Here is a 113,470-nt window from a genome sequence, read left to right on the forward strand (position 1 = left end):
CTGCAGCGCCGACACCGTCTGCAGGTCGCCGCCGAGCGCGCCGCCGGCGAACAGCTTGACCGTGATCTTGTTGCCCGACTTCTGCGCCACCAGGTCGGCGAACTTCTGCGCTCCCTGCGCCTGCGGGTGGCCGGTCTGGTTCTGGAACGCGAACTTGAGCGTGCGCTCCTTGACCTGCGCCTGCGCGCCGGCCAGGGCCAGCACCGCCGACAGGGCCACCAGGGTGTTGCGTGCGATGTGCTTCATGAAGAGTCTCCTTGGGTTTTGTGTTCTGTGAAGTTCAGCCGTGGAAGAGCTTGGCCGGCCAGGTCACCAGCCACGGGAACAGGACCATGAGGAACATGATCACGAACTCCGCGATCATGAAGGGCACCACGCCCTTGGTCACGTCGTCCATCGAGATCTTGCCCACGCCGGCGACCACGTTGAGCACCGTGCCCACCGGCGGCGTCACCAGCCCGATCGAGTTGTTGATGATGAACAGCACCCCGAAGTACACCGGGTCGATCCCCGCCGCCTTCACGATCGGCATCAGCACCGGCGTCAGGATCAGGATGGTGGGCGTCATGTCCATCGCCGTGCCCACGATCATCACCAGCACCATGATCGCGATCATCAGGAGGGTCTGGTTGCCCATGAACGGCTGCAGCAGGCCCACCACCTTCGAGGGCAGGTCGGCCACCGTGATGAGCCAGGCGCTGACCATCGCCGCGGCGATCAGGAACATCACGATGGCGCTGGTCTTGGCTGCGCCCACGAAGATGCCGTACAGGTCGCCCCAGCTGAGCTCGCGGTAGATCACGATCGAGACGAACAGCGCATAGGCCGCCGCCACCACCGCCGCCTCGGTCGGCGTGAAGACGCCCATGCGCAGGCCCACCAGGATGATCAGCGGCAGCATCAGCGCCCACAGCGCCTTGCGGAACGCCGTGAAGATCTCGGCCCCCGACTTGCGCGGCGGCGGCACGATCTTCTCCTTGCGCACCAGCCAGGCCCAGGTCAGCCACAGCGCCGCGCCGATCAGGATGCCCGGCACGATGGCCGCGAGGAACAGCTTGGAGATCGAGACGTTGGCCGCCACCCCGAAGATCACCAGCCCGATGCTCGGCGGAATCACCGGCCCGATCACTCCGGTGGCCGCGATCAGGCCGCCGGCGCGCGCCTTGTCGTGGCCGGCCTTGACCATCATCGGCAGCAGCAAGGCGGTCAGCGCCGCCGCGTCGGCCACCGCCGAGCCCGACAGCGCCGACAGCAGGCAGCCCGCCAGGATCGTCACGTAGCCCAGGCCGCCCTTCACGTGACCGACCAGCGCCAGCGCGAAATCGACGATCCGCTTGGACAGCCCGCCGACGTTCATGATCTCGCCGGCCAGCATGAAGAAGGGCACCGCCAGCAGCGGGAAGCTGTCGGCCCCGCCGATCACGTTCTGGGCCAGGATCTGGGCATCGAACAGGTCCAGGTGCCACATCAGCGCCACCCCGCTGGCCAGCAGCGAGAACGCGATGGGAATGCCCATCGCCATGGCCAGCAGCAGCGCGCCGACGAAAACGAGGATGGTCATGGCTTGCTCCCGTGGGCGGCGGCCGGCGAGGCTGCGATGTCGGGCGGATTGCCCAGGATCTGCTGCAGCGCCACGGCCTCTTCCGACTCCTGGACCATCACCAGTTCCTCGTCGGCCAGCTGGCCCGTGAGCAGCCGGTAGAGGTCCAGCGCCAGGATGAATCCGGCCAGCACCGAGAACACGATGCCCGACGCATACACGATCGCCATCGAGGCGCCGGTGACCGGCGCCGTGACGTCCCAGTTGATCCGGGCCTGCGCCAGGCTGCCCTGGAACAGCAGCCAGACGATGTAGAGCATCACCAGGTGCCCGAGCGCGAGGCAGACCTTCTTGCCCGCGGGCGGCAGCTTGGACACCACCATGTCGACGCCCAGGTGGCCATGCTCCTTGAGCGCCACCACCGCACCCAGGAAGGTGACCCAGATGAACAGCCAGCGCGAGACCTCCTCCGACACCGTGATGCCGGAGTTGAAGCCGTAGCGCAGCACCACGTTGCCGAACACCAGCACCACCATCAGCGCCAGGAACAGCGCGATCACGGCTTCGATGCCCTTGCAGCATCGGTCGATCCATCGATTCATGTCTTTGATCTCTTGTGTGAACCTCGAGCCACGGCGCACGCTTTCGCGGGCACGGCCGCCGGGGCCCCTATTCCATTCGGACTCGGCGCTTCACGCATCACGGTGCTAACCCTGGAAATGATCGGCGAACGCACGCCTGCGATCGATCATCGAACGCCGCCCCATCTACGACAGCCACGACGCACTGGGCACGCTCCGGACCATCGAGGCGATGTTCGCCTCGGCGCGCAGCGGCGGATGGCAGGACATCGCCACCGGCCGAGCGGCGGCAATCCTTACGACGACTTCGACTGCCCGTCGAGGCGGCGGCTGGCGTCGAGCGCGTAGACGACCTGCTTGTCGTCGGCCGACTTGTGGGCGGCCCCGCCTTCGGCCGAGGCCGAACCGGGACCGTAGACCTCGCGTTCGAGCCGCTTGGCGCGCTCCGCGTACATCCGCGCCAAGGCGCCATGATGCTCGGCCGCGGCCTGGTGCTCGATGCGAGCCATGTGCGCTTCTTCGAGCAAGGTCATGACGCGCCGCAGGTGACCGTTTCGACCGGCCTGAAAGAAACCAAACATCGGATCCTCCTTCATCGAAGCCGTGGCAGCTCGCTGCTTTGTACTCCAATCACCGGCCCCGCGCCTGCAGGACGGATCCCACGGGAGAGGTAGGCTGCCCGGGCGATGGCGCAAACGCTGCCGGTCGGTAGACTCGGCCGGTTCGGCGTCAGCGCAGGTGGGCCAGGTCCCTGACGTCGGCGTGCAGCGCCGACCTGTCCGTCCCGGCCATCGGCAGGCTGACCAGCAGTTCGAGGCGCCGCCGCAGCGAGTAGAGCATCAGGATCGCCGAATGGGCCGTGTCCCGGGCATCGGCTTCGGCCGCGGCGATGTCCGGGTAGGCCCATTCGGCCGTGGCGGGCTGGCCGGGCCAGCGCGGCTCCAGGCCTTCCACCGACGGCTCCAGCGTGATCACAAAATCCGGCCTGAGCGAGCTCAGGCGCACCAGATCGTCCCAGCTGCGCGGCGGCGACGGCGGCAGCGCGATCGCGGCACTGGCGAGCGCACTGGCAGCGGCCGGATGCACCATGCGGCCGACCTGCCCGGGCTGGCCGCAGGAATAGGCCGCGAAGCGCCGCTCCCGGTCCAGGTGCAGGAGGCAGGCCTCGGCCAGGATGCTTCGCAGCGTATTCCTGCGCGAGACGAAGACCACCCCTGTTCGTTTCTGCATGTGAAAGAGAATACAGCGATATGCGGGCCGATGCGCCCCGCGAGACCGCTCACGCGCAACCTCACCACGCCAGCGGCAGCTTGCGCAGGATCGCCAGCCGGCCGTCGCGCTGCACCACGTAGCCGCCGGCCGTCAGCTCCTTCATCACCCGGTTGACCATCTCGCGCGAGCAGCCGATGCGGTCGGCGATGTCCTGCTGGGTCAGCTTGTGGCGCAGCACGCGCTCCTCGCCGACCGGCTCCGACAGCTCGTTCAGGACCCGCACCACGCGCCCGTAGACGTCCTGCAGCGCGATGCTGCTCAGCTGCTCGGTCAGGCGCCGCACCATGCGGATCAGCTTGCGGTTGAGGTGCATGGCGAATTCGGCGTGGGCCTCGAGGAAGCGGCGCAGCTCCGCGCCCTGGACGACCCGGCAGCTGCAGGCCTCGATCGCCTTGATGGAAGCCGAGCGCCGCTCGCCATCGAGCGACAGTTCGCCGAAGTAGCTGCCCGGCCCGTACTCGCTCAGCACCAGCTCGCGGCCGTCCTCCGAGCTGGCATAGACCTTCACCCGTCCGCTCAGCACGATGTAGAGCGAATCGGTGGCGTCGCCTTCGTTGATCAGGATCGCCTGGGCCGGAAAGGAACGGACGACGCCGTACGGCGCGATGGCGTCGAGCAGGGTCTGCGGCAGCCGTTCGCCGGCGTCCTCGTCCAGTGAACCCATCACCCACCTCCATGGCTCGGGCCCGGGCCCCGGCCTGGGTGTGACTTTTGTCACACCGGTGCTGCGCACTGCGCACTCGCCGAAACGGGCGCCCCTGCCTAGATTAAGCCCCCATGACCGCCTCGATCAAGCATCTTTCGCCACGCCGGGTGCGTGCCATGGGCATCGCCGCCCTGGTGCTGGCCCTGCTGGGGTGGTGCGCGATGCTGACGGGCTGCGCCAGCCTGCCCGCCGATGTCGCGCGGCCGGTGTCGGTGGCGCGCACCGACGTCGACCACACCCGGCTGGCGGCGCTGGCCGCCGAGGCGGTGCCGGCCGACGCCGGCCGGCGCTCCGGCCTGCGCCTGCTGCCGTCCGGGGACCAGGCTTTCGAGGCCCGCATCGCGCTGGCCCGCGCCGCCGAGCGGTCGATCGACGTCCAGTACTACCAGATCGCCGACGACGCCTCCGGGCGCGAGTTCCTGGCCGCCCTGTGCGAGGCCGCGGGCCGCGGCGTGCGGGTCCGGGTGCTGGTCGACGACCTGCAGGCGGCCGGCCAGGACGCCCTGCTGGCCGGCTTCGCGGCGCGGCCGAACGTCGAGCTGCGCCTGTTCAATCCCTTGCCGGTGCGCGAAGGCAGCGTCGCCGGCCGGGTGCTGTTCTCCGCCCACGAGTTCACGCGCATCAACCGGCGCATGCACAACAAGCTGTTCATTGCCGACGGCAGCTTCGCGATCAGCGGCGGGCGCAACATCGGCGACGACTACTTCGGCCGCAGCGGGCCGGTCAACTTCATCGACATGGACGTGCTCTCGGCGGGCCCGGTGGTGCGCGAGCTGGCGGCGGTGTTCGACGACTACTGGAACAGCCGGCACGCCTATCCGATCGAAGCGCTGGCGGCGCAGACCGCCACGCCGGAGGCCGGCCGGCGGAACTTCGACGCCCACGTGCGCCCGGCCGGCGCGAGCGGGCGCCCGGTCACGGCGCGCGACCCGCTGGACCAGGGCAGCGTCGGCGCCCAGCTGGCCGCCGGCCACGTCGTCCTGCACCTGGCCGCCGTGCGCGTGCTGGCCGACCCACCCGGGAAGATCGACGCTGACGCCGCCGCGCAGACCGACGGCCCGGTGATGGAGGGCCAGCTCGCGCTGATGCAGGCCGCGCACGCCGACGTCCTGATCGCGTCGCCCTACTTCGTGCCCGGCCGCCGCACCCTGGACGTGCTGCAGCGCGCCACCGGCGAGCAGGTCCGGGTCTCGGTCATCACCAACTCGCTGGCGACCACCGACGAGCCGCTGGTGCACTTCGGCTACGCCCGCTACCGCACCGCGCTGCTCGACATGGGCGTCGCGCTGTACGAGCTGATGCCCGACGACGACGACGCGCACGAGGTGGCCGAGGGCCCGCGGGGCTCGCTGGGCCGCCTGCACGCCAAGCTCGCGGTGGTCGACGGCCAATGGCTCTCGATCGGCTCGATGAACATGGACCGCCGATCGGCCCATTGCAACACCGAGATGGGGCTGGTCATCGACAGCCCCGAGCTGGCCGGCCAGGTCGCCAGCCTGCTGCAGCGCGACCGCCTGCCGCAGAGCTACCAGGTGCGCAGCCCGGGGCCAGGCAGCCGGCTGCAATGGGTGTCGCAGGCCGGTGCGCAGGAAGTCGTGCACCGCGTCGAACCGAACCTTACCTGGGGCAACCGGATGCGGCTGTCGCTGCTCTCGATGCTGGTCGACGAAGAATTGCTCTAGGGCTTGATGCCCCGCACGCTGAAAGCGTCGACCGGGCGCTGGAAGCCCTTCAGGTTCAGCGCCGGCACCGGGTCGACCTCGAGGATCGGCTCGAGCTGCGCATGCACCTTGCGCGAGATCAGGATCTGGCGGCTCGCCGCTTCGCCGCACAGCCGCGCCGCCAGGTTGGTCACGGTGCCGATCGCGCCGTAGTCCCAGCGCCCCTCGAAACCGATCGCGCCCAGCGTCGCGAAGCCCTGGGCGATGCCGATCCCCAGGCCGAGCGAATAGCCGCGCCGCAGCCAGGCATCGGCCAGCGAGCCGATGCGCTCGCGCATCGCGAGCGACATCCGGACCGCGCGCTCGGCGGCGTCGGGGACCGGCACCGGGTCGTTGAAGAAGATCATCATGCCGTCGCCGGTGAAGTGCTCGAGCGTGCCCTCGTGCGCGAGGATCAGTTCGCCGGCGGCCGCATGGTACTGGCGCAGCACGCCCATCACCTCCTCGGGCTCCGCGATCTCGGCGAAGGCGGTGAAGCCGCGCAGGTCGAGGAACACCACCGTGATCTCGCGCCGGTGGCTCAGCAGCGGGTCCTCGGCGCCGCCGCTGACGATCGCCTCGGCCAGCTGCGGCGAGAAGAAGCGCCGCAGCCGCCCCACCCGCTCGAGCTCGGCGACCTGGGTCGCCACCCGGTGCTCGAGCGTGGCGTTCCAGCCCTTCATCTGCGCCACCAGCCCCTCGACCTCGTCGTGCAGGCCCTTGATGCGCAGCATCGAGCGCACCCGCGCCGCCAGGGCGGCGTGATCCACCGGCTTGGTGAGGTACTCGTCGCCGCCGGCCTCGAGCCCCGCCACCACGTCCTTCAGGTCGGTCATGGCGGTGACGATGATGATCGGCGTGAAGGGAAAGCCGGGATCGGCGCGCAGCCGCTTGCAGACCTCGATGCCATCGACCTTGGGCATCATCAGGTCGAGCAGGATCAGGTCCGGCGCCAGCGTGCGGGCGGCGGCCAGGCCTTCTTCGCCGTCGGCGGCCGAGACCACCTCGTAGCCCTCGCTGCCGAGGCGGGCCTGCAGAATCTTGACGTTGGTCGCGTTGTCGTCGACGATGAGGATGCGTGGGGGGGTTCTCACCGTCGGTTCTCCCTGAGCAAAAACTGTAGCGGCTTCGCACCCGAACCACAAGGCGGTGCGCCCTGCGCGGTGGAGGCCTGGCCATCAAACTTGAACAGCTTGTTACGCGCGTGCTCAAGCGGTCACCATTTGCCTGGCTGGTGCTGCGGGTCGCCCACGCCCGCGCCTCGGTCCATACCAAGCTGCTGGTCGCCTTCCTGATCATCACGCTGCTGTTCATCGCGATGGCGGTCGCCAGCCTGCTGCTGCACCTGAACACCACCGCCCAGAGCCGGCTGCTCGACCAGGCCCACGAGCGGGTCAGCTGGTCGCAACAGAGCCAGTACGCGCTGGGCCGGCAGATGCACTTCACGGCGCTGGCGCTGCTGTCGAAGGACGAGGCCGCGATCGAGCGGATCCTGCGCGAGAACAACCGCTTCAACGAGACCCTGGCCAAGCTCGACACCGCCGCGACCGCGGGCCAGAAAGGGCTGATCGACCAGATCCGCGCGTCGCAGGACGACGCCATGGGCGTGGTGGCCGACATCGCCAATGCCATCCGCGACGGCAAGCTGGCGGACATCACGGGCGAGCTGCTGCAGCGCGAGGAGCGCCTCGACGCCCAGATCGCGCAGCGCATGGGCCAGCTGGTGGAGGCGGAGCAGAACCGGATGGCGCGCCTGCGCGACAGCGTCGACGCCGCCAATCGCCGCTCGCTGGTCCTGACCTGCGTGTTCGCGGTCAGCGCCGTGCTGCTGGCCTGGCTCTGCGGCTTCGTGATCTCCTGGTCGTTCATCCTGCCGGTGCGCGCGGCCCATGGCTATCTGGACGATGTCGCGGCGGGCAACTTCGGGCGCAAAATCTCGGTCCCCAACCGTGACGAATTCGGAACGCTCGCCGACCGGATGAACCACATGAGCCAGCAATTGCATCGCCTCGACGACTCCCAGCGGCAGGCCGCCGCCAAGCTCGTGGACCTCAACGAGCAGCTGTCGCGCGCCAGCCAGGCCAAGAGCGAGTTCCTGGCCAACATGAGCCACGAGCTGCGCACCCCCATGAACGCGATCCTCGGCTTCAGCGAGATGATGATCGACGGCATCTACGGCGAGGTGCCGCACGCGCTGAAGGAGCCGCTGACCGACATCCAGGTCAACGGACGCAACCTGCTGCGGCTCATCAACGACGTCCTCGACCTGTCGAAGATCGAGGCCGGCCGGATGGAAGTCGCGCTCGAGGACTACTCGGTCGGCGACGTGGTGAACACGGTGCGCAGCTCGCTGCGCTCGATCGCGGCCGAGAAGGGCCTGGCGTTCACCGCCCATGTGCCGGACGACCTGCCGGTGGCGCGCGGCGACAGCGGCCGGCTCACCCAGTGCCTGACCAACCTGGCGGGCAACGCGCTGAAGTTCACGCGCCAGGGCAGCGTCGACATCGCCGTCGAGCGGGTCGGCGACCAGCTGGTGTATTGCGTGGCCGACACCGGCATCGGCATCGCGGCCCAGGAGCTGGACAACATCTTCACCGAGTTCCGCCAGGTCGACACCACCATCACGCGGGAGTTCGGCGGCACCGGCCTGGGGCTCAGCATCTCGAAGAAGTTCGTCGAGCGGCTGGGCGGCCGCATCTGGGTCGAGAGCGAGCTGGGCAAGGGCTCGCGGTTCATGTTTTCCGTGCCGTTGCGCGCGGGGGAAGGCAGCCCATGAGCGAGCGCAAGATCCTCTACGTCGAGGACAACGAATACAACCGCAAGATCGTGCGGCAGCTGCTCAGCCGATCGCCCTGCCGCCTGATCGAGGCGGGCGACGGCGAGACCGGCGTCGCCCTGGCGCGGCAGGAGTTGCCCGACCTGATCCTGATGGATGTGCAACTGCCGAAGATGTCGGGGCTCGACGCGACCCGGCTGCTGACCACCGAGGCGCCGACGCGCCATATCCCGATCATCGTCATCACCTCGTACGCGCTCAGCGGCGACCGCGAGAAGGCGATGCAGGCGGGCGCCGCGAGCTATCTCGCCAAACCCTACAGCCCGAGCGAGCTGCTCGCCATGGTGAAGCAGTTCCTGCCGGGCCTCTGAGGCCGACGCCAAGGGGGTCGCATGACGAAGACCATCCGCACCGCCACCGGCGGCGGCCACGCGCTGCTGCTGCTGCTGGGGCTGCTCGCCGCCTTCGCGCCGGCACGGGCCGAGGAAGACCAGGCGCAGCAGTTCACGCCCGAGTTCCGGCAGATCCACACCAGCAGCGACCCCAAGCACACGCCGAAGATCATCGCACCCGACAGCGTCCGGCGCGGGGCCTGGTTCAACGTGACGGTGAGCGTCGGCGTGGGTTCGATGCACCCCTCGCTGCAGGAGCACTTCGTGCGCTACATCGCGCTCTACAAGGACTCGGTGGAGATCGCGCGCGCCTACCTGCACCCGGTGTATTCGGCACCGACCGTGACCTTCACGGTGGCGCTCGACGAGGGCGGCTCGCTGCGCGCGGTGGCCGAGCCCACCCATTCGGCGGCCTGGGAGGCGTCGAAGAAGATCAGCGTGCTGCCCTGAGCGCGCGGCTGCCGCTCACCGCGGCTTCATCTCGACCGTGATCTGCGCCGGCTGCTGCTCGCCGACGGTCACGCTGACCGGCACCATGCCCAGGCGCTCGTGCCAGACCTGCAGCTTGTAGGGCCCCGGCGGCAGCTTGTCGAAGGCGAAGCGGCCGTCAGCGCCCGTGACCGCATAGTAGGGGTGCGCCGCCACCACCACCCAGGCCACCATCCAGGCATGCAGGTCGCAGTTGATGCGCACGATCTCGGGCTCCGCGAAGGTGATCGGGATCGTCCGCCCCATGGGCTGCGTCCGGTTGAACGACACGTTGCGCTTCGGCGTCGCGTGGATGTTGTGCAGCAGGCGGTCGCTGTTGAGGAAATCCACCGTGCCGCCGACCGGCACGATCACGATCCGCGGCACGAAGGTGCAGCCCTTCTGGTCGAGTTCCACCTTCTCGGTGCGAGGCGGCAGCGGCGCGCCGGGCGGCGGCGTCTCGATCCAGACCACCGCATTGCGGATCTCCCTCGCCGCGGACAGCTGAAGGTCGTCGGCGGGCTTCTCGTTGCCGCACAGGTACTGGTCGATCGTGACCGGCACCTTGACCGGCGCCGGCGGCGGGCCCGCGAACACCACCCGGCCCCGCAGCTCGCCGGCCAGCCCGTGGCCAGCCAGGCCGCAGCCCAGGGGCAGCAGCGCCAGAAGCGTGAGGATGCGGGCTGGATTCAACGGAAGTCCCCCTTGGGGTCGCCTGGCACCGAGTATTGCCGGCCTGGGCGAGGCGTCAATACGCCGAAGTGGAGGCCACGCCGAGGTCATTCGGCGTAGGACGGCGCCGGACGGATGTCATGTCAAGATGCTGCCGATGCGACGCTCCGCCCTGCGCACCCGATGGGAACATCTGTCCTCCGGCCGGCTCGGCAGGCTCCGGTCGCTCTGGAAATACCTGGCGGGCGGGCTTGCGGTTGTGCTTTTGCTGCTGGCCTTCGTGCGGGTGGCCAGCGAGGTGATCGAAGGCGACACCCACGGCATCGACACCACCCTGCTGCGCGAGGCCAAGCTGTTGCGGGATGCGCACCCGGTGTTCGCCCATGTCATGCGCGACCTGAGCGGGCTCGGCAGCACCACCGTGCTGAGCTTCTTCACCGCCGCGACGGCGGGCTACCTGCTGCTGGTCTCGGCCCGCGTGCACGCGCTGGTGGTGGTGGCTGCCGCGCTCAGCGGCGCGGCGCTGATCAGCCTGCTGAAGCCGGCCTTCGGCCGCATGCGCCCGGATGCCGCCCTGGCCGATTTCACCGCCTCCGGACTGAGTTTCCCGAGCGGCCACGCCAGCATGTCGGCCGCGGTCTTCCTGACCCTCGGCGTGATCTCGGCCAGCACCCGGACCCGGCTGTCGGAGCGGCTGTACATCCTGGCCGTGGCCGCCGCCGCGGCCGTGCTGGTCGGCCTCAGCCGGATCGCATTGGGCGTGCACTGGGCCAGCGACGTGCTCGGCGGCTGGGCGCTCGGCGCGGCCTGGGCGCTCGGCTGGTCGATGGTGGCGTTCCGCCTGCTGCGCGCGCGCTAGCGCGGACGCGCCCGCCGCGAGATCAAGCGCCGCAGTGCCGCTCGCACACCCGGCTTGTCCGCCACGCCGACGGCGATCGGCCGATCGCGATAGAGGGCGCGCTGCTCTTCGAGCACCACGCGCAACGCTGCCATGCTGGATTCGCTGTAGGCCCAGATGCCGGTGACGACGAACTGGCCCGGCAGCGCATCGGCCTTGGGCCGGATCTGGACGTTGATGGCGCCGATGCGGTCCATGGTCTCCATGCGTGCGGCCGCCTGCTGGATGCCGCCGCCGAGGATGCTCACGTCGCGCGTGAACGCGAAGCTGATCGCCTGCACCTGGTGGAACTGCTCGGAGATGAAGGCGCAGATCTCGAGGAACACCAGCCGCCCGACATGCCGCTGCTCGTCGCGCACGACCCGGGTCGGCTGGAAATGCTCGATGTGGATTTCCGTGCCGGCATTGCCCACCGGCACGGGATCCAGCGTTCCCAGGAGAACGTTGGCGTCGTACACATGCATGGGCTGACCGAGCTGGTAGGGCACGGCCCCGGGCCCGGTGATCCGGAGTTTCTTGAACGTCATGAAGGGCTTCGCCGGGCGCGCGGGGCTGATTCCCCGGCCTTGTTCCGAACGTGTTGCCTTTCGCTGGACTTTAAGAGAAGTCCGGCCGCCAATCCGGCGGGCCCGGGAAGTTAACGCGACTCAACTTGACATAGTTCACGCAATTTGGCAGCAATCCACCCTGCGCCAGCCCGGCCGCCGGCCAGCGCGCCGGCCACCTTCGATATTAGTTTGAATTTGAATTTGAATTTGATATCATCCGGCCACTCACCCGAGAGCAGCCCATGAACAAGAAACCCCTCCTTGCCGGTGCCGTCGCCCTTCTCGCTGCAGGCGCGCTTGCCGCCTGGTACTTCAGCCGCCAGCCCGCCGATGCGCACCAGCTCGTGCTCTACGGCAATGTCGACCTGCGCCAGGTGTCGCTGGCCTTCAACGGCAGCGAGCGCATCGCCAGGCTCGCGGTCCAGGAAGGCGACCGCGTGACGGCCGGGCAGGTTCTGGGCGAGCTCGACACCCGCACCCTGCAGCTGCAGGCGGCCCAGGCCGAGGCCCAGATCGCCAGCCAGGCCCAGGTGCTGCAGCGGCTCAAGGCCGGCAGCCGTCCCGAGGAGGTGGCGCAGTCGCGCGCCCAGGTCGCGGCAGCGCAGGCCGACGCCGAACTGGCCCGCCAGCAGCTCGAGCGGATGCAGGGCATCCGCCAGACCACCGCCGGCCGCGCCGTGAGCCAGCAGGACCTGGACGCCGCGCAGGCGCGCCGCAAGGTCGCCGACGCGCAGCTGGAGAACGCGCGCAAGGCGCAGCAGCTCGTGGTGACCGGGCCGCGCAAGGAAGACATCGCGCAGGCCCAGGCGCAGCTCGATGTCGCCAGCGCCGCCCTGGCGGTGCTCAGGCACCAGCTGCAGGAAGCACGGCTGGTGGCGCCGATCGACGCGGTGGTGCGCGCGCGCCTCATGGAGCCCGGCGACATGGCCTCGCCGCAGCGCCCGGTCTTCACGCTCGCGATCACCGATCCCAAGTGGGTCCGGGCCTATGTCACCGAAGCCGACCTGGGCCGCGTCCGGCCCGGCATGGCCGCCACGCTGGCGACCGACAGCCACCCCCGCGAGCCGCTGGCCGGCAAGGTCGGCTACATCTCGTCGGTGGCCGAGTTCACGCCCAAGACCGTGCAGACCGAAGAGCTGCGCAGCAGCCTGGTCTACGAGATCCGGGTGCTGGCCGACGACCCCGGCGACCGGCTGCGGCTCGGCATGCCCGTGACGGTGCGGCTCGCGCTGGACGCCGGTCCGGCGAACGCGGGGAGCAGGCCCTGATGGCCGGCGCCGGGCCGGCGCTGGCGGGCCGGGGCCTGCACAAGCGCTTCCGGATCAAGGGCGTGGCGGCCCCGGTGCGCGCGCTCGACGACGTGTCGCTGGAGGTGCCCGCCGGAAGCCTCACCGCGCTGGTCGGCCCGGACGGCGCGGGCAAGACCACCCTGCTGCGCCTGGCCGCCGGCCTGATGCGGGCCGACGAAGGTGCGCTGCAGGTGCTCGGCATCGACGTCGCGCAGGACCCGCAGGCGGTGCAGGACCGCATCAGCTACATGCCGCAGCGCTTCGGCCTCTACGAAGACCTCAGCGTGCAGGAGAACCTCGATCTCTACGCCGACCTGCACGGCGTCGGCCGCGCCGCCCGGCAGGAGCGCTACGCCCGGCTGATGGCGATGACCGATCTCGGGCGCTTCACCGCCCGCCCCGCCGGCAAGCTCTCCGGCGGCATGAAGCAGAAGCTGGGGCTGGCCTGCACGCTGGTGCGCTCGCCGGCGCTGCTGCTGCTGGACGAGCCGACGGTGGGCGTCGACCCGTTGTCGCGGCGCGAACTCTGGGAGATCGTGCAGCAGCTGGTCGACGAAGAGCATCTGTCGGTCATCGTCAGCACCGCCTACCTCGACGAGGCCGAGCGCTGTGCCCAGGTCTTCGTGCTGCATGGCGGCAGGCTCATCGCGCAGGGCCCGCCCGGCGAGATCCGCGACAACGCGAGGGACCTGTGCTTCGTCACCACGCCGCCCGCGGGCACCGCGCCGCGAACGCTGCAGGCCCGCCTGCTCGACGCGCCGGCGGTGATCATCGACGCCGTGCCGCAAGGCGGCGAAGTGCGCTTCATCCGGCGACCCGATGCGCCGGCCGGCGCGGTCGACGCACTGCTGGCCGGCGCGCCCGCCCAGCCGGTGGCGGCGCGCCTCGAGGACGGCTTCATGGTGCTGCTGCGCGCGCAGCAGGCCGCCGCCGCCGCGCAGCCGCAGCCCGCAATGCAGCCCGCCGCCGCCGCGCAGGAAGTCGTCATCGAGGTGAAGGAGCTGGTGCGCAAGTTCGGCGACTTCACCGCCGTGGCGAGCACCAGCTTCGACGTCCGCCGTGGCGAGATATTCGGCCTGCTCGGTCCCAACGGCGCCGGCAAGACCACCACCTTCCGGATGCTCTGCGGCCTGCTGCCGGCCAGCAGCGGCTTCCTGCAGGTGGCCGGGGTCAACCTGCGCACCGCACGCGCCCAGGCACGGGCGCGCATCGGCTACGTCTCGCAGAAGTTCGCGCTCTACGGCAACCTCACGGTGGCCGAGAACCTGCAGTTCTTCGGCGGCGCCTACGGCCTGCGCGGCGACCGGCTGGACGATCGCATCCGGACCGTGCTGCGCCAATTCGACCTGGTCGGCCAGGAGAGCGCCACCAGCGGCCAGCTGCCCGGCGGCTTCAAGCAGCGCCTGGCGATGGCGACCGGCCTGCTGCACGAACCCGAGATCCTGTTCCTGGACGAACCCACCAGCGGCACCGATCCGCTGGCGCGGCGCGAGTTCTGGCGGCGCATCACGGCGCTGGCCGCCGGCGGCGTGACGGTGATCATCACCACCCACTTCATGGAAGAAGCCGAGTACTGCGACCGCATCGTGATCCAGGACGCCGGCAAGCTGCTCGCCATCGGCACGCCGCGCGAGGTGCGCGTGCAGGCCGGCAGCGCGGCGGACAGCCGGCTCAGCATGGAGGACGCCTTCATCGACATCGTCACGCAGGCACGCGAAGCCGGCCGGCGCGCCGCGCCGGCGGCCCGCGACCGCGCCCCGGGCGCGCCCCTGCAAGGACCGCAAGGAGCCAGCGCATGACCCCGCCCGCCCAGCCGCAGCCGGCCGCGCCGCGCAGCCGCTTCTGGCCGCGGCTGATCGCGCTCACGCGCAAGGAATCCCGCCAGCTGATGCGCGACCCCAGCAGCCTGGCGATCGGCATCCTCTTGCCCATCCTGCTGATCCTCATCTTCGGCTACGGGCTCTCGCTCGACGTCAAGAACGCGCCCATCGCCGTGGTGCTCGAAGACACCTCGCCCACCGCGGTGCAGGCGGTCTCCGGGCTGCAGCTCACGCCCTACATCTCGCCGGTCATGCTGACGTCGATGCGCGAGGCCGAGGCGCTGATGCACCAGCGCAAGGTCGACGGCATCGTGCGCGTGCCGGGCGACTATTCGCGCCGGCTGGAGGCGGGCGACGCGCGCATCCAGCTGATCGTGCATGGCGCCGATGCGGGCAAGGCCTCGATCGTGATGCGCTACGCGAGCAGCGCCCTGGCCCAGGACAGCCTGCGAATGGCGGACCGCGCCGGCGGCGGCACCCCGTCGGGCATCGGCCGGGTCACGATCGAGCAGCGCATGTGGTTCAACGCGGCCAACGACAGCACCTGGTACCTGGTGCCCGGGCTCATCGTGCTGATCATGACGCTGGTCGGCGCCTTCCTCACCGCGCTGGTGATGGCGCGCGAATGGGAACGCGGCACGCTGGAGGCGCTGTTCGTCACGCCCGTGCGGCCGGTGGAGATCCTGCTCGCGAAGATCATTCCGTACTTCGGCATCGGCATGGCCGGCCTGCTGCTGTGCCTGGTGGCGGCGCGCTTCCTGTTCGAGGTGCCCATGTACGGCTCGCTCGCCGTCATCGTCATCAGCGCGATGCTCTACCTGATCGTCGCCGTGGCCGTGGGCCTGGTGATCTCCTCCGTCACGCGCAACCAGTTTCTCGCCAGCCAGGTGGCGCTGATCTCGAGCTTCCTGCCGTCGATGATGCTGTCGGGGTTCCTGTTCGACTTGCGCAACGTTCCCACCGCCGTCCGCATCGTCGGCCAGGTGCTGCCGGCGACCTACTTCATGGAGCTGATCCGCACGCTCTTCCTGGCGGGCAACGTGTGGCCGCTGATCCTGCGCAACTGCGCCATCCTGCTCGCGTATGCGGTGGTGCTGCTGGGCGTCGCGCGCTTCGTCACGCGCAAGAAGCTGGACTGAAGGACGACGACCCATGAACGGCTCGATCATCGACTTCCTGCGCCGCGTGGCGCACCTTTGCCGCAAGGAACTGCTGGTCATCCTCAAGGACCCGTCCAGCCGCGTGATCCTCGTCGTGCCGGCGCTCATGCAGAGCCTGCTCTTCGGCTACGCCGCCACCTACGACCTGAGCCATGTCGACTACGCGCTGCTCGACCAGAGCCGCGGCGGCGCATCGACCGCCCTGATCGCCAGGCTCGACGGCACCGGCGTGTTCCGCCGCGCCGCCACGCTCGATTCGCCGGTCGAGATCGCGCCCGTGGTCAATGCCCAGAAGGCGCTGGTCGTGATCCAGATCGGTCCGGAGTTCGAGAAGCAAATCAACGCCGGCCAGCCGGCGCCCATCCAGGTCATCATCGACGCGCGCAACTCCAACACCGCCGGCTCGGCGGCCGGCTTCGTCGGCTCGGTCGTCGACGCCTTCAACGGCGAGTGGCGCCAGCGCCATGGCGGCGCGCAGGCGCCCGTGCGGATCGAATCGCGCGCCTGGTTCAACCCCAACCTGGAGACGCGCTGGAACTTCATGCCGGGCATGATCGCCGCGCTCAGCATGCTCCAGACCCTGCTGCTGACGGCGCTCTCGGTGGCCCGCGAACGCGAGCAGGGCACCTTCGACCAGCTGCTCGTCACGCCGCTCTCGCCCACCGAGATCATGATCGGCAAGGCGGTGCCGCCGGTGTTCATCGGGCTGGTGCAGTCCACGCTGGTGCTGCTGGTCACGCTGCTGTGGTTCAGGGTTCCGATGGCCGGCTCCCTGCTCACGCTCTACACCGGCCTGGTCTTCTTCACCGTCGCCAGCGTGGGCATCGGGCTGTCGATCTCGGCCGTGTCGGCCAACATGCAGCAGGCCATGCTCTACACCTTCGTGCTGATCATGCCGATGATGCTGCTGTCGGGCCTGACCACGCCGGTGAGCAACATGCCGCGCGCGCTGCAGATCGCGACGCTGGCCAACCCGCTGCGATTCGCCATCGATCTGGTGCAGCGCGTGTACCTCGAGGGCGTCGGGCTGCTCACGGTCTGGCACGACCTCATCCCGCTCTTCATCATCGCGGCGATCACCCTGCCGCTGGCCGCCTGGCTGTTCCGCCATCGCCTGGTCTGACGCTTCCGAGGACATCGACATGACAAGCTCCCTTCGCTTCCCGTACGGCGCGGCCTGGCTGGCGGCGCTGGCGCTGGCCGGTTGCGCGGTCGGCCCCGACTTCAAGGCCGAGGCGCCCGCGGCGCCGCCGAGCTTCGCCGCCTGGCACGGCGGCTCGACAGCGCTGATCCCGCCGCAGGCGCGCACGGACACGGCGGCGCCCGCCGGCTGGACGATGTTCGGCGATCCGGTGCTCGATGCGCTGGAGGCGCGCGCGCTCGCCGCCAATGCCGAGCTGCAGACCGCCGCGTTGCGCTTCCTGCAGAGCCGCGCGCAGCGCAGCGTGGTCGAATCGCAGAAGGCCCCGCAACTCAACGCCAGCGCCGGCGCGACGCGGCTGCGCCAGAGCGAGAACGGCGAGACCCGGCGACTGCTCGACGCCATCGATCCGCCCAACCAGGAACAGCTGATCCAGGTGTTGAGCGAGCCGCACTACTTCTACCAGGCCGGTTTCGACGCCTCGTGGGAGCTCGACCTCTGGGGCCGCGTGCGGCGGGCGGTCGAATCCGCCGACGCCAATGTCAGCGCCTCGCAGGCCTTGCTGGCCCAGGTGCAGCTCAGCGTGCAGGCCGAGGTCGCGCGCCGCTACTTCGAGCTGCGCGCCGCGCAACGCCAGATCAGGATCGCCCGCGACGACATCGCGGCGGCCGAGGAAACGCTGGAACTGGTCAAGGCCCGTGCCGACGGCGGACTGACGACGGACCTCGACGTGACGCGCCAGAACGCGCAGGCGGCCGATCTGCGCGCGCGCCTGCCGCAGCTGCTGGCCCAGGAAGCGCAGGCCATCAACCAGATCACGCTGCTGCTGGGCGACCGGCCCGGCACCCTGCAGTCGCAGCTTGCAGCCCCGCCCGATGCGGTCTCGGCGGCCGCCCTGCCCGACCTCTCGCTGGGCCTGCCTTCGGACATGGCGCTGCGCCGGCCCGACATCCAGGTCGCGCAGGCGCAACTGCACGCCGCCACCGCCAGCATCGGCGTGGCCATGGCCGACCTCTACCCGCGCGTCACCATCGGCGCGGGCTTCGGCTTCCAGTCGGTGGACGGCAGCAGCTTCGCCGACTGGGGCAGTCGGCAATGGTCCATCGGCCCCAGCATTCAGCTGCCGATCTTCGACGGCGGCCGCCGCCGCGCCACCGTGACGCTGCGCGAGCTGCAGCAACAGGAGGCGGCGGTGAGCTACCAGCAGACCGTGCTGAAGGCCTGGCACGAGATCGACGACGCCCTGAGCGCCTATTCGGCCGAGCGGCTGCGCAACCTGCAGCTGGCCGAGCGCGAACGCAGCAGCCGCGACGCGCTGCAGCTGGCCCGCGTGCGCTACGACCACGGCCTGACCGACTTCCTGGTGCAGCTCGACGCCCAGCGCACCTGGCTGCAGGCGCAGCGCGAATACACCGAGAGCACGAGCCGGCTGGCGCTGGGGCTGGTGGCGGTGTCGAAGGCGCTCGGCGGCGCCGGTGAACTGGCGCCGAAGTCCTGAAACGGCGAACGGCCCGGCAAGTGCGTACGATGTCGGCCAATGACCGCTTCCGCGTCGCCGTTGGTCGAGACACTGACCGAGCTCAACATCGTCGACCTGCTGGATTCGACCGGCCTGTCGCGTCTGCGCGGCACGCCGTTGCGCCACCTGCTGCGGCCCACGGCCCGCCGCTTCGCCCGGACGGCGCACGAGTTCGACGCCCGCGTCGGCGCGCATGGCCTGGCGCAGGGCAGCGCCTGGCTGATGGACCGGATGACTGGCGGCATCGTCACCTCGGGCCTGCAACACGTGCCGCCGCAAGGCCCCGTGGTCATTCTGGCGAACCATCCGGGAATGACCGACACGGTGGCCCTCTTTACCAGTCTCGCCTCCCGACCCGACCTCCGGGTGATCGCTTCGGACCGGCCTTTTCTGCGTGCCCTGCCCAACGTCGCGCGGCAACTGATCTTCCTGCCCGATGAGGAACGCGGACGGATGGCCGTCGTTCGTGCTGCCGCCCGGCACTTGCAGGACGGCGGCGCCCTGCTGACCTTTCCGGCCGGCGAGATCGAGCCCGACCCCGCCACCTTCGGTGCCCAGCGGGCGGCGGCGTCGTTGCGCAACTGGTCCGACAGCTATGCCCTGTTCGCCCGGCTGACGCCGCGAACGCGGTTCGTGCCCGCGCTGGTGAGCCATGTCATCTCGCCGGCTGCGCAGCGGCATCCGCTCACGCTGCTGCGCCGCACGGCGCGCGACAAGGAGAAGCTCGCGGCTGCCCTGCAGGTGGCGCTGCCGCGCTACCGCGACCTGGTCGCCAGGGTCACGTTCGGCCAATCGCCCACCGCGGGGCCGGACGAGGCGCAGGCGCTCGGCGCCGCCATCGCGGCGCAGATGCGCCAGCTCATCGATTCGCACGGGGCGGCGCAACCGAATTCACCGATGGTCAGACCTTCGTAGCGCCTATGCTAGGCGGTCAAGAACAAAGTCCTTCCCCGGCCACGGCCGCGAGACAACCTGCCCATGCACCCGACCGGAACCCTGCGCGGCATCGCCGCGATGCTGTTGGCTTGCGCCTTCTTCGCCAGCATGGACGCGCTGCTGAAGAACCTGGCCGGGCACTACCCGCCGGTGCAGGTGATGGCGCTGCGCGGCCTCACGGCCCTGCCCTTGGTATGCCTGTACATCGCCTGGCGGCGCGAGGCCGCCGGCGTCTTCAATCGCCAGCTGCGCTGGCGCCTGCACCTGCTGCGCACCACGCTGAACATGGCGATGCTGGTGCTCTTCGTCTACGGCCTGCAGACCCTGGGCCTGGCCGAGGCCTACACGCTCAGCTTCATCGCGCCATTGCTGATGGTGCTGATCGCCGTGCCGATGCTGGGCGAGTCGGTCCAGCCGCGGCACTGGATCGCCATCGGGCTGGGCTTCGTCGGGGTCGTCGTCGCCCTGCGGCCCGAGCAGGGCGCCTTCCTCTCGACGGGCGCGCTGGCGGTGCTGGTGGCTGCGGTCTGCTATGCGCTGTCGAACATGCTGGGCCGGCTCATCAGCCGCACCGAATCGAGCGCCGCGCTGGTCTTCTGGACGACGGCCGGCATGGCGGTGGGCGGCAGCCTGCTCGCTGCGCCGCAATGGGTGCCGATCCAGGCCCAGCACACCTGGGTGCTTGCGGGTCTGGCCATCAGCGGCTTCCTGGGCCAGATGACCATCGCCGAGGCTTTCCGCCACGGCCAGGCCGCCGCGATCGCCCCCTTCGAATACAGCGCCCTCGCCTGGGCGCTGGTGCTGGACTGGTTGTTCTGGCAGACCGCGCCCGATGCCTGGACGCTGGCCGGCGGCGCGCTGATCATTGCGAGCGGACTGTGGCTGGCGCGAAGCGAAGCGCCGAGGTCTGCGCGGCAAAAGCGGCAGGCGGCCTGAGTCGCGGCGCTGGGCCGCCGCACGCGCACTCGCCACCGGCCGTGGACCAGCGGCCGCGTCCAGGTTCAAACGCTCACCGCGCCCCTGAATCCTCGCGCGGCATAGTAAGACTCGGCCCCGTTGTGATACACGAAGACCTTGCCGTAGCGCCGGTCGCAAAACAGCGCGCCACCGAGTCTTCTGACGTCGGGCGGGGTTGCCACCCAACTGGACGTCTTCAGGTCGAATTCCCCGAACTGCTGAAGTTCGCGATACTGCGCCTCCGTCAGCAGCGAGACACCCATGGACGCCGCCATCTCGATGGCGCTGTCCTGCGGCTTGTTGAGTTTCCGGGAATTCAGCGCTGCCGCGTCGTAGCACAGGCTCCTGCGCCCCTGCGGACTCTCGGCGGCGCAGTCGCAGAAAAGGAAGGCGCCGCCCTCGCCCGCTGCCCCGACGACATCGGGTTCGCCTGCGGTCCTCTCCATCTCGAAGAGTGGCTTCAGCGGGTCGGGGCTTCGCTGCAGGCGGGCATGGACGTCGCCCCAGTCGACGCCTCGGTGCCTGTGCATGTTCTGCATGAACCGCAGTTTCAAAGCGCCGACGAGGTCTTCGCGTTGTGGTGCCTTCAATTCGCCTGCTCCTTTTCCTTCGCCTCGGTGCCATTCCGCCTCGCGGCCGATGGCTGAATTCTGCCGCGGCAGGGCGACAATCGCCCATGCCATCCATCAGCCGCGTCATTCAGCATCCGCAACGCGCGGAGCTGCACAACGAAGTCCACGCCCGACCGCCGGAAGCGCTGGCAGGCGCCCTGGCCATCGCGCACATCGTGATGCTGGCCGATGGGCCGCAGCGCTCGCGCAGCCGCGCGCATCTTGCGAGCCTGCTTCGCGACCATCACCTGCCGCCACCCGACGAGAACACCACGCACCTGCGGGTCGAGTTCGGATCGGTGCGCTTGCGCTGGGAGCTGCACACGGAGTTCGTCACCTGGACCTTCACGCTGCCCGGACCGGCCGACGCGCAGCATCCTCGCCTGCCAGCCAGTGCGATCCATGCCGTGCCGCAGGACTGGCTGCGCGAGCTTCCCGGGCAGTGCCTGTGCAGCCTCGATCTCTGGGTGTTCCCAGGGCGCGGAAGCGCCGACGACGCCTGCGTCAGGGAATGGCTCCACGAGCAGACGCTGGTGGGCTCCAGCGTCGCGGGCGAGCAGGCGCAGGTGTTCACCGACTTCGCCATCCACGCGGACGGCGCCTCCCGCATCCTGCTGTTCACCGATGCGCTGCAGCCCCGCCGGCTCGGACGACTGGTGCAGCGGGTCCTCGAGATCGAGACCTACCGGATGGCTGCGCTGCTCGGCCTGCCGGCGGCGCGGCAGGCGGGCGAGGCGCTGGGCAGCGCGGAGGGGGAACTGGCCGCGCTCGCGCAGGCCATCCACAGCGCCGAACGCGACGCGGAACCGGCCCTGCTGGACCGGCTCACGCGCCTGGCCGGCGAGGTCGAGAGCCAGCATGCGGCCACCCATTCGAGGCTCTCTGCCAGCAGCGCGTACTTCGAGTTGCTGGACCAGCGCATCGTGCAGATCGCCGAAGCCCGGCTGGGCGGGCTTCAGAGCATCGCCGAGTTCATGGAGCGACGCCTGACCCCGGCGCGCAAGACCTGCGAATGGGCGGTCCGGCGGCAGGACTCGCTGTCCCAGCGCGTCTCGCGGATGAGCAATCTGCTGCGCACCCGGGTGGAGATCGAGCAGCAGCAAAGCAGCCAGGCCCTGCTGGAAGCCCTGAACCGCCGGCAGGACCTGCAACTCAAGTTGCAGGCCACCGTGGAAGGACTCTCGGTGGCCGCCATCACCTACTACATCGTCGGCCTGGTCAGCTATCTGGCCAAGGGGGCCCAGAAGATCGGCTGGCCGCTGTCGCCGGAAACCACGGCCGCACTGGCGATTCCCGTCGTGGCGCTGAGCATCTGGTGGTCGCTGCGGCGGCTTCATCGAAAGATGTTCGTCCACTAGCGGGTGCGAGCGGCTACCAGCGGGCGCCGAAACTGCGCCGCAGCTCGTTGATCTCGGCCTCGCCCAGCGGTGCCGGCGGGTCGCCCCCGGCGGCAGCCAGGGCCCAGAGCCGTGCCGTCTCTTCCAGTTCCTCGAGCACCGCCATCGCCGCCGCCGGCGAGTCGTGCCAGACGTTGGGGCCCAGCCGCGCGAGCATCACGGCACGGATCGGCGTGCCCGCCGCGCCGTAGCGCTCGATCACCTCGGCCACCTGCGCCGCCGCCTCGGGCGCCCCGGGGCGGTGGTAGCGGATCACCGGCACGCGGCCGACCTTCATCACGAAATAGGGCGTCAGTGCGGGCAGCAGCTCGCCGCCGGTCTCGCGCAGCGTGAGCGCCACGCAATGGGTGCTGTGCGTATGGATCACGCAGCGCGTGCCGGCATCGAAGCCGCTCGCCGCGCCATAGATGCGGGCATGCAGCGCCATGGTCTTGCTGGCCCGGTCGCCCTGGGTCTGGCGCAGGCCGCCGTCGAGCCGCGCCAGCCTGGCCGGGTCGAGGAAGCCGAGGCAGGCATCGGTCGGCGTGATCAGGAAGCCGTCGTCGAGCCGCACGCTGATGTTGCCGGCCGTGGCGTGGACATAGCCGCGCTCGAACAGGCTGCGGCCGACGCGGCAGATCTCCTCGCGGGCGCGGTGTTCGTTCATCGCAGCGCGCCGAAGGCCTTGGAAAAGAAATCGTCGCTGCCGAAGTTGCCCGACTTGAGCGCGATGTGCAGGCCCGCCCCGCCGGCCGCCGCGCTCGCCGCGTGGCACCACGGCACGCCGGGGTCGATCTGGCCGCCGATCTGCAGCTGCGCGATCCCGAGCGCCTGCACGCAGGCGCCGGAGGTCTCGCCGCCCGCCACCACCAGCTGGCGCACGCCGCGCTCGACCAGGCCCCGCGCGATCGCGGCGATCGCGCGTTCGACCATGGCGCCGGCCTCCTCGACCCCCAGGCGGCCCTGGACCGCCTTCACGGCCGAGGGCTCGGCGGTGGAATAGACCAGCACCGGCCCATCCGGCAGCAGCGGCTCGGCCCAGGCCAGCACCTGGCCGACCACGTCGCCGCCAGCGGCCAGCTGCAGCGGATCGAGCGCCAGCGCCGGCCGGCCGGCGGCAACGAAGTCCGCCACCTGCCGGTGGGTCGCCAGCGAACAGCTGCCCGACACCACGGCCTGCAGGCCGCTTGCCGCCGGCAGCGCGCTGGCGGTCGACGACGGCGCGATGCCGAAGTTGGCCGGCAGGCCGATCGCCACGCCCGAGCCCGCGGTCACCAGCGGCATCGCGGCCAGGGCGGGGCCGAGGCGCAGCAGGTCGTCGTTGGAGACCGCGTCGACGATCGCGATGGCCACACCCGCGCCGCGCAGCTGCGCGATGCGCGCGCCGACCGCTTCGGTACCCCGTGCCACCGCCACATGGTCGATCAGGCCGACCTGGCGCCGGGTCTGGGCCTGCAGCACCCGCACCAGGTTGGGATCGGTCATCGGCGTCAGCGGATGGTTCTGCATGCCGCTCTCGTCGAGCAGCACGTCACCCACGAACAGGTAGCCCTTGAAGACGGTACGCTTGTTGTCCGGGAAGGCCGGCGTGGCGATCGTGAAGTCGCATTGCAGCGCGTCCATCAGCGCCTCGGTGACCGGCCCGATGTTGCCCACGGGCGTGCTGTCGAAGGTGGAGCAGTACTTGAAGTAGATCTGCCGCGCGCCCTGGGCCTGCAGCCATCGCAGCGCGTCCAGCGATTGCGCCACCGCCTCCGCCGCCGGGATGGTGCGCGACTTCAGCGCCACCACCACGGCGTCGACGTCGGCTGCGAGCGGCGCCTGCGGCACGCCGATGGTCTGGACCACGCGCATGCCCGCGCGCACCAGGTTGTTGGCGAGGTCGGTGGCGCCGGTGAAGTCGTCGGCGATGCAGCCGAGCACGATGGAGGAGGCCTGGGCGGTCATCGGGCTAGTTTACTGACAGCCCGGCGCAGCGGCTGCACCCGCGGGCTTGGGTGAACAGTCTGGCCAAGGCTCGGGCACTAGCTCTCGAAGAAGAAAACGTCAAGGGTCGGAAATCGGTCCTTGGCTTCGATGCAGTCCAAGAGATACACCGCAAACCCCAAGTCCCCCGTCCACAGCGAATAGCGCAATCGCCCAAACTGGGCGAGGTCGCGGTCAGACTGGCGGATGCCGTGCATGGCGAAGGCCCGAGCCCGTTCCAGCCACATGCTTGCGCCAAAACGCCGATGCAGTTTCAAGAACGCGTAGCCGTTGCCCCCGGTGCCATGGCACAAGTTGGACCCCTTGCGCAGTGGACCCGCGCTCCAGGTGGTCTCGCCGCCGGCCACAAGCAGGTCATCGAGGCTGTCCGACGGGAAGTCCGCGAGGCAAATCACGAAGCCCGGAGCACCGTGGCAGAACTGGACAAGACCGGGAGAATCGCCGAGGGGTGCGCCGTCGAGTCTCGCGCGCCAGTTTGCCCTCCCCCGGTCGCACTCGACCGTCTGGCGTACGGTGTTGGCGATGCACGCCTGCCATCCGGACCAGGCCGCAGGCGTGAGCAGATGTCGTCCATTGACAAGAATGGCAGCGGTTGCAACGAAGCCATGGACCGCATCCAAGTAGGTGCTGGTCCTGCCATACAAGTCCTGCGTCCAGTAGTGGCAGCCATGTTCCGTTGACCAGTGAAGCCGAGACCAAAGCTGCTGGGCCGTCGTGCGGTAGAGCTCAGACCACACGGCATCACCCGTCTGCCGATGCAGGAACAGCGAGGCCAAGAGTGTGCCTGGCGCACCCCACATCAGTTCTCGCGCCGGATGGTCGCGCGTGGCCTCCACCAGCTTGACGAGTTCGGCGCATGTCTCGTTGGAGGGTGCATGCCACTGCTGCAGCAGCCGAATGCCCGTGTCTCCCATGAGGTAGCTGCCAAACGGCTTCCCGGACGCGTGGCCCATCTGCTTTCGATTGGGCTCGAGGAGCGATTCCACGCAGGGGGCGTAGTCTCTCTTCAGGCGGCAGGCGCCCCGGGCTTCCAGATAGCGAAGAGCCCACAACACACCGCAAGCACCCCCGTAGAGCATGTAGGAAGGCGCGCACTCCGAACTGTCGTTGGGGTGGGTCGGCCAGAGCAGCTCAGGGGAGAACCGAGCCTCCGCGTCGTCAACGATCTGCTCGATCTTCCTGCGCGCAAACGCTTCGTTCCAGGGGTCGGGGACAAGCGGTTCGTGACGCTCCGAATTGACAAGCATGGCGGCCATGTACACAGTCTACAAAGGTGCGCCGCCGCGGGGAATCCGTTCCGGCGCCATGGTCCCGTTGCGGACCCGTCACGGAGGAACCCGATGAAGCAGTCTGCCGCCGAGCGGCCCGATCCAACGCCCCAGCGAAAGGCCGCCATCGCGCGTGGCGCCGCCCTTGAGCACACCGGCAAGGTCCAGGTCGAATCGATTCCGAACTTCAACCTCGATCGCACCATTTTCAAGACCCTCGAGGGCAAGGTCGCCCGCTTCGCAGTGACCACCCGGGTGGCCAAGGAGGTCCACTGGGACGCTGCCGCGGCCCAGGCGGTGCAGGCCGAGTACGGGGCGGCCCGTTCCGCGCACCCACTGCCCGAGGTCAGCGCCGAGTTGCTGCAGTTCCTGGTACGGGAGTGCGACTTCGATGTGGAGCACGCCGACGGCTCGTTCCTCGACCACCTGTACTTCTGCTTCGAATACAGCGCGCAGCACTATCCCGGGCGGTCTCCCCTGGTGATGCTGCTGCACTCGATTCTCGGCACCGGCACCAACACCTTCGCGATGGGCGCCGACAAGATTCCGGCACTGCGCAAGCTGATAGCGCCCTCGGAGTGGGTGCAGATCGAGGCGTTTCCGTCCGTGCTGCGCTTGCTCTACGCCGGCTCGCTACGCCGGGAACTCCGCCAGAACCTCCACCGCGCAGATGCCATCGCCTCCATCACCTTTCACCGGGTGATCGACAACGAGCCGATCACGATGAGCGGCGAGGCGCTCTGGGTCGCGCTGAACTACCAGCTCATCCACCTGGTGGATTTCCTCCCGGTGGCGAACTGGTCGGCGTATCAGAACGACCCGTTGTTCATCCTGTTCCGCGACCTGCACGACTTGCTCGGGCAGGCGGGCAAGCGGGAGGCCAGCGTGGACTACACGGCAAGCCCACGCTCTCGCAGGCTGGAAGGCGAGCTTCAGGGCATGGGCGCCTGGCTCACCACCCTGATACCGGCGAGTGTGAGCGAGCGGATGACGGCCAAGTCGGTCACTCGCTTCTCGGAACGCATCGGGCACTCCCTCGACTACCGGATCGCCTGGGCCTGACGGCCGGCGCCATCAGGGCAGCAGCTCGAACTTCAGGTCCGCCAGCGGCATCACCTTTTCTTCGCGCACCAGCTTGTATTCGGTGTTCGGGCCCAGCCACTTGGCCCAGAGGCGGTCGAGTTCGCCCGACTTCTCAAGCGCATACAGCGCGCCGTTCACCTTCGCCAGCAGCTGCGGTTCGTCCTTCTTCATGCCGATGCCGATCGGCTGCAGCACCATCGGCTCCTTGATCATCTTGAGCGGCACGCCCTCGGTCTTCGACTGGTTGACCAGCTTGGTGATGGTCATCGTGTTGGCCACCATGCCCATCGACTTGTTCTGCTGCACCGCCATGAAGGCCGACCCGGTGTCCTGGAAGGTGACGGGCTCGGAGCCGTTCATCTTGATCGACAGCTCGGAGGTCGAGCCCTTGGTCGAACTCAGGCGCTTGCCCTTGAAATCGGCCTTGGTGGTGCCGGGGTCCGAGGCCTTGACCGCCAGCATCTCCTTGGCGACGTAGTAGGGATCGCTGAACTGGATCTGCTCGCCGCGGCTCTTGGTGTACGCCAGGTTGGCGATCGTCACGTCGACCCGGCCCAGCTTGACTTCGGGCACCCGCGCCTCCACCGACAGCGGCGTGACCTTGGCCGTCAGGCCCAGTTCCTTGGCCAGCGCGTTGCACAGGTCGACGTCGTGGCCGACCATCTCGCGCGTCTTCGGGTCCGGCGCGGCGAACGGCGGCACGTCGGCGAAGGTGCCGCACTTGAGTTCCTTGCGCGCGGCGATGTCGGCCCACTGGTCGGCATGCGCCAGCAAGGAGAGCGCGGACAGGCAGACGCCCAGGGCGCCGAGTTGAAGAGCGGTCGGTTTCGACATGGAAATCTCCTGGAGGGGTGAGAGGGCTGGGAAAGGGTCAGTGCGCGCGCAGGTCGGACAGGAAGCGCTGCGCCCGCGGATGCTGCGGATGGCGGAAGAAGGTCTCGGGCTCGGCCTTCTCGAGGATCCGGCCGGCATCCATGAACCAGACGCGGTCGGCGACTTCGCGGGCGAAGTTCATCTCGTGGGTGACGCACATCATGGTCATGCCGTCGCTGGCCAGGCCGCGCATCACCGACAGCACCTCGCCCACCATCTCGGGGTCGAGCGCGCTGGTCGGCTCGTCGAACAGCATCGCGGGCGGCTCCATGGCGAGCGCGCGCGCGATCGCCACGCGCTGCTGCTGCCCGCCCGAGAGCTGCGCAGGAAAGGCGCCGGCCTTGCTCGACAGGCCGACCCGCTCCAGCAGCTGGCCGGCCTTCTCGCGGGCCTGGGCCTTCTTCACGCCCAGCACCCGCATCGGCGACAGCATGATGTTGTCCACCACCGAGAGATGCGGAAACAGGTTGAAGCTCTGGAACACGAAGCCGATGCGGCTGCGCAGCTTGTTGAGCGCCGCGCTGCGCATCGGCGCGTGGATGTCGTGACCGTCGAACAGCAGCTGGCCCGATTTGATCTCCTCGAGCCGGTTCACGGTGCGGATCAGGGTCGACTTGCCGGAGCCGGACGGCCCGCAGACCACCACGACCTCGCCCTTCTTGACCTCGGCGTTGACGTCGGCCAGCGCCTGATAGTCGCCGTACCACTTGTTGATGTTGTTGAACAGAATCATGGGGTCGTCCTGGGGGGGCGATGAGGGGTTCATGGTCTGTCTCCGTCGGGTTTCTGGGCGGGCCGTCTGCGCGGCCTCAGGGATTGGCGGCCACGGCGGGTGGCAGCGAGCCACCGTCGGGGTCCTGGCGGACGGCCGTGCCGAGCCGCTTGAGTGCGATGCGGCGCTCCAGCCAGAGCGCTACCCGGGTCAGGCTGAAGCAGACCACGTAGTAGGTCATCGCCAGGATGAAGAACACCTGGAAGGGCTTGGTCAGCAGCTGGTTGTTGATCTGGTTGGCCGCGAAGGTGAGCTCCTGGACATTGATCACGTAGCCCAGCGTCGTCTCCTTGATGGTCGAGATGAACTGGCTCAGCATGCTCGGCAGCATGTTGTAGAGCGCCTGCGGCAGGATCACGTAGAACATCGTCCCGAGGTGGCTGTGGCCCAGCGCGCGCGCCGCCTCGCTCTGCCCCTTGGGCAGCGACTGGATGCCCGCGCGCACCACTTCCGACAGGTAGGCGCCCTCGTAGATGACCAGCGTGCAGAGCATCGTCGTGAAGCCCGACACGTCGTGCCCGATCAGGATCGGCACCAGGAAGTAGACCCACAGGATCACCATCAGCAGCGGCACGCCGCGCACGATGTACACCAGCACCGTGGCCGGCACGCGCAGCAGCTTCCACGGCGACAGGCGCGCCAGCGCGAGCAGCACCGACAACGGAAACGCCAGCACGATGCCGAGCACCGACAGGATCAGCGTGGCGACGATCCCGCCCAGGGGCCCGTTCGGATACTGGCCCACCAGCAGCAGCAGCCAGTTGTCCCGGAGGATCTCGAAGATGCTGAACATGGGCTACCTCGCACCGACGATTCGATAGCGCCGGGCCACCCAGGCGCCGACGGCCATGATGAGAAGTGAGAACGCCAGGTACAGCACGGTGGCGGCGCTGTAGGCCTCGAAGGTGCGGAAGCTCTGGCTTTCGATCTCCTTGACCGCATGCGTCAGCTCGGCGACGCCGATCGCCATCGCCAGGCTGCTGTTCTTGAACAGCGAGACGCTGTGGTTCACCAGCGCCGGCACCGCGTTGCGGATCGCCTGCGGCAGCATCACGTGGCGCATCGAGCCGATGTAGCCGTGGCCCAGCGCCCGGGCGGCCTCGGCCTGCCCGGCGGGAATCGAGCGCAGGCCCGAGCGCATGTCCTCGCTGAAATACGCCGCCTGGCACAGGCCCAGCGCGACGATCGACAGCAGGGTCTCGGCGTTGTGCTCCGAGAGCCAGGCCTGCAAGGCGTCGGGCAGCAGGCTGAAGATGCCGAAGTACCAGAGCATCAGCTGCACCAGGGTCGGCACGTTGCGGTGGTAGGACACGTAGGCCGCCACGGCGCGCTCGGCGATCGGCTGGCCCGTCAGGCGCACCACCAGCAGCACGATCGCGATGCTCATCGCCAGCAGCCACGAGCCGGCGGCGATCTGCAAGGTGGCCTCGATGCCGTGCAGCAGCATCAGGCCGAATTCGGGCTTGAGCAGGATCGCCAGGAGATCGAATTCCTTCATTGCCGGTCCTTGGTGTGGCGGGCGCCGTGCAGAGGGAGGTGGGCCCCGGCCTCAGGCCTGCGCCGCGCCGGGACGCGTCGTCGACAGGCCGCCCGGAACCTGCAGGGTGGGCGTGATTTCCATGTGGCCGACGTTGACCGCGATGGGCGCCGCGATCGCGAAGGCGATCGCGTCCGCGATGTCCTGCGCCTGCGGCAGCTCGAAGCCTTCGACGAAGCGCTGGTAGGTGGCTTCGGAATCGCCATGCACGTGCGCGAAGATGTCGGTCGCGACGCGGCCCGGGCAGATCTCGGTGACCCGCACCCGCTTGCCGAAGCAGTCGATGCGCAGTTGGCGCGACAGCATGCTCACGGCCGCCTTGGTGGCGTGGTAGGTGCTGTTGCCGCCGAAGTTGTAGGCCGCCGCGATCGAGCTGATGTTGACCACGTGCCCGCGGTCGCGCTCGGCCATGCCGGGGACGACGAGCCGGCAGAGGTGCAGCACGGCGCGCAGGTTGACGTCGACCAGCAGGTCGATCCCTTCGGCGTCGGCCGCGAGGATCGAGCCGGGCCGGTCGACGCCGGCGTTGTTGACCAGCACGTCGAAGTCGACCTCCTGCGTCAGCGCGGTGATGCCGCGCAGGTCGCTGACGTCGATGGCGTGCGGGATGCAGCCGGTGCGCGCGGCCAGGTCCTTGAGCTTGTCGCCGCTGCGCGCCAGCGCGTGGACCTGCAGGCCCTCCTTGCGCAGCCGCTCGACCACCGCGGCACCGATGCCGGAGGAGGCGCCCGTCACGAGGGCTGTCTGGTAGTCGGAGAACGGCATGGCGATGGCTTTCGATGGAAGGAAGAACGGTGCGATGGATTCACTGTATCGAGCGCTCCGGCAACGCGCCAAGACGGTTTCTCTGTGGAGCGATAAGGGGCCCTTATGTCGCCCAGGAAGGGTGCGCGCCGACTCAGGGTTAGCACCATGTCCGTGCCCGTCAGGCCGCCTGCCGGGAGATCGGGACCACCCGTCCGTGCGCCTCGACCAGCCCGCGCACCCCACGCGCCAGCGCCACGGCCCCCGGCGTGTCGCCATGGACCAGGATCGAATGGACGCGCATCGGGATCTTCCGGCCGCCATAGCTGGTGACCGTGCCCTCCTCCAGCAGCTGGCGGACCCGGGCCAGCACGCGCGCCGGCTCGTGGATCACGGCGTCCGGCATCTTGCGCGGGATCAGCAGGCCGTCCTCGTCGCAGGCGCGGTCGGCCAGGAAGGTGGTGCGCACCCGCAGCCCGCAGTGCGCCGCCGCCTCCTCGATGGCGCGGCTGGCCGACGAGCTGATCGTGAGCGACGGATCGAATTCGGCGACCGTGCGCACCAGCGGCCCGGCCAGCGCCGGATCGGCCGCCGCCATGTTGCCGAGCGCGCCGTGGAAGCTCATGTGCGTCATGCGGTGGCCGGCGGCACGGGCCATGCCCGACAGCGCGGCGAGCTGGTAGAGCACGCAGGCAGCGAGTTCCACCGTCTCCATCTGCATCTGTCGCCGGCCGAAGCCGACCAGGTCCGGAAAGCCCACGTGGGCGCCGACGTCGACGCCGTTGCGCAGCGCCGTGCGCACCGTGCGGTCCATGATGAGCGGGTCGCCGGCATGGAAGCCGCAGGCGACGTTGGCCGACGAGACGATGCCGAGCAGGGCCTCGTCGTCGCCCATGCGCCAGGGGCCCAGCCCCTCGCCGAGGTCGGCGTTCAGATCGATGTCCATGGTGAGGTCCCTTCGGCGCCAGTCAGTTCGTTTGAAACTCGATCAAGGCGGCGCCGAACCCGACCGCCGCCCCATCGTCCGCGAGCCACCGGGCCACCTGCCCGGCCACCGGCGCGAACACCGGCAGCAGCAGGGGGCCGATCTGCAGCACGCCAACGGCCTGCCCTGCCGGCACCGGCGCGCCGATGGGCGCCAGCGGTGCGGCGTGCAGCGGGTGCGCATGCCGGAAGACGCCGACCGAGGCGGCCCGCAGCGTCGTGGCTGCGGGGCGGTCCGGCGGCGCGCCGAAGCGCAGCGTCTCGAAGGGCGTGTGCAGTTCGAAGTAGCCGATGTCGGTGGCGGCCAGCCAGCGCGCGATGTCCTCGCGTTGGGCGTCGGTCTTCTTCATCGGCCGCCGCCCCGCGCGCCGCAATGCAGCGCCACCATCCGCTCGACCTTCGCAAGCCATTGACGGGCTTCTTCGCGCGCCGCCACGGCCTGGGCCCAGGTGGCCTCGATGAAGCGGATGCGGCTGCCGATCGGCGCCTGCCCGAGCCGCCACAGGTCGGCCTCGATCACGGTGCCGAACTTGGGATAGCCGCCGGAAGGCTGGGCGTCGCGCATCTGGACGATCGGCTGGCCGCTGTGGGGCACCTGGATCACCCCCGGCACGATGCCGTGCGACAGCAGTTCCATGGGTGCGATCGGCCGCAGCGCCTCGCCGTCGAGCCGGTAGCCATAGCGATCGCTCTGGGCGGTGATCTTCCAGTCCCGGTTCCAGAAGGCCTCGCGCGATGCCGGCTCGAAGGCCAGGTATTCGGCCGCCGGCAGCACCCGGACCGCCGCGATGCCGTCGCGCTGCAGGGGCATGGCCAGTGACGGCGGCACCAGGCCGAAGCCGGTGGGCCTGCCATTGCCGTCGTGGCCGCAGCGCAGCACGTCGCCGCGCTTCAGCGCCCGCCCCTCGAAGCCGCCGAAGGCGCCGCGCAGCTGGGTGCTGCGCGAGCCCAGGACCTCCGGCACGTCGACCCCGCCGGACAGGCACAGCAAGGCCCGGCTGGCCCGCGCCGGGCCCTTCGGGACGCCCAGTGCCAGCACCTCGCCGGCGCGCGCGCGATGCGTCCACCAGGGCAGAAGGGGCCGCTCGTCGAGCCGCGCGTCGCAGTCCGCACCGGTCAGTGCGAAGGTGCAGTCGGCGCCGAAACGCACTTTGAAGGGAAACACCGGGATCTCGATGCCGGCCGCCCCCACCGCGTTGCCGAGCATCAGGTTGCCGGCCGCCAGCGCCAGGTCGTCCATGGCGCCCGAGGTGCCGACGCCCCAGCGCAGGCTGCCGTTGCGGCCGAGGTCCTGGACCGTCGCCAGCGCCGCGTTCGAAAGGATTTCGATCATCTCAGTGCTCCACCCAGCGATCACGTGACGCGCGATGCATGAAACCGGCGCAGCCGGATGCCAGGGATACCGCGGAACCGGCTTTGCCGGGCCGCTGGTATCGCCCCCTCGAGGGGGAGGCGCCGCAGGCGCTGCGGGGGTGTTTCATCTCAGGATGGCCTCCACGCGGAAACGGATCATGTCGCCGGGTTCCAGGGCGGCCGGCGGGTCGGCCGCCGGGTCGAAGAAGGACATCGTGGTGCTCCCGATGGTGTTCCAGCCGCTCGGACCCGCCGACGCGGAGACGCCGGTCTGCGCACCGCCGATCGACACCGCGCCGCCCGGGATGCTCATGACGGGCACCTTGCGCCGCGGCGTGGCCAGGCGCGGGTCCATGCCGCCCAGGTAGCAATAGCCGGGATGGCTGCCCAGCGCATACACCGGATAGAGCGGCGCGCTGTGGAGCTCGACGATCCGCTCGACCGAGAGCCCGGTGTGGGCCACCACGTCCGCCATGTGCGGCCCGCCGGCGCCGCCGTAGACCACCGGCAGCTCGACCACCCTGCCTCTGCGGGCGAGCGGTACGGCGGCCTCCCATGCGGCCATCAGCCGCGCCTGCAGGCCATCGAGAGTCGGCGGCGGCTCGACGAAGGTCAGCATCAGGTTCTTCATGCCCGGCACCGCCTCGCGGATCTCGGGCCAGGCCTCGGCCTCCTTCGCCAGCGCCCAGATGCGCTGCTGCGCTTCCAGGTCGAACGCGCCCGGCGCCTCGAACAGCAGCGCCGTGGTGCCGAGCAGGCTGAAGGCCGGCGTCGCGGGCGGCGTGTTCATGTCCGGCTCCGCTGCGCCAGCCAGCGCTCCAGATGGTGGATGTCGACACCGCCGGCGGCGAAGCCCGGGTCCTGCATGAGGGCCCGGTGCAGCGGCACGTTGGTGGCGATGCCCTCGACCTGCATCTCGTCCAGGGCCAGCCGCATGCGATCGAGCGCATCGGCGCGCGAGCTGCCGTGGACGATCAGCTTGGCGATCATCGAGTCGTAGTAGGGCGGCACGCGGTAGCCCACCCCGGCATGCGAGTCGACCCGCACGCCGAAGCCGCCCGGCATGTGCCAGCCCGTGATGCGCCCTGGCGAGGGCGCGAAGCTGTCCGGGTCCTCGGCGTTGATGCGGCATTCGATCGCGTGCCCCTGGCAGCCGATGTCGGCCTGGGTCAGCGCCAGCTGCTCTCCGCGCGCGGCGCGCAGTTGCTGCTGCACGATGTCGATGCCGGTTGTCATCTCGGTCACCGTGTGCTCGACCTGGAGCCGCGTGTTCATCTCGATGAAATAGAAGGCGCCCTTCTCGTACAGGAATTCGAAGGTGCCCACGCCGCTGTAGCCCAGCTGCCGGCAGGCGGCCGCGCAGCGCTCGCCCACCTCCGCCACCAGCGCCTCGTCGATGCCGGGCGCCGGTGCTTCCTCGACCACCTTCTGGTGGCGCCGCTGCAGCGAGCAGTCCCGGCTGCCGAGCCAGATCGCGTGGCCGTGGCTGTCGGCCAGCACCTGGATCTCCACATGCCGCGGATGCAGCAGGAACTTCTCGATGTAGACCTCGGCATTGCCGAAGGCGCGGCGCGCCTCCTCGCGGGTCAGGGCGATGGCCTCGAGCAGCGCGCCTTCCTCATTCACCACGCGCATGCCGCGCCCGCCGCCGCCGCCGGCGGCCTTCACGATCACCGGAAAGCCGACCTCGCGCGCCAAGGCCAGCACCTCGGCCGGCGCCGACGGCAGGCCTTCGTCGGGCCCGGGCACGCAGGGCACGCCGGCCCTGCGCATCGCGCGCTTGGCCGCCACCTTGTCGCCCATGGTGCGGATGCAGGCCGCGCTGGGACCGATGAAGACCAGGCCCGCGTCCTCGACCCGCTGCGCGAAGCCCGCGTTCTCCGACAGGAAGCCATAGCCCGGATGAACCGCCTGCGCGCCGCTGACCTCGGCGGCGAACAGCAGCGCCGACGGGTCGAGGTAGCTTTGCGACGGGCTCGCCGGGCCGATGCACAGCGCCTGGTCGGCCTGCCGCACGTAGACCGCGTCGCGATCGGCTTCCGAGTGGACCGCCACGGTCCTGAGGCCCAGCCCGCGGCAGGCGCGCTGGATGCGCAGGGCGATCTCGCCGCGGTTGGCGATGAGCACGGTGTCAAACATCGGGCTGCCCCCGCTGGATGCGAAAGAGCGGCTGGCCGCCTTCGACTTCCTCGCCCGAGGCCACCAGCACCGCCTCGACCACGCCGTCGGCGTCGGCGCGCACCTCGTTGAAGACCTTCATGGCCTCGATCACGCACAGGGTCTGGCCCGCCGCGATGCCCTGGCCGACCCGCACGTAGGCGGGCTCGCCGGGCGTCGGCTGCAGGTGGACCACGCCATAGAGCGGCGCCACGCAAAGGGTCGCGGCGTCGGTGGCCGCGGCCGCTGCCGCCGCCGGTTCGGCGACCGGCAGCGGGGACGGCGCTCCGCCGTCGGCGGGCGCCGTCTTCTTCACCAGCCTCAGCGTGCTGCCGTTCTCGCTGAAGCTGAGTTCCGCGAGGTCCGACGCCGCGAGGGAATCGATGAGTACCTTGATCTGTTCCTGATTCATGCCCGGGTCCGCCGCCGAGGGCGGGCTCCTGAAGGACCGACGCACTCCACGAGCGCGTGACGGCTGGCATGAAAGGTAACTGGCGCGAGCGCCGATGCCAAAGACGGTTTGGCTGTGGCGGGATAAGGGCGGCTTATGACGCCGGCCGCGGGCCGGGGCTCAGCGGATGGCCACGCCGCCGTCGAGGTCGGTGACCAGCTCGAGCAGGATGTCCTTCACCGCCTGCGCCGGCTCCGACAGCGGGAGGTGGTCGGACTGGCAGAGCGCGAGCGGCGCTTCGATCACGGGATCGACGATCTGGAACTGCCAGGCGCCGCAGGCCGCCACCACCTCGCGGGCCATCGAGGCCGGCAGGATGGTGGCGCCCAGGCCGTCGGCGATCGCGGCGGTCAGGGTGAAGGCGGATTCGATCTCGGCCACGATCCGGGGCGCGATGCCCAGCCGCATGCAGGCGGCATCGACCATCTTGCGCACCACGTTGTAGGGGCGCGGCAGGAACAGCTCGATCTCGTTCAGGTCGGCCAGCCGCACCGGCTGCGCCGGCGCCGGCATCGACGCCGGCCCGACCAGGAACAGCGGCTCCTTGAGCAGCGGCAGGAACGTCAGGCCGTGGATGGCCTTGTCGCCGTACAGCACCGCCAGGTCCATGCGGCCGTTCATGATCAGCTCGCTCAAGGTGGTGCCGTAGTTCTCGTTGAGGTACAGCAGGATGCCGGGGTGCCGCGCCCGGACGGTGCGCAAGAGCGGCAGCGACAGCGCCGAGGCCGCCGTGCCCGGTGCCAGCCCGACCGACACCGGCCCCGACACGCCCTGCCCGGCCGCCTCCATGTCGACCGTCGCCTGCTCGCACTGGCGCAGGATGATCTGGGCATGCCGGTACAGCACCTTGCCGGCCTCGGTCGGCGTCACGCCGCGCCCGGTGCGCACCAGCAATTGCTGGCGGACTTCGCCTTCCAGCGTGGCCAGCTGCTGGCTCAGCGCCGGCTGGGCGATGAACAGATGCTCGGCGGCCTGGGTCAGGCTGCCGATGTCCACGATCTTGACGAAGTATTTGAGGCGGCGAAGGTTCACGACCGGAGCACAAGCAAAAGACAAGCCTAGCATCGGCCCTCCGGGATGCCTATCCGGGCCCACCATAAGCTCTTCCTATACGACCAGAGCGAACTCGTCTTGGCCTCGCGAGCGGGATTTGCGTACCGTTCGGTCCGTGCAATCCCTCAACCAGGAAGACATGTGACCACCTCCCGAATTGCCGCCCGCGTGCGGCGGATCAAGCCCTCGCCCAGCACCTCCGCCGCCGACCGTGCCAACGAATTGCGCCGCCAGGGCAAGTCGATCGTGAACCTCGTGGTCGGCGAACCCGACTTCGACACGCCGGCTCACATCCGCCAGGCCGCCGCCGCCGCGATCGAGAACGGCGCCACGCGCTACACCCTGATGGCGGGCACGGTCGAGCTGCGCCAGGCGATCGTCGCCAAGCTCGAGCGCGAGAACGGCCTGCACTATGCGATGGACGAGATCATCGCCACCAACGGCGCCAAGAGCGCCATCTACAACGCCCTGGCGGTCACGCTGGAGCCGGGCGACGAGGTCATCGTGCCCGCCCCCTACTGGGTGTCCTACCCGGACATGGTGATCGCCTGCGAAGGCGTGCCGGTGACCGTGGCCTGCCCCGAATCCAGCGGCTTCAAGCTGCAGCCGGCGCAGCTCGAGGCGGCCATCACGCCGCGCACGCGCTGGCTGCTGATCAACTCGCCGAGCAACCCCACCGGCGCCAGCTACACCGCCGACGAATACCGGGCCCTGGCCGAGGTGCTGGCGCGCCATCCCCAGGTGATGGTGATGACCGACGACATCTACGAGCACATCCGCTTCGATGGCCAGAAGACGCCCCACATCCTGGCGGTCGCGCCGGCCCTGCGCGAGCGCACGCTGGTCGTCAACGGCGTGTCGAAGACCTACGCGATGACCGGCTGGCGCATCGGCTACGTGGCCGGGCCGGTGGACCTGGTGCGCGCGCTGGACACGCTGCTGTCGCAGTCGGCGGGCAACTGCTGCTCGGTCAGCCAGGCCGCGGCGGCGGCGGCAATGAACGGCGACCAGCGTTTCGTGACCGACAGCGTCGCCATCTACAAGCAACGCCGCGACCGCACGCTCGCGCTCGTCAACGCCATCGAGGGCCTGAGCTGCGCGACGCCGCCGGGCGCCTTCTACCTCTACGTCAACTGCGCCGGCCTGATCGGCAAGACCACGCCCGCGGGCAAGACGCTGGCGGAAGACGGCGACGTGGTGATGTACCTGCTCGAGAGCCAGGGCGTGGCCGTGGTCGCGGGCACGGCCTATGGGCTCTCGCCCTACTTCCGCCTCTCCATCGCGACCTCGATCGAAACCCTCGAAGAAGGCTGCACCCGGATCGCCCGGGCCGTGGCCGAACTGCACTGAAGGACACCCCATGGCATTCAAAGGCATCCGCAAGAACCCTTCCGCGCCGCAGGTCGACGCCGCGATCCTCGCCGCGCTGCGCGACATCCCGGTCGCGGCGCTGAGCGACAACATGCACCGCAACATCGGCAGCGTCGGCCTCACGCCCTACCACCGGCCCGGCCCGGCCACCATGGCGGGCACGGCCGTGACCCTCAAGTCGCGCGGCGGCGACAACCTCACGCTGCTGCGTGCCTTCGAGTTCTGCCGCCCGGGCGACGTGATCGTGATCGATGCCGACGGCGACCTCTCGAATGCCGTGATCGGCGGCATCCTGTCCTTCTACGCCGCCACCATCGGCACCGCCGGCGTGGTGCTCGACGGCGCGATCCGCGACCTGGCGGAGATCCGGGCGCGCGACTTCCCGGTCTATGCGCGCGGTGTGAACCACCGCGGCCCCTACAAGGACGGTCCGGGCGAGATCAACGTGCCGGTCACGGTCGGCGGCATGGTCGTGAACCCCGGCGACATCGTGGTCGGCGACCAGGACGGCCTGATGGCCTTCGCACCGGCCGAGGCCGAGGCGTTGATCGCCAAGGCGCGCGCCCATCTCGAGGTCGAGGCCAACACCATGCGCGCCATGAAGGAAGGGCGCTGGGACCGCTCCTTCATCGATGCGCTCGAGGCGCGCTGCGCCAACTGAGGCCAAGGGAAAGCACGCGCCGTCCGTGCGCGCCAAGTCGACCGACAATGGGGCCGGCTCGGCCGTTCCTTCCCATGACTCCCCCGGACACCGCATGATGAACAACGTACTCCAGTCCTTCGACCTCACGGGGCGCACCGCCCTCGTCACCGGCTCCAGCGCCGGCATCGGCTTTGCGCTGGCGCGCGGCCTGGCCGGCGCCGGCGCGCGCGTGATCCTGAACGCGCGCAATGCGGCCAAGCTCGAAGCCGCTGCCGACGTGCTGCGCGGCGAAGGCCTGCAGGTGCTGACGGCCGCCTTCGACGTCACCGCGGGCGAGGCGGTCACGGCCGCCATCGCGCGGATCGAGGCCGAGGTCGGCGCCATCGACATCCTGGTCAACAACGCCGGCATGCAGCGACGCGCACCGCTCGACCAGTTCGCCGAAGCCGACTGGCACGAACTCATGAAGACCAACGTCGACAGCGTCTTCCTCGTGGGCCAGGCCGTGGCGCGGCACATGATCGGGCGCCGGCGCGGCAAGATCGTCAACATCTGCTCGGTCCAGAGCGAGCTGGGCCGCCCCGGCATCGCGCCGTACACGGCCAGCAAGGGCGCGGTCAAGATGCTCACCAAGGGCATGGCGATCGACTGGGGCCAGCACGGCATCCAGGTCAACGGCCTGGGGCCGGGCTACTTCAAGACCGAGCTGACCGACGCGCTCGTCAAGAACGAGGAGTTCACCCAGTGGCTGGTGGGCCGCACCCCCTCGCGCCGCTGGGGCGATGTCGAGGACCTGGTCGGCGCCGCCGTCTTCCTGTCCAGCGACGCCTCCAACTTCGTCAACGGCCACATCCTCTACGTGGATGGCGGCGTCACGGCAACCCTCTGAGGACACCATGGAAGCGCTCGTCATCCACGCCCCCGGCGACCTGCGGGTCGAACAGTTCGACACCGCCCCGCTCGGGCCCGACCAGCTGCAGGTGCGGGTGCGCTGCGGCGGCATCTGCGGCTCCGACCTGCACTACTACCAGCACGGCGGCTTCGGCACCGTGCGCATCAAGGAGCCGATGGTGCTCGGCCACGAGGTGGCCGGGATGATCGAGGCGGTGGGCGCCGACGTGCGCGGCTACGCCGTCGGCGAGCGCGTCGCGATCAGCCCCAGCCGGCCCTGCGGCCTGTGCAGCTACTGCCAGCAGGGCCTGCAGAACCACTGCCTCGACATGCGCTACTACGGCAGCGCGATGCGCACCCCGCACGTGCAGGGCGCCTTCCGCCAGCAGATCGTGGTCGAGACCCACCAGGCCCACAAGCTGGCCGACTCGGTCAGCGACGGCGAGGGCTCGATGGCCGAGCCGCTGTCGGTGGCGCTGCACGCGGTGCGCCGCGCCGGATCGCTGCTGGGCAAGCGGGTGCTGGTGACGGGCTGCGGCCCGATCGGCGCGCTGGCGATCATCGCGGCGCGGCGCGCCGGCGCGGTCCACATCGTGGCCACCGACGTCGGCGCGCACACGCTGGGCAAGGCGCTCAAGGTGGGCGCCGACGAGGTGGTCAACGTCGCCGACGACCCCGAAGGCCTGCAGCGCTTCACGGCCGACAAGGGCAGCTTCGACGTGCTGTTCGAGGCCAGCGGGAATGCGCGCGCGCTGGTCGGCGCCTTCGACGCACTGCGCCCGCGCGCCGTGATCGTCCAGCTCGGCCTGGGCGGCGAGATGACGCTGCCGATCAACACCATCGTGGCCAAGGAATTCGACCTGCGCGGTGCCTTCCGCTTTCACGAGGAATTCGCGGTCGCGGTCGAACTGCTGAACAAGGGCCTGGTCGACGTCAAGCCGCTGATCTCGGCCACGCTGTCGTACCGCGATTCGGCCCGCGCCTTCGCGCTGGCGGCCGATCGCTCGCAGGCGATGAAGGTGATCCTGAACTTCGACTGACATCCATCATGACCAGAACGTGGCTGCTCCCCATCGCCTGTGCGTTCGCCGGCGCGGCCGCGGCCGCCGAAACCTGCGAGACCCTGCGCGCGCAGATCGAAGCCAAGATCGCCGCCGCCGGCGTGACGCGATTCACCGTCACCACGGTCGATGCCGGTGCGGTGGCGGCCGGCCAGGTGGTGGGCAGTTGCGAGCTCGGCAGCAAGAAGATCGTCTACCAGCGCGAACCGGGCACCGGGGCCGGGGCAGCCCCGGCGCGACCGCGCGGCGAGCCGATCCTCACCGAGTGCAAGGACGGCACGGTCTCGGTCGGCGGCGATTGCCCCCGCTAGGACTCAGCGGCAGACCGTCGTCGTCCCGATCGGCTGGCAGGTCTTGCCGTCGATGCTCCGGTAGCGCTCCAGCTGGCCCGAGCGGTTGTAGCGGTTGCCCTGGCGGTCGTCGCAGCCGCCCGCGTCGCAGCTGCGGATCCGCGGCCGCATGTCGCGCGGAGGCACGGGCCGGCCATAGGCGCCCGGGTAGCCGGGATAGGAATAGCCGTCGTCGACAAGCATCGGGTCGCTGCCACGGTCGCTCCAGCGCCCATCGCCGGTCGGCTGGTTGCTGTTCGCGCCGCTGCTGCCGCGCGAGTCGATCACGACCGGGCCGGAAGGCGCCGGCGGCGCACGCACCGGGGACGCCGGCGGCTCGCGCGGCACGGCCCCTGGCCGGTCGCCGCCGTCGGCGGCGGGTGGCGCCGCTTCGGGGAGCGTGACCCGCCCCACCGCGCGGGCGCCCGCCGGGCAGGCGCCATCGGTGTAGCTGACGTTGCCGGCCGCGTCGGCGCAACGCACCACCTCGGCGCCGGCAACCGGGCCGAGCAGCAGGAGCAGCGAGAAGATGAGGGACATCCGGCGCATGGCGCATCCATTGTGCCGGGGTCCTCAAGACTCCGAGAAGGATTTCAGCTCGACGGGCAGAATCCCCAGGGCGAGACGGTCCGTTTCCCGCCCCGATCGGCCAGTTAACATGCCCGACCGAGCCACCCCATCACGAGAGAGCAGCAGCGCCATGGCGAACGAATCCAACCGACAAGCCGAACTGAAGAAGATGGTGCTGTGCACGTCATGCGCCGGCATCCAGCGCAACTGGCGGCGCGCGCCCGGGCATGCCGAACTGGTGCAGCAGTCGAGCCGCAAGGAAGAGCGCGACGGCCACACGGTCAACGTCACCAGCTACCGCTGCGACGCCTGCGGCACGCGCTGGGAATACGAGAACGACAAGACCAACCAGCAGGCCGGCTGGTCGGTGATCGGGCAGTAGCGCGGCGCCTGCGATTCGAGGGGCCGCGCTGATCGCCGCCGTGGCCCCGCTGATGGCCGCCATCGCCGGGTCGCTGCCGTTCAATCCGCCTTCAGGATGGTCTCGCCCTTGAGCGGACCCCAATCGCGGATGTTGTCGCGGCGGCGCTTCCAGCCGCCATAGGTGCGCCGCCAGTTCACCACCGAGATGAAGTAGTACAGCACCTTGAACATCCACAGCGAGCGGCGGTACGCCCGCCCCTGGTGGTGGATGTCGGCCGCCAGCAGCGACATCAGGCCCTGCTTGGCCTTGAAGACATTGTTGGGGTGCATGAACATGTCGCGGATCGTCGGGTTGGTGACCCGGTAGATGAACCACGAGTAGTCGCGCGGCCCCACCCGCATGCGCTTCTCGAGCGCCTGGCGCGCCGCCGCCAGCTCGGCCGGCCGGTCCAGCGCCGTCGCCACCAGGTCGGCGCCATCGAAGGCACTCTGCATCGCCAGGAACACGCCCGAGGAGAACATCGGATCGATGAAGGTGAAGGCGTCGCCCACCATCAGGTAGCGCTCGCCGGTGGCATGGGTGCTCGCGTACGAGAAGTTGCCGGTGGCGTGCACCGCGTCGTCGACCAAGGTGGCGTTCGCAAGCCGGTCGTGCAGTTCCGGGCACATCGCGATGGTGTCGAGGAAATAGTCCTTCAGCGGCTTGTCGCGCGCCTTCAGGTAGTAGGCCCAGCACACCGCGCCGACGCTGGTGGTGCCGTCGGCCAGCGGGATGAACCAGAACCAGCCGTGCTCGAACCAGCAGATGCTGATGTTGCCTTCGCGCCGGCCCTCGAGCCGCCGCGCATTGCGGAAGTGGCCGAACAACGCCGTGCTGTTGTGGTCCGGGTTCTTGTTCTTGGACTTGAACTTGGTCGCCAGCAGCGTGTCGCGGCCGCTGGCATCGACCACGAAGCGCGCCCGCCAGCGGCGGGTTCCGCCATCGTCGAGCACGGCCTGCACGGTGGCGCCCTCGGCGTCGAAATCCACCTGCCGGACCCGGGCGCCTTCCAGGGTCAGCGCGCCCTCCTTGGCGGCGTGGCGGAACAGCAGTTCATCGAGCTCCGAACGGCGCACCTGCCAGGCCGAGTCCTTGGTCGGGTCCCAGCCCTCGGAGAAATCGACATAACTGCGGTAGTCGAGGTCCGGCGGCACGAACTCGATGCCGAACTTGGGCATGCCGATCTTCTCGACCTGGTCGCGCACGCCCAGCCGCTCGAACAGCTCGACATTGCCCGGCAGCAGCGACTCGCCGATGTGGAAGCGCGGGTGATGCTCCTTCTCGAGCAGCACCACCCGCCGCCCCTGGCGCGCGAGCAGCGTGGCGATGGTCGAGCCGCCCGGCCCGCCGCCGACCACCAGCACATCGCATTCCTGACTTGGTTCCATGACTCCGGCTCTCCATTGATTTCACTTGATGCGGCCCGCATTGTGCCGGGCTCGCAGGCCCCGGATCGAGGGCCCGCCGTGAAGTCGCAGGATCGGCCGCTTCTGCGCCGCTCAGCCGGACGCCGCCTGATCGTCCATCGCCAGGTCCCTGGGCGGCCCGACCCGCCGCCCTCCGTTCGCCTTGGAGGGGCTGCGCCACAGCGAGACCACCTGGTCGAGCCTGGGCAGGCCGGGCTCCGGCATGGAGACGGCGGACCGGGGCGCGAACACGAAGTGCCGCGGCAGCTCCCGGGCCGAGGCGCCCGCCAGCGGTGCACGCACCACCTTCAGGCCGTCGACATGGGCCTCGGTCCAGAACACGTCCTTCCACGGCGTGTCGGGCGGGAAGCGCGCGGCCCAGTCGGTGTTGCCCTTGACCCAGACCCCGCAGACCGTGCCGAGGCGCCCGCGCCAGGCCGGCGGGCAGACGAAGACGCCGGAATCGCCGGGGCGAAGCCGCAGCAGTTGCGAGGGGTAGGCGTACAGGCCCATCCAGTCCATGCTCTCGCTCACGCTGGTGTCGCGCGACTGGCGCGCCTGCTCGCTCAGCAGCTTGCGGACCTCCACGAACCGCGGCCGCCCCGGGCCCGCCATCGCTGCCTCCGGCTCGGCGCCGGCCGGGGCGGCGGCGTCCGCCTGGCGAGCCTGGCCGGCACCCGCCGCAGTGGCGTTGGGAAGAAAGTCGAGCCCCACGCGCGCCAGCGCCTCGCGCAGCCGGCCCACGGTCTTGGCGCCGATCGCCTCTTCGTTGAGCAGCTCCTGCTCGCTGATCGCCGACAGGTCGTCGATGCAGAAGATGCTGAGGTTGCGCAGCGCATCGCGGGCCCCCGAGCGCATGGAAATCTCGTCGATCGGCGTTTCGGGGCTCAGCTGCGCCGGCATGTTGAAGCGCTGGGAGCCCCGGGGGCGCCAGTCGAAGGCGCGGAACTCGAACGGCGAGCCGGCGGGGATCAGGTGGTCGCGCAGCGCATCCGAATGCTGGCGCCTGGCCTCGTGGATGGCAGTCCGCAGGGCGCCGAAACAGGCGAGCAATTGGGCATCTGGCAGTTGCGCGAGGTCGTCAACGGTTCGGATCGTACAAGACATAAGCGGATCGCTATCGATACAGGTGCGGGTCCCGGCGGACCGTGGTTGCTTGCCGAATCAACGGGCGATGTCCCAGTATTGGGACTCCGCCGGCCCTTGTCCATGCCACGAATGGATGAACGCTATTCACTTATTGAATGTTGGCATCAATGCGTAAGCCCAATCGGGCCCCTGGGCGTCGACATCGAGGCTCTGCACCACCTGCTGGCGGAACCAGATGTGGGCGGCGTGGCGGTGGGTGCGGTCGTGCCAGGAGATGTAGACCTCGAATTCCGGCACCTCCACCGGCAGCGCCAGCTCGGCCAGGCCGAAACGCTTCTGGAAGCGGGCCGCCAGCGACTGTGGCAGCAGCGCCACCATGTCGGTGTTCTCGAGCAGGTGCGGGGCGGTGAGATAGTTCGGGGTGACGAAGCGTCGGTTGCGCGCCAGCCCCTGGGCAGCCAGCGCCTGGTCGACCACCTCGCCGAAGCAGTTGACCGTGTTGGGCATGATCACCACATGCTCGAGCGCGGCGAACTCGATGGCCGACAGCGTCCGGCCGACCGCCCGGTGGCCGGCGCGTGCCACGCAGATGATGCGATCGCGAAACAGCAGGCGGTGGCGCAGCTCGCGCAGGCTGGCCGGCAGGATGCCGACCGCGAAGTCGACCTCCCCGGTTTCCAGCACCTTGTTGAACTGCGAAGGGTGGACCGGGTGCTGCACCGACATCGCGATGCCCGGATAGCGGCTGCCCAAATGCTGCACCAGGCCTTCCATGAACAGGCATTCGAGGTAGTCGGTGGCGACCATCCGGAACAGGTAGGGGGTGCTGTGGGGGTCGAAGGCCACCGCGTTGCCCAGCAGTTCGCTCATCTCGCCCAGGATCCGCTCGGCGAACTCGCGCAGCTGGAGCGCCTTGGCGGTCGGAATGAGCCCGGTGCCGCCTTTCACGAGGATCGGGTCGGCGGTGACCGTGCGCAGCTGGCTCATCGCCCGGCTCATGGCCGGCTGGCTGACCGACAGCGCCTCGGCGGCGCGCGAGACATGCGAGTGGTTAACCAGCGCGACCAGGCACTTCAGAAGATAGAAATTGAGTTCGCCGCTGTCATTTCTTTGCTGCTGCATGGGTGCACTGGACCTTTGGCATGGACGCAAGAGTAAGCGTCTGCATACTAAGGCCGATTCAACACCAGGAAAGGGCCGAATCGGCCGCCTCCTTGACCAGAGTCAATCCCCTGACTTCAAGGCGGATCTGCGCACTCGATGCCGCCCAGCAGGCCATGCTGCTGTGCACCATAGACATCGCGGTCGAAGGCCGAGCCGCTGCCGCGGCTGCCGGTGGTGCGAGGCACGGTCACCTTGATGGCGTGGACCCTGCCGAACGGGATGATCGACACCTGCGCCGCGTCCACGCCATAGAGCGCCGCCACCGCCTGCGGCGTGAGCACGCCGGCATCGAGCACCCGCTGCCAGGTCGCGCCGTCGGCGAACAGGACGTCGAGCGTGATCTGGAACGGGCCGGCGTTCTTGCTGCGCAGCACGCTCGCGAGTTGTTGCAGGGTGGGCATCAGACGCGCTCCATGTCGATCGCGAACAGCCGCCCGGGGTCGGCCACCCGCAGCAGGTGATAGACGCTGAACTCGAACACTTCGCCGGCCGCGGTGTCCGAGGGCGAGAACGGGAACGCGAGGTTGCCGGCCGTCGTCTTGCGGCCCGGGAACGGGCAATGCAGCAGCGACGACCGGGCCAGCGACAGCGCATGGCTGGCCAGGGCCTGGGTCCGGGCCACGACCTCGATCAGCACCCCGACCTCGTGGCCCGGCCGGCCGCGCCGGGGTTCGCGCGGGCCGAGCACCGCGTCGCGGCCGTAGACCTTGAACGCCATCTCGTAGTCGGCGGCGGGCACCTCGGCCGGCAGGTTTCGGCGCACCGCCGCGCGCACCGTGGCCTCGATGCCGTCGAGCGCGCCGACGATGGCCTCGTCGCGGATGCCGGCCAGGGCGAAGGCCCGGAAGCCCGCGCTGCGGGCGCCCTCCAGCTTGATCTGCAACGCCGTGGTGGGCAGGAAGCGCGAACCGCCGACGCGCACGGTCTGCGCATCGACCTGCTCGAACACCGCATCGCGCAGGTCGACCCGGCCCTCCGGCTCGTGCAGCATCAGCGGATCGCCCTGCTCGTACATGGTGTGCGCGGCCACCGATTCGGGCGTGCAGACGCGCCGCGGCGACAGCGGCCGCACCAGGAAATGGTCGCTGCGCAAGGTGCCGAGCAGGCAGTCGTTGGTGCCCTGCGGCAGCGCGCACTGGGCGCCGCATTCCATGATCTTGGCCAGGTGCAGCGCCAGCCCCGGGTCGAAGCCGCGGGCGATCGGCAGCGCGGCGTAGATCGCGGTGTCGCAGGCCCGGCCGGCCAGCACCACGTCGGCGCCATCGGCCAGCGCCTGGGCGAAAGGCTCGCAGCCCATCTGGCCGACGATGCGCACGCTCGCCTGCACGTCTTCCACGGCCAGCGGCGGCACACCGGGCATGGCCTCGATGCCGCCGCTCGCCAAGGCGTCGAGCACCACCGACTTGTCGATCTCGGCGTGGATCGTGGCGAGGCGGAACGCCAGGCCCTGCTCGCGCGCGGTCTCGATCAGCACCTCGCGCACCGCCTGCAGGTTGGGCTCCCCGCCGGCGATGCCGGCCGAGCCGATCACCAGCGGCACCCGGCAGGCACGCGACTGCGCCAGCGCGAACGAGAGGTCTCGCTTCACCTGCTCGCGCCGGACCATCGAGGTGCCGCTGCCCAGGTAGTAGGGCCCGGCATCGGTCGAGCCGGCGTCGGCGCCGAACATGTGGGGGTTGGCGTCGGCGCCGCGCTGCAGGCTTTCGAGTTCGTAGCCGTAGCCCAGGCAGCCGTTGAGCGCGACGATGCGCAGTTCGTTCATGGGAGGTGCTTTCAGAATTCGGCCCGGATGCCGGTCTGGCGAACGAAGTCGCTCCAGAACGGCAGCTCGGCGTGGATCAGGGTGCCGAAGGCCGTCGACGGCAGCGCCATCGGGTCGAGCTGCTGGCTCGCCAGCTGGGCCTTGACCTCGGGCAGGGCCAGCGCCTTGGTCGCGGCCTCGGACAGGGTGGCGACGGTGGCCGCGGGCGTGGCCGCCGGTGCCACCAGACCCCACCAGGCCGACAGCTTGAGCTGCGGCAGGCCGGCTTCGGCCGCGGTCGGCACCTCGGGCAGCGCGGGCAGCCGCTGCGCGGCGGTGACGAACAGCGCCCGCAGCCGGCCGCCCCGGATCAGCGGCAGCGCCGCGACCAGCGTGTCGCAGCCGAACAGCAACTGGCCGCCGGCGACGTCGGTCAGGGCGGCGCTGCTGCCCCGATAGGGGACGTGCACCGCCTTGCGACCGGCCTGGCTCAGGAAGTACTCGGCCGCCAGGTGCCCGATCGTGCCGACGCCCGGCGATCCGAACGAGCCCCCCTGCTCGGCCAGGCGCTGGTTCAGTTCGGCGACGCTGCGCGGCGCCTCGGGCGTATCGGCCACCACCAGCACGAAGGCGGTCCGCGCCAGGCCCGCGACCGGCACGAAATCGCGCTCGGCGCGGTAGCGCACCTTGGGGTTGAGCACCGGGTTGGTCAAGAGCGTGCTGGTGGTCGCCAGGGTCAGGGTGTAGCCGTCGGCCGGCGCCCGGGCGCCCTGCTCGGTGCCGGTCACGCCGCCGGCGCCCGAACGGTTGTCGATCACCAGCGGCTGCCCCAGCAGCGGCGCCATGGCGGCCGCCACGATCCGCGCCAGCGCATCGCTGCCGGTGCCGGGCGCGAAGGCGACGATCAGCTTGACCGGGCGGGCCGGGAAGGGCTCGGCCGGCTGGGCGATCGCGGCCGTCCGCCAGCCGGCGGCCACGGCCGCGGCGAGCGCGGTGCCCAGCAGCCGCCGCCGCTGCGCGCCGTCCGGTGCCGGAAATGAAAGGTGCGACATCGATGGCTCCGCCTTGCGCATCCGTCAGAGCACCGAGGACCCGCCGAGCGGGTGGGCATAGACCGGGATGCGCAGGCCCTCGATCTTCGACTGCTGCTGGGCACCGAACACGTCCCGTTCGTCGGGCGAGGCCGAGATGTTGGGCCGGTCGATCGAGATCTTGATCGCGTTGCAGCTGTCGACGAAGAAGCTGCCGACCACGCGCTCGGCGTCGACATGCAGGATCTTCGCCACGCCGGCCTTGTGGAACAGGTTCGAGCGCAGCGCCGCCTCGTAGTCGGCGGCCGAGTTGAAGACGATGTCGAAGGTCAGGCGGTTGATGCCGGCGTCCTTGCTGCGGATCACCACCGCCATGTCGAGCAGGCGCTGCTCGCCGTGCGGCGCGCCGCCCGGCGGCGCGTCGACGATCAGCGACAGCGTGCGGTCGTCCAGGCTGCCTTCGTGGCCGGTGACGCCGATGTCGAAATAGCGCGGCCGCTCGCTGCCCTCCCTGACCCACGCGGCGCCTTCGGCCCGGAAATAGGTGATCGGGAACATGGTGCGCTGGATCACTTCCTCGTTCTGCAGCAGGTGGTAGAGCGACCATTCATAGGCGTCGGCGGCGTCGAGGTTCAGGTGCGAGCCTGCCTTCGGCGCTGCCAGCCGCGTGATCGCATCGATCTCCGCCGCGTGGCGCGCGGCGAGCTTTGCCGGATCGTCGTCGATGGTCCGGAGCAGCACCGCGGGATGCGCGGCATCGGCATCGATCAGCCGGTACTCGGCCTGCACCAGCGCCTCCGGGAACTGGGCCTCGATCAGCGCGATCACCGCGGCCTTGACCTTCCCGTAGTTGGCGAAGAACACCGGGTCGCGGGTGCCGCTCGGCACGATGGCACCGTAGCGCCCGTCCTCGCGCCGGAAGCTCACCAGGTTCGGCGACAAGGGATAGGCGATGTTGCCGGCGGTCGCCTTGCGGCCCGGGTAGCCGTAGTGGATCAGGTAGTGGGTCAGCAGGCTGGCCAGCGTCTCGGCCGCCTCGGCGCTGGCGGCGCTGGTCTCGACGATGATGCCGAGCTCGCGCTCCTCGCCCTCCACCGCCCGCGCCTGCACGCCGTTGCGCCCGTACACCAGCACCTCGGGCGGGATCTTCGGCAGGTCGGCCGGATCGATGTGGATCAGCGACACCTTGCGCGCGCCCAAGCGGCGCGCGCCTTCGAGCTTGATGCTCCACGGCCAGGGCTTCGAGGAGCGCACGAACCGGCTGTTGCGGATGCCGGTGGTGCGCGCGTCGGGCGCGAAGAACTCGGTCTTGTCCATCACCAGGATGCCCTCGGGATAGAACTGCAGCTGCGGGTGGCTCTCTTCGTACAGCGAATGGGCGGCGATCGACCAGGGCGTGCAGCGGCGGTTGGCGTCGGGCGCCACGAACACGGCCGAGCCGTCGTCGTAGAGCTCGGCCACCAGGCAGTCGGACGGCGTCCCCGGATCGCAGGCCAGGGCCCCGCATTCGAGCACGTGGCCCACGTGGTAGGCGATCCCCGGGTCGATGCCGCGGCGGACCATGTCGGCGGCGAACAGCGCGATGTCGCAGGCCCGGCCGGCGAAGATGTAGCGCGCGCCACTGTCGAGCGCGGTGATCAGCGGATGGATGCCCATCTGGCCCACGATGACGCTCTGGCGCAGCGCCTCTTCGTCGAGCGCGGGCCCGACGCCGGTCGGCCGCAGGGCGCCCTTGCGCAGCTCGTCGATGACCAGCTCGGCGTCGAGTTCGGCATCGATCACCGCGACCTTGGCGTCCTTGACGCCGAGCTCGGCGAAGACCTCCTTCGCCACCTCGAGCATCCAGGCCAGGTTGCGCCGGCCGCCCGCCATGCCGCAACTGCCGAGGATCACCGGGCTGCCGGTCTGCAGGCCGGCCTCGACCATGTGCAGGTAGTCGGCCTTCACGGCCTCGCGCTCGAAGTACTCTTCGCCGGTGCCGAGGTAGTACGGCCCGGCGTCCATCGAGCCCGCGTCGGAGACGATGGCGTCGACGCGGCCCTCGATCGCCGCCTGCAGCGAGGCCCTCGGAAATCCGTAACCCAGGGCGCCACAGGCGGACACCACACGATAGACAAGCTTGGCCATGACCCGACTCCTGAATGACCGGAGGCAGCGGGCTGCTGCGCTCTCGAAGACATGGGAGCGGACTGTGCGCGGATCGGCGCCGGCTGAAAAATACTGTCTCGGTATGCAGCCATAGCCGGCGGATATGGCCGCGGCCGGGCTCCGCTAGGCCTCGATGTGCGCCATGCCCGGCGGCGCCTTCTCGTCGAGGAAGCGGCGCACGAAGGCCCCCAGCAGGTCGCGCACCGCCTCGCCGGCCCGGGTCAGCGAGGCGCCGTCGGACGACACCACCTGGGCGGTCTGGTGGATCGCCGGCTCGATCGGCGTCGCCGCCAGGCTGCCGCTGCCGGTGGCCACCGTGAAGTCGCCCATCGGGATCACGGTGGCACCGACGCCGGATTGCACCGCCGACAGGATGCCGTGCAGCATGTTGGCCTCGGCCACCACCTCCGGCCTGATGCCCGCCGCCGCGAAGTGGCTGTCGAGCAGGCTGCGCATGGCGTTCGGCTGGCTCGGCAGCACCAGCGGCCGGGCGCCGGCCTGCGCCAGCGAGATCGACTTCGGGCCGCCGCGCCCACTGCGCTTGCGCTCGACCAGGTACAGCCGCTGGCGAAACAGCGGCTGGCGGATCAGCCCGGGCGTGGGGGCTTCCTCGAACAGGATCGCGAGGTCCAGCGTGCGGGCCGCGATCCGCGCCTTGAGCGAGAGGCTGTCCTCGGTGACCACGCTCAGGTTCACCATCGGCAGCGCGGTCTTGCAGGCCTTCATGAAGTCGCCGGCCAGGAAGGAGGCCAGGGTCGAGGACATGCCGAGGCTGACCGAGCCGGCCACCTCGCCGCCGGTGAAGCGCACGATCTCGGGCAGCTTCTCGATCTGGCGCAGGATCGCCACCGCCTCGCGGTAGAGGGCGTCGCCGGCGGCCGTCGGCCGCACGCCGCGCGCGCTGCGATGCAGCAGGCTGACGCCGAGCTCTTCCTCCAGCTCCGCGATCTGCTGGCTCAGGGCGGGCTGCGCCACGAAGATCGTGGTGGCGGCGCGCGAGAAGCTCCCGGCCTCGACGATCTTGACGAAGTAGCGCAGGTGACGCAGCTGGATGGCAGGCTCCTGGCGCGGCGCCGCCGGCTCAGCCGAGCTTCCGGATCAGCTCCGTGCGGACCACGGCACGCGACTCGGGTCCGTCGGCGGCATCGTGCAGGCCGCGCATCATGTCGTCGTAGCAGAGCGCGAACAGGGCATCGACGGCGCCACGCTGCTCGTTCGAGAACGTGCCCAGGCGGGTCCAGGCATCCAGGAGCTGGCTCGACTCGGCGCACGACACGAGGCGCAGCTCGTGCAGTTCGAGCACCAGCTTCATCTGGACCGCGCTGAGGGGCTGCCGGACCCGCACGGGCGTTCCTGTCTTCAAAAGCTGGCCTGGATGGTGGCGCCGCCCTGGATCTGGCACTCGCCGGTGCCGCCGCCCGACATGCCCTGCTGCGGCCGCAGCATGTGCAGCCGGCAGCGCATCAGGCCCCCTTGCGGGCTCTTCAGGTTGGCGATCACCTTGCCGCTGTAGACGGTGGCGAACTGCACCGCGTCGAAGCCCGGCATCATGCCCATGCCGCCCATGCCCGCGACGCCGCCGTAGCCCCAGTAGGACCAGTCGGACCAGCCCACCGGCCAGCCGCCGCCCCACATCGGCGCCATGGCGTCGCTCTGGGTCTGCTGCGTGATCTGCAGGAAGGGGCCCTGGAAGGTGGCGGTCGGCAGCGTGGCCGTCATGGTGCCGGTGATGCCGCCATCGGTGCTCTTCCAGGAGAACAGCACGGGCTTGTCGGGCTGGCCCTTCTGGACGATCTCGCCGCCTCCCATGCCGGTGGTGGTGCAGCCCGCCAGCGCCATCCCCGCCGCCGCGACCAGGGCAGCCGCCGACCTCTTCAACCTGCGCATCTTGGTTCTTCCTTGTAAGCGAATTGGAGCCCCCGCGATTGTTCCGCAGCGCCTGCCAAAAGTCACGAATCGGATATACCCTTTGTTGTACAGGTCAGGCGCTAGACTCCACGCCGTGGTGCGCCGCCCGCGCACCGAGTTGCTGATCGCTGAAGGCACATGCCCCATGGCTGAGTCCCGGTCTCGCCCCCTGTCGAAGCACCCGTCGCGCGCCGGCCGGACGCTGCGCGACCCGTTCGAGCGCCTGGTCGAGGCGGGGCTGCGACTGAACGCACTGGCCGACGCCGGCGCGCTGCACGCCGCGCTGGTCGATGAAGCCGCCCGGCTCCTGGGGGCGCAGCGGGTGTTGCTGGTGCTCGAGACCGAGGCCGGGCCGCACAGCGCCGGCGCCCTGCTGCCGCCGGCCGAGGACGCCGCGTCCCTGCTCGGCGCCATCGGGCCCTGGCTGGCCGAGGCCCGCCACAGCCGCAAGCCCAGCCTGCGCCACGGGCCCGAGCACGCCGCCCCGGGCGACCAGCGCTCCTGCCTGGTCGCGCCGCTGGTCGTGCAGCGCGAACTGCTCGGCTGCCTCTACGCCGACATCGAAGGCCGGCTGGGCCGCTTCGACCGCGTCCACCGCGACCTGCTGGCCGCGCTGGCGCGCCAGGCGGCGGCGGCCCTCGCCCACGGCCGCGAGCGCGAGCAGCTCCAGCGCGCGCTGGCCGGGCGCCAGGACGAGCTCCAGCAGCGCAACGACGGCCTGGCGCTGATCAACGCCATCCAGCGCGGGATCGCGGCCAAGCTGGGATTCCAGGCCATCGTCGACCTGGTGGGCGACCGGCTGCGCGAGGTCTTCGATTCCGGCAACCTGAACATCGTGTGGTGGGACGACCGGACCAACCTGGTGCAGGCGATCTACCGCTACGAGCACAACCGGCCCCTGCCCCGGCCGCCGGCGCGGCCGCTGGACCCGGACGAGCCGATGGCGCGCCTGATGCGCACGCGCGAGGTCGGCGTGCTCAACACGCGCGAGGAGCAGACGCGGATGGGCCTGCATCCCGCGCCGGGCACCGACTGGGCGCTGTCGATGGCGGCCGTCCCGATCATCGGCAACGACCGCGCGCTCGGCATCATCTCGCTGCAGAACCATGAACGCGAATACGCCTTCGGCGCCCACGAGCTCCACCTGCTGGAAACCGTGGCCGCCAGCCTGGGCCTGGCGCTGGAGAGCGCGCGCCTGTTCGACGAAACCCGGCGCCACGCCCGCGAGATGCAGGAGGCGCTGGCCCACCAGAGCGCGGCGGCCGAGGTGCTGCAGGTCATCGGCAGCTCGCTGGCCGACCCCGGGCCGGTGTTCGACAAGATCCTCGAGTGCTGCGAGCACCTGTTCGACGGCAGCTCCTTCGCCCTGCTGATGGTCGATGCCCAGGGCAACCTGGCGCTGACCCGCTGGCAGATGACAGCCGCCGGCCGTGCCGCGGTCGGCGAGGCGCGGCTGGCGCAGCTCGCCGCCTCGATGGAGGCGAACTACCCGATGCCGCTCGCCGGCACCTCGGCCGAAGTCTCCTTCCGCACCGGCGACCTGGTGGAGTTCGCCGACGTGCTGGGCGATCCGGCGGCACCGGTGGTACTGCGCCACAATGCCGAGCTGATCGGCTACAGCTACGCCAACCTGGCGGCGCCGCTGATCTGGGAGGGCCGCGGCATCGGCATCCTGAGCATGCAGCGCGCCGAGATCGGTCCGTTCCGGCCGAGCGAGCGGGCGCTGCTCAAGACCTTCGCCGAACAGGCGGTCATCGCGATCCAGAACGCCCGGCTGTTCAACGAAACGCAGGTGGCGCTGCACAAGGTCGAGGAGCGCACCGCCGAGTTGACCGAGTCGCTCGAATACCAGACCGCCGTCAGCGACGTGCTGCGCGCCATCAGCGAATCGCCCGACGACGTGATGCCGGTGTTCGAGGCCATCCTGGACTGCACCATGTGGCTGTTCGAGGGCCCGACCGCCGCGATCTTCAGCTACGACGGCCGCCAGGTCCAGCTGGCGGCGGCCCGCAACTGGTCCGAGCAGGCGCTGGAGGCGGCGCGCACGGTGTGGCCGGCGCCGCCCGACCGGGCCCAGATGAACGGGCGCGTCATTCTCGAACGCCAGGCGCTGAGCATCGAGGACGCCTGGTCGGACCCCACGTACGACCGCCGGCTGGCCAACTCCGGCAACCGGCGCCGCGTGATCGCCGCCCCGATGCTCAAGGACGGCGAGCCGATCGGCGCCATCACCATGGCCTGGCCGGACCCCGGCCCGACGCCCCAGCGGCAGGTCGACCTGCTCAACCTGTTCGCCGAGCAGGCGGTGATCGCGATCGACAACGTCCGCCTCACGACCGAGACCCGCGAGGCGCTCGAGCGCCAGACCGCGACCGCCGACGTGCTCCAGGTCATCAGCGAATCGATGGAGGACGCGCGCCCGGTGTTCGACAAGATCCTGGAGAGCTGCCAGCGCCTGTTCTCCGGCACCCAGCTCGGGATCTCGCTGGTCGGCGACGACGGCATGATGCACCTGGGCGCCCACCGCGGCTCGGCCCGCGAGGCGCTCGAGCGCTACTACCCGCGGCCGATCGACCACTCGCCCATGGGCGAGGCCATGGCCGGCCCCGAGGTCCTGCATATCCCCGACGCGCTGGCCGAGCCGAACCTGCCGGTGTTCATGCGCGAGCTCGGCGAGCAGATCGGCAGCTACGCGATCATGCTGGCCCCGCTGATCTGGGAGGGCCGCTACATCGGCTCGATCCACGTCTCGCGCCAGCCCCCGGGGGCCTTCGCCGACAAGGAGATCCGGCTGCTGGAGACCTTCGCCGACCAGGCCGTGATCGCGATCCAGAACGCGCGCCTGTTCAACGAGACCAAGGAGGCGCGGGCCGCCGCCGAGGCCACCAACGAGGCCAAGAGCGCCTTCCTGGCGACCATGAGCCACGAGATCCGCACGCCCATGAATGCGGTGATCGGCATGAGCGGGCTGCTGCTGGACACCCCGCTGGACGCCGAGCAGCAGGACTACGTCTCGACCATCCGCGACTCGGGCGACGCCCTGCTCACCATCATCAACGACATCCTCGACTACTCGAAGATCGAGGCCGGCCGGATGGACATCGAGGCCCATCCCTTCGACCTGCGCGAATGCGTGGAGTCGGCGCTCGACCTGGTCAGCACGCGGGCGACCGAGAAGAAGCTCGACATCGCCTACGTGTTCGAGGGCGACGTGCCGGTGGGCGTGAGCGGCGACCTCACGCGGCTGCGGCAGATCCTGCTCAACCTGCTGAGCAACGCGGTGAAGTTCACCGAGGCCGGCGAGGTGGTGCTGACGGTCAGCGCCGACGCCCGGCCGGGCGGCCGGGTCGCGCTGACCTTCGCCGTGCGCGACACCGGCATCGGCCTGTCGGCGCAGGGCAAGAGCCGGCTGTTCCAGTCGTTCTCGCAGGCCGACTCCAGCACCACCCGCAAGTACGGCGGCACCGGCCTCGGCCTGGCGATCAGCAAGCGGCTGGCCGAGCTGATGGGCGGCACCATGTGGGTCGAGAGCGACGGGCCGGGCACGGGCTCGACCTTCTTCTTCACCCTCGAGGTGGCGACCTCGGATGCGCCGCCGAGCAAGCGCCGCATCGTCAGCGGCGTGCAGATCGAGCTGCAGGGCAAGCACCTGTTGATCGTCGACGACAACGCCACCAACCGGCGCGTGCTGGCGCTCCAGACGGCCCGCTGGGGCATGGATTCGCGCGCCACCGAATCGCCGGCGGAGGCGCTGGGCTGGCTGGCCCAGGGCGAGCGCTTCGACCTCGCCATCCTCGACATGCACATGCCGGAGATGGACGGCGTCGATCTCGCGCGCCGCATCCGCGCCAGCCACGCCGCCTTGCCGCTGGTGCTCTTCAGCTCGCTCGGGCGGCGCGAGGCCGGCGACGCCGAGTCGCTGTTCAATGCCTACCTGTCGAAGCCGATCCACCAGTCGGCGCTGTTCGACACCCTGGTGAGCCTGCTGGCGCACGAGTCGGTCGCCAGCCGGCCCGCGGACAGCGCCGGCGCCAAGCCGCAGCTCGACCCGACGATGGCGGCCCGGCATCCGCTGCGCATCCTGCTGGCCGAGGACAACGTGGTGAACCAGAAGCTCGCGCTGCGCCTGCTGCAGCAGATGGGCTACCGCGCCGACCTGGCCTCCAACGGCATCGAGGCGGTGGAGTCGGTGCAGCGCCAGACCTACGACGTGGTGCTGATGGACGTCCAGATGCCCGAGCTCGACGGGCTCGACGCCACCCGGCAGATCTGCGCGCTGTTCGAGGCCGGCCGCCGGCCCCGCATCGTCGCCATGACCGCCAACGCCATGCAGGGCGACCAGGAGATGTGCATCGGGGCCGGCATGGACGACTACCTGACCAAGCCGATCAGGGTCGACCGGCTGGTCGAGGCCCTGCACAACGTGCCACCGCGCAAGGACCGCTGAGCGTCCATCGGCTTGATGAGGCCCCGTTGTCGACGAGGCTGCAAATTGGGCGTAAGCTAGAAAAAGGTTCTATTTGTTGCTCGCCAGAGCGTCTTGTTTTCTTTTAGAAACAAGAACTTGCGTGCGAAGCAGGTGGACGACGAACCCGACCAGCCCCCCATCGAAAACGACTGCGGAGAGCGTATGGATCTGAGAAGCGAGCAACTGGCCGACGGTGTCGAGAAGATCAGTCTGGTCGGGCGCATGGACAGCATCGGCGGGCACGACATCAACGTGCGCCTGTCGGCGCTGGTTGCCAACCGCAAGCTGCTCGCGGTGGTCGATCTGTCCGAGGTCTCGTTCCTGGCGTCGATCGGGATCCGCACCCTGGTCGTCAACGCGAGGGCGCAGTCGATGCGCGGTGGCGTCATGGCCTTGGCCAGTCCGCAACCGCTGGTGGCGGAGGTGCTCAAGATGGCAGGCATCGACACGATCATCCCGGTGTACCCCGACGTCGACACCGCCTGCAGCGCCCTGATGGCGGGGGCCGGGAGCCGCTGATGGCCGCCACCGGCGGGGAGCCGCAAGCCTCCCTCACCGTCGGCAGCGAGTTGCGCGAACTCGCGCGCGTGAGCGCCTGGGTGCACGACTGGGCCGAAGGCCAGCGGCTGCCGCCGCGCGTCACGCTGAACCTCGACCTCTGCTCGACCGAGGTGGTGACCAACATCATGACCCACGCCTGCAGCCAGGGCGCGCAGAACATCTTCCTGCGGCTGGGCTGGCAGGGCCAGGACGTGGCCCTGGAAGTCGAGGACGAGGGCCGCGAATTCGATCCGCGCCAGGTGCCCGAACCGGCGCCGGCCACCAGCATCGACGACGCGCGCATCGGCGGCTGGGGCATCCCGATCGTGCGCCGCTTCTCCGACGGGCTTCGCTACAGCCACCACGACGGGCGCAACTGCCTGACCCTCCTGTTCCGGGCGTCGGCGCCGCCCTGAGCGCCCTTGTTTTCACCACCCATCGTCAACCCACCACCGAGGAGCATTCTCCATGGCAACTGCAGCCAAACCCTCCATGAGCATCGACACCCAGAGCGCGCTGGCGGCGCAGGCGGCTCTCGCCGCCGGCCAACCCAACGGCGCGGGCGAGAGTTCCGGGGTCGACAAGATGCGCGAGCTGCTGTTCGGCAACCAGATGCAGGACTACGACAAGCGCTTCTCGATCCTCGAGGATCGCTTCGCGCAACGGATGCGCGACATGGAGTCCGAGTCGTCGCGCGGCCTGAGCAGCCTCGAATCGACGATGAAGAAGCAGCTCGAATCGGTCGCCGGCCAGTTCCGCGAGGAAAAGGACCTGCGCGCCGACGCCGACAAGGAGCTGGAGCGCAGCCTGCGCGACCACACGCAGACGCTCGAGAAGCGGCTGGCCCAGCTGTCCGACCAGCTGGCGCGCCAGGAGCGCGAGTTCACCGACCGGCTGAGCCATGAGGTCCAGGTGCTGCGCGAGGAGATGCGCAAGCGCCAGGACGACGCCCGCGCCACCACCGAGCGGATGTTCGCCGAGCTCAGCAACGTCAAGACCGACCGCAACCTGCTCGCGGGCCTGTTCGTCGAGATCGCCAAATGCCTGAACCAGGACGTTGCGCCCAAGGGCAGCAACGGCCACGGCGGCTGATCGACATGAAACACCCCCGAAGCGCCTGCGGCGCCTCCCCCTCCAGGGGGCGATACCAGCGGCCCGGCAAAGCCGGTTCCGCGGTATCCCTGGCATCCCGGTGCGCCGGTTTCACGTGCCGCGGGTCACGCGATGGCGTGGTGGAAAACTGAAATGAGCGCAGCGCCAGAGGCACGGGCGCGCGCCCGAGCGGAGGCGCGGTGAACGCACGCCTGTCGCTGGCTGCGACGCACGCGCCAGGCGAGCCTTCCGACGAGGCGCAGAAAGAGCGGCTCGCCGCCCTGCTGCTGGAGTTGGCGCGCTGCGTCGATCCCGGCGTCGCGGCCACCCTGCCGAGCCGCCTGGAAGCCGATCCGCGGCTGGACGCGATGCGCCGCGTGCTGCTCGAACGCGAGCGGGTGGCGCTGGCGCGGCTGCAGCAGAAGTTCGACGATCCCAAGGAGCTCGCCGATGCGGTGGGCTCGGTGCTGCCCGCAGCCTTCGCGCTGGCGGCGGCCCAGGACGACCGCCTGGGCCTGGCGATCTCGCCCACGGTCGAGCGCGCCACCCAGGCGTCGATCCAGAAGAACCCCGGCCGGATGGTCGACATCCTGTACCCCGTCATGGGGCCGGCGATCCGCAAGGCCATCGCCGAGACCCTCGAAGGCTCGCTGCAGTCGCTGAACCAGGCCCTCAAGCACAGCCTGTCGTGGCGCGGACTCAAGTGGCGCATCGAAGCCTGGCGCACCGGCAGCAGCTTCGCCGAGGTGGTGCTCAAGCACACGGCCGTGTTCCGGGTCGACCACCTGTTCCTGATCCATCGCAAGACCGGCCTGCTGCTGGCCCACGTGGCGCGCGACGACGCCACCACGCGCGATCCGCAGCTGGTGTCGGCGATGCTCTCGGCGATCCAGGATTTCGTGCGCGATTCGTTCGACGAATCCGCCAGCGGGGGCGCCAGCAGCGGCGGCATCGACAGCCTGCGCCTGGGCGACCTGCTGCTGTGGTGCGAGGAAGGTCCGTCGGCGTTTCTCGCCGCCGTGATCCACGGCACGCCGCCGGCGATGCTGCGCACCCGGCTCGGCGAGACGCTGGGCTCGGTCCACGACCAGTGGCGCGGCGCGCTGGAGGAATTCGCCGGCGACACCGCGCCTTTCGAGGAAGCCGAGCCGCAGCTGCGGCTGTGCCTGCTGTCGCAGGCCGCCGAGACCCACAGGAAGGTCTCGCCGCTGATGTGGCTCATCCCGCTGCTGCTGCTGGGGGCGCTGGGCTGGTGGATCGGCCAGCGGATCATCGAGCGCCGCCACGTCGACGCCTACGTGGCCAGCCTGCAGGACCAGCCCGGCATCGTCGTGATGGGCGCCGAACGGCGCGACGGCAAGTGGCTGGTGGCCGGCCTGCGCGACCCGCTGGCCGCGCAGCCGGAAGCCTTGCTGGCGCAGACCGACCTGGACCCCGCGCGCGTGATCGGCCGCTGGGAACCCTACCAGGCGCTGCATCCGGCCATCGTGCTGAAGCGGTTGCAGGCCACGCTCGACCCGCCGCCGACGGTCATCCTGGCGCAGGACGCGAGCGGCATCCGGGCCAGCGGCAACGCGCCCCAGCGCTGGATGGAAAAGGCGCGGGCCTTCGTCCAGACCCTGCCCGCCGGCGCGCCCAAGGTCGACCTCAGCGCCCTCAAGGACGTGCAGGACCCGGACTACCTGCGGCTGCGCGATGCCATCCAGGCCCAGCTGATCCACTTCGATTTCAGCATGCCGCGGCCGGCGGCCGACCAGGAGGCCAAGCTGGATGCCGTCGCAGGCTACATGCGCGAGCTCGCCCAGGTGGCCCGCGACCAGGGCTTCCCGGTCAAGGTGACGATCGTCGGCCACGCCGACGCCACCGGCAAGGACACCTCGAACCTGGCCCTCAGCGTGGGCCGCGCCGAGGTCGTGCGCTCGATGCTGCGCGCGCGCGGCGTCGATCCTTCCGTGCTCACGGTGCGCGGTGCCGGCCCGCTCGAACCGCTGCGCCCCGGCGCCAGCGAGGACGAGCTGTCGATGAACCGGCGCGTATCTTTCGGCGTCAGCACCGGAGACTGAGGCGCTTACACACATGCTGCAAAAAAAGATCTGCCTGCTCGGCGCCTTCGGCGTCGGAAAGACCAGCCTGGTGCGCCGCTTCGTCGACACCATTTTCTCGGACGCCTACCTCACCACGGTCGGGGTCAAGATCGACAAGAAGCTGCTCACCGTCGGCAGCGAGCAGATGGCGCTGATCCTGTGGGACATCGCCGGCGAGGACGACATCGCGGCGGTGCGGGTGAGCTACCTGCGCGGCGCGGCCGGCTACCTGCTGGTGATCGACGGCACCCGGCCCGAGACGCTGGACACCGCGGTCTCGATCCAGGGCCGGGTCGATGCCGAGATCGGCAGCGTCCCCTTCGTCGCCCTGCTCAACAAGGCGGACCTCGAGGAAGACTGGACGATCTCGATGGAGCGGATCGCGCAGCTGGAAGCTGCCGGCTGGCAATTTCGCCGCACCAGCGCCAAGACCGGGGCCGCGGTCGAGGAGACCTTCCAGGAACTGGCGGCGCTGCTCGCCCGATAGCCATGCTCGACCTGCCGGCGCGGATCTCCGACTCGCTGCTGATGCTGCTGCACGCGCAGCGCGTGCTCGCCCACCTGGTGGTCGACGAGGCCCAGGACCTGGTGCAGGCGGGCGGCCACCTGGACCACTACGGGCTGACCGGCCTGCGCTGCGGCGGCCTGGCGAGCGACCAGATCCCGTTCCTCGAAGGGCTGCTGCCGCTGGTCGAGACGCCGTTCCTGATCCGCTCGATGGAAATGCCCAGCGGCCGCGTGGCGGACGTCCATTTCTTCGCCGACGACGGCACGGTCTGGATCCTGCTGCTCGACGTCACGGCGGAGTACGAGGAAGCGCGGCTGGTGCAGCAGAAGGCCTACGACATGACCCTGCTGAGCCAGCGCGAGGCCCGGCTGATCGCGCAGCTCGAGGCGGCCAACCAGGAGCTGACCCTGGCCCATCGCGAGCTGGCCGCCTCCCGCGAGGCGCTGCAGCTCACCCACGACCGGCTGCAGGACGAGCTGCGCGAGGCCGAGCGCTACGTGCGCGCGATCCTGCCGCCGCCGCTCGAGGAGCCGCTCGCGATCGACTGGCGCTTCGTGCCGTCGACCGAGCTGGGCGGCGACTCGTTCGGCTACCACTGGGTCGACGACCAGCACTTCGCGCTCTACCTGATCGACGTCTGCGGCCATGGCGTGGGATCGGCCCTGCTGTCGGTGGCGGTGGCCGACACGCTGCGCTCGGAAGCGCTGCAGCGCACCGACTTCCGCAGCCCCGCCGCCGTGCTGACCGCGCTCAACCAGGCCTACCAGATGGAGCGCCATGGCGAGCTGTTCTCCACCGTCTGGTATGGCGTCTATCAGCGCGCCACGGGCGAGCTGCGCTATGCCTCGGCCGGCCATCCGCCCGCGCTGCTGGTGAGCGGCCCCTGCGAAGCCGCCGGCGAGGGCCGGCCGCTGCCGGCGAACGGCCCCTGCATCGGCATCTCGCCGGCCGCCCGCTACCAGGAGGAGCGCTGCGTCCTGCCGTCGCCGGCCCGGCTCTACGTCTTCAGCGACGGCACCTACGAGGTCGGCCGGCCGGACGGCTCGATGCTCGAACTCTCCGACCTGGCCGAGGTTCTCACGCAGCCGGTGGCCGACGGGGCGTCGGAGCTGGACCGGTTGCTGGACTGCGCGCGCGATGCGCACGGCCCCGGCGTGCTCGAGGACGACTTCACCATCCTCAAGATGACGCTCTGACGCGGCCCCGGCGCACCCGCGCCAGCGCGGCGATGGGGCTTTCGCCGAAGCAGGCCTTGTAGTGGGCGCTGAACCGGCCGAGGTGGAAGAAGCCATGCTGCAGCGCCGCCTCGGTGACGCTGGTCGATGCGTCCGCCGCGAGCAGGGCCTGCCTGACGCGCTCGAGCCGCACCTGGCGCAGGTAGGCCATCGGCGTGCTCTGGCGGTGCGCCTGGAAGCCGGCCTGCAGCGCCCGCACGCTGACGCCCAGGCTGCGCGCCACCTCGGCCACCGTCAGGGGCTGCGCGGCATGCGCCTGCATGTAGCTTTCGGCCTGCCGCACCAGGCGGGGCGCCAGCGTCGGCTGCGGCCGCGCCAGTTCGTCGCTGAAGTTGTGCGGATGCTGCTGCAGCAGCACGGTGAGCAGGAACTCTTCCAGCGAAGCCTCGGCCGCGGCCGAGAGCGCGGGCGAGCCGCCGCCGTCCAGCAGCGCCAGGGTCGAGGTCCAGGTGCGCTCCAGGGCGCTCGAGAAGGGCGCGAGCTCGAAGCGCAGTTCATCGTCGAGCGGGTGGCCGAGCCACCGGCCGCACAGCGCCTCCAGCTTGTGCTTGTCGGGCTTGACCGTGGTCTGCGCGAAGTCGGCGCCGAAGCCGAACTCGGTGCCGAGGTTGGCCGACACCGGCAGCGTTCCACCGGGCGTCCATGACGCCTCGCGCCGGCCTTGGCGCACCCGGCCCTGGCCCCCGGTGCAGCGCATGATCAGGAACAGGTCGGGAAAGCGGCCGGCGTCCACGGTCACCGGTGCGCCGTAGCGCAGGCGCACCACCGGCTGGCGCGCCGAGCCCGAGATGTCGAGGGTGGTGTCGATGCTGCGCGCCCGGGCATGGAGCTTGAGCTCGTGCTGGCAATAGACCTGTCCGACCGTCTCGATCGCCTCGTCGAGATCGCGGGTGTGGGTGTGATCCGTCGCCATGGGATGCGCTCCTTTCCAGACGCTCGTTCGGAAACCGGACTGCATGCAGTGTTCATGCCATCGCGCGGCGGCCGGGGGTGGCGCATCCTGTGCCGGCCTTCGAATCCGTGCGATCCGGGAAAACCCCAGCCGCCGCGCTGCGCGAAGCGGACAGCCGCGCGCAGGCCGGATAGCGCCGCCAGCCGCCCCCTCCAAGAATGCCTCCACCCCGCGCCCGGCGGCGAGGGGATCTTCATTCGATCAAGGAAGGACATCGACATGGGCAATCAGGACATCACGGACCCGCGGCTGGACGCGCACTACGGCGCCTTCATCGGCGGCGCCTTCCGGCCGGCCAGCGGCCCGAGCTTCGCCGCGACCAACGCGGCCACCGGCGCCCACCTGGCCTCGATCGCCCGCTGCGGCGCGGCCGAGATCGACGAGGCGGTGAAGGCCGCCCGCGCGGCCCTGCCGGGCTGGCGCGCGACCTCCTACGAGGAACGCTCCGCGCTGCTGCTGAAGCTGGCCGACGCGCTGGCCGCCGACATGCCGCGGCTGGCCCTGGTCGACGCCCTGGACATCGGCCGGCGGCTGTCGGAGACCACCCTCGACCACATGATCGCCAACGCCCAGTACCGCTACTTCGCCGGCGCCGTGCTGACGCACGAGGGCTTCGGCCGGCCGATCCCCAACGGCTACATGCTGGCCAAGCGCGAGCCGATCGGCGTCTGCGGCCAGATCATTCCGTGGAACGTGCCGGCGATCATGGTGGCGTTCAAGCTGGCGCCGGCGCTGGCCGCGGGCAACACCGTGGTGCTGAAGCCCGACGAGAACGCCTCGCTGTCGACGCTCGAACTCGGCAAGCACATCGCCGCCATCTTTCCGCCCGGCGTGGTCAACATCGTGCCGGGGATGGGCGAGGAAGCCGGCGCCGCGCTGACCGCCCACCCGGGCGTCAACAAGCTCGCCTTCACCGGCAGCAGCGAGGTCGGCCGGCTGGTGTCGCTGGCGGGCGCCCAGCGGCTGGTGCCGGTGTCGCTGGAGCTCGGCGGCAAGAGCCCGAACATCGTCTTCCCGGACATCGAGAACATCGAGGCCGTGGTCGACAACGCGGTCTTCGCCGCCATGTACTGCAACGGCCAGTCCTGCCTGGCGGGCACGCGGCTGTTCGTCCACGACGCGATCTACGACCGCTTCCTCGAACAGCTGGCCGAGGCGACGCGCCGGCTCAAGGTCGGCGGGCCGCTCGACCCGTCGGCCAAGCTCAGCGGACTGGTCTCGCCAACGCAGGGCCGGCGCGTGCTCGACTACATCGACGTCGCCAAGGACGAGGGCGCCCGGCTGGTGGCCGGCGGCCGGCGGGTGGCGGTCGAGGGCAGCGAGCACGGCTACTTCATCGCGCCCACCGTCTTCGAGGCGAAGAACAGCATGCGCATCGCGCAGGAGGAGGTGTTCGGCCCGGTGCTCTCGGTGATCCGCTGGAGCGACCACGAGACCATGCTGCGCGAGGCCAACGACGTGCGCTACGGCCTCGCGGCCGGCCTCTACACCACCAACCTGCGCAATGCCATGGAGACCGCCGACCGGCTGGAGGCCGGCTCGGTGTGGATCAACCACTACTTCAACCTCGCCAGCGGCTCGCCGTTCGGCGGCTTCAAGGAGAGCGGCATCGGCAGCGAGTATTGCCACGAGACGCTCAACATGTATTCGCACCTGAAGGCGATCACGGTACAGACCCAGGTCAACCCGCCCTGGTTCGTGGGCTGAACGACGAGGAGACGACATGACAGGCACCAAGCAACAACAGGCCGCGGCCCGGCTCGACCTGCTGCAGGCGCAGCTGATGGCCGGCCGGCTCGACCGGCGCGGCTTCCTCCGCATGGCGGCCGCTGCGGGGACCTCCGGACTGGCGGCCATGACGCTGGCCGACAAGGCACTGGCGATCGCCGCCAACCAGGCCGAGCTGCGCGGCGCGCTGAAGCCGCGCTACGACTACATCGTCTGCGGCTCGGGTTCGTCCGGCGCGGTGGTGGCGCGCCGGCTGGCGGAAGACCCCCAGGTCCAGGTGCTGCTGCTGGAGGCCGGCGGCGCCGCCGATGCGCCCAGCATCCTGAACCCGGCGGTCTGGTACACCAACATCGGCGGGCCCTTCGACTGGGGCTTCAAGACCGTGCCCCGGCCGGGCCTGAACAACCGCTCCATCGCCATGCCGATGGGCAAGGCCATCGGCGGCGGCAGCAGCATCAATGCCACGGTGTGGGCGCGCGGGCACAAGAACGACTGGGACCTCTGGGCCCGCGAGGCCGGCGACAGCGCCTGGGACTACCAGCACGTGCTGGCGATCTACAAGCGCATCGAGGACTGGCAGGGCGAGCCGGACGCCGCGCGGCGCGGCAAGGGCGGGCTGGTCTTCATGCAGCCGGCGCCGGACCCGAGCCCGCTGGCGCCGGCCATGGTGCAAGGCTGCGCGGCGGTCGGCATCCCGGCCTTCGCCGACCACAACGGCGCGATGATGGAAGGCCCCGGCGGCGCCGCCATCGCCAACCTGTGCGTCAAGGACGGCCAGCGCCGCAACGTGCCTTCGCACTACCTGTATCCGATCATGGACCAGGCGAACCTCACCATCCTGACCCAGGCGCTGGTGCACAAGCTCACGCTCGACGGCAAGAAGGTGACCGGCGTCGAGGTCGAATGGGACGGCCAGCTGCGCAAGATCGGCAGCTCGCGCGAGGTGGTGCTGTCGGCCGGCGCCATCAACACGCCGAGGATCCTGATGCTCTCGGGGATCGGCGGCGCGGCGCAGCTCCAGCGCCTGGGCGTGCCGGTGGTGGCGAACCTGCCGGGGGTCGGGCGCAACTTCCAGGACCACACGATGGTCGCGGCCTGCATGTGGGAGCCGCCCGAGGGGCTGCCGCCGCGCAACAACTCGGCCGAGGCCACCTTCTTCTGGAAGAGCGACCCGAAGCTGGACACGCCGGACCTGCAGCCGTTCCAGATCGAGATCCCGTTCTCGTCGGAGATCACCGCCAAACACGCAGTGCCGACCGCCTGGACCATCGGGCCCGGCATCGTGAAGCCGAAGAGCCGGGGCCACCTGCGCTTCACGTCGACCAACCCGCGCGACGGGGTCGAAGTGCATGCCAACGTGCTCGAGCACCCGGACGACATGGCGGCCATGCGCCGGGCGGTGGAACTCTGCCGCGAGATCGGCAACTCGGCGCCGATGAAGCCCTTCGTGAAGCGCGAGGTCATGCCCGGCCCGATCAAGGGCAAGGCACTCGACAACTTCATCCGCGATGCCGCGGTGTCCTATTTCCACGCCACCTGCACCGCCAAGATGGGCAAGGACAAGATGTCGGTGGTGGACGCCAGGCTGCGGGTCTACGGCATCGAGAACCTGCGCATCGCCGACGGATCGATCATGCCGCGCATCACCACGGGCAACACGATGGCGCCCTGCGTCATCATCGGGGAGCGGCTGGGCGAGATCCTTCGCGCGGCCGGCTAGGGCGCGACAGGATTGCGCTTCGCCTCTTCGAGCCGCTGGCGGCGGCGCACCTCGTCGCACTGCGGATGCTGCGCGAAGAGCGGCTTCAGGCACTGCGCGGCCATGCACCGGGCTTCGGCGATGAAGCCCAGGCCGGCGCACGCTGCCTGCGGCGCGCCGGCCGCAGGCTGGCGTGCGCTCGCAGCGGCCGGCGCAGCCGGGCGCGCCACGGGCGGGGCGGCGCCTTCGGGCGCGGCCTGCGCGATGGGTGCGATCGGCGCGATCGGCGATGGCGCTGGAGCGGCGTGTTCCGGCTCGCTGACCGGGCCGGCCTGCGCCTTGCCGGCGCTGTAGAGGTACCAGCCACCCGCCCCGGCCACGACCCAGCCCGCGGCGCCGATGAGCAGGGCCACGCTCAGCGCCGCCACGCTGACCCAGAGCCCCTTGGCGAAGGGGGCCGCCGCCTCGGCGGCTGGGGTCGGCGCCGCCGCGGGCCAACGCAAGCGCAGCGTCGGCGCGAAGCCGTCTTCGGCGCGCAGGGTCGGCAGCGTGCTGATGCACTCGATGCAGAACTTCGCGATCGCGCGATTCTCGGTATGGCACTTGGGACAGATCACGGACATCGCGCGAGCTTGAAAGCTTTTGCGCGAATCGCAGCGTGCCGATTTCACGGAAATGCACAAAATGTTACACAACACACTGTCGAGTACGGGCCGCGATAATCCATTGAAAGCAAAGGGCGCCAGTGGATTACCTTTCAAGTGCCGGTTCGAGCCTCCAGACCGAAGAGCGGTATCGGCTGCTGGTGGATGCGGTTGTCGACTACGCCATCTACATGCTCAACCCGGACGGCATCGTCGTCAGCTGGAATTCGGGTGCCGAGCGGCTCAAGGGCTTCACCGCGTCCGAGATCATCGGCCGCCACTTCTCGACCTTCTATCTTCCTGAAGACGTGCGCAACGGCATGCCGGCCCATGCGCTGGCGGCGGCCAGGCAGGAGGGCCGCTTCGAAGCCCAGGGCTGGCGCGTCTGCAAGGACGGCCGGCGCTTCTGGGCCCAGGTCGTGGTCCGCCCGATCCGCGCGCCGGGCGGCGAGCTCATCGGCTATGCGAAGGTGACCCGCGACCTCAGCGAGCGCAAGGCCGCCGAAGACGCCCTGATGAAGAGCGAAGAGCAGTTCAGCCTGCTGGTGCAGGCGGTGACCGACTACGCCATCTTCATGCTCGATGCCAACGGCATCGTCACCAACTGGAACGCCGGCGCCCAGCGCATCAAGGGCTACGAGCCGCACGAGATCATCGGAAGCCACTTCTCGCGCTTCTACCGCCCCGAAGACCGGGAGCGCGGCATTCCTGCCAAGGCGCTGGCGACGGCGGCCGCCGAAGGGCGCTTCGAAGGCGAAGGCTGGCGGGTGCGCAAGGACGGCTCGACGTTCTGGGCCAACGTGGTGATCGACCCCATCTACGGCCCGCAAGGCCAGGTGATCGGCTTCGCCAAGGTGACGCGCGACATCACCGAGAAGCGCAACGCGCAGCTGGCGCTCGAACAGGCGCGCGAAGCGCTGTTCCAGTCGCAGAAGCTCGACGCGATCGGCCAGCTCACGGGCGGCGTCGCGCATGACTTCAACAACCTCCTGATGGTCGTCCTCACCAGCCTCGAGCTGCTGCGGCGCCGCGTCGCAGGCGACGACAAGCTGCTGCGCCTGGTCGAGAACGCGGTGTCGGCGGCCAAGCGCGGCGTCTCGCTCACGCAGCGGATGCTGGCCTTCGCGCGCCGCCAGGACCTGCAGCCGGCCGCGGTCGACATCCCGGCGCTGGTCGCCGGCATGAAGGACATGCTCGAGCGCACCCTCGGGGCCACGATCCACATCGAGGAGGCGTTCGCGCCGGGGCTGCCTCCGGTGCTGGTGGATGCGCACCAGCTGGAGCTGGCGCTGCTCAACCTGGCGGTGAATGCACGCGACGCGATGCCCGAAGGGGGCCGGCTGCGGCTCGCGGCCGCCGAGGTGGCGTGCACGGAGGCCGACCACCTGGGGCCGGGGGCGTACCTGCGGCTCTCGATGACCGACAGCGGTACCGGCATGGACGCCGCGACGCTGGCGCGCGCGCTCGAGCCGTTCTTCACGACCAAGGGCGTCGGCAAGGGCACCGGCCTGGGCCTGGCCATGGTGCACGGGCTTGCGGTCCAGTCCGGCGGCAAGTTCGTTCTCGAGAGCACCGAGGGCACGGGGACGACCGCCACCTTGTGGCTTCCGGTGGCATCCGTGGCATCGGTGGCGTCGCAGGCCCGGCCCGCGGCGGCACCGGCGGCGCCGGCCGAGGCCCTGCCCCTGTCGCCGATGCGGATCCTGGCCGTCGACGACGACCCCCTGGTCCTCGCGGGAACGACCTCCATGCTGGAAGACCTGGGCCATTCGGTGCTCGCCGCCTCGAGCGCCGAAGAGGCGTTGGCCATGATCCGGACGGCGCCGGACGTCGACCTGGTCATTTCGGACCAGGTGATGCCGGGCATGAGCGGCGCCCACCTCGTCGCGGCCTTGCGCCAGGCCAACGCCGCGCTGCCGATGATCCTCGCTTCGGGCTTCGCCGAGCAACCGGACGACCTGCATCCGTCGACCGTCAAGCTGGCCAAGCCCTTCGACATGGCGCAGCTGGCGCACGCGATCTCTCAGGCCTTGCGGCGGACCCGGGACGACCACGGGCCGGGGCGCGCCTAGCTAGCGGCTCGCCGCATCCGGCCCGAGGGTGGGCCCATCGACCGGCGGCCGGGACTCGGCTGCAGGCCCGCCATCGATGCGGGCCGGATCGAGGCCGAGTGCCTCCAGGACGGTCGAGGCCTCGGAGCCTGCCGGCGGCGGCATGGGCCGCGTCGCCGGGCGCAGGGGCGCGGCGGGCGTGCTGGCCGCCGGCGCGGTCCATCGGGCGATCGCCTGGCCCCATCGGTCCGCAGGCACCCGCTGCGCGACCAGCACGACCGCCCCTGCCAGTGCGGCCAGCACGGCCAGCTTGGTGGCGACGGCCGCGACGGCGCTCGAAGCCCGGGTCTTGCGCGCGCGGGGCGCCGCCGCGTGGCCGGGAGGCTTGCGCGGCAGCTCGTCCCGCCGCCCGGGCGGCGGCCAGGCGGTCTCGGCCGCATCGAGGCGCGTGCTGTCGAAGCCGAAGGTGGGCGTGCGGATGCCGGAAAACCTGCCGCCGCATCCGCGGCAACGGCGTGCGCGCTCCGGGTTCGGGGTGTGGCAGGAGCTGCAGTATTTGGTCATCCACGACCGGCGGCACGCCTCAGGCGTCGATCGGCACGCCGCCTCCGAAGTGCGCCACCCACACATCCCACATTTCCTGTGAGACGGTGCTGAAGGGCCACTGCCACGCGCTCAACATCTGCAGCTGCAGTTGCTGCAGTTGCAGCACCCCGGTGAAACAGGCCTGCTGGAAAGCCAGGACCGGCTGCAGCATCGGCTCGGACGCGGACGACGCGAGCGAAAAGGTCGTCGGATCAGCCATGGCGCTTCCTCCTTGCCGCTCCAATTTACTGCCATCGCTCGGCAGCAGGGGCCCTTTGCAACGTTGCGTTTCAGTTTCCCAGGGCTGCGCGCGCCCTCCATCGCCATCGAGCCGCTGTCCGACAGGAGGACGGGTGCTTTGACGCCTGTCGCTTCGGGCCGCATCGCCCTAAACCCGAGTTTTGCCTCCAAAGCCGCCCCCCGCGGCATCGACGCCTACCCATGTCCGGTCCCTCCGATTCCACTTTCGGCGACACCGACGCCTATCTGTTCGGCGAGGGCACCCACGCCCGCCTGTACGACCACCTGGGCGGTCGCCTGGCCGCCGGCGGTCTCGGCGCCACCTTTTCGGTCTGGGCGCCCAATGCGCGGTCGGTGTCGGTGATCGGCGACTGGAACGGCTGGGACCCGCAGGCCGACCCGCTGGCCGTGCGCGCCGACCGCACCGGCGTCTGGGAAGGCCGCAGCGCGCGGGCCCGCCAGGGCCACGCCTACAAGTTCCGGATCGTCGCCGAAGGCGGCCGCGTGCTCGAAAAAGCCGACCCGCTGGCACTCCTCGGCGAAGCGCCGCCGGCCACCGCCTCGCGGCTCTGGTCGCTCGACCATGACTGGGGCGACGGCGACTGGATGCGCACGCGCGCCGAGCGCAACCGCCTCGATGCGCCGATCTCCATCTACGAGGTCCATCCGGGCTCCTGGCGGCGTCCGGATGGCGCCCTGCCGAACTACCGCGAGCTGGCCCGCCTGCTGGCCGAGCACGTGGTGTCGCTGGGCTTCACCCATGTCGAACTGATGCCGGTCACCGAGCACCCGTTCTACGGCTCGTGGGGCTACCAGACGACCGGCTACTTCGCGCCCACCGCGCGCTACGGCACGCCGCAGGACTTCATGGACTTCGTCGACCACCTGCACCAGTGCGGCATCGGCGTGCTGCTCGACTGGGTGCCGTCGCACTTCCCCGACGACCCCCACGGCCTGTCCACCTTCGACGGCACCCACCTGTACGAACACGCCGACCCGCGCCAGGGCTTCCATCCCGAGTGGCACTCGGCGATCTTCAACTACGGGCGCAACGAGGTCCGCAGCTTCCTGGTCTCGTCGGGCCTGTTCTGGCTCGACCGCTACCACATCGACGGCCTGCGCGTGGACGCGGTCGCCTCGATGCTGTACCTGGACTACGCGCGCAAGGACGGCGAGTGGATCGCCAACCGGCACGGCGGGCGAGAGAACCTCGAAGCCATCGCCTTCCTGAACGAACTCAACCGGGCCGTCTACCGCGAGCACCCCGACACCTTCACGGTGGCCGAGGAATCGACCGCCTGGCCGCGCGTGTCGCGGCCGATCGAGATGGGCGGCCTGGGCTTCGGCATGAAATGGAACATGGGCTGGATGCACGACACCCTGGCCTTCATGAAGGAAGACCCGGTGCACCGCCGCTTCCACCATCACCGCCTGACCTTCTCGATGGTCTACGCCTTCAGCGAGAACTTCGTGCTGCCGCTGTCGCACGACGAGGTGGTGTACGGCAAGGGCTCGCTGATCGACAAGATGCCCGGCGACGCCTGGCAGCAGTTCGCCAACTTGCGCCTGCTGTACGGCTACATGTGGGCGCATCCGGGCAAGAAGCTGCTGTTCATGGGCGGCGAATTCGCCCAGCGGCGCGAGTGGACGCACGAGGGCCAGCTGGAGTGGCAGCAGGCCGAACTGCCCGCGCACCGCGGCGTCCAGCACCTGGTGGGCGAGCTCAACCGGCTCTATCGCAGCGAGCGGGCGCTGCACGAACTCGACGCCTCGCCCGACGGCTTCGAGTGGATCGAGGCCGACGACCAGTCGCAGAGCGTGATCGCCTTCCTGCGCCGGGCCCGCAACGGCGAGGCCGTGCTGGTGGTCAGCAACCTGACGCCGGTGCCGCGCCGGAACTACTGGCTGGGCGTGCCCAGCGGCGGCATATGGCGCGAATTGCTCAACAGCGATACGCTCGCCTTCGGCGGCGCGGGCTGGGGAAACCTCGGCGAGGTCGAGGCCGCGCCCGTGCCTTCGCATGGTCACAGGCAGGCGCTGAGCCTGACCCTGCCGCCTTTGTCCACCCTCTACCTGAAGGCGGTTGCCCATGCCTGATGGACTGCTGCCGCCCTCCATGACGGCCGAGCCCCAGCCCCCGGTCGCGGTCGACGCGCCCGACGGCCGCAGCCGCGCCGTCGTCGACGCCGTGCTGCCGGCGGTGGACGGCGGCCGCTTCGCCGCCAAGTGCGTGGCGGGCGAGCGCTTCCGGGTCACGGCCCATGTGTTCACCGACGGCCATGACGCGCCGCGCGTGATGCTGCAGTGGTGGAAGGAGGGCGAGGCCCGCCGCCGCGAGCTGCCGATGAAGCTGCGCTACAACGACGAGTGGCACGCGGACTTCGTGCCGCCCACGATCGGGCGCTACCGCTACACGGTGGTGGCCTGGGTCGATGGCTTCGAGTCCTGGCGCCACGAACTGGTGCGGCGGGTCGACGCCGACGACATCCGGCTGGCGGCGCGGGTGGGCGCACTGGAGCTCCAGGCCGCCGCGGGGCGGGCGTCCGGCACCGACCGCAAGGCGCTCGCCGACTGGGCCCTGGCGCTCGAACAGGGCGCCCAGGACCCGGCGCTGGAGGTGGCGGCCCTGAAGGCGCTGGCGCTCGACGAGGACCTGGCGATCACGGTGGGCCGCTATCCCGACCGCCGGCTGGAGACCCGCTACGCGGCCGAGCTGCCCCTGGTCGCGGATCGCGAGCGGGCCCGCTTCAGCAGCTGGTACGAACTGTTCCCGCGCTCGGCCGGCGACACCCCCGGTGTGCACGGCACCCTGCGCGACGTCGAGGCGCGGCTGCCGCTGGTCGCCGCCATGGGCTTCGACGTGCTGTACTTCCCGCCGATCCATCCGATCGGCCGCCTGCAGCGCAAGGGCCGCAACAACGCGCTCAGCACCGAGGCGGGCGACGTCGGCAGCCCCTGGGCCATCGGCGCCGCCGAAGGCGGCCACAAGGCGATCCTGCCCGCGCTCGGCACACCGGAAGACTTCCGCCACCTGGTCGCCGCGGCCCGCTCGCACGGGCTCGAGATCGCGATGGACATCGCCTTCCAGTGCGCGCCCGACCATCCCTACGTGAAGGCGCATCCCGCGTGGTTCCGCTGGCGGCCCGACGGCAGCGTGCAATACGCGGAGAACCCGCCGAAGAAGTACCAGGACATCTACCCCTTCAACTTCGAGAGCGACGACTGGCAGGGCCTCTGGCGCGAACTCAAGAGCGTGCTCGACCACTGGATCGCCGAGGGCGTGACGATCTTCCGGGTCGACAACCCGCACACCAAGTCGTTCGCCTTCTGGGAATGGGCGATCACCGAATGCAAGCGGGCGCACCCGGAGCTGATCTTCCTGGCCGAGGCCTTCACCCGACCGAAGGTCATGCACCGACTCGCCAAGCTGGGCTTCACCCAGTCCTACACCTACTTCACCTGGCGCAACACCAAGGCGGAGCTCACCGAGTATTTCACCGAACTCGCGCAGGGCCCGGGCGCGGACTACTTCCGGCCCAACGTGTGGCCCAACACGCCGGACATCCTGCACGCCGCGCTGCAGGGCGGCGAAGAGGCGATGTTCCGGCTGCGGCTGGTGCTGGCCGCCACGCTGGCCGCCAGCTACGGCATCTACGGGCCGGCCTTCGAGCTGCTGGAGCACCGGCCGCGCGGACCCGCGAGCGAGGAGTATCTCGATTCGGAGAAGTACCAGCTGCGCCACTGGGACTGGGAGGCCGACAGCGGCCTGCGGCCCTTCATAGCGCGGGTCAACCGCATCCGGCAGGGCAACGCGGCGCTGCAGGCCGACCGCAGCCTGCGCTTCCTGGACATCGACAACGACCAGCTGATCGCCTACCTGAAGACCTCCGACGACGGCCGCAACGTGGTGGTGACGATCGTCAACCTCGACCCGCACCACGCGCAGTGGGGCTTCCTTTCGCTGGACCCCTCGGAGATCGAGGTGCCGCGCCACCAGCCGTTCCAGATGCACGACCTGCTGACCGACCAGCGCTTCATGTGGCAAGGCGAGCGGCACTTCATCCGGCTCGAGCCGGATCGCGTGCCGGCGCACGTGCTGGTGGTGCGCCGGCGGCTGCGCGACGAGCGCGACTTCGACTACTACCTCTGAGCCTCAGGAAGCCGCATGAATGCTCCGCTGCCGAAGCTGGTCCTCGAAACCACCGAGATCGACACCTCGGGCGACCCGACCTGGTACCGCGACGCGGTCATCTACCAGTGCAACGTCAAGGCCTTCGTGGACTCCAACGGCGACGGCGTCGGCGACTTCCAGGGCCTGACCAGCAAGCTCGACTACGTGAAGGACCTGGGCGTCAACACGCTGTGGCTGATGCCCTTCTATCCCTCGCCGCTGCGCGACGACGGCTACGACATCGCGGCCTACGAGGACGTGCATCCGCAGTACGGCACGCTGCAGGACTTCAGGCACATGCTCGACGAAGCCCACAAGCGCGAGTTGCGCGTGGTGATCGAACTGGTCATCAACCACACCTCGGATGCCCACCCGTGGTTCCAGGCCGCGCGGATGGCGCCGCCGGGCTCGCCCGAGCGCGACTTCTACGTCTGGAGCGACACCGACCAGCTCTACCAGGGCACGCGGATCATCTTCACCGACACCGAGAAATCGAACTGGACCTGGGACCCGGTCGCCAAGGCCTACTTCTGGCATCGCTTCTTCAGCCACCAGCCGGACCTGAACTTCGACAACCCGCAAGTGCTGGAGGCGGTGTTCCGCACCATGCGCTTCTGGCTCGACATGGGGGTCGACGGCTTCCGCCTCGATGCCATTCCCTACCTGATCGAGCGCGACGGCACCTCCAACGAGAACCTGCCCGAGACCCACGTCGTCATCAAGCAGCTGCGCGCGGCGATCGACGCCAACTACAAGGACCGCTTCCTGCTGGCCGAGGCCAACATGTGGCCGGAAGACGTGCGCGAGTACTTCGGCGATGGCGACGAGTGCCACATGGCCTATCACTTCCCCCTGATGCCGCGCATGTACATGGCGATCGCGCAGGAGGACCGGGACCCGATCGTCGAGATCCTGCAGCAGACGCCGGAGATCCCCGAGGGCTGCCAATGGGCGATCTTCCTGCGCAACCACGACGAGCTGACCCTGGAGATGGTGACCAACCGCGAACGCGACTACATGTACACCACCTACGCGGCCGACATGCAGGCGCGCATCAACCTGGGCATCCGGCGCCGGCTGGCCCCACTCATGGACAACGACAAGGACCGCATCAAGCTCATGAACAGCATGCTGCTGTCGATGCCGGGCTCGCCGATCATCTACTACGGCGACGAGATCGGCATGGGCGACAACGTCTTCGTCGGCGACCGCAACGGCGTGCGCACGCCGATGCAGTGGAGCCCCGACCGCAACGCCGGTTTCTCGCGCGCCGACCCGCAGCGGCTCTACCTGCCGCCGATCATGGATGCGATGTACGGCTACGAGGCGGTCAACGTCGAGGCCCAGCTGCGCGACAAGAGCTCGCTGCTGCACTGGACCCGCCGGATGCTCGCGGTGCGCAAGACCAGCCGCGCCTTCGGCCGCGGCCGGCGCACCTTCCTGAAGCCCGGCAACCGCAAGATCCTGGCCTACATCAGCGAGCACGGCGACGACGCGATCCTGTCGGTGTTCAACCTGTCGCGCGCCGCGCAGCCGGTGGAGCTCGACCTCTCGGCCTTCAAGGGCCGGGTGCCGGTCGAGATGCTCGGACGCACCTCGTTCCCGCCGATCGGCGAACTGCCCTACCTGCTGACCCTGCCCTCGCACGGCTTCTACTGGTTCAAGCTGGCCGACGAGGCGCCGATGCCGAGCTGGCACCAGGAGGGCGTGGCGCTGCTCGACCGCCCGGTCATCGTGCTGTTCGACGGCTGGACCAGCCTGCTCAAGGACCGCGTGATGCCCTGGCGCATCGGCTTCGCCGACCGGCTGATCCAGCAGTTCGAGACCGACACGCTGCCGCCCCACATCGAGGCCCAGCGCTGGTATGCGTCCAAGGGCTCCCGGATCGCACGGGCCCGGCTGGCGGACTCGGCGATCTGGGACATCGACGGGCTGAGCTGGATGCTGCCGCTGCTCGACCTCGAGGGCCTGCCCGAGAAGGCGACCTACTTCATGCCGCTCGCGCTGGCCTGGGAAGACCGCGACGAGGAGCGCATGAAGTGCCTGCAGCCGGCCGCCATCGCCAAAGTCCGGCAGAAGGCCAACGTGGGCGTGATGGGCGACGCCTTCTTCGACGAGGCCTTCTGCCGCGCGCTGGTGCGCGGCATCGTCGGCGACACCGAGATGCGGACCGCGCACGGCCGGCTGCATTTCCGGCCCACCTCGCTGGGCCGCGAACTGGTGCTCTCGGCGATCGAGGACCTGCCGGTCAGCCGGCCGACCGCCATGAGCAGCAACACCGTCGTGACCCTCGGCGAGACCCTGTTCCTCAAGGGCTACCGCCAGCTGCGCCGCGGCATCAATCCGGAGCTCGAGATGGGCCGCTTCCTGACCGAGGAGGCCGGCTTCCTGCACGGCGTGCCGGTGGCCGGCGCGCTCGAATACCTGGGTGACGACGGCAGCGTGTTCACCCTCGCGCTGCTGCAGGCCTACGTGCCGAACCAGGGCGACGGCTGGACCTGGACGCTGGCCTACCTGGAGCGGGTGCTGACGGAGCTGCGCGACGCCGACGGCCATCAGGCCGACGCGCCGCACGGCGCCTTCCTGGCCCTGGTCGCGATCCTGGGCCGACGCACCGCGGAACTGCACAACGCGCTGGGCCGGCGCACCGGCCATCCGGCCTTCGACCCCGAACCGATGACCGCGGCCGACCGGCGCGCGATGCGCGACAGCGTGCGCGCACAGGGCCAGGCGACGCTGGTCCAGCTGCGCGAACAGCTGGCCGGGCTGCCAGCGGCGACGCAGGAGGATGCGCGCCGGCTGCTGGAGCGCCCCGGCGCGATCGATGCGTTCGTCGATGCCCTGCCGCTCGAAGGCGTGGCGGGCTGGCGCTCGCGCTTCCACGGCGACTACCACCTGGGCCAGGTGCTGCTGGCCCGCAACGATTTCGTGATCATCGACTTCGAGGGCGAACCGGCGCGCTCGATCGAGGAGCGCCGCGCCAAGCAGTCGCCGCTGCGCGACGTCGCCGGCATGCTGCGCTCGTTCAACTACGCGCGCTGGAGCGCATTGCGGCGGGCGGCCCAGAACGCGGTCGAACTGGCGCGCCTCGACGCCGACGCCCGCGACTGGGAGCGCCAGACCCGCGCCGCCTTCCTGGACGGCTACGCCGCGGCGCTGGCGCCCGAGGCCGGCGCGGTCGACCCCCAGTTGCTGCGCCTGTTCGAACTCGAGAAGGCCCTCTACGAACTGCGCTACGAACTCGGCAATCGGGCCGACTGGGTGCCGGTGCCGCTGCAGGGCATCCTGGCACTGCTCGAGGGCTCCGGCCCGACGCCCGCCTGACGACCGCCCCCCATCTCCCGGAGAGCTTCCATGGACACCCTGACGTTCTACCTCGAGCCGCTGCGCGCCTTCCTGTTCCAGATCGGCGCCTTCGTGCCGCGCCTGGTGTTCGCCACCCTGGTGGTGGTCGCGGGCTGGCTGATCGCCAAGGTGGTGCGCTTCGCGGTCATCCGCGGGCTGCATGCGATCAATTTCCCCGTCCTGACCGAGCGCGCCGGCATCGACAACTTCCTGCGCCAGGGCGGCATGGTGACCGACTCGACCGTGGTCTTCGGCGCCCTGGCCTACTGGATGGTGATCCTGGCTTCGCTGGTGGTGGCCTCCAACGGTCTGGGCCTGAGCTACGTCGCCGACCTGCTCGGCCGCGTGATGTGGTTCGTGCCGAACGTCTTCGTGGCCATGCTGGTGCTCGCCTTCGGCGCCTATTTCGGCAAGTTCGTGGGCGACGCCGTGACCACCTACGGCCGCCATGCGGGCATCCAGGATGCCGTGCTGCTGGGCAAGGTGGCGCAGTACGCGATTCTGCTGTTCGTGGTGCTGATCGCGCTCGACCAGGTCAAGATCGGCGGCGACATCGTGCGCCAGAGCTTCCTGATCATCCTCGGCGGCGTGGTCTTCGCGCTGGCGCTGGCCTTCGGCCTGGCCGGCAAGGACTGGGCGGCCGACCGGATCGAGGACTGGTGGCCGCGCAAGAAGCGGCTGGCCGACCGCGTGGCGGCGCGCGCCCCGGCCGCGACGCCGCCCGCCGGTGCATGGCCGGCGCGGCCGGCGCAGAACTTGCACGACGACCGTCCGCATCCATGACCAAGCACCCGCACACTCCGCTGTCCGCCGTCTGGCCCGGCAAGCCCTATCCGCTGGGCGCCACCTGGGACGGCCAGGGCGTGAACTTCGCGGTGTTCTCGAAGCATGGCGAAAAAGCCGAGCTCTGCATCTTCGACGACAAGGGCCGCCACGAGCGGCAGCGCATCGTGCTGCGCGAGCGCACCAACGACGTCTGGCACTGCTACCTGCCCGAGGCGCGCCCCGGCATGGCCTACGGCCTGCGCATCCACGGCCCCTACAAGCCCGAGCAGGGCCAGCGCTTCAACCCGCACAAGCTGCTGCTCGATCCCTACGCCAAGGACCTGGTCGGCGAGCTGCGCTGGAGCGACGCGCTGTACGGCTATTCGGTCGGCAGCAAGCGCCAGGACCTGTCCTTCGACCGCCGCGACAGCGCCGCCTTCATGCCCAAGGGCCGGGTGCTGGAGACCGCCTTCACCTGGGGCGACGACCGCCGGCCCGAGGTGCCGTGGCAGGACATGGTGATCTACGAGCTGCACGTGCGCGGCTTCACCATGCAGCACCCGGCCGTGCCCGAGCCACTGCGCGGCACCTACGCGGCGCTCGGCTGCGCGCCGGTCATCGACTACCTGCAGCGCCTCGGCGTGACCACCATCGAGCTGCTGCCGGTGCATGCCTTCCTGAACGACCGCCACCTGGCCGAACAGGGCCTGCAGAACTACTGGGGCTACAACACGCTGGGCTATTTCGCGCCCGAGGTGCGCTACAGCGCCTCGGGCAAGGTGAAGGAGTTCAAGACCCTGGTCAAGACCCTGCACTCGGCCGGCATCGAGGTGATCCTCGACGTGGTCTACAACCACACCTGCGAAGGCAACCATCTCGGGCCCACCTTGTCGATGCGCGGCGTCGACAACGCCTCCTACTACATCGCCAATGCCGAGCAGCCGCGCTACTACGACGACTTCACGGGCTGCGGCAACACGGTCAACCTGGAGCATCCACGCGCGCTGCAGCTGGTGATGGACTCGCTGCGCTACTGGGCCGAGGAGATGCACGTCGACGGCTTCCGCTTCGACCTCGCCTCGGCGCTGGCGCGCGAGGCCGGCAAGGTCGAGAACCTCGGCGGCTTCTTCGACGCCATCCGCCAGGACCCGACGCTCAACCAGGTCAAGCTGATCGCCGAACCCTGGGACCTGGGCCATGGCGGCTACCAGGTCGGCAATTTCCCGCCGGGCTGGGCCGAGTGGAACGACCGCTACCGCGACGGCCTGCGCGGCTGGTGGAAGGGCGATGCCGGCGTGGTGGGCGACGTCGCCCACCGGCTGGCGGGCTCGCAGGACCTGTACGGCTGGTCGGGCAAGGGGCCGCACGCGAGCATCAACTTCATCACCGCCCACGACGGCTTCACGCTGCACGACCTCGTCTCCTACAACGACAAGCACAACGAAGCCAACGGCGAGGACAACCGCGACGGCAACAGCAACAACCGGTCGTGGAACTGCGGCGCCGAGGGGCCCACCGACGACCCCGAGATCAACGCCCTGCGCGAGCGCCAGAAGCGCAACTTCCTGGCCACCCTGCTGCTGTCGCAGGGCGTGCCGATGCTGCTGGCGGGCGACGAGCGCGGCCACACGCAGAAGGGCAACAACAACGTCTACTGCCAGGACAACGCGCTCGGCTGGCTCGATTGGACGCCGCGGCCCGAGGCCGACTCGCTGCGCGATTTCGTCGCCCGACTGATCCGGGTGCGGCGCGAGCACCCCTCGTTCCGCCGGCGCAGCTTCTTTCGCGGCCAGCCGGCCGGCGACAGCGAGACCAAGGACGTGGTCTGGCTGCGGCCCGACGGCCAGGAGATGACGCCGCCCGACTGGGAGGGCGAGCACGTGCGCTGCCTCGGCATGCTGTTCTCGGGCACCGGCATCACCGACGTCGGCCCGCGCGGCGAGCCGCAGCGCGACGACGACTTCCTGCTGCTGCTCAACGCCTACCACGACCCGGTGCCCTTCACGATGCCGACCCGCCCGGGCGACCGCTGGACCCGGATGGTCGACACGGCCCGCGAGAGCGCGCTGTCGCTGCTGCTGGCCGAAGCCACCTATCCGCTGCAGGGCCGGTCGCTGGCGCTGCTGCGCCGCAGCCTGGCCGCCGCATGAAGCGCCGTCACGCGATGCCCTTCGGAGCCGAGGTGCTGGCGGAGGGCGGCGTGCGCTTCCGGCTCTGGGCACCCTCGATCGACCGGGTGGTGCTCGAGCGGGCGCACGGCACCGGCTGGCAGGACCACCCGATGGCGCGCGCCGACGGCGGCTGGCACGAAGCCAGGCTGGCACAGGCGGCGGCGGGCGACCGCTATCGCTACCGGCTGCCCGACGGCCTGCGCGTGCCCGACCCGGCCTCGCGCCTGAACCCCGATGACGTCCACGGCCCGAGCGAGGTGGTCGATCCGCTGGCCTACGCATGGCGCGACGCCGACTGGACCGGCCGGCCCTGGCACGAGGCCGTGGTCTACGAGCTGCACCTCGGCACCCTCACGCCCGAGGGCACCTTGGCGGCCGCCCGGGCCCGGCTGCCCGGCCTCGCCGAACTCGGCATCACGGCGGTCGAGCTGATGCCGCTGGCCGATTTCCCGGGCCAGCGCAACTGGGGCTACGACGGCGTGCTGCCGTTCGCGCCCGACGCCAGCTACGGCACGCCCGATGAACTCAAACGCTTCATCGACAGCGCCCATGCGCTGGGCCTGATGGTGCTGCTGGACGTGGTCTACAACCACCTCGGCCCCGAAGGCAACTACCTGCCGTCCTACTGCCCGGAATTCTTCAACCCGGCCCATCAGACGCCATGGGGTGCCGCGATCAACTTCGACGGCGCCGAGGCCCGCACCGTGCGCGACTTCTTCGTCCACAATGCGCTCTACTGGATCGAGGAGTACGGCTTCGACGGCCTGCGGATGGACGCGGTTCACGCCATCCGCGACGATTCCACGCCGCCGATCGTCGAGGAGATCTGCAGCGCCCTGCAGCAGGGCCCGGGGCGCCGCCGGCAGGTGCACGTGGTGCTCGAGAACGACCTCAACCAGGCGCACCGGCTGGCACGCGGCGACGACGGTGCGCCGCTGGCCGCCACCGCGCAGTGGAACGACGACCTGCACCACGCGGCCCATGTGCTGCTGACCGGCGAGTCCGACGGCTACTACGCCGACTACGCGTCGCGGCCGCTCGAACAGTTCGGACTGGCGCTGGCGCAGGGCTTCGTCTACAGCGGCCAGCCCTCCGCGTTTCGCGGCGGCGAGTTGCGCGGCGAACCCTGCACCCACCTGCCTCTGGCTGCCTTCGTCTCGTTCCTGCAGACGCACGACCAGGTCGGCAACCGGGCCCTGGGCGAGCGCATCGACGCCCTCGCCGACCCGCTGCTGGTGCTGGCCGCGCGCAGCTGCGTGCTGCTGTCGCCACACACGCCGATGCTGTTCATGGGCGAGGAGTACGCGGCGACCACGCCGTTCCAGTTCTTCTGCGACTTCGGACCCGAGTTGGCGGCCGCGGTCACGGCCGGCCGGCGCGCCGAGTTCGGCCGCTTCGCCGCCTTTGCCGACGAGGCCGCGCAGGCGCGCATTCCCGATCCCAACGACCCCGCCACCTTCGCCGACTCGCGGCTCGACCCGCAGCAACCGGCGCAGCCGCCGAACGCCGCCGCACTGGCCCGCACGCGCGAGCTGCTGCGGGTCCGGCAGACCGAACTGGTGCCCCGCTTCGCCGGCGGCGCCCGCGCGCACCAGTGGTCCTGCGAAGGCGATGCCTTGCGGCTGGCGTGGCGGCTCGGCGCCGACGCCGGCGTCCTGCTGCACCTGGTCGCCAACTTCGGCGCCGCCGAGGCCGAGCTGGCCTGGCCGCCCGGCCGCGTGATCCACCGGCTGGGCGTCGACGATGGCGCTGCGCCCGGCAGCCTGCTGCGCCTGCCCCGGGGCGGCGTCTGCGCCAGCCTCGAGGAGCCCGGCGATGGATGAGGCCGAGGCGCTCCAGCGTCTCTGCGAACGCCACGGCGTGGCGACCGGCTACCACGACGTCTTCGGCCACTGGCATCGGGTCGCGCCGGAGGCGCTCGCCGCGCTGATGCGCGATGCCGGCTTCCTGCCGCCGGGCACCGATGCGGCCGCCGCCGACGCGGCCGCCGAGCGCCGGTCATGGCTGCGCGCCCTGCCCCCGGTTCAAACGGTCGCGGCCGGCAGCGCGCACTTCAGCGTGCCGCTGCAGCTGCCGGCGTCCACGGCGCGGATCGAATGGCGGGTGGACGACGAGAGCGGCGCCCGCCACCAGGGCGTCGTCGACAGCGCCGACTTGGAAGTCGATGCGCACATCGAGATCGATGGCGCCGGCTACCGCCGCTTCCGGCTGACGGTCGCGCTGGCGCTGCCCGCCGGCTACCACCGCCTGTGCATCGTCGGCCAGCCCGGCGACACGCTGCTGGTCTGCGCGCCGGCGCGCTGCCACCAGCCGGACTGGCTGGAACGCGGCGGCCGGCTCTGGGGCTTCACGCTGCAACTGCATTCGCTGCGTTCGCCGCGCAACTGGGGCTTCGGCGATTTCAGCGACCTGGCCGACTTCGTCGCCGGGGCCGCCCGCGCGGGCGCGGACGTGGTCGGGTTGAATCCCCTGCACGCGCTGTTCGCGCACAACCCGGCGCACCAGAGCCCGTACAGCCCCTCGTCGCGGGCCCAGCTCAACCCGCTCTACATCGATGTCGAGGCGGTGCCGGATTTCCGGGCCTCGCCCGCGGCGCAGCGGCGGGTGCGCTCGCCGGCCTTCCAGGCGCGGCTGGCCGGCCTGCGGGCGGCGCCGCTGATCGACCACCAGGGCGTCTCGGCCGCCAAGCACGAGGTGCTGGAAGCGCTCTACCGGCGCTTCCTCGAGCGCGCGCCGGACGATGCGGAGGTCGCCGCGCTGGCGCTGTTCCGGCAGCGCGGCGGCGTCGCCTTGCAGCAGCATGCGCTGTTCGAAGCGCTGCAGGCACACCTGCATGCGGCCGATGCCACGGTCTGGGGCTGGCCGGCCTGGCCCGAGGCCTACCGCGATCCGGACGGCGCCGCCGTCGCCGCCTTCGCCGCCAGCCACGCCGAGCGCATCGGCTACCACGCCTACCTGCAGTGGCAGGCCGCCCGGCAGCTCGAAGCGGCGGCGGCGCGCTGCGCCGAACTCGGGATGGCGGTCGGCCTCTACCTCGACCTGGCGGTGTCGGTCGACCGCGGCGGCTCGGACGCCTGGCGCCATCGCCACGGCTTCGCGCTCGACGTGCGGGTGGGCGCGCCGCCCGACGCCTTCAACACCCAGGGCCAGGACTGGGGCCTGCCGCCGCTGCGCCCGGACCGGCTGCGCGAAGGCCGGCACGCCGTCTTCATCGAGGCCCTGCGCGCCAACATGCGGGGCGCCGGCGCGATCCGCATCGACCACGTGATGATGCTGATGCGCCTGTTCTGGATCCCGGCCGCCGGCACGCCGCACGACGGCAGCTACGTGGCCTATCCGGTCGAGGAGCTGATGGCGATCCTGGCCCTGGAAAGCCAGCGCCATCGCTGCCTGGTGATCGGCGAGGACCTCGGCACCGTGCCGGATGCGATGCGCGACGCGATGCGCAGCCGCGGCGTCCAGTCGTACCGGCTGCTGTACTTCGAGCGCGAGGCCGACGGCGCCTTCCGGGCGCCGGCGTCCTGGCCGCGCGAGGCGGTGGTGGCGGTCAGCACGCACGACCTGCCGACGCTCGCGGGCTGGTGGTCGGCCCATGACCTGCGCCTGCGCTTCGAGCTCGGGCTGATCGCCGACGCCGCGGCGTACGAGCAGCAGGTGGAAGAGCGCAAGCGCGATCGCGCCGGCCTGCTCGACGCCGTGCGGCAGCAGCAGCCGCTGCCGCAGGAGAGCGTGGCGGCGGCCGCGGCCGGCACGCTGGACGCCGACGCGGTGGCGGCCGTGCATGCCTTCCTGGCGGCGGCGCCCTCGTGCGTGATGATGGCGCAGCTCGAGGACGCGCTCGGCGAGAGCGAGCAGGCCAATCTGCCCGGCACCACCTTCCAGCATCCCAACTGGCAGCGCAAGTACGGCGGCGGTGGGCAGGACCTCTGGGCCCGCACGCCGCTGGTGCGGCTGTGCGCCGCCCTGGCAGGCAGCCGGCCGCGCGAAGCGGCCGGCCCGGCGGCGCGCCCCCGCGTGCCGCGCGCCACCTACCGGCTGCAGCTGCACAGCGGCTTCAGCTTCGACGATGCCGCGCGCATCGTGCCCTACCTGGCGCGGCTGGGCATCAGCCACGTCTACTGCTCGCCGATCCACCGCGCCCGCCCCGGCAGCATGCACGGCTACGACGTCGTCGCCCACGACGAGATCAATCCCGAGCTCGGCGGCCTGGCCGCGTTCGAGCGCCTGACGAAGACGCTGAAGGCCCATGGCATGGGCCAGCTGATCGACCTGGTGCCCAACCACATGGGGGTGCTGGGCAGCGACAACGCCTGGTGGTCCGACGTGCTGGCGCACGGCATGGCCTCGCGCTACGCGCGCCACTTCGACATCGACTGGCAGCCGCTGACACCGCAGCTGGCGGGCAAGGTGATGCTGCCGGTGCTCGGCGACGCCTACGGCCGGGTGCTCGAGCGCGGCGAGCTGGCGCTGCTGTGGGACGCCGAGGCCGGCGAGTTCGGCATCGGCTACTTCGAGCACCGCTTTCCGCTGGCCCCGGAGAGCACCGCCGCCATCCTCGAGCGCGCCTGCGCCCGGCTGGGCGCGGGCGACGCCAGTGCCCCGCTGGCCGGCATCGCCACCGCGCTCGGCCACCTGCCCGGCCGGCAGCGCTCGAAGCCCAGGACCGTGGCCGAGCGCGCCCGCGACAGCCAGTTGCTCCAGGCCCAGCTGGCGCTGCTCGCCGCCGCCCGACCCGCGGTGGGGCAGGCGATCGCGGCCGAGGTCGAGGCGCTCAACGGCCCGCAGCAGCGCGACCGCCTGCACCGCCTGCTGGAGGCGCAGGCCTGGCGGCTGGCCCACTGGCGGGCGGCCGCCGACGAGATCAACTACCGGCGCTTCTTCGACGTCAACGAGCTGGCGGCGCTGCGCAACGAGCGCCGCGCGGTGTTCGAGGCCACCCACGCGATGGCGCTCGACCTGGCCGCGCGCGGCTGGGTCGACGGCCTGCGCATCGACCATCCCGACGGGCTGCAGGACCCGGCGCGCTATTTCGAGCGGCTGCAGGACGGCTTCGTCGCCCGCGCCGGCCTGCCGCCGCGCGGCGTCGATGCCGACGGCCGCCCCGATCGGCCGCTCTACGTCGTGGCCGAGAAGATCGCGGCGCCACACGAGGAGGTGCCGGTGTCGTGGGCGGTGCACGGCACCACCGGCTACCGCTTCGCCAACCTGGCCAACGCGGTGCTGGTGGACGAGCGCGCCGCCGGCCGGCTGAAGCGCATCTGGCGCAACTTCACCGGCCAGTGCGCGCCCTTCGACGAGCTCGTCTACCAGGCCAAGCGCGAGGTGGCGGGCGTGACGCTGGCCTCCGACCTCGAAGTGCTCGCGATCGCGCTGCTGGCCATCGGCAAGGCCCATCGCAGCACCCGCGACCACACGCTCAACACGCTGCGCGAGGTGCTGGCGACCGTGGCGGCCAGCCTCACGGTCTATCGCACCTACAACGACGAGCAGGTCAGCGGGCAGGACCGGCATTTCGTCGACCAGGCGATCGCCGCGGCCCGCGACCGCCTGGCCCTGCCCGACCCTTCGGTGTTCGAGTTCGTGCGCGAAGCGCTGCTCGGGCGGGCCCCCGCGCCGGGCCGGGCGGCGCGGCGCCAGGCGCTGCGCTTCGCCCGGCGCTTCCAGCAGTTCAGCGCCCCGGTGGCGGCCAAGGGCGTCGAGGACACGGCGTTCTACCGCTACTTTCCGCTCGCCTCGGCCAACGAGGTCGGCGGCGAGCCCGACCGGCTCGGCGTTTCGGTGGCCGCCTTCCACGAAGCCAGCAGCGACCGCCAGCGGCGCTGGCCGCAGACCATGCTGGCCACCTCGACCCACGACAACAAGCGCGCCGAGGACGTGCGGCTGCGCATCGACGTGCTGTCCGAGCTGCCGGCCCTGTGGCGCCTGGCGCTGCGGCGCTGGTCGCGCTTCAACGCGCCGCTGCGCGGCCCGGTGTCGGCCGCGCACGAGTACCTGCTCTACCAGACGCTGCTCGGCACGATGCCGATGGCGGCGCCCGACGCGGCGGCGCCGGACGGCTTTGCGGACCGCATCGTGCGCTACATGCACAAGGCCGCCCGGGAAGGCAAGACGGGCACCAGCTGGACCCGGCCCGATGCCGGCTACGAAGCGGCGCTGGAGCGCTTCGTGCGCGGCCTGCTGGCGCCGCGGCCCGGCAATGCCTTCCTGGCCGACCTGGGCCGCGTGGTGGGCACGCTGGATCGCTTCGGTGCGCTCAACGGCATCAGCCTCACGCTGCTCAAGTACAGCTCGCCCGGGGTGCCCGACCTGTACCAGGGCTGCGAACTCATCGATCGCAGCCTGGTCGATCCGGACAACCGCCGGCCGGTGGACTACGACGAACGCGCGCGCCTCCTGGAGGCCATGCAGGCGCTGGCGGCCGCCAGCGCCGGCAGCGCGCTCGCACAGGCCGTCCGCGGCTTCGCGGCCACGCCGTCCGACGGCCGGGCCAAGCTGTGGCTGACCTGGCGGCTGCTCGCCTTGCGCCAACGCTGGCCCGCGCTGTTCCGGCATGGCAGCTACGAGCCGCTCGAGGTGCGCGGCGAGCGCGCCGGCCACGTCATCGCCTTCGCCCGCCGTCATGACGACCGGGCCATCGTGGTGATCGTGGTGCGCTTGTTCGCGCGCCTCGGCGACGCCGGCTGGGGCGACACCTGCGTGCGGCTGCCCGACGGCCTCGCGGCCGCCGCGATGGAAGACCAGGTGACGGGCCTGCGGCATCCGCCGGGCGGCCCGCAACTCGCGCTCGCCAGCCTGCTGCAGACCTTTCCGGGCGCGGTGCTGGCCCTGGAGCCAGCCCCGTAGGCGCCCGCCTACGGCGCAATGCGCTGCGGCGCCGCTTCCGCATCGCTGTCGATTTGCTAATCCTTCGGCGGTGCTGCCAGGCACCAACGCGGAGACACAAGCACATGACCCAAGCCATCCACTGTTTCGACACGGCGAGCGTCCGCTTCGCCATCCACCCCGCAGGCCCGGACGGCGAGCGCTGCATCGTCGAGATCGCCGAAGACCCGCTGCGCGACCTGTTCGGTGCCCGCGGCGGCGGCGACAGCCTGGTCCACGCCTACCTGATGAACGCCGACGTGATCAACGCACTGGCCCTGGCGCGCCACCGCGAGACCCGCGGCCGACCGGTACGGCTGGAGACGGTCGACTTCGAGACGGCGGACGCCGGCGTCTGTGGCTGAGGCCCGGTCCCACGGCTCGGCGCCATGACGGCCACCGCCCTGCAGCTGCTGCAGTTGCTCCAGCAGTTGTCCCAGGCCAGGATCCGCTTCAGCTGCAGCCAGCTGTCGGGGCTCGCCGGCGGGCGGTGGAAACCTTCGGAGCCGCAGGTGCCGGCGGGCATCTCGGCGCGCGAAGCCCGGGCGCTCGGGCTGTTCGCGGTGCTCCAGGACAAGGAGCGCTCCGAGGTCATGCGGGCCCGTGCGCAGTTCCTCCAGCTGCTGCTCGAGAGCGCACCGCAGCGGCTGCAGGGCTGGAGCGACCAGGACCCGCTCGACCGCATGCCGCCGTCGCGCCTGTTCGAATGGATCTCCCACGACTTCGAGCGGCTGGAGCTCGCGCAGATCGAAGCCCAGATGTCGGCGGGCGACGCCGGCCGCTACTTCGGCCGCGTCGGGCCGGCGCCTTCATCCCCGGTCTGACTCACCAGGCCGCCGCGCCGCCGGTGAGGGCGCGCCGGGCGAGCAGGAAGGTGGCGGCGTTCCAGCTCTGGCCGGCCATCCCCATGGGCGCCAGCGTGCGGCCGTGGAACCACTCGGTGAAGCGCCAGTCGTCGAGCGCGTTGACCTGCGCCAGCCGGCCGAGGTCGGACCAGGCCTGCGCCTGCAGGCCCAGCCGGGCCAGCGCCATCACCCAGAAGCCGCCCACGAAGGGCCAGATGCCGCCGTTGTGGTACTGGTGGACCATGTTCTGCTGGTGGCGCGCCATGTACGGCCGCCAGAGTTCGTGCTGGCGCGACAGCGGATGCAGCACGACGCGCACCGGATAGGGATCGTCGGCGCCGGCGGCGGCGATGGTGTCGACGATGCGGCGCGCCATCGAGGCCTCGGCCAGGCCGCTCTGGATCGCGAGCACGTTGCCGAACACGTCGCCCTCGTCGCCCACGACTGCGAGATTGACGAAGCTGAGGTAGAGGCCGGGGTCGCGCCGGCCGCGCCGCGCATAGTGCCGCAGCAGGCGCGCCCGGTGGTACTCCGGCAGGTCGCGCTGGAACGGGTTGAACAGGTGGTTGAAGTGATGCTGCGTGGCCTCGGCATGGTCCAGGCCGTGGCGGCGCTTGACCTCGTACCACAGGGCATTGGTGTACAGCACATAGCCGGAGCGCGGCATGATGTCGGCCCAGTCGCTGGCCTCGTTCTGCTGCAGCAGGCGGAAGTGCTGGTGCTCCTGCGCCAGCAGCCAGCCCAGCGCCCGCTCCACCTCCGGCTGCCAGTGCGAGGCGCCGACGCCGCCGTGGCGCCGCACGTGGTCCACCGCGATCAGCCACCACAGGGTGGCGTCGATGCATCCCAGGTACCAGAAGTCGGCGTCGCGGCCCTCGGGATCGACGTACTTCGGGATCTGGCCATTGGCCGCCTGCTGCGCCGCCAGCGCGTCGAGGCTGGCCACCGCACCCTGCTCCAGCGCCGCCACGCCGCTGCCGCACATCGCCATCACGCAGATGGCGGCATCGCGCCCGAAGATGCGCGTGTAGCGCCGCGCCACCGCCGCCTCGGTGCGGCTGGCCGCGAGGATGCCGTGCGGCGTCAGGTTGCGCTGCAGGAGCGCGAGCGAGGCTTCGGCGCAGGCATCGATCTGCGCGAGGGTGGGGGCATCGGTGTGGGTCATGCGTTGGTGATTCGCCGCCAGGCAGCGGCGGCAGCACGCATTCTCGCGGCAGACGCGGGTGCAGCGGCCCGCCGCCGCCGCTCAGAGGGCGAAAGGTGCCTGCTTGAGGAAGGCCGCCGCCGGGCCGAGCAGGAAGAGGTTCGGCGACTGGCTGGCGGGCATGCCGGCCCGGATGCGGGCATGGAAGCTGCCGTAGGTGCCCTCGAAGGCGCCGTGGTTCCAAACCTTCAGCAGCTGTTCGGTGAAGGCGCCGTTGTGGTCGCCGTCCAGCGAGACCTGGTTGTCCTGGCAGCCGGAGATCAGGATCACCGACGGCTTGAACGCGCCGGTCACCGTAGCCGCCTGGCCGGCCGTGCCCACCTGGGACAAGGCCGCGTCGGGGTCGGTCACCTGGCCGCCGGCCGCCTTCGCCACGTCGTTCTGCAGCTTGTCGTAGAAGGCCTTGTGGGCCTCGTACACGCGGATCGCCACGCCGGCGGGCATCAGGCGCGCCCGCGTGCCCGGCGGCGGCGTCGGCGGCCGCTCGCGCGTCACGGTGCCGCTGTGGCAGCTGTCCGAGAGCACCAGGATGCGAACGCCGGCGCCGAACTTGCTGAGTTCGAAGTAGAGCTCGTCGTCGATGAGCTGGCCGTCGAATAGGCACCAGGTCTCGTCCTTGCGGTCTTTCTCGTCATGGTCGATGTCCGGGACCTGGCCGCCGTGCCCGGAGTAGCTCATGAAGAACAGGTCGCCGGACCGGAGCGCCTTGGCCGCGCCGCGGATCGCCGCGAGCACGTTCGCGCGCGTGGCCTTCCTGGTCAGCAGCACGGTGGACGCGATGCCCTTCGACTTGGAAATGGCCGCCATGTCCGAGGCGTCGAATTCGCAGGCCGCCAGGGGCCCGTCCCAGCCCTCGTAGGCGGCCGCGCTCACGGCATTGAGCCCGATGTGCAGCGACCGCGCGGCGGCAGCGTTGCCCGGCTTGGATTTGCTGGCGGCCATGGTGTCCCCCTTGTGGCGTGCTCGATGGCGATCGAGGGCAGCCGAGCGGCCGCCGGGGTCGCGATGATAGGCGCGATTGGCGGGCGGAGGAAGGGCGATCTCGTTGACGCGATCTACACGCCGTGCCGCATCGGCGGCTTCGCCCCCGGCGCCGCGTCGCCCTCCGCCAGCAGCTTCTCGTAGTTGCGGCGCAGGATCAGTCCCGCGTAGTAGACATGCTCGCGCATGAGTTGCTCGGCGCGCACGCAGTCGCGGGCGATGATGGCCTCGATGATGCGGTGGTGGTCGCCGTGCGAGCGCAGGATGATGCCGTGGTCGTCCCAGAGGATGATCCGGTCGGAGGCGAAGGGGATGTTCTGCGCCTGCTCGGCGAAGCGCGTGACCCACGGGTTGCCTGCGGCATGGAGCAGGGTGTCGTGGATGGTCACGTTCATCTGCTGGTAGGGCGCGTGGTCCTCGGGCCGCAGTTCCCCGCGCGCCAGAATGCGGTCGCCTTCGGCCAGGGCATCGAGCAGCCGCCGCGATTGCAGGTCGGTCAGGCCGCGCGCGGCCGCGTTGCGGCAAGCCAGGCCTTCCAGCACGGCGCGCACGTCGTAGGCGGCCGCGATCTCGTCGACGTCGAAGCCGCGCACCAGATAGCCGCGCTTGGGCTGGTGGTTGACGAGCCCCTCGCTCGCCAGCGTGCTCAACGCGGCCCGCACGGGGGTGCGCGAGACGCCCAGCCTTTCCGCCAGCGGGATTTCCTCCAGCCGTTCGCCCGGCTGGATCTGGCCATGGAGGATCCAGTTGCGCAGCGTCTCCGTGACGTCCTGAGACAGCGTTCTCATCCCTGCTCCTTCTCGTGTGAAAGCTTGTCAAGTATACATATGGAGCTTCTCATGGCGATATTGCGGGTTAACACCGACACTTTCTTGACGTCATGTATACATAATCGCCACTTCAAGAAGTTCACTCGATGCAGATCATGAAGGACGACATGCACATGGCAAAGGCTGCGCAAGCCGCTGGCGGCGACTGGTTGGGCCTGGCGGACCGCGTCTGCGTCGTGACCGGCGCGGGCGGGGGCATCGGCGCGGAGCTGGCCTTGCAGCTGCTGGCGGTCGGCGCCCGCGTGGCCCTGCTCGATCGCGACGCGCCGCGCCTGGCCGAGATCGCCGCCGGGCTGGGCGACCACGCGGGCCGGGTGCTGACCATCGCCTGCGACGTGACCGAGGCCCGCAGCGTGGAAGCCGCGGCGGCGCAGGTCGCGCAGGCCTGGGGGCCTGCCGCGCTGCTGGTGAACAACGCGGCGGCGCTCTACGCCGGCGCGCTGATGGACATCGCCATCGACAAGTGGAACCAGCTGCTGGCGGTCAACCTCACGGGCTACCTGCTGTGCGCCCAGGCCTTCGGTCGCCAGATGACCGCGAACGGCGGCGGCGCGATGGTCCACATCGCCTCCATCTCGGCCACCATCCCGCAGCCCTACAGCGGCGCCTACAGCGTGAGCAAGGCGGGCGTGAAGATGCTGTCGCAACTGCTCGCGGTCGAACTGGGCGAGCACGGCGTGCGCAGCAACGTCGTCAGCCCCGCCATGATCCGCACGCCGATGAGCGAGGGCATCTACCAGGATGCCGCGGTCCGCCTGCGCCGCGAGCAGATCGTGCCCGCCGGCCGCATCAGCACGCCCTCGGACATCGCCGGCGCCGTGCTGTTCCTGGCCAGCGATCGCGCCAGCTACATCAGCGGCCAGGAATTCCTGGTCGACGGCGGCCTGACCCAGGCCTGGCTGGGCCTGATACCGCGCCCCGGCTTCGAGAAGGACGACGCGGCCGCGGAACCGGCCGCCTGAGATCCCTGCCCGACCTCTTTCACCGTTCCGACCCGCACCTCACAAAAGGAGACTCCCTTGAAATCTGCCAAGTCCTTGCTCGTGGCCGCCGCGGCCGCGCTGTCCACGCTGTGTGCGAATGCCCAGACCGACCCCGGCCTGACCGACAAGACCATCAAGATCGGCATGTTCGGCCCGCTGTCGGGCAACTCGATGGCCTACGGCTTCGACGTCATGAACGCCGCCAAGATGTACTACGACAAGGTCAACAAGGAAGGCGGCATCCACGGGCGCAAAATCGAGCTGGTGATCGAGGACGACCGCTGCAACGCCAACGACCTGCTGGCGGCGGTCAAGAAGCTGACCGAGCAGGACAAGGTGTTCGCCCTCAACGGCGGCTCCTGCTCGGCCGCAGTGGTGGGGGCGCGCGAATACGTCGAGCGCTCGCAGATCCCGCTGGTGATGCTCAACGCCTCGGGCGACGGCGCGCTGTACCCGCCGTCCAAGTACATCTACGGCGCGTTTTCCATCTCGCAGCGCGCGGTGGGCGGCTCGATGGTGCAGTTCGCCGCCGAACACCTCAAGGCCAAGAAGATCGGCTACATCAACCACGACGACGCCTACGGCGGCTGGAACCTCGAGGCGGCCGAGTTCCAGGCCAAGAAGCTGGGTGTGGACCTGCAGGTGCAGTCGGTGGCGCCGAACCTCACCGACGTCACGGCGCCGATGCTCAAGATCCGCGCCGCCAACCCCGACGTGCTGCTGATCACGACCTATGCCCGCCCGGTCAGCCTGCTGGTCAAGAAGGCGCAGGAGCTGGGCTGGACCAAGCCGATCGTCATCGCCGTCAACGGCACGGCCGACCTGAAGCAGCTGGTCGAGAACGTCGGCAACATGGACGCCTTCAAGAACGTCTACCTGCAGGAAGTCATGGCCGACGTGGCCGGCGGCCCCAAGCTGAAGTGGGTCTACGACATGTACAAGGCCTACTACCCCGAACTCGCGAGCAAGCCCGGCTACCCGCAGACCTACATGCCCTACGGCATCCCGTCGGCGATGACGGTGGTCAACGCGCTCAAGGCCGCAGGCCCGCAGCCGACGCGCGAGAAGTTCCTCACCGCCCTGTCGCAGACCAAGTTCGAATCCAACGTGATGGCCGGCCCGATCGAGCTGACGCCGGTCGACCACGCGGGCCAGAAGTCGGCCATCTACCTGAAGTTCGACGGCACGACGATGACCCCGGTGCCCGGCGCGTACCGCAGCCTCTGGACCTACCAGCCCAAGTAACCCATCCGCCACAGGGGCCGCGATGAACTTCAGTGAGATCTGGCTGTTCCTGCAGCAGGGCATCCTTTCGGGGCTGGTGACGGGCAGCGTGTATGCGCTGCTGGCGATCGCCATCGTCGCCATCTTCAAGACCACCGACGTGCCGAACTTCGCCCAGGGCGAGATGTTCATGATCGGCGGCTACGTGGCGCTGTCCCTGCTGCTGATCGCGGGCTTCCCGTATGCCATGGTCATCCCGCTGACGGTGGTGGCGCTGGCGGTCGGCGCGGCGCTCTTCCAGCGCGTGGTCATGGAGCGCGTCACCCATTCGAAGGGCGTGGGCCCGCAGCTGGTGATCGCCACGCTGGGCCTGGCCTATGCGCTCAAGGGCCTGGTGCGGCAGACCGGCCTGGGCGACACGCCGCGCTCGCTGCCCTCGCTGGTGTCCAACGAGCCCGTGATCATCGGCGACGCCTTCCTCACCCGGCTCGACGTCGCGATCTTCCTCTGCGCCATCGTCGTCATGGTGCTGATCTACCTCATGTTCAGCCACACCCGCATCGGCAAGGCGATGCGCGCCGTCGGCATGAACCCGCGCGCGGCCCAGATCGTGGGCATCCGCCTGTCGCGCATCCGCATGCTGGTGTGGGCCATGTCGGGCGTGATCTCGGCGCTGGCCGCGCTGCTGATCACGCCCAAGATCCTGATCACGCCCGACATCGCGCACATCGCCATCCTGGCCTATGCCGCGGCGATCGTGGGCGGCTTCACCAGCCTGCCCGGCGCGGTCCTGGGGGGCCTGATCATCGGCATCGTCGAGAACCTGGTCGGACTCTTCATCTCGACCAACGCCATCGTGGTGGCGCCGTTCCTGGCCATCCTCGTGACGCTGATCGTGCGTCCGCAAGGCATCCTGGGCGGCAAGCCCCAGGTGAAGAAAGTATGAAACCCATGACCCGCGACCACTGGGCCTTGCTGGCAGCCGCCGTGCTCCTGCTGCTGCTGCCCTTCACCGTGTCGGGCTACGTGCTCTATGTCGTCAACCTGCTGATGGTCTTCGTCGTGCTGGCGCTCGGCCTGCACGTGGTGATCGGCGAGACCGGCCAGTTCGCCCTCGCCCATGCCGCCTTCTTCGGCATCGGCATCTACACGGCGGGCATCATCAACACCGCCTGGCACCCGCCCTTCATCGTGTCGATCCTCGCCGGCGGCCTGCTGTCGGCGGTGCTCGGCTACCTGATCGGCTACCTCGCGCTGCGCATGCGCGACATCTACCTGGCCCTGGCCACCTTCGCCTTCGGCGAGGCGATGCAGTGGGTCTTCCTGAGCTGGGAGAAGGTCACGGGCGGCTCCAACGGCATGAAGATGGACCCGGCCGAGCTGTTCGGCTACAAGCTGACCAACGACCTGCAGGCCTATCCCTTCGTCATCGTCCTGACGGGCCTGATGCTGTGGCTGACGGTGGCGCTGGCGCGCTCGCAGTACGGCTCCTCGCTGCGCGCGGTGCGCGAGAGCGACGTGGCCGCGATGGCGATGGGCATCAACGTCAAGGCCATGAAGCAGAGCGCTTTCGCGATCTCGGCCGCCTTCGCCGGCATCGCGGGCGGCATGTACACGCTGTTCACCTCCTTCATCCACCCGGAGAGCCTGGGTTTCCAGACCACCATCCTGATCCTCACGATGGTCGTGGTGGGCGGCATGGGCTCGGTGCGCGGCGCGGTCGCCGGCGCCATCGCCTTCGGCCTGATCTCCGAACTGCTGCGCCAGCTGATGTCGGTGCAGGAGATCATCTACGGCCTGATCCTCATGGGCTTCATGATGTTCAAGCCCAAGGGCCTGTTCGCCGACCGCAACCGCCGCGTGGCGCGCGAGGCGATCATCAAGGCGGGGAAAGCATGAGCGCGCGCCCCTTCCTCGAGGTCTCCGGCATCACGGTCCGCTTCGGCGGCCTGGTGGCGGTCAACAGCCTGTCGTTCGAGGTCGCGCGCGGCGCCATCCACGCGCTGATCGGCCCCAACGGCGCCGGCAAGTCGACCACCTTCAACTGCATCTCGCGCTACTACCAGCCGAGCGCAGGCCGCATCGTGGTCGACGGCGAGGACGTGACGCACCACGCGCCGACCCGCATGGCCGGCATGGGCATCGCCCGGACCTTCCAGAACCTGGAGCTGTTCAGCGACCTCAGCGTCTACGAGAACGTGCTGCTGGGCTGCCACTCGCACAGCGCGGGCACGCTCGGGCGGCTGCTGCGCCGTCCGAGCGGCGAGATCCGCGACCTAGTGGACAGCCTGATCGAACGCGTGGGCCTGACCCACGACCGCGAGACCCGCGCCAAGGAACTCGACTTCGGCCACCAGAAGCTGCTGGAGATCGCGCGCGCCCTGGCCCTCAAGCCCCGGCTGCTGCTGCTCGACGAGCCGGCGGCCGGCCTGCGCAACCGCGACATCGAGAACCTCGACCACCTGCTGACCGAGCTGGCCCAGAAGGACGGCATCACCGTGCTGCTGGTGGAGCACGTCATGCAGTTGGTGATGTCGATCTCGGACCGCATCACCGTCATGTCCTTCGGCCAGAAGATCGCCGAAGGCACGCCGAAGGAGATCAGCGAGAACCCGGCCGTGATCGAGGCCTATCTGGGCAAGGGAGCCGCGCATGTCTGAACCCCGCAACGGACCGCTGCTGGAGGTGCGCGGCGTCAGTGCCTCCTACGGCGCCATCCAGGCCTTGTCGAAGGTCAGCCTGAGCGTGCCGCAGGGCGCGATCGTGGCGCTGCTGGGCAGCAACGGCGCCGGCAAGAGCAGCACGCTCAACGCCATCTCGCACCTCATCAACCCTTCGTCCGGCGAGGTGCACTTCGCCGGCGAGGCCATCCATCGCCTGCCTTCCGACGAGATCGTCGGCCGGGGCCTGGTGCAGGTCCCGGAAGGCCGCGAAGTGTTCAAGGAGATGAGCGTTCGCGAGAACCTCGAGCTCGGCGCCTTCCTGCGGCGCGACCGCGGCGCCGTGGCCGAGGACCTGGACCGCGCGTACGCCATGTTCCCGCGGCTCAAGGAGCGCGCCGAGCAGCGCGCCGCCACGCTGTCGGGCGGCGAGCAGCAGATGCTCGCCATCGGCCGCGCCCTGATGTCGCGGCCGCGCATGATCATGTTCGACGAGCCGTCGATGGGCCTGTCGCCGCTGCTGGTGGAGCAGATCTTCGAGGCGATCCAGCGCCTCAACCGCGAGCAGGGCCTGACGATCCTGCTGGTGGAACAGGACGTGCGCCTGGCGCTGACCGTGGCCAGCCACGCCTACATCCTGGAGAACGGCGAGATCTCGCTGCAGGGGGCCTCGGCCCAGCTCATGAACGACCCGGCGGTGCGCCGGGCCTACCTCGGCGTCTAGAAGCGCCGCTTTCGGGAGAATTTCGGATGGATCTGTTGAAAGGCAAGCTCGCGCTGGTGACCGGCGCCGGCGGCGGGCTGGGGTCGGCCATCGCGCTGGGTTTCGGGAAGGAAGGCGCCCGCGTCATCGTCGCCGACATCGACAAGTCGCGCGCCGACGCCACCGCCGCCCGGATCGGCGCGGCCGGCGGCGAGGCCTGGAGCGTCGCGGTGGACGTGTGCGACCGCGCGGCCGTGCAGGCCTGCGCGGCCGACCTCGAGGGCCGCATCGGGCCCATCGACCTGCTGGTCAACAACGCCGGCATCTCCGGCCGCGCACGCATCGACGATCCGCAGGCCACCGAGGTCTGGGACCGCCTCATCAATGTCAACCTGCAGGGCCTGTTCAACGTCACGCACGCCTTCGTGCCGGCGCTGAAGAAGACCGGGGGCTGCATCGTCAACCTGTCGTCGATCGTCGCCTTCGTGAGCGGCATCTCGTCGGCGGGCTACGTGGCGTCGAAGGGCGCCGTGCGCTCGTTCACGCAGGTGCTGGCGCGCGAGCTCGCGCCCTTCGGCGTGCGTGCCAACGCGGTCGCGCCGGGCCTGATGCTGACCGAGATGGTCGCGCCGCAGCTGGCCGTCCCGGGCGGCACCGACTGGTACATGAAGCGCGTGCCCATGGCACGCGGCGGCGAGGTCGAGGAGATCGTCGGGCCGGTGGTCTTCCTCTGCTCGCCCATGGCCAGCTATGTCAATGGCGTGGTGCTGCCGGTCGACGGCGGCTTCCTCTCGGCCTGAACGGAGTCATCTGAACATGAGCAACAGCAAGCAACCGATCGCCCTCGTCACCGGCGGCGCCGGCGGCATGGGCCTGGCCACCGTCGAGCGGCTGGCGCGAGACGGCTTCTCGGTGGTGATGGTGGACCGCGACGAAGCCCTGGCGCAGCGCGAGACGCAGCGACTCCAGGGCCTGGGCCTGCCCGTGCAGTGCCGCGTGCTGGACCTCACGGACGAAGCCGCCGTGCGCAGCCTGGTGCAGTCGCTGCCGCCCCTGAGCGCGCTGGTCAACAACGCCGGCATCTTCGACGAACGCAAGTTCCTGGAAGTGACGAACGCGGACTTCCGCCGGGCCTACGAGGTCAACCTGATCGCCGTCGCCACCCTCACCCAGGAGGTCGCCAGGACGATGCCCGAGGGCGGCCGCATCGTGAACATCGCCTCGCGCGCCTACCTGGGCGCGAAGAACCACCCGCACTACGTCGCCTCCAAGGCCGCTGTGGTGGGCTACACGCGGGCCAGCGCCATGGAGCTGGCGCCCCGCGGCATCCTGGTCAACGCCATCGCGCCGGGGCTGATCGACACCCCGATCCTGCGCGCCCTGACGCCCGAGCGGCTGGCCGCGCAGCTCGCGCTGCAGCCCACCGGCAAGGCCGGGCGGCCCGAGGACATCGCGCAGGCCGTCTCTTTCCTGGTGTCGCCGCAGACCGGCTTCATCACCGGACAGGTGCTGTTCGTCGACGGCGGCAAGTCGCTGGGCGGGTCGGGCGCATGACGGCCCCCGCCTGGGACGCCGAGTACGACGTGGTCGTCGTCGGTGCCGGTGCCGGCGGCATGGCCGCGGCGCTGACGGCGAAGATCGAGGGCTGCAGCGTGCTGCTGGTCGAGAAGACCGACCGCGTGGGCGGCTCGACCGCCGTCTCCGGCGGGGCCGTGTGGGCGCCTCTGAACGCGCAGTCGGCCCGGGTCGGCCACCCCGACAGCTTCGAGAAGGCCTGGACCTACATGCGCAGCACGGTGGGCGATGCCGCGCCCGTCGGGATGCAGCAGGCCTTCCTGCGCCAAAGCGCCGGCATGGTCGACTACTTCGAGAAGCACACGGCCGTGCGACTGGTCGCGCGCAGTTACTCCCCCGACTACTACCCGGACCGCGACGGCGCGGCCCTGGGCGGCCGCTCGCTCGACCCGGCGATGTTCGATGGACGCGAGCTCGGGCCGAAGTTCAAGGAACTGCGCGATCCGCTGCCCGAGTTCATGGTGCTCGGCGGGATGATGATCACCATGACCGACGCCCGGCACCTGCTGGCCGTCACCCGCTCGTTCACCTCCTGGCGCGAAGGCATGAAGCTGGTGCTGCGCTTCTTCTCCGACCGGCTGCGCGGCTACCACCGCGGCACCCGGGTCGTGCTCGGCAATGCGCTGGCGGCACGCTTGTTCAAGAGCGTGATCGACCGCGGCATCCCGTACTGGCTCGACACGCCGCTGCAGAAGCTGCACCTGGTCGACGGCGCCGTGGCCGGCGTGGCGCTGCTGCACGAGGGCAAGCCGACGCACGTGCGGGCGCGCCGCGGCGTCGTCGTGGCGACGGGCGGCTTCCCCTGGAGCGAGGCCCTGCGCGGCGAGCAGTACCCCCAGCCCACCGGGCCGTGGTCCATGTCGCCCCAGGACAACCGCGGCGAGGGCATCGCACTGGCCCGCGACGCCGGCGCCGCGATGGGCCAGGGCCACACCAATCCGGCCTTCTGGGCGCCGGTGTCGATCCTGGAGCGGGCCGACGGCACGGTGGTTCGCTACCCCCACCTGGTGTGGGACCGCGCCAAGCCGGGCCTGATGGCCGTCAACGGCGCCGGCCGCCGCTTCGTCAACGAATCGACCTCGTACCACGAGTTCGTCCGCGGCATGTACCGCTCGCACGAGACCGTGCCCACCCTGCCCGCCTACCTGGTGTGCGACCACGACTTCATGGAGAAGTGGGGCATGGGCCTGGCGCTGCCGGGCGGGCGGCCGCGCGACCATCTGCTGAAGGCCGGCTACCTGTACAAGGCCGCGACGCTGCGTGCGCTGGGCGATGCCCTGGGCATCGACGGCGCCGCGCTGGAAGCCTCGGCCGCGCGCTTCAATGCCCAGGCCGAGCAGGGCCGCGACGACGACTTCGGCAAGGGCGGCACCGCATACAACCGCTACCTGGGCGACGCCGAGCAGGCGCCCAACGCCTGCCTGGGCCCGCTGCGCCAGGCGCCGTTCTATGCCGTGAAGGTCTATGCCGGCGACATCGGCACGGCCGCCGGCATCGCCTGCAACGAGCAGGCCCAGGCGCTCGATGCGGCCGGCCGCCCGATCCCGGGGCTGTACATGGCCGGCAACGACATGCATTCGGTGATGGGCGGCGAATACCCCGCGCCCGGCATCACGCTGGGGCCGGCGCTGACCTTCGGCTGGATCGCCGGCCGCGAGCTGGCGCAGGCGCCCGCCGACAGCGATCGATCACAGTCTGGACACCCATGAAGATCTTTTTCTCCCCCTTCTCGCCCTACGTCCGCAAGTGCCTGGTGACGGCCCACGAGCTGGGCCTCGATGGCCGCGTGCAACTGCTGCCGTCGAACGCCAACCCGGTCCAGCGCGACCCCGAGATCATCGCCAGCAATCCGCTGGGCAAGGTGCCGACCTTCTTCACCGACGACGGCACCGTGCTGTACGACAGCCGCGTGATCTGCGAGTACCTGAACGAACTGGGCAACGGCGCGCTGTTTCCACGCAGCGGCGACGCACGCTGGAACACGCTGACGCTGCAGGCCCTGGGCGACGGCATCCTCGACGGCGCCCTGCTCGCGCGCTACGAGGACGTCGCCCGCCCCGAGCCGCTGCGCTGGCCCGAGTGGCGGGCCGGGCAACTGGACAAGGCCGAGACCTCGCTCGCGCACCTGTCGGCCCACCCGGCCCTCATGGCACCCGGCCGCGTGGACATCGGCACGCTGACGGTGGCCTGCGCCCTGTGGTACCTGGACCTGCGCTTCCCCGACCTGGGCTGGCGCGATCGCCATCCCGCGGTGGCGGCCTGGTACGCCGAGTTCTCGCAGCGGCCCTCGCTCCAGGCCGACTGGGCGCTCTGACTCGAACAGCCACCCTCGCTGCGAGGCCTGCCGACCTGCGCGCTGCGGCGCAGGCGCGCCCTTCAATCTTGCCCTCGACTGCCGATATGAATCGATGGATGTGGCCATCGCCCGTCCGAGGCCGCACGGCGGCCTCCTCCCCATGAGATCGAAGGACAGGAATTGAAGAAGACTCGAAACACGCGCCTCGGCGCCCGGTGGGCGCTGAGCGCCCTGATGGTGGCCGCCGTGACGGCATGCGGCGGGGGCGGCGGTGGCTATGGCTTCGTGCCGACCGCAGGCACGACGACCCCGGCCAGCACCCCCGCCAGCAGCACCACCACGGTCACGGGCGTGGCCGCCGTCGGCGCTCCGATCAACGGCGGGAGCGTGGAGCTGAAGTGCGCCTCGGGCGCCACGGCAGCCGCCACCACCGACGCCGACGGCGTCTGGACGGCCTCGCTCAAGAGCACCGACTATCCCTGCGTGGCGCGCGTCACGGGCACGCAGAGCATCACCAACTACGCCTCGATGCTCAACTTGTCGGTGACACCCAGCACCACCGTGCTGCATTCCGTGGTGGCCGCACCGGGCACGACGAACATCACCCCGCTCACCGACCTGATCGTGGGCATTCTCAGCGGACAGGATCCGGCGACCTGGTTCGCAAGTTCGACCAACGGGGCGCTGACCAGCCAGATCACGTCGACCGCACTGGCCGACGCGCTGGCCAAGTTCAAGCTGACGCTGGCCACGCTGCCCGGCCGGCTGGCCCTGCCCGACGGGTTCGATCCCCTCACCTCGCCGTTCAGCGCCAGGAATGGTGATGCCGGCGACGACCTGCTGGAGAGCTACCGTGCCGCCCTGGCGGCCATCGGGCTCAGCCAGGCCGAAGCAGCCACCCGTGCCGCGGCCGGCGAGGCGTTGACGCAGGAAGCCTATGTGGGGACCGCCTTCACGACGCCGAACCTCACGACCCTGCGCGTCGGTGCGGCCAAGACATTGGCGGGCACCTACACGATGTCGATCCCCGACCCCCACCGCGGAACCGTGGGGATCTCCGGCACCTACGCCTCCGACGGCAACCTGGCCACGCTGGCGGGGATGAGCAGTTTCGTGAGCCTCGACGGCAACCGGGTCGGCGAGCTTTGCGTCTCGAACGCCGGCGTTGCGCGCAGCCAGTACGTCTATGTCTCGGAAGACCTGGTTCCGGTCTCCGATCCGGCCGAACTGCAGGGGCAGTACTTCGCGGAATACGAGAACTGCGCACGCACCGGCACTTCGCGCTTCCTGTCGGACGGCTCGTTCGTGTTCACGGCCACCGGCCAGTCCAGCGACCCGGCGACCGCAGGCATCGCGCAGGCCTTCGCCGCAACGGGACTCGAACAACAGAAGACCGACGGAGCCGCCGTGCTGCGTGCCAAGGCCTTCAAGTACCAGTTCGAAGGCATCACCAAGTACGTGTACGTCCTGGTCAGCTCGACGAAGGATGCCACCACGCCGGTCACCAACGGGGACCTGGACTACGTCCTGATGGGTGTTTCGGAACTGCCGAACTGACACCCGCCGCACGGCTGCGCGGCCTTGACGCTTGCTCGGGTCAGGCGCCGCGCAACACCAGGTCGGCACCCTTCTCGCCGATGAGGATGGCCGCCGCATTGGTGTTGGCCGACGTCATCGTGGGCATCACCGAGGCGTCGATCACGCGCAGGCCCTGCACGCCGCGCACGCGCAAGCGTGCATCGACGACCGAACGCGTGTCGCCGCCCATGCGGCAGGTGCCGACCGGGTGGAACACGGTGCCGCCCTTGGCGCGAGCGAACTGCGCGAGATCCTCGTCGCTGCGAAGCGAATTGCCCGGCAGGTGTTCGACGCCGGTCACCAGGCCGCGGAAAGCCGGCTGCGCGTAGATGTCGCGCAGGGTCTTGAGGCCCTCGACCAGCACGCGAATGTCGTGCGGCTCGGTGAGGTAGTTGGACACGATGCGCGGCGGCGCCAGCGGATCGGCCGAACGCAGCGACACCGTGCCGCGCGACTCGGGCCGGCATTGCGCCGCCGAGGCCGAAAAACCCGAGAAGCGGTGCAGTGCGTCGCCCGGCTTGTCGACCGACAGCGGCATCACGTTGAACAGCACGTCGGCGCGCGCGTCCTTGGCAACCGCGCTGCGGACCATGCCGCCGACCTGGCCCGCGCCCACCGTGAGGGGCCCGCGCTGGCCGAACAGCCATTGCGCACCCATGCGCGCGAGCCCCAGCGGACTGCGCACCTGGTCGTTGAGCGACATCCGTTCGCGCAGCTTGACGATCACCCGTGCCTGGTAGTGGTCCTGCAGGTTGGCGCCGACCTCGGGGGCGTCCATGCGCACCGCAATGCCGTGCCGGCGCAGCATGGCGGCGGGCCCGATGCCCGACAACTGAAGCAGCTGCGGGCTTTGCAGCGCACCGGCGGCCAGGATCACCTCGCCATCCGCCACGGCGCGGCGGAGCACCCCGTCTTCGAGCCATTCCACGCCGCTCGCGCGGCCCCCTTCGATGACCACGCGCGTCACATGCACGCCGGTGCGCACCCGCAGGTTCGGCCGCGCCATGGCGGGCTGCAGGAATGCGACGGCCGCATCGCAGCGCCAGTGGCCGCGCAAGGTGAGCTGGTAGGCGCCCAGGCCCTGGTCCTGGGCGCCGTTGAAGTCGTCGCTGGCCGCAAAGCCCGCCTGCGCGCCCGCTCGGAGCCAGGCCGCGCAATAGGGATGGTCGTTGCGCAGGTCGGACACGCCGAGCTCGCCGCCGGCGCCGTGGTATTCGCTCTCGCCGCCCGCGTAGCGCTCGGACTTCTTGAAGAAAGGCAGCACCTCGCGGTAGCCCCAGCCCTCGGCGCCGGCGCGCGCCCAATCGTCGAAGTCGGCGTGCTGGCCGCGGATGTAGATCAGCCCGTTGATGGCGCTGGACCCCCCGAGCACCCGCCCGCGCGGCCAGACGATGCTGCGATGGCCCGTCTGGCCCTGCGGCTCGACCTCGAACTGCCAGGAAAAACGCGGGTCGTAGATCGAGCGGAAGTAGCCGACCGGCAGGCGCAGCCAGAAATGGCCGCCGGCGCCGCCGGCTTCCAGCAGCAGCACGCGACGGCCCGCACCGCTGAGCCGGTTGGCCAGCACGCAGCCGGCCGAACCGGCGCCGACGATGATGTGGTCGAAGCCTTCGCGGGCCGCCGTCGTCATGCCTTCACAAGGGCCGTGAACAGCGTCGGGTCGAAGTACTGCTGCGCCTTCAGCGCATTGGGAATGTTGGCGGTCTGGACGAAGAAGTCCGTCACCTGCTGCAGCCATTGCGTGACGGTGCCGTCGGTGTACTTGGCACGCCACTCGGCCGACGAGTAGTACTTGGAGGCCTTGAACTGCTCCCTGAACTCGGCCAGCGGCACTTCCTTGTACTGCGTCTTCTGCAGTTGCTCGGCCGCGGCGTCGGGGCTGGACACGATCTGCTCGTTGGCCGGCAGCCAGCCCGCGATGAGCTTGCCGAGGACGGCCTTGTTCTTCTCGTAGTAGTCGTTGCGCGCGGCCCAGCCGCCGACGATCGCGGCCTGCGGGAAGAAGGCCGAGGCATCGACGATCTTGCGTGCACCGGGCAGCTTCTGCCGCACCACCGAGTCGAAGGGAGACCAGAGGGCCACTGCCGGCACGGCGCCGGAAATCACGGAAGTCACGGCCTCGGACATGCGTTGATTGACGAGCTGCACATCCTTGGCCGGATCCAGGCCGGCGGAGCGCAGCGCGCGGTCGAGGAACACGTGCGCCGTGGTGCCCGTGGTGGTGGAGATCTGCTTGCCCTTGAGGTCGGCGAGGCTGTTGATGCCGGAATCGCCGCGCACCCAGAGCTGGGCGGTCGCGTACTCGATGTTGTTGATCAGAAAGACCTTGCCCTGCCCGCGCGCCGGGAAGTTGGACAACACGGCGCCCGTGGCCAGCACGTCGAGGCTGCCGCCGATCATCGCCTGGAACAACTCCAGCCCGGTGGTGAACTGAATGGGCTCCAGCTCGAGCCCCTGCTTCGCGAAGCTGCCCGCCTGGATGCCCAGCCAGAGCTGGCCGTCGACGGCCGGCGTGTGCAGGTAGCCGACCTTGACCTTGGTGCGCGACTGGGCGAGGGCCGGAAGCCCGATGCCGAGGGCCGCGGTCGCGGCGACGGTGTGGCGGATGAAGCTTCTGCGTTGGATGGGCATGGGGGAGTCTCCTGGGTTGAAAGCGGCAAGGATTCAATCGGCCATGCGCAGGGTCTGGCGGGCCTGCGCTGCGTATTCCTGCATCACCAGTTCGTGGATCTGCGCGCGCAGGACGCCGAAGCGCGGGTCCGCGTGCACGTTCTCCGCCCGCGGGTAGCCGAACGGCACGTCGATCACGGTGCGGATGCGTGCCGGCCGCGCCGTCACCACCACGATGCGCGAGGACAGGTAGATCGCCTCCTCGACCGAGTGCGTGATCAGCAGCACGGTCTTGCCTTCGGTCTGCAGGACCTCGAGCAGCAGGTCCTGCATCGCGCTGCGGGTCTGGGCGTCGAGCGCGCCGAAGGGCTCGTCCATCAGCAGGAACTGCGGCCGCACCGCGTAGGCACGCGCGATCGCGAGCCGCTGGCGCATGCCGCCCGAGAGATGCTTGGGGAAATGGTCGGCGAAGTCCGCAAGGCCCATCAGCGCCATGTAGCGCTCGACGATGGCCTGGTGCTCCGGCTTCGGGATCTTGTTGCCCGCGAGCTTGAGGCCGAAGGCGATGTTCTGCCGCACCGTGAGCCAGGGGAAGACGCCGTACTCCTGGAAGATCACGCCGCGGTCCGGGCCGGGACCGCGAACCGGCTGGCCGTCGAGCAGCACCTGCCCGGCGCTGGGCTGCACGAAGCCGCCGAGGATGTTCATGAGCGTCGTCTTGCCGCATCCCGAAGGCCCGATGATCGACACGAACTCGCCCTGGCGGATGTCGAGCGACACGCCGTCGAGCACCCGCATCGGGCCCTGCGCGGTGGGGAAGTCCACCGACACGTCGCGGAAGGAGACGCGCACCGGCGCCTCGGTCTGGGTGGGCAGGGTCATGCGATGCGGTCCTGCCAGGCCACCAGGCGGCGGCTCAGGGCGCGCAGCAGCAGGTCCATGACCAGCGCGATGAAGCCGATGCAGATGATGCCCACGTAGATGATGTCGAGCTGGAAGAAAGCGGACGCGTTCTGGATCAGCGCGCCCAGCCCCTGCTGCGCGGCGATCAGCTCGGAGGCCACCAGCGTGGCCCAGGCCACGCCCAGCGCCACCCGGACCGCCGTGAGGATGTGCGGCACCGTCAGCGGCACGATCACCTTGGCGAAGATCTCGAAGTCGTTGGCGCCCAGCGTGCGCGCCACGCGCACGTAGATCGGGCTGATCTGCGCGATGCCTTCGTACATCACGATCACGCCGGCGAAGAAGGAGGCGTAGAAGAGGATCGCCGTCTTGGCCGCCTCGCCGATGCCGAAGTACACGATCACCAGCGGGATCAGCGCGATCGGCGGCAGGGCGCGGAAGAAGTTGATCACCGGATCCACGAAGGTGCGCAGGCTCTTGTACCAGCCCAGGCAGAACCCCACCGGCACCGCCAGCAGCGTGCCCAGCGTGACGCCGATGAACACCCGCTGCGTGGACATCCAGACGTCGAGCGGCAAGCGGTCGCGCGCCAGCTCGACGAACTTGGCCGCCACCTGGTGCGGGGCCGGCACCAGCGCGGGGTTCACCAGGCCGCTGGCGCGCACCGCGTACCAGGCCAGCAGCAGCACCAGCCAGGGCGCGAGAATCAGGGCGGCACGCCGGGGCGCCGAGTGCGATGGCGTCAAAACGGGTCTCCTGGAAGCATGGCCGGTGGCCGTGTTGTTGTGCGCGATGAGTCAAGTCATACTATAGACCAGACCTTTAGCTGACCAGTCCAGGCCGACCTGCCGGCGTTCGACTTTTTCCGCATAAGCTTCTGCGCCTGACCACCATGTCCGCCCTGCACTTTTCCGCCAGCCCGATCCCCCGCTACCTGCAGGTGGCCGACGTGCTGCGCCAGCGCATCGCGCGCGGCCTGTGGAGCCAGGGGCATCGGCTGCCGTCGCTGGAAGAACTGGGCGCGGAGTTCGGCGTGGCGCGCGTCACCATGCGCCAGGCGATCGACCTGCTGGCGCGCGACGGCCTGGTCTCTCCGCAGCAGGGCCGCGGCACCTTCGTGACCGGACGCCCCGCCAACGAGCGCTGGCTCAACGTGGTGACCACGCTCGACGAGCTGGCCCGCATGTACCGCGACACCGAACCGCAGATCGTCAACATCGACGAGTCGACCACCGCACCCGCGCTGCGTCCCGACGAAGGCACGCCGGTCGAGCGCTACGTGTTCATGCGCCGGGTGCACTCGCGCGACGGCCAGCCGTACTGCGTGATCAACATCCATCTCGACGAGCGCATCTTCCGCCGCAGCCCCAGGCGCTTCCGCGACGAAACCGTGATCCCCCTGCTGGCCTCGATGAAGCGCGTGACCATCGCGCACGCGCACCAGGTGCTGACCATCGGCACGGCCGACCTGGAGGTCGCCCACCTGCTCGGCGTGCCCGTCAACGCCCCGGTGGCCGAGGTGCGCCGCGTGTTCCGCGATGAAGCCGACCGCGTGATCTACTTCGCCGAGGTGACCTATCGTGGCGATGCGATCCACGTCGAAATGAACCTCAAGCCATGACCCGGATCCCCCCGCTGCCCGCCAACGCCCTCACCCTGGCCCGACTCGAGGCGCTGGTCTTCCGCTATCCGGTGACGACGCCGGTGCGCACGTCCTTCGGCGTCATGCACGACAGGCCGGCCGTGTTCGTGCGCGCGGAGGATGTGGATGGCGCCGTCGGCTGGGGCGAGATCTGGTGCAACTTCCCCGGCTGCGGCGCGGAGCACCGGGCGCGCCTGCTGGACACGGTGATGGCGCCGCTGCTGCTCGGCCAGCCGTTCGCGGGGCCGGCGCACGCCTGGGCGACGCTCACCGAACGCACGGCGGTGCTGGCCATCCAGTCGGGCGAGCCGGGGCCGATCGCGCAGACGATCGCCGGCATCGACCTGGCGCTGTGGGACCTGAGCGCGCGCCGCGCCGGCCAGCCCCTGTACCGGCACCTGGGCGGCACCCGCGGCAGCGTCCCGGTCTATGCGAGCGGGATCAATCCCGACCAGCCCGAGCGGATGGCGCTGCGCCGGCGCGACGAGGGCTACCGCGCCTTCAAGCTCAAGATCGGCTTCGGGCAGCAGCGCGACCTCGCCAACCTCGATGCGATGCGGCGCTCGCTGGGCGACGATGCCGAGCTGATGGTGGACGCCAACCAGAGCTGGACCTTGGCCGAGGCGCAGCGCATGGCACCGCTGCTCGCGCCCTACGCGCTGCGCTGGCTCGAAGAACCCCTGCGCGCCGACCGTCCCTGGAGCGAATGGCAGGCGCTCAAGGCCAGCACCGGGATGGCGCTGGCGGCGGGGGAAAACCTCGCGGGCGATGACGCCTTCGACGCCGCGCTGGCGGCCGGCGTGCTGTCGGTGCTGCAGCCCGACGCCGCCAAGTGGGGCGGCATCTCGGCCGGCCTGCCGGTCATTCGACGCGCCCAGGCCGCCGGGTTGCGCTATTGCCCGCACTACCTGGGCGCCGGCGTGGGCTTGCTGGCTTCGGCACACCTGCTGGCGGCGGCGGGCGGCGACGGCCTGCTGGAGGTGGATGCCAACGACAACCCTCTGCGCACGGAAGTGGCCCCGGCCTTCCAGCAGTTGCGCGAGGACGGGCGCGCCAGCCTGGGCGAGGCGCCGGGCATCGGGGTGGAACCGGACGTGGGCCGGATCTCCGAGGCCATCCGTGCCGCGTGCGGCTGAGCGCGCCCGACGGCCGAATCGAGCAGACATGCGCCTCAAGCACCTGGAAGTATTCAACGCCATCATGCTGGCCGGTACGGTCGGCGGTGCGGCCAAGCTGCTCCACGTCACCCAGCCGTCCGTCACCCAGACCTTGCAGCATGCCGAGCTGCAGCTGGGGTACGCGCTCTTCACGCGCCAGCGGCGCAAACTGGTGCCCACCCACCAGGCCCACGCCCTGTACGCCGAAGTCCAGCTGCTGATGACGCAGCTGGAGTCGGTGCGAAGACTCTCCGTGGCGCTGGGAAATGATCAGGCGGTCGGGCTTCGAATCCTGATCGTTCCGTCGCTGGCCGTGCGGGCGCTTCCCGATGCACTGAAGCTGTTTCGCAAGCGCCATGCGGACATGAACGTCTCGATCCGGGTCCAGCATTCACGCGAGATCACGCAATCGATAGCGCTCCAGGAGGCCGACGTCGGCATCGTCTATGGCGGCCAATCGCATCCCGCGGTTCAGGAGGAGCCCATCGCGACCGGGCGCCTGGTCTGCGTTTCCAGGCTGGCAACGCCTGGTGCGGACAAGCGAAGCACGGTGGCGCTGGAGGAGGTGCTGCGGACCCCGTTCATCCGCATCGACGAGCGCGACCCCATCGGCACGATGCTGGCGGAGCAGTGGGCGCGGCTGGGCGTCGCGCCACGCGCCAACATCACGGTTCAGACGCACCACATCGCGATGGTGCTGGCCGAGGAAGGATTCGGTCCCGCCATCCTCGACTCCTTCACGGCAAGAGCGTCGCGCAGCGCCTTGCTGCACGTGCGGACAGTCCTTCCCGAAGTCGCCGTCGACGTGAAGGCCCTGCTGCCCCAAGGCCTGCGGTCACCCGGGCCGGTCGAGGATTTCATCAAGGCCTTCCGCACCGTGACGGCGGCCTGAGCCGCTGCTACGCAGCGGTTCTCCGGTCGGCGCGGGCGTCGACGGACCAGGCGACGCTGCGCCTCGCCAGCGAATCGGTCGCATCCACCACCGGCACGGGCGAATTCCGGTTGTTGAGAACGACCGGAATTTCAGTGCACCCGAGCAGCACGGCTTGCGCGCCGCGTCCCGCCAACGCGGCGGCAGCCTTCGAAAGCAGCCGTTCCCCGAGCGATCGATGCCCGGATTTGACCGCGTGGATGCCGGGCATGACCAGGTCCGCCATGTCGCTGCCGGTCGGCAGGAGCCACTGCAAGGAGCGTCCCGCTTTCGACTGCCGGTTCAGATACAGCCCGGAGGCGATCGTGGCATCGGTCGCCAGCAAGCCGACGCGGCCGTTGCTTCCGACCGATGCCGCGACGTCATCGAGGGCGGCATCCACCAGATGAATCATCGGTATCGCCAACGCCTCCTGGAGCGGCTCGTACCAGAGGTGCGCCGTATTGCAGGGCATGACGATCAGGCTGACGCCCGCGTCGATCAGGCGTTGTCCGCACTCGATCATCGCGGGCAGCGGCGACGCGCCCCCGCCCCGGAACGCGGCGGCACGGTCGGGGATTTGCGGCACCGATGCGGTGACGACGGGCACGTGCTCCTGGTCCGTCTCGGCTGGCGTCGCCGCCAGCAGCTTCTGCAGGAAGTCGATGGTGGCGAGCGGCCCCATGCCACCGAGTACGCCCAGAAGACCTGGGGCCCGCGACGCCCGGCTCATGGGCGCGTCGAGGTTGACGCCCTTCGGCGTGAAGGCAGCGAAGCGGAAGTTGCGATGGAGGTCTTCATGGCAGCGGTGGACGGATCGTTCGTGGAACCATCGTCGATGCTAGAGCTGTGGCATCTAGCCGATCAACGCGCTTTCATGCCACTTCATAGGCTTCACTTATGAACTCGCGCCCCGCCTTTGCCACCGCGCCGCGCACGCCCCATGTTGGCCGCGATCATGGCCGCGACCAGCGTCACCAGCCACGAGAAATACACCCAGAGCAGGAACATCGGAAACGCCGCGAAGGTCCCGTAGACCGCCTTGTAGGTCGGCACCTTGGCGAGGTAGCCGGCGAAGCCGCGCTTGCCGAGTTCGAAGGCCAGGCTGGCGATCAGGCCGCCCGCGAGGGCATCGCGCAGGCGCACCCGGGTGTTCGGGACCAGGTAGTACATGCTTGTCAGCGCGGCCAGCACGAGCAGCAGCGGCCCGAGGTCGAGCACGAAGGCGAGCGAAGCCGGCAGCGCGCCGATCCAGCCCAGGGAGGCGCCCAGCACGTGGGACGTTGCCCACAGGCTCAGGCCCAGCACCGGGGGCCCGACCGCCAGCATCAGCAGGTACAGGCCGACCCGCCTGAAGAACGGCCGGTTGCGCCGCACCTCCCACATCTGGTTCAGGGCGTTCTCCACGGTGAGCAGCATCGCGACCGCCGTGCACAGCAGCAGCAGCGAGCCGACCCAGGTCAGCCCGCTGGCGTTGGCGGCGAACTGGTTCAGGTACTTCAGGACCGTGCGCGCGATATCGGCCGGCAGCAGCCGGCTCAGCAGGAACTCCTGGATCGCATCCCTGAAGCGCCGGAAGACCGGGAAGTGCGTGAAGAGCGCGAAGCTCGCCGCCAGCAAGGGCACGATGGACAGCAGGGTGGTGAAGGTCAGGCTCCCGGCGACCTGGGGCAAGCGCTCCTTGCGGGCGCGCTGGATCGTCATTCGGGTCAGGGTGAGCATGGGTCGCGGCAAGAAAATCGGCCCGCCGATTGTGAAGGCTGCCGCCGCCGGCCTCGGGGTTCCTCTTGGTTGTCCGGGCCGGCTTTCCGGGCTACGCTGCGCGCGACCGGCATCCCGAGGATCTTCATGACCACACTGACGGACCAGGCGCCAGACCGCCGGGACAGCGCCATCGGCGTGCAGCGCCAGCTGGCCGAACTCGACGCCCAGGGCTACACCGTCATCCCCGACTTCCTGCGGGCAGAAGATCTCCAGCGGGTCCGCGCGGGCCTCGCGCCGCATCTGGGCAGCCACACCGGACGCAACAGCTTCGAGGGCGTGCGCACGGAGCGGGTCTACACACTGGTCGGCCGGGGCCGCTGCTTCGAGGACATCGCCGAAGACCAGCGCGTGCTGGCGCTGCTCGACCGGCTGCTGGCGCCGGGCTACCTGCTGACGGCGAGCCAGGCGATCTGCATCCATCCCGGCGAGACGCCGCAGCCGATCCACTACGACGATTCGTTCTATCCGGTGCCACGCCCGCGGCCCTCCATCAGCTTCAGCACGATCGTCGCGGTCGATGCGTTCACGGCCGAGAACGGCGGCACCGAACTCATCCCCGGCAGCCACCGGTGGAGCGACGCCCGGATCATCGGCGCCTACGACGGCCGCGATGCCGATGCGCCGATGCCGCCCTCGCTGGAGCGGCTGCTGGTGCCGATGGTCGTGCCGGCGGGCGCCTGCATCTTCTTCCATGGCACGCTGATGCACCGCGGCGGCGCCAATCGCAGTGCGGCGCCGCGGCTGGCGTTCTCGAACCAGTATTGCGAACCCTGGGCGCGCACCCAGGAGAACTTCTACCTCGGCCTCCCGCCGACGCTGGTGCGCGGCATGTCGCCGCGCCTGCAGACGCTGCTCGGCTACGCGATCATGCCGCCCTTCATGGGCCACGTCACGGCGTCGCACCCGGCCAAGGTGCTGCAGCCCGACCACGTCAATGCCGTAGCCGCTGCGCCTCGCGACGGCCGGCGCCCACAGGAGACCCCATGACCACCGCGCATCCCCTGGATCGGCTGATCGGCGACGAATGGCCGGTCTTCGCGACCGACGCCCAGCTGCGGGCCTTCGAGGCCACGCCCTACGCCGAGCGGATCGCCGCACAGAGCACCTACCAGGCCCTGCAGCGCGGCGCGGCCTGCGACCCCGACGCCGATGCGATCGTGTTCCTGCGCGAGGCGGAGCCCGACGAAGCGCCGCTGCGCATCAGCCACCGTCAGTTCATCGGCCGCGTGACGCAGGCCGCGAACCTGTTCACCGAACTGGGCGTCGGCCCCGGCGACGTCGTCAGCCTGCTGCTGCCGCTGGTTCCGCAGAGCTTCTTCTGCCTGTTCGGCGCCGAAGCGGCGGGCATCGCGAATCCGGTCAATCCGCTGCTCGAGGCCGGCCAGATCGCCGAGATCCTGCGGGCCGCGAAGACGAAGGTGCTGGTGGCGCTCGGCCCCGTGCCCGGCACCGACATCTGGGCCAAGGTCGAACGCATCCGCGACCAGTTGCCGGACCTGAAGGCGATCGTCGTGGTCGGCGGCCAGGGCGACGCGGCACGCGCCGTCCACAGCTTCGACGCGCTGGTGGAGCGGCAGCCGGCCGACCGGCTGCTCGGCGGCCGGCACATCGCGGCCGGCGACACCGCCGCCTACTTCCACACCGGCGGCACCACCGGCATGCCGAAGCTGGTGCGCCATACGCACGGCAACCAGGTGTACCAGGCCTGGGCCGTGGGCCTGATGCTGCACGTGCGTGCCGGCACGCCGCTGCTGTTCGGCCTGCCTCTCTTCCATGTGGGCGGCGCGCTGACGCAAGGCCTGGCGCAGCTGAGCGCCGGCGGCACGATCGTCGTGCTGTCGCCGTCGGGCTGGCGCAACCCGGTCGCCGTGCGCAATGTCTGGCGGCTGGTCGAACGCTTTCGGCCCGAAGTGTTCGGCGGGGTTCCGACCGTGCTCGGCGCCGCGCTCAACGTGCCGATCGACGGCGCCGACGTCTCGAGCATCCGGATCTGCTCGGGCGGCGGCTCGGCGATCCCGGTGCCGATCGGCCGGGCCTACGCGCAGCGCTTCGAGGTGCCGGTGATCGAGGTCTACGGCATGACCGAGA

103 protein-coding genes and 1 pseudogene (1 of these 104 cut by a window edge) are annotated in these 113,470 nt (G+C 70.1%); 55 read left to right on the top strand and 49 right to left on the bottom strand.

Translation table 11 applies throughout. From position 1 onward, the window contains the following. From QTI33_RS26740 to QTI33_RS26765, 6 genes and pseudogenes are all read right to left on the bottom strand, one after another. A pseudogene (locus tag QTI33_RS26740) lies at positions 1 to 246 on the bottom strand (TRAP transporter substrate-binding protein); the annotation flags it as partial. A gap of 34 nt (positions 247 to 280) precedes the next feature. Then, positions 281 to 1,561: a TRAP transporter large permease gene (locus QTI33_RS26745; protein ID WP_286509401.1), complete on the bottom strand. Its 1,281-nt coding sequence runs from the start codon at positions 1,559 to 1,561 to the stop codon at positions 281 to 283. Continuing rightward, positions 1,558 to 2,142 (bottom strand): TRAP transporter small permease, encoded by a 585-nt coding sequence (locus QTI33_RS26750; protein WP_286509402.1) that lies wholly within the window; start codon positions 2,140 to 2,142, stop codon positions 1,558 to 1,560. The genes QTI33_RS26745 and QTI33_RS26750 overlap by 4 nt, the downstream gene beginning before the upstream one ends. 275 nt (positions 2,143 to 2,417) lie before the next feature. Beyond that, complete coding sequence (locus tag QTI33_RS26755) at positions 2,418 to 2,702, bottom strand: hypothetical protein (RefSeq protein WP_286509403.1); 285 nt, start codon at positions 2,700 to 2,702, stop codon at positions 2,418 to 2,420. 148 nt (positions 2,703 to 2,850) lie between these two features. Beyond that, positions 2,851 to 3,351, bottom strand: a complete 501-nt coding sequence (locus QTI33_RS26760) for an arsenate reductase/protein-tyrosine-phosphatase family protein (protein ID WP_286509404.1) — start codon at positions 3,349 to 3,351, stop codon at positions 2,851 to 2,853. A gap of 61 nt (positions 3,352 to 3,412) precedes the next feature. Beyond that, a complete protein-coding gene (locus QTI33_RS26765; protein WP_286509405.1) occupies positions 3,413 to 4,057 on the bottom strand; it encodes a Crp/Fnr family transcriptional regulator in 645 nt (214 codons plus the stop codon). Between the two features lie 113 nt (positions 4,058 to 4,170). On the opposite strand from QTI33_RS26765, the gene QTI33_RS26770 reads away from it, so the two are divergent. Then, positions 4,171 to 5,781 carry a phospholipase D-like domain-containing protein gene (locus QTI33_RS26770; RefSeq protein WP_286509406.1) on the top strand — a complete coding sequence of 537 codons (1,611 nt, stop codon included), beginning with the start codon at positions 4,171 to 4,173 and terminating at the stop codon, positions 5,779 to 5,781. Here the strand turns inward: QTI33_RS26770 and QTI33_RS26775 are convergent. Continuing rightward, positions 5,778 to 6,893 carry an adenylate/guanylate cyclase domain-containing protein gene (locus QTI33_RS26775; RefSeq protein WP_286509407.1) on the bottom strand — a complete coding sequence of 372 codons (1,116 nt, stop codon included), beginning with the start codon at positions 6,891 to 6,893 and terminating at the stop codon, positions 5,778 to 5,780. The two genes, QTI33_RS26770 and QTI33_RS26775, sit on opposite strands and share 4 nt — an antisense overlap. Positions 6,894 to 7,003: 110 nt before the next feature. Here QTI33_RS26775 and QTI33_RS26780 point away from each other — a divergent pair, with 110 nt between their 5' ends. Genes QTI33_RS26780 through QTI33_RS26790 form a run of 3 tightly spaced genes read left to right on the top strand, consistent with a single transcriptional unit; the run spans position 7,004 to position 9,417 of the window. Next, positions 7,004 to 8,575: a sensor histidine kinase gene (locus tag QTI33_RS26780; protein WP_286509408.1), complete on the top strand. Its 1,572-nt coding sequence runs from the start codon at positions 7,004 to 7,006 to the stop codon at positions 8,573 to 8,575. Then, positions 8,572 to 8,946 (top strand): response regulator, encoded by a 375-nt coding sequence (locus tag QTI33_RS26785; RefSeq protein ID WP_286509409.1) that lies wholly within the window; start codon positions 8,572 to 8,574, stop codon positions 8,944 to 8,946. Before QTI33_RS26780 ends, QTI33_RS26785 begins: the two co-directional genes overlap by 4 nt. A gap of 21 nt (positions 8,947 to 8,967) precedes the next feature. Further along, positions 8,968 to 9,417 carry a desulfoferrodoxin family protein gene (locus QTI33_RS26790; protein WP_286509410.1) on the top strand — a complete coding sequence of 150 codons (450 nt, stop codon included), beginning with the start codon at positions 8,968 to 8,970 and terminating at the stop codon, positions 9,415 to 9,417. A 15-nt stretch (positions 9,418 to 9,432) separates the two neighbouring features. Here QTI33_RS26790 and QTI33_RS26795 read toward each other — a convergent pair whose 3' ends face one another. Next, the gene (locus tag QTI33_RS26795; protein ID WP_286509411.1) at positions 9,433 to 10,128 is read right to left on the bottom strand and encodes a carboxypeptidase regulatory-like domain-containing protein; all 696 of its coding nucleotides are present in this window, start codon (positions 10,126 to 10,128) and stop codon (positions 9,433 to 9,435) included. Positions 10,129 to 10,264: 136 nt separating this feature from the next. Here QTI33_RS26795 and QTI33_RS26800 point away from each other — a divergent pair, with 136 nt between their 5' ends. Next, the gene (locus tag QTI33_RS26800) at positions 10,265 to 10,966 is read left to right on the top strand and encodes a phosphatase PAP2 family protein (RefSeq protein ID WP_286509412.1); all 702 of its coding nucleotides are present in this window, start codon (positions 10,265 to 10,267) and stop codon (positions 10,964 to 10,966) included. On the opposite strand, the gene QTI33_RS26805 is transcribed toward QTI33_RS26800, so the two are convergent. Further along, entirely contained in the window at positions 10,963 to 11,532 is a 570-nt protein-coding gene (locus QTI33_RS26805; protein ID WP_286509413.1) for a hypothetical protein, read from the bottom strand. The genes QTI33_RS26800 and QTI33_RS26805 overlap by 4 nt on opposite strands. Before the next feature lie 263 nt (positions 11,533 to 11,795). On the opposite strand from QTI33_RS26805, the gene QTI33_RS26810 reads away from it, so the two are divergent. The 7 genes from QTI33_RS26810 (at position 11,796) to QTI33_RS26840 (ending at position 20,354) form a co-directional block, all read left to right on the top strand. After that, on the top strand, positions 11,796 to 12,821 hold the full coding sequence (locus QTI33_RS26810) for an HlyD family secretion protein (RefSeq protein ID WP_286509414.1): 1,026 nt from the start codon (positions 11,796 to 11,798) through the stop codon (positions 12,819 to 12,821). Then, positions 12,821 to 14,641, top strand: a complete 1,821-nt coding sequence (locus QTI33_RS26815; protein ID WP_286509415.1) for an ATP-binding cassette domain-containing protein — start codon at positions 12,821 to 12,823, stop codon at positions 14,639 to 14,641. The genes QTI33_RS26810 and QTI33_RS26815 overlap by 1 nt, the downstream gene beginning before the upstream one ends. Beyond that, complete coding sequence (locus QTI33_RS26820) at positions 14,638 to 15,801, top strand: ABC transporter permease (RefSeq protein WP_286509416.1); 1,164 nt, start codon at positions 14,638 to 14,640, stop codon at positions 15,799 to 15,801. The genes QTI33_RS26815 and QTI33_RS26820 overlap by 4 nt, the downstream gene beginning before the upstream one ends. A 13-nt stretch (positions 15,802 to 15,814) precedes the next feature. Next, positions 15,815 to 16,945, top strand: a complete 1,131-nt coding sequence (locus QTI33_RS26825; RefSeq protein ID WP_286509417.1) for an ABC transporter permease — start codon at positions 15,815 to 15,817, stop codon at positions 16,943 to 16,945. Between the two features lie 19 nt (positions 16,946 to 16,964). Then, a complete protein-coding gene (locus tag QTI33_RS26830) occupies positions 16,965 to 18,461 on the top strand; it encodes an efflux transporter outer membrane subunit (protein ID WP_286509418.1) in 1,497 nt (498 codons plus the stop codon). A gap of 39 nt (positions 18,462 to 18,500) precedes the next feature. Beyond that, positions 18,501 to 19,397: a 1-acyl-sn-glycerol-3-phosphate acyltransferase gene (locus QTI33_RS26835; protein WP_286509419.1), complete on the top strand. Its 897-nt coding sequence runs from the start codon at positions 18,501 to 18,503 to the stop codon at positions 19,395 to 19,397. Between the two features lie 63 nt (positions 19,398 to 19,460). Then, positions 19,461 to 20,354, top strand: a complete 894-nt coding sequence (locus tag QTI33_RS26840; protein WP_286509420.1) for a DMT family transporter — start codon at positions 19,461 to 19,463, stop codon at positions 20,352 to 20,354. 65 nt (positions 20,355 to 20,419) lie between these two features. Here the strand turns inward: QTI33_RS26840 and QTI33_RS26845 are convergent, their stop codons facing one another. Then, complete coding sequence (locus QTI33_RS26845; RefSeq protein WP_286509421.1) at positions 20,420 to 21,058, bottom strand: DUF4256 domain-containing protein; 639 nt, start codon at positions 21,056 to 21,058, stop codon at positions 20,420 to 20,422. On the opposite strand from QTI33_RS26845, the gene QTI33_RS26850 reads away from it, so the two are divergent. Continuing rightward, a complete protein-coding gene (locus QTI33_RS26850) occupies positions 21,052 to 22,344 on the top strand; it encodes a DUF3422 family protein (RefSeq protein ID WP_286509422.1) in 1,293 nt (430 codons plus the stop codon). The genes QTI33_RS26845 and QTI33_RS26850 overlap by 7 nt on opposite strands. A gap of 13 nt (positions 22,345 to 22,357) precedes the next feature. Here QTI33_RS26850 and QTI33_RS26855 read toward each other — a convergent pair whose 3' ends face one another. The 3 genes from QTI33_RS26855 to QTI33_RS26865 form a co-directional block, all read right to left on the bottom strand. Then, positions 22,358 to 23,029: a class II aldolase/adducin family protein gene (locus QTI33_RS26855; RefSeq protein WP_286509423.1), complete on the bottom strand. Its 672-nt coding sequence runs from the start codon at positions 23,027 to 23,029 to the stop codon at positions 22,358 to 22,360. Then, positions 23,026 to 24,309, bottom strand: coding sequence for a 3-oxo-tetronate kinase (gene otnK, locus QTI33_RS26860; protein ID WP_286509424.1), 1,284 nt, complete (start codon positions 24,307 to 24,309; stop codon positions 23,026 to 23,028). The genes QTI33_RS26855 and otnK overlap by 4 nt, the downstream gene beginning before the upstream one ends. 77 nt (positions 24,310 to 24,386) lie before the next feature. Next, a complete protein-coding gene (locus tag QTI33_RS26865) occupies positions 24,387 to 25,604 on the bottom strand; it encodes a lanthionine synthetase C family protein (RefSeq protein WP_286509426.1) in 1,218 nt (405 codons plus the stop codon). Between the two features lie 84 nt (positions 25,605 to 25,688). Between QTI33_RS26865 and QTI33_RS26870 the strand changes: the two genes are divergently transcribed. After that, the gene (locus QTI33_RS26870) at positions 25,689 to 26,678 is read left to right on the top strand and encodes a hypothetical protein (protein WP_286509427.1); all 990 of its coding nucleotides are present in this window, start codon (positions 25,689 to 25,691) and stop codon (positions 26,676 to 26,678) included. Positions 26,679 to 26,690: 12 nt separating this feature from the next. Here the strand turns inward: QTI33_RS26870 and QTI33_RS26875 are convergent, their stop codons facing one another. The 12 genes from QTI33_RS26875 to nac form a co-directional block, all read right to left on the bottom strand. Further along, positions 26,691 to 27,533, bottom strand: coding sequence for an ABC transporter substrate-binding protein (locus QTI33_RS26875; protein ID WP_286509428.1), 843 nt, complete (start codon positions 27,531 to 27,533; stop codon positions 26,691 to 26,693). A 37-nt stretch (positions 27,534 to 27,570) separates the two neighbouring features. After that, complete coding sequence (locus tag QTI33_RS26880; protein ID WP_286509607.1) at positions 27,571 to 28,305, bottom strand: amino acid ABC transporter ATP-binding protein; 735 nt, start codon at positions 28,303 to 28,305, stop codon at positions 27,571 to 27,573. 76 nt (positions 28,306 to 28,381) lie between these two features. Beyond that, positions 28,382 to 29,137, bottom strand: a complete 756-nt coding sequence (locus tag QTI33_RS26885; protein ID WP_286509429.1) for an amino acid ABC transporter permease — start codon at positions 29,135 to 29,137, stop codon at positions 28,382 to 28,384. Between the two features lie 3 nt (positions 29,138 to 29,140). After that, positions 29,141 to 29,842: an amino acid ABC transporter permease gene (locus tag QTI33_RS26890; protein ID WP_286509430.1), complete on the bottom strand. Its 702-nt coding sequence runs from the start codon at positions 29,840 to 29,842 to the stop codon at positions 29,141 to 29,143. A 51-nt stretch (positions 29,843 to 29,893) separates the two neighbouring features. Further along, entirely contained in the window at positions 29,894 to 30,646 is a 753-nt protein-coding gene (locus tag QTI33_RS26895; RefSeq protein WP_286509431.1) for an SDR family oxidoreductase, read from the bottom strand. Positions 30,647 to 30,806: 160 nt separating this feature from the next. After that, a complete protein-coding gene (locus tag QTI33_RS26900; RefSeq protein ID WP_286509432.1) occupies positions 30,807 to 31,571 on the bottom strand; it encodes a LamB/YcsF family protein in 765 nt (254 codons plus the stop codon). 22 nt (positions 31,572 to 31,593) lie between these two features. Next, positions 31,594 to 31,959: an acetyl-CoA carboxylase biotin carboxyl carrier protein gene (locus QTI33_RS26905; RefSeq protein WP_286509433.1), complete on the bottom strand. Its 366-nt coding sequence runs from the start codon at positions 31,957 to 31,959 to the stop codon at positions 31,594 to 31,596. Further along, complete coding sequence (locus QTI33_RS26910) at positions 31,956 to 32,942, bottom strand: 5-oxoprolinase subunit C family protein (RefSeq protein ID WP_286509434.1); 987 nt, start codon at positions 32,940 to 32,942, stop codon at positions 31,956 to 31,958. Before QTI33_RS26910 ends, QTI33_RS26905 begins: the two co-directional genes overlap by 4 nt. Positions 32,943 to 33,086: 144 nt before the next feature. After that, entirely contained in the window at positions 33,087 to 33,752 is a 666-nt protein-coding gene (gene pxpB / locus QTI33_RS26915) for a 5-oxoprolinase subunit PxpB (RefSeq protein WP_286509435.1), read from the bottom strand. Then, complete coding sequence (gene accC / locus QTI33_RS26920; RefSeq protein WP_286509436.1) at positions 33,749 to 35,101, bottom strand: acetyl-CoA carboxylase biotin carboxylase subunit; 1,353 nt, start codon at positions 35,099 to 35,101, stop codon at positions 33,749 to 33,751. Before accC ends, pxpB begins: the two co-directional genes overlap by 4 nt. Then, complete coding sequence (locus QTI33_RS26925; protein WP_286509437.1) at positions 35,094 to 35,531, bottom strand: acetyl-CoA carboxylase biotin carboxyl carrier protein; 438 nt, start codon at positions 35,529 to 35,531, stop codon at positions 35,094 to 35,096. Before QTI33_RS26925 ends, accC begins: the two co-directional genes overlap by 8 nt. Before the next feature lie 159 nt (positions 35,532 to 35,690). Then, positions 35,691 to 36,602 carry a nitrogen assimilation transcriptional regulator NAC gene (nac, locus tag QTI33_RS26930; protein ID WP_286509438.1) on the bottom strand — a complete coding sequence of 304 codons (912 nt, stop codon included), beginning with the start codon at positions 36,600 to 36,602 and terminating at the stop codon, positions 35,691 to 35,693. A 162-nt stretch (positions 36,603 to 36,764) separates the two neighbouring features. Between nac and QTI33_RS26935 the strand changes: the two genes are divergently transcribed. From QTI33_RS26935 to QTI33_RS26955, 5 genes are all read left to right on the top strand, one after another. Next, entirely contained in the window at positions 36,765 to 37,973 is a 1,209-nt protein-coding gene (locus tag QTI33_RS26935) for an aspartate transaminase (protein WP_286509439.1), read from the top strand. A 10-nt stretch (positions 37,974 to 37,983) separates the two neighbouring features. Continuing rightward, entirely contained in the window at positions 37,984 to 38,655 is a 672-nt protein-coding gene (locus tag QTI33_RS26940; RefSeq protein ID WP_286509440.1) for an RraA family protein, read from the top strand. Positions 38,656 to 38,752: 97 nt separating this feature from the next. Beyond that, positions 38,753 to 39,526, top strand: a complete 774-nt coding sequence (locus QTI33_RS26945) for an SDR family NAD(P)-dependent oxidoreductase (protein ID WP_286509441.1) — start codon at positions 38,753 to 38,755, stop codon at positions 39,524 to 39,526. 7 nt (positions 39,527 to 39,533) lie between these two features. After that, a complete protein-coding gene (locus QTI33_RS26950) occupies positions 39,534 to 40,568 on the top strand; it encodes an L-idonate 5-dehydrogenase (RefSeq protein WP_286509442.1) in 1,035 nt (344 codons plus the stop codon). Positions 40,569 to 40,576: 8 nt separating this feature from the next. Next, positions 40,577 to 40,900 carry a DUF1161 domain-containing protein gene (locus QTI33_RS26955; protein ID WP_286509443.1) on the top strand — a complete coding sequence of 108 codons (324 nt, stop codon included), beginning with the start codon at positions 40,577 to 40,579 and terminating at the stop codon, positions 40,898 to 40,900. Positions 40,901 to 40,903: 3 nt separating this feature from the next. On the opposite strand, the gene QTI33_RS26960 is transcribed toward QTI33_RS26955, so the two are convergent. After that, the gene (locus QTI33_RS26960) at positions 40,904 to 41,458 is read right to left on the bottom strand and encodes a DUF4124 domain-containing protein (protein ID WP_286509444.1); all 555 of its coding nucleotides are present in this window, start codon (positions 41,456 to 41,458) and stop codon (positions 40,904 to 40,906) included. Positions 41,459 to 41,618: 160 nt separating this feature from the next. Between QTI33_RS26960 and QTI33_RS26965 the strand changes: the two genes are divergently transcribed. Next, positions 41,619 to 41,870: a hypothetical protein gene (locus tag QTI33_RS26965; RefSeq protein ID WP_286509445.1), complete on the top strand. Its 252-nt coding sequence runs from the start codon at positions 41,619 to 41,621 to the stop codon at positions 41,868 to 41,870. Positions 41,871 to 41,950: 80 nt separating this feature from the next. Here QTI33_RS26965 and QTI33_RS26970 read toward each other — a convergent pair whose 3' ends face one another. The 10 genes from QTI33_RS26970 to QTI33_RS27015 form a co-directional block, all read right to left on the bottom strand. Then, positions 41,951 to 43,279 (bottom strand): NAD(P)/FAD-dependent oxidoreductase, encoded by a 1,329-nt coding sequence (locus QTI33_RS26970; RefSeq protein ID WP_286509446.1) that lies wholly within the window; start codon positions 43,277 to 43,279, stop codon positions 41,951 to 41,953. 111 nt (positions 43,280 to 43,390) lie between these two features. Next, positions 43,391 to 44,350: a helix-hairpin-helix domain-containing protein gene (locus QTI33_RS26975; RefSeq protein ID WP_286509447.1), complete on the bottom strand. Its 960-nt coding sequence runs from the start codon at positions 44,348 to 44,350 to the stop codon at positions 43,391 to 43,393. Positions 44,351 to 44,530: 180 nt separating this feature from the next. Next, positions 44,531 to 45,508, bottom strand: coding sequence for a LysR family transcriptional regulator (locus QTI33_RS26980; protein WP_286509448.1), 978 nt, complete (start codon positions 45,506 to 45,508; stop codon positions 44,531 to 44,533). A gap of 116 nt (positions 45,509 to 45,624) precedes the next feature. Further along, complete coding sequence (locus tag QTI33_RS26985) at positions 45,625 to 45,951, bottom strand: DUF4387 domain-containing protein (RefSeq protein ID WP_286509449.1); 327 nt, start codon at positions 45,949 to 45,951, stop codon at positions 45,625 to 45,627. Next, entirely contained in the window at positions 45,951 to 47,312 is a 1,362-nt protein-coding gene (locus QTI33_RS26990; protein WP_286509450.1) for an acyclic terpene utilization AtuA family protein, read from the bottom strand. Before QTI33_RS26990 ends, QTI33_RS26985 begins: the two co-directional genes overlap by 1 nt. Positions 47,313 to 47,323: 11 nt before the next feature. Next, positions 47,324 to 48,343, bottom strand: a complete 1,020-nt coding sequence (locus QTI33_RS26995; RefSeq protein WP_286509451.1) for a Bug family tripartite tricarboxylate transporter substrate binding protein — start codon at positions 48,341 to 48,343, stop codon at positions 47,324 to 47,326. Between the two features lie 24 nt (positions 48,344 to 48,367). Next, the gene (locus tag QTI33_RS27000) at positions 48,368 to 50,449 is read right to left on the bottom strand and encodes a DUF4387 family protein (RefSeq protein WP_286509452.1); all 2,082 of its coding nucleotides are present in this window, start codon (positions 50,447 to 50,449) and stop codon (positions 48,368 to 48,370) included. Positions 50,450 to 50,593: 144 nt separating this feature from the next. After that, positions 50,594 to 51,523 carry a LysR substrate-binding domain-containing protein gene (locus QTI33_RS27005; RefSeq protein ID WP_353506362.1) on the bottom strand — a complete coding sequence of 310 codons (930 nt, stop codon included), beginning with the start codon at positions 51,521 to 51,523 and terminating at the stop codon, positions 50,594 to 50,596. 28 nt (positions 51,524 to 51,551) lie between these two features. After that, positions 51,552 to 51,815 carry a hypothetical protein gene (locus tag QTI33_RS27010; protein WP_286509453.1) on the bottom strand — a complete coding sequence of 88 codons (264 nt, stop codon included), beginning with the start codon at positions 51,813 to 51,815 and terminating at the stop codon, positions 51,552 to 51,554. 14 nt (positions 51,816 to 51,829) lie between these two features. Next, a complete protein-coding gene (locus QTI33_RS27015; protein ID WP_286509455.1) occupies positions 51,830 to 52,357 on the bottom strand; it encodes a hypothetical protein in 528 nt (175 codons plus the stop codon). A gap of 166 nt (positions 52,358 to 52,523) precedes the next feature. Between QTI33_RS27015 and QTI33_RS27020 the strand changes: the two genes are divergently transcribed. The 7 genes from QTI33_RS27020 (at position 52,524) to QTI33_RS27050 (ending at position 62,266) form a co-directional block, all read left to right on the top strand. Next, positions 52,524 to 56,825, top strand: coding sequence for a GAF domain-containing protein (locus tag QTI33_RS27020; RefSeq protein WP_286509456.1), 4,302 nt, complete (start codon positions 52,524 to 52,526; stop codon positions 56,823 to 56,825). 183 nt (positions 56,826 to 57,008) lie between these two features. Next, positions 57,009 to 57,365 carry an STAS domain-containing protein gene (locus tag QTI33_RS27025; RefSeq protein ID WP_286509457.1) on the top strand — a complete coding sequence of 119 codons (357 nt, stop codon included), beginning with the start codon at positions 57,009 to 57,011 and terminating at the stop codon, positions 57,363 to 57,365. Beyond that, entirely contained in the window at positions 57,365 to 57,802 is a 438-nt protein-coding gene (locus tag QTI33_RS27030) for an ATP-binding protein (protein WP_286509458.1), read from the top strand. The genes QTI33_RS27025 and QTI33_RS27030 overlap by 1 nt, the downstream gene beginning before the upstream one ends. Positions 57,803 to 57,854: 52 nt before the next feature. Further along, positions 57,855 to 58,478, top strand: a complete 624-nt coding sequence (locus QTI33_RS27035; RefSeq protein WP_286509459.1) for a hypothetical protein — start codon at positions 57,855 to 57,857, stop codon at positions 58,476 to 58,478. Between the two features lie 200 nt (positions 58,479 to 58,678). Further along, entirely contained in the window at positions 58,679 to 60,541 is a 1,863-nt protein-coding gene (locus QTI33_RS27040; RefSeq protein ID WP_286509460.1) for an OmpA family protein, read from the top strand. A gap of 13 nt (positions 60,542 to 60,554) precedes the next feature. After that, on the top strand, positions 60,555 to 61,049 hold the full coding sequence (locus tag QTI33_RS27045) for a Rab family GTPase (RefSeq protein WP_286509461.1): 495 nt from the start codon (positions 60,555 to 60,557) through the stop codon (positions 61,047 to 61,049). Between the two features lie 2 nt (positions 61,050 to 61,051). After that, complete coding sequence (locus tag QTI33_RS27050; RefSeq protein WP_286509462.1) at positions 61,052 to 62,266, top strand: PP2C family protein-serine/threonine phosphatase; 1,215 nt, start codon at positions 61,052 to 61,054, stop codon at positions 62,264 to 62,266. Here the strand turns inward: QTI33_RS27050 and QTI33_RS27055 are convergent. Next, positions 62,250 to 63,218, bottom strand: a complete 969-nt coding sequence (locus QTI33_RS27055; protein WP_286509463.1) for an AraC family transcriptional regulator — start codon at positions 63,216 to 63,218, stop codon at positions 62,250 to 62,252. The genes QTI33_RS27050 and QTI33_RS27055 overlap by 17 nt on opposite strands. 258 nt (positions 63,219 to 63,476) lie before the next feature. Here QTI33_RS27055 and QTI33_RS27060 point away from each other — a divergent pair, with 258 nt between their 5' ends. After that, a complete protein-coding gene (locus QTI33_RS27060; protein WP_286509464.1) occupies positions 63,477 to 64,964 on the top strand; it encodes an aldehyde dehydrogenase family protein in 1,488 nt (495 codons plus the stop codon). 16 nt (positions 64,965 to 64,980) lie between these two features. Further along, positions 64,981 to 66,705: a GMC family oxidoreductase gene (locus tag QTI33_RS27065; protein ID WP_286509465.1), complete on the top strand. Its 1,725-nt coding sequence runs from the start codon at positions 64,981 to 64,983 to the stop codon at positions 66,703 to 66,705. On the opposite strand, the gene QTI33_RS27070 is transcribed toward QTI33_RS27065, so the two are convergent. Beyond that, positions 66,702 to 67,307 (bottom strand): hypothetical protein, encoded by a 606-nt coding sequence (locus tag QTI33_RS27070; RefSeq protein WP_286509466.1) that lies wholly within the window; start codon positions 67,305 to 67,307, stop codon positions 66,702 to 66,704. The two genes, QTI33_RS27065 and QTI33_RS27070, sit on opposite strands and share 4 nt — an antisense overlap. Before the next feature lie 122 nt (positions 67,308 to 67,429). Between QTI33_RS27070 and QTI33_RS27075 the strand changes: the two genes are divergently transcribed. Beyond that, entirely contained in the window at positions 67,430 to 69,400 is a 1,971-nt protein-coding gene (locus QTI33_RS27075) for a hybrid sensor histidine kinase/response regulator (RefSeq protein WP_286509467.1), read from the top strand. Here QTI33_RS27075 and QTI33_RS27080 read toward each other — a convergent pair whose 3' ends face one another. Together QTI33_RS27080 and QTI33_RS27085 are read right to left on the bottom strand one after the other, a co-directional pair. Continuing rightward, positions 69,401 to 69,943: a hypothetical protein gene (locus tag QTI33_RS27080; protein WP_286509468.1), complete on the bottom strand. Its 543-nt coding sequence runs from the start codon at positions 69,941 to 69,943 to the stop codon at positions 69,401 to 69,403. It abuts the gene before it with no gap. A 19-nt stretch (positions 69,944 to 69,962) separates the two neighbouring features. Then, complete coding sequence (locus QTI33_RS27085) at positions 69,963 to 70,184, bottom strand: hypothetical protein (protein ID WP_286509469.1); 222 nt, start codon at positions 70,182 to 70,184, stop codon at positions 69,963 to 69,965. Positions 70,185 to 70,405: 221 nt separating this feature from the next. Here QTI33_RS27085 and glgB point away from each other — a divergent pair, with 221 nt between their 5' ends. The 9 genes from glgB (at position 70,406) to QTI33_RS27130 (ending at position 88,341) form a co-directional block, all read left to right on the top strand. Continuing rightward, positions 70,406 to 72,301: a 1,4-alpha-glucan branching protein GlgB gene (glgB, locus tag QTI33_RS27090; RefSeq protein ID WP_286509470.1), complete on the top strand. Its 1,896-nt coding sequence runs from the start codon at positions 70,406 to 70,408 to the stop codon at positions 72,299 to 72,301. Beyond that, positions 72,294 to 74,354, top strand: a complete 2,061-nt coding sequence (locus tag QTI33_RS27095; protein WP_444814895.1) for an alpha-1,4-glucan--maltose-1-phosphate maltosyltransferase — start codon at positions 72,294 to 72,296, stop codon at positions 74,352 to 74,354. Before glgB ends, QTI33_RS27095 begins: the two co-directional genes overlap by 8 nt. Before the next feature lie 15 nt (positions 74,355 to 74,369). After that, positions 74,370 to 77,699 (top strand): maltose alpha-D-glucosyltransferase, encoded by a 3,330-nt coding sequence (gene treS / locus QTI33_RS27100; RefSeq protein ID WP_286509472.1) that lies wholly within the window; start codon positions 74,370 to 74,372, stop codon positions 77,697 to 77,699. A gap of 30 nt (positions 77,700 to 77,729) precedes the next feature. Next, positions 77,730 to 78,503 (top strand): mechanosensitive ion channel family protein, encoded by a 774-nt coding sequence (locus QTI33_RS27105; protein ID WP_286509473.1) that lies wholly within the window; start codon positions 77,730 to 77,732, stop codon positions 78,501 to 78,503. Then, positions 78,500 to 80,635, top strand: coding sequence for a glycogen debranching protein GlgX (glgX, locus tag QTI33_RS27110; RefSeq protein ID WP_286509474.1), 2,136 nt, complete (start codon positions 78,500 to 78,502; stop codon positions 80,633 to 80,635). The genes QTI33_RS27105 and glgX overlap by 4 nt, the downstream gene beginning before the upstream one ends. Next, positions 80,632 to 82,479, top strand: a complete 1,848-nt coding sequence (gene treZ / locus QTI33_RS27115) for a malto-oligosyltrehalose trehalohydrolase (RefSeq protein WP_286509475.1) — start codon at positions 80,632 to 80,634, stop codon at positions 82,477 to 82,479. The genes glgX and treZ overlap by 4 nt, the downstream gene beginning before the upstream one ends. After that, the gene (gene treY, locus QTI33_RS27120; protein ID WP_286509476.1) at positions 82,472 to 87,499 is read left to right on the top strand and encodes a malto-oligosyltrehalose synthase; all 5,028 of its coding nucleotides are present in this window, start codon (positions 82,472 to 82,474) and stop codon (positions 87,497 to 87,499) included. Before treZ ends, treY begins: the two co-directional genes overlap by 8 nt. A 104-nt stretch (positions 87,500 to 87,603) precedes the next feature. After that, the gene (locus QTI33_RS27125; RefSeq protein WP_286509478.1) at positions 87,604 to 87,882 is read left to right on the top strand and encodes a hypothetical protein; all 279 of its coding nucleotides are present in this window, start codon (positions 87,604 to 87,606) and stop codon (positions 87,880 to 87,882) included. A gap of 24 nt (positions 87,883 to 87,906) precedes the next feature. Continuing rightward, entirely contained in the window at positions 87,907 to 88,341 is a 435-nt protein-coding gene (locus tag QTI33_RS27130; protein WP_286509481.1) for a hypothetical protein, read from the top strand. Position 88,342: 1 nt separating this feature from the next. Here QTI33_RS27130 and QTI33_RS27135 read toward each other — a convergent pair whose 3' ends face one another. From QTI33_RS27135 to QTI33_RS27145, 3 genes are all read right to left on the bottom strand, one after another. Next, entirely contained in the window at positions 88,343 to 89,527 is a 1,185-nt protein-coding gene (locus tag QTI33_RS27135; protein ID WP_286509483.1) for an amylo-alpha-1,6-glucosidase, read from the bottom strand. Between the two features lie 81 nt (positions 89,528 to 89,608). Further along, positions 89,609 to 90,508 (bottom strand): caspase family protein, encoded by a 900-nt coding sequence (locus tag QTI33_RS27140; protein WP_286509485.1) that lies wholly within the window; start codon positions 90,506 to 90,508, stop codon positions 89,609 to 89,611. A gap of 113 nt (positions 90,509 to 90,621) precedes the next feature. Further along, positions 90,622 to 91,335 carry a GntR family transcriptional regulator gene (locus QTI33_RS27145; protein WP_286509486.1) on the bottom strand — a complete coding sequence of 238 codons (714 nt, stop codon included), beginning with the start codon at positions 91,333 to 91,335 and terminating at the stop codon, positions 90,622 to 90,624. A gap of 128 nt (positions 91,336 to 91,463) precedes the next feature. Between QTI33_RS27145 and QTI33_RS27150 the strand changes: the two genes are divergently transcribed. The 11 genes from QTI33_RS27150 to QTI33_RS27200 all read left to right on the top strand — a co-directional run bounded on the left by QTI33_RS27150 (position 91,464) and on the right by QTI33_RS27200 (position 102,375). Continuing rightward, entirely contained in the window at positions 91,464 to 92,339 is an 876-nt protein-coding gene (locus tag QTI33_RS27150) for an SDR family NAD(P)-dependent oxidoreductase (RefSeq protein ID WP_286509487.1), read from the top strand. Positions 92,340 to 92,396: 57 nt separating this feature from the next. Further along, positions 92,397 to 93,605 carry an ABC transporter substrate-binding protein gene (locus QTI33_RS27155; protein WP_286509488.1) on the top strand — a complete coding sequence of 403 codons (1,209 nt, stop codon included), beginning with the start codon at positions 92,397 to 92,399 and terminating at the stop codon, positions 93,603 to 93,605. 22 nt (positions 93,606 to 93,627) lie between these two features. Further along, positions 93,628 to 94,530, top strand: a complete 903-nt coding sequence (locus QTI33_RS27160; protein WP_286509490.1) for a branched-chain amino acid ABC transporter permease — start codon at positions 93,628 to 93,630, stop codon at positions 94,528 to 94,530. Between the two features lie 5 nt (positions 94,531 to 94,535). Beyond that, positions 94,536 to 95,483, top strand: a complete 948-nt coding sequence (locus tag QTI33_RS27165) for a branched-chain amino acid ABC transporter permease (protein ID WP_286509491.1) — start codon at positions 94,536 to 94,538, stop codon at positions 95,481 to 95,483. Continuing rightward, positions 95,480 to 96,244, top strand: coding sequence for an ABC transporter ATP-binding protein (locus QTI33_RS27170; RefSeq protein ID WP_286509492.1), 765 nt, complete (start codon positions 95,480 to 95,482; stop codon positions 96,242 to 96,244). The genes QTI33_RS27165 and QTI33_RS27170 overlap by 4 nt, the downstream gene beginning before the upstream one ends. After that, positions 96,237 to 96,968, top strand: coding sequence for an ABC transporter ATP-binding protein (locus QTI33_RS27175; RefSeq protein WP_286509493.1), 732 nt, complete (start codon positions 96,237 to 96,239; stop codon positions 96,966 to 96,968). The genes QTI33_RS27170 and QTI33_RS27175 overlap by 8 nt, the downstream gene beginning before the upstream one ends. A gap of 26 nt (positions 96,969 to 96,994) precedes the next feature. After that, positions 96,995 to 97,747, top strand: a complete 753-nt coding sequence (locus tag QTI33_RS27180) for an SDR family NAD(P)-dependent oxidoreductase (RefSeq protein WP_286509494.1) — start codon at positions 96,995 to 96,997, stop codon at positions 97,745 to 97,747. Between the two features lie 16 nt (positions 97,748 to 97,763). Next, a complete protein-coding gene (locus QTI33_RS27185) occupies positions 97,764 to 98,501 on the top strand; it encodes an SDR family NAD(P)-dependent oxidoreductase (protein WP_286509495.1) in 738 nt (245 codons plus the stop codon). Next, complete coding sequence (locus tag QTI33_RS27190; protein ID WP_286509496.1) at positions 98,498 to 100,231, top strand: FAD-dependent oxidoreductase; 1,734 nt, start codon at positions 98,498 to 98,500, stop codon at positions 100,229 to 100,231. Before QTI33_RS27185 ends, QTI33_RS27190 begins: the two co-directional genes overlap by 4 nt. Continuing rightward, on the top strand, positions 100,228 to 100,836 hold the full coding sequence (locus QTI33_RS27195; protein WP_286509497.1) for a glutathione S-transferase: 609 nt from the start codon (positions 100,228 to 100,230) through the stop codon (positions 100,834 to 100,836). Before QTI33_RS27190 ends, QTI33_RS27195 begins: the two co-directional genes overlap by 4 nt. A gap of 162 nt (positions 100,837 to 100,998) precedes the next feature. Further along, on the top strand, positions 100,999 to 102,375 hold the full coding sequence (locus QTI33_RS27200; RefSeq protein WP_286509498.1) for a hypothetical protein: 1,377 nt from the start codon (positions 100,999 to 101,001) through the stop codon (positions 102,373 to 102,375). 40 nt (positions 102,376 to 102,415) lie between these two features. Here QTI33_RS27200 and QTI33_RS27205 read toward each other — a convergent pair whose 3' ends face one another. The 4 genes from QTI33_RS27205 to QTI33_RS27220 are packed head-to-tail and all read right to left on the bottom strand — an operon-like array spanning position 102,416 to position 106,655. After that, complete coding sequence (locus QTI33_RS27205) at positions 102,416 to 104,026, bottom strand: GMC family oxidoreductase (protein ID WP_286509499.1); 1,611 nt, start codon at positions 104,024 to 104,026, stop codon at positions 102,416 to 102,418. Beyond that, positions 104,023 to 105,027, bottom strand: coding sequence for an ABC transporter substrate-binding protein (locus QTI33_RS27210; protein ID WP_286509500.1), 1,005 nt, complete (start codon positions 105,025 to 105,027; stop codon positions 104,023 to 104,025). The genes QTI33_RS27205 and QTI33_RS27210 overlap by 4 nt, the downstream gene beginning before the upstream one ends. Before the next feature lie 33 nt (positions 105,028 to 105,060). Further along, positions 105,061 to 105,888 (bottom strand): ABC transporter ATP-binding protein, encoded by an 828-nt coding sequence (locus tag QTI33_RS27215; RefSeq protein WP_286509501.1) that lies wholly within the window; start codon positions 105,886 to 105,888, stop codon positions 105,061 to 105,063. Then, on the bottom strand, positions 105,885 to 106,655 hold the full coding sequence (locus tag QTI33_RS27220; protein WP_286509502.1) for an ABC transporter permease: 771 nt from the start codon (positions 106,653 to 106,655) through the stop codon (positions 105,885 to 105,887). Before QTI33_RS27220 ends, QTI33_RS27215 begins: the two co-directional genes overlap by 4 nt. Before the next feature lie 146 nt (positions 106,656 to 106,801). On the opposite strand from QTI33_RS27220, the gene QTI33_RS27225 reads away from it, so the two are divergent. The 3 genes from QTI33_RS27225 to QTI33_RS27235 are packed head-to-tail and all read left to right on the top strand — an operon-like array spanning position 106,802 to position 109,600. Then, positions 106,802 to 107,530: a GntR family transcriptional regulator gene (locus QTI33_RS27225; RefSeq protein ID WP_286509503.1), complete on the top strand. Its 729-nt coding sequence runs from the start codon at positions 106,802 to 106,804 to the stop codon at positions 107,528 to 107,530. Then, positions 107,527 to 108,687, top strand: a complete 1,161-nt coding sequence (locus QTI33_RS27230; protein WP_286509504.1) for a mandelate racemase/muconate lactonizing enzyme family protein — start codon at positions 107,527 to 107,529, stop codon at positions 108,685 to 108,687. Before QTI33_RS27225 ends, QTI33_RS27230 begins: the two co-directional genes overlap by 4 nt. Before the next feature lie 28 nt (positions 108,688 to 108,715). Then, a complete protein-coding gene (locus QTI33_RS27235) occupies positions 108,716 to 109,600 on the top strand; it encodes a LysR substrate-binding domain-containing protein (RefSeq protein ID WP_286509505.1) in 885 nt (294 codons plus the stop codon). A gap of 7 nt (positions 109,601 to 109,607) precedes the next feature. Here the strand turns inward: QTI33_RS27235 and cuyB are convergent, their stop codons facing one another. Beyond that, on the bottom strand, positions 109,608 to 110,351 hold the full coding sequence (gene cuyB, locus QTI33_RS27240) for a cysteate racemase (RefSeq protein WP_286509507.1): 744 nt from the start codon (positions 110,349 to 110,351) through the stop codon (positions 109,608 to 109,610). Between the two features lie 161 nt (positions 110,352 to 110,512). Continuing rightward, positions 110,513 to 111,340, bottom strand: coding sequence for a YihY family inner membrane protein (locus tag QTI33_RS27245; protein WP_286509508.1), 828 nt, complete (start codon positions 111,338 to 111,340; stop codon positions 110,513 to 110,515). A gap of 126 nt (positions 111,341 to 111,466) precedes the next feature. Here QTI33_RS27245 and QTI33_RS27250 point away from each other — a divergent pair, with 126 nt between their 5' ends. Both QTI33_RS27250 and QTI33_RS27255 read left to right on the top strand, forming a co-directional pair. Then, entirely contained in the window at positions 111,467 to 112,369 is a 903-nt protein-coding gene (locus QTI33_RS27250; RefSeq protein WP_286509509.1) for a phytanoyl-CoA dioxygenase family protein, read from the top strand. Next, on the top strand, positions 112,366 to 113,470 hold the 5' portion of the coding sequence (locus tag QTI33_RS27255) for an acyl-CoA synthetase (RefSeq protein WP_286509510.1). 803 nt of this gene lie beyond the right edge of the window; 1,105 of the gene's 1,908 nt are visible here — the first part of the coding sequence; the start codon lies at positions 112,366 to 112,368; its stop codon lies off the right edge, out of view. The genes QTI33_RS27250 and QTI33_RS27255 overlap by 4 nt, the downstream gene beginning before the upstream one ends.

The organism is Variovorax davisae, assembly GCF_030316845.1.
GTDB classification, from domain to species: Bacteria; Pseudomonadota; Gammaproteobacteria; order Burkholderiales; family Burkholderiaceae_C; genus Variovorax; species Variovorax davisae.

Bases quoted from the DNA above. Each gene is read 5' to 3' on its own strand.
- QTI33_RS26810 (WP_286509414.1), top strand. From the start codon at position 11,796: ATGAACAAGAAACCCCTCCTTGCCGGTGCCGTCGCCCTTCTCGCTGCA.
- QTI33_RS26790 (WP_286509410.1), top strand. From the start codon at position 8,968: ATGACGAAGACCATCCGCACCGCCACCGGCGGCGGCCACGCGCTGCTG.
- QTI33_RS27215 (WP_286509501.1), bottom strand. From the start codon at position 105,888: ATGACCCTGCCCACCCAGACCGAGGCGCCGGTGCGCGTCTCCTTCCGC.
- QTI33_RS26945 (WP_286509441.1), top strand. From the start codon at position 38,753: ATGAACAACGTACTCCAGTCCTTCGACCTCACGGGGCGCACCGCCCTC.
- QTI33_RS27190 (WP_286509496.1), top strand. From the start codon at position 98,498: ATGACGGCCCCCGCCTGGGACGCCGAGTACGACGTGGTCGTCGTCGGT.
- QTI33_RS26960 (WP_286509444.1), bottom strand. From the start codon at position 41,458: ATGTCCCTCATCTTCTCGCTGCTCCTGCTGCTCGGCCCGGTTGCCGGC.
- QTI33_RS26800 (WP_286509412.1), top strand. From the start codon at position 10,265: ATGCGACGCTCCGCCCTGCGCACCCGATGGGAACATCTGTCCTCCGGC.
- QTI33_RS26995 (WP_286509451.1), bottom strand. From the start codon at position 48,343: ATGTCGCACCTTTCATTTCCGGCACCGGACGGCGCGCAGCGGCGGCGG.
- QTI33_RS26865 (WP_286509426.1), bottom strand. From the start codon at position 25,604: ATGGCCGCCATGCTTGTCAATTCGGAGCGTCACGAACCGCTTGTCCCC.
- QTI33_RS26805 (WP_286509413.1), bottom strand. From the start codon at position 11,532: ATGACGTTCAAGAAACTCCGGATCACCGGGCCCGGGGCCGTGCCCTAC.
- QTI33_RS27235 (WP_286509505.1), top strand. From the start codon at position 108,716: ATGCGCCTCAAGCACCTGGAAGTATTCAACGCCATCATGCTGGCCGGT.
- QTI33_RS27210 (WP_286509500.1), bottom strand. From the start codon at position 105,027: ATGCCCATCCAACGCAGAAGCTTCATCCGCCACACCGTCGCCGCGACC.
- QTI33_RS26980 (WP_286509448.1), bottom strand. From the start codon at position 45,508: ATGCAGCAGCAAAGAAATGACAGCGGCGAACTCAATTTCTATCTTCTG.
- QTI33_RS26830 (WP_286509418.1), top strand. From the start codon at position 16,965: ATGACAAGCTCCCTTCGCTTCCCGTACGGCGCGGCCTGGCTGGCGGCG.
- QTI33_RS27080 (WP_286509468.1), bottom strand. From the start codon at position 69,943: ATGACCAAATACTGCAGCTCCTGCCACACCCCGAACCCGGAGCGCGCA.
- QTI33_RS26835 (WP_286509419.1), top strand. From the start codon at position 18,501: ATGACCGCTTCCGCGTCGCCGTTGGTCGAGACACTGACCGAGCTCAAC.
- QTI33_RS27020 (WP_286509456.1), top strand. From the start codon at position 52,524: ATGGCTGAGTCCCGGTCTCGCCCCCTGTCGAAGCACCCGTCGCGCGCC.
- QTI33_RS26925 (WP_286509437.1), bottom strand. From the start codon at position 35,531: ATGAATCAGGAACAGATCAAGGTACTCATCGATTCCCTCGCGGCGTCG.
- QTI33_RS27180 (WP_286509494.1), top strand. From the start codon at position 96,995: ATGGATCTGTTGAAAGGCAAGCTCGCGCTGGTGACCGGCGCCGGCGGC.
- QTI33_RS27140 (WP_286509485.1), bottom strand. From the start codon at position 90,508: ATGGCCGCCAGCAAATCCAAGCCGGGCAACGCTGCCGCCGCGCGGTCG.
- QTI33_RS26985 (WP_286509449.1), bottom strand. From the start codon at position 45,951: ATGCCCACCCTGCAACAACTCGCGAGCGTGCTGCGCAGCAAGAACGCC.
- QTI33_RS26870 (WP_286509427.1), top strand. From the start codon at position 25,689: ATGAAGCAGTCTGCCGCCGAGCGGCCCGATCCAACGCCCCAGCGAAAG.
- QTI33_RS27000 (WP_286509452.1), bottom strand. From the start codon at position 50,449: ATGGCCAAGCTTGTCTATCGTGTGGTGTCCGCCTGTGGCGCCCTGGGT.
- QTI33_RS26770 (WP_286509406.1), top strand. From the start codon at position 4,171: ATGACCGCCTCGATCAAGCATCTTTCGCCACGCCGGGTGCGTGCCATG.
- QTI33_RS27195 (WP_286509497.1), top strand. From the start codon at position 100,228: ATGAAGATCTTTTTCTCCCCCTTCTCGCCCTACGTCCGCAAGTGCCTG.
- otnK (WP_286509424.1), bottom strand. From the start codon at position 24,309: ATGACCGCCCAGGCCTCCTCCATCGTGCTCGGCTGCATCGCCGACGAC.
- QTI33_RS26760 (WP_286509404.1), bottom strand. From the start codon at position 3,351: ATGCAGAAACGAACAGGGGTGGTCTTCGTCTCGCGCAGGAATACGCTG.
- treZ (WP_286509475.1), top strand. From the start codon at position 80,632: ATGAAGCGCCGTCACGCGATGCCCTTCGGAGCCGAGGTGCTGGCGGAG.
- cuyB (WP_286509507.1), bottom strand. From the start codon at position 110,351: ATGAGCCGGGCGTCGCGGGCCCCAGGTCTTCTGGGCGTACTCGGTGGC.
- QTI33_RS26815 (WP_286509415.1), top strand. From the start codon at position 12,821: ATGGCCGGCGCCGGGCCGGCGCTGGCGGGCCGGGGCCTGCACAAGCGC.
- QTI33_RS27045 (WP_286509461.1), top strand. From the start codon at position 60,555: ATGCTGCAAAAAAAGATCTGCCTGCTCGGCGCCTTCGGCGTCGGAAAG.
- QTI33_RS26820 (WP_286509416.1), top strand. From the start codon at position 14,638: ATGACCCCGCCCGCCCAGCCGCAGCCGGCCGCGCCGCGCAGCCGCTTC.
- QTI33_RS26840 (WP_286509420.1), top strand. From the start codon at position 19,461: ATGCACCCGACCGGAACCCTGCGCGGCATCGCCGCGATGCTGTTGGCT.
- QTI33_RS26750 (WP_286509402.1), bottom strand. From the start codon at position 2,142: ATGAATCGATGGATCGACCGATGCTGCAAGGGCATCGAAGCCGTGATC.
- QTI33_RS26895 (WP_286509431.1), bottom strand. From the start codon at position 30,646: ATGCCGTTCTCCGACTACCAGACAGCCCTCGTGACGGGCGCCTCCTCC.
- QTI33_RS26990 (WP_286509450.1), bottom strand. From the start codon at position 47,312: ATGAACGAACTGCGCATCGTCGCGCTCAACGGCTGCCTGGGCTACGGC.
- QTI33_RS26855 (WP_286509423.1), bottom strand. From the start codon at position 23,029: ATGAACGAACACCGCGCCCGCGAGGAGATCTGCCGCGTCGGCCGCAGC.
- QTI33_RS27060 (WP_286509464.1), top strand. From the start codon at position 63,477: ATGGGCAATCAGGACATCACGGACCCGCGGCTGGACGCGCACTACGGC.
- pxpB (WP_286509435.1), bottom strand. From the start codon at position 33,752: ATGAACACGCCGCCCGCGACGCCGGCCTTCAGCCTGCTCGGCACCACG.
- QTI33_RS26905 (WP_286509433.1), bottom strand. From the start codon at position 31,959: ATGAAGAAGACCGACGCCCAACGCGAGGACATCGCGCGCTGGCTGGCC.
- QTI33_RS26890 (WP_286509430.1), bottom strand. From the start codon at position 29,842: ATGAAGGAATTCGATCTCCTGGCGATCCTGCTCAAGCCCGAATTCGGC.
- QTI33_RS27015 (WP_286509455.1), bottom strand. From the start codon at position 52,357: ATGCGCAGGTTGAAGAGGTCGGCGGCTGCCCTGGTCGCGGCGGCGGGG.
- QTI33_RS27230 (WP_286509504.1), top strand. From the start codon at position 107,527: ATGACCCGGATCCCCCCGCTGCCCGCCAACGCCCTCACCCTGGCCCGA.
- QTI33_RS26765 (WP_286509405.1), bottom strand. From the start codon at position 4,057: ATGGGTTCACTGGACGAGGACGCCGGCGAACGGCTGCCGCAGACCCTG.
- QTI33_RS27085 (WP_286509469.1), bottom strand. From the start codon at position 70,184: ATGGCTGATCCGACGACCTTTTCGCTCGCGTCGTCCGCGTCCGAGCCG.
- accC (WP_286509436.1), bottom strand. From the start codon at position 35,101: ATGTTTGACACCGTGCTCATCGCCAACCGCGGCGAGATCGCCCTGCGC.
- QTI33_RS26845 (WP_286509421.1), bottom strand. From the start codon at position 21,058: ATGGCATGGGCGATTGTCGCCCTGCCGCGGCAGAATTCAGCCATCGGC.
- glgB (WP_286509470.1), top strand. From the start codon at position 70,406: ATGTCCGGTCCCTCCGATTCCACTTTCGGCGACACCGACGCCTATCTG.
- QTI33_RS26910 (WP_286509434.1), bottom strand. From the start codon at position 32,942: ATGATCGAAATCCTTTCGAACGCGGCGCTGGCGACGGTCCAGGACCTC.
- QTI33_RS27170 (WP_286509492.1), top strand. From the start codon at position 95,480: ATGAGCGCGCGCCCCTTCCTCGAGGTCTCCGGCATCACGGTCCGCTTC.
- QTI33_RS27125 (WP_286509478.1), top strand. From the start codon at position 87,604: ATGACCCAAGCCATCCACTGTTTCGACACGGCGAGCGTCCGCTTCGCC.
- QTI33_RS27225 (WP_286509503.1), top strand. From the start codon at position 106,802: ATGTCCGCCCTGCACTTTTCCGCCAGCCCGATCCCCCGCTACCTGCAG.
- QTI33_RS26785 (WP_286509409.1), top strand. From the start codon at position 8,572: ATGAGCGAGCGCAAGATCCTCTACGTCGAGGACAACGAATACAACCGC.
- QTI33_RS26970 (WP_286509446.1), bottom strand. From the start codon at position 43,279: ATGGAACCAAGTCAGGAATGCGATGTGCTGGTGGTCGGCGGCGGGCCG.
- QTI33_RS27050 (WP_286509462.1), top strand. From the start codon at position 61,052: ATGCTCGACCTGCCGGCGCGGATCTCCGACTCGCTGCTGATGCTGCTG.
- QTI33_RS26900 (WP_286509432.1), bottom strand. From the start codon at position 31,571: ATGGACATCGATCTGAACGCCGACCTCGGCGAGGGGCTGGGCCCCTGG.
- QTI33_RS27070 (WP_286509466.1), bottom strand. From the start codon at position 67,307: ATGTCCGTGATCTGTCCCAAGTGCCATACCGAGAATCGCGCGATCGCG.
- QTI33_RS26875 (WP_286509428.1), bottom strand. From the start codon at position 27,533: ATGTCGAAACCGACCGCTCTTCAACTCGGCGCCCTGGGCGTCTGCCTG.
- QTI33_RS27145 (WP_286509486.1), bottom strand. From the start codon at position 91,335: ATGAGAACGCTGTCTCAGGACGTCACGGAGACGCTGCGCAACTGGATC.
- QTI33_RS27165 (WP_286509491.1), top strand. From the start codon at position 94,536: ATGACCCGCGACCACTGGGCCTTGCTGGCAGCCGCCGTGCTCCTGCTG.
- QTI33_RS27035 (WP_286509459.1), top strand. From the start codon at position 57,855: ATGGCAACTGCAGCCAAACCCTCCATGAGCATCGACACCCAGAGCGCG.
- QTI33_RS26745 (WP_286509401.1), bottom strand. From the start codon at position 1,561: ATGACCATCCTCGTTTTCGTCGGCGCGCTGCTGCTGGCCATGGCGATG.
- QTI33_RS26880 (WP_286509607.1), bottom strand. From the start codon at position 28,305: ATGATTCTGTTCAACAACATCAACAAGTGGTACGGCGACTATCAGGCG.
- QTI33_RS26850 (WP_286509422.1), top strand. From the start codon at position 21,052: ATGCCATCCATCAGCCGCGTCATTCAGCATCCGCAACGCGCGGAGCTG.
- treY (WP_286509476.1), top strand. From the start codon at position 82,472: ATGGATGAGGCCGAGGCGCTCCAGCGTCTCTGCGAACGCCACGGCGTG.
- QTI33_RS27245 (WP_286509508.1), bottom strand. From the start codon at position 111,340: ATGCTCACCCTGACCCGAATGACGATCCAGCGCGCCCGCAAGGAGCGC.
- QTI33_RS27130 (WP_286509481.1), top strand. From the start codon at position 87,907: ATGACGGCCACCGCCCTGCAGCTGCTGCAGTTGCTCCAGCAGTTGTCC.
- QTI33_RS27105 (WP_286509473.1), top strand. From the start codon at position 77,730: ATGGACACCCTGACGTTCTACCTCGAGCCGCTGCGCGCCTTCCTGTTC.
- QTI33_RS27205 (WP_286509499.1), bottom strand. From the start codon at position 104,026: ATGACGACGGCGGCCCGCGAAGGCTTCGACCACATCATCGTCGGCGCC.
- QTI33_RS26885 (WP_286509429.1), bottom strand. From the start codon at position 29,137: ATGTTCAGCATCTTCGAGATCCTCCGGGACAACTGGCTGCTGCTGCTG.
- glgX (WP_286509474.1), top strand. From the start codon at position 78,500: ATGACCAAGCACCCGCACACTCCGCTGTCCGCCGTCTGGCCCGGCAAG.
- QTI33_RS26950 (WP_286509442.1), top strand. From the start codon at position 39,534: ATGGAAGCGCTCGTCATCCACGCCCCCGGCGACCTGCGGGTCGAACAG.
- QTI33_RS27095 (WP_444814895.1), top strand. From the start codon at position 72,294: ATGCCTGATGGACTGCTGCCGCCCTCCATGACGGCCGAGCCCCAGCCC.
- QTI33_RS27065 (WP_286509465.1), top strand. From the start codon at position 64,981: ATGACAGGCACCAAGCAACAACAGGCCGCGGCCCGGCTCGACCTGCTG.
- QTI33_RS26940 (WP_286509440.1), top strand. From the start codon at position 37,984: ATGGCATTCAAAGGCATCCGCAAGAACCCTTCCGCGCCGCAGGTCGAC.
- QTI33_RS27135 (WP_286509483.1), bottom strand. From the start codon at position 89,527: ATGACCCACACCGATGCCCCCACCCTCGCGCAGATCGATGCCTGCGCC.
- QTI33_RS27250 (WP_286509509.1), top strand. From the start codon at position 111,467: ATGACCACACTGACGGACCAGGCGCCAGACCGCCGGGACAGCGCCATC.
- QTI33_RS27160 (WP_286509490.1), top strand. From the start codon at position 93,628: ATGAACTTCAGTGAGATCTGGCTGTTCCTGCAGCAGGGCATCCTTTCG.
- QTI33_RS26955 (WP_286509443.1), top strand. From the start codon at position 40,577: ATGACCAGAACGTGGCTGCTCCCCATCGCCTGTGCGTTCGCCGGCGCG.
- QTI33_RS27150 (WP_286509487.1), top strand. From the start codon at position 91,464: ATGCAGATCATGAAGGACGACATGCACATGGCAAAGGCTGCGCAAGCC.
- QTI33_RS26825 (WP_286509417.1), top strand. From the start codon at position 15,815: ATGAACGGCTCGATCATCGACTTCCTGCGCCGCGTGGCGCACCTTTGC.
- QTI33_RS26755 (WP_286509403.1), bottom strand. From the start codon at position 2,702: ATGTTTGGTTTCTTTCAGGCCGGTCGAAACGGTCACCTGCGGCGCGTC.
- QTI33_RS27025 (WP_286509457.1), top strand. From the start codon at position 57,009: ATGGATCTGAGAAGCGAGCAACTGGCCGACGGTGTCGAGAAGATCAGT.
- QTI33_RS27055 (WP_286509463.1), bottom strand. From the start codon at position 63,218: ATGGCGACGGATCACACCCACACCCGCGATCTCGACGAGGCGATCGAG.
- QTI33_RS27175 (WP_286509493.1), top strand. From the start codon at position 96,237: ATGTCTGAACCCCGCAACGGACCGCTGCTGGAGGTGCGCGGCGTCAGT.
- QTI33_RS27185 (WP_286509495.1), top strand. From the start codon at position 97,764: ATGAGCAACAGCAAGCAACCGATCGCCCTCGTCACCGGCGGCGCCGGC.
- QTI33_RS26965 (WP_286509445.1), top strand. From the start codon at position 41,619: ATGGCGAACGAATCCAACCGACAAGCCGAACTGAAGAAGATGGTGCTG.
- QTI33_RS27030 (WP_286509458.1), top strand. From the start codon at position 57,365: ATGGCCGCCACCGGCGGGGAGCCGCAAGCCTCCCTCACCGTCGGCAGC.
- treS (WP_286509472.1), top strand. From the start codon at position 74,370: ATGAATGCTCCGCTGCCGAAGCTGGTCCTCGAAACCACCGAGATCGAC.